General features: G+C 49.6%; 96 protein-coding genes, 2 tRNA genes and 3 pseudogenes (2 of these 101 only partly in view). 37 read left to right on the top strand and 64 right to left on the bottom strand.

Annotation, left to right across the window (positions count from 1 at the left end; genetic code table 11):
- Together B4W65_RS03890 and B4W65_RS03885 are read right to left on the bottom strand one after the other, a co-directional pair.
- Nucleotides 1-2172: the 5' portion of a choice-of-anchor J domain-containing protein gene (locus B4W65_RS03890; protein WP_158522766.1), read on the bottom strand. It extends 282 nt beyond the left edge of the window; the window shows 2172 of its 2454 coding nt (coding positions 1-2172); the start codon lies at nucleotides 2170-2172; its stop codon lies off the left edge, out of view.
- Nucleotides 2173-2192: 20 nt separating this feature from the next.
- Nucleotides 2193-4892, bottom strand: coding sequence for a TonB-dependent receptor (locus tag B4W65_RS03885; protein WP_088653802.1), 2700 nt, complete (start codon nucleotides 4890-4892; stop codon nucleotides 2193-2195).
- A 331-nt stretch (nucleotides 4893-5223) separates the two neighbouring features.
- Between B4W65_RS03885 and B4W65_RS03880 the strand changes: the two genes are divergently transcribed.
- Nucleotides 5224-5742 carry a hypothetical protein gene (locus B4W65_RS03880; protein WP_088653801.1) on the top strand — a complete coding sequence of 173 codons (519 nt, stop codon included), beginning with the start codon at nucleotides 5224-5226 and terminating at the stop codon, nucleotides 5740-5742.
- Here the strand turns inward: B4W65_RS03880 and B4W65_RS03875 are convergent.
- The 3 genes from B4W65_RS03875 to recO form a co-directional block, all read right to left on the bottom strand.
- A tRNA-Arg gene (locus tag B4W65_RS03875) sits at nucleotides 5743-5814 on the bottom strand. It lies immediately after the preceding gene.
- 76 nt (nucleotides 5815-5890) lie between these two features.
- Nucleotides 5891-7030 carry an aminotransferase class I/II-fold pyridoxal phosphate-dependent enzyme gene (locus B4W65_RS03870; RefSeq protein WP_088653800.1) on the bottom strand — a complete coding sequence of 380 codons (1140 nt, stop codon included), beginning with the start codon at nucleotides 7028-7030 and terminating at the stop codon, nucleotides 5891-5893.
- A 171-nt stretch (nucleotides 7031-7201) separates the two neighbouring features.
- Nucleotides 7202-7927, bottom strand: coding sequence for a DNA repair protein RecO (gene recO / locus B4W65_RS03865; RefSeq protein ID WP_088653799.1), 726 nt, complete (start codon nucleotides 7925-7927; stop codon nucleotides 7202-7204).
- Between the two features lie 118 nt (nucleotides 7928-8045).
- On the opposite strand from recO, the gene B4W65_RS03860 reads away from it, so the two are divergent.
- A tRNA-Leu gene (locus B4W65_RS03860) sits at nucleotides 8046-8129 on the top strand.
- 405 nt (nucleotides 8130-8534) lie between these two features.
- Here the strand turns inward: B4W65_RS03860 and B4W65_RS03855 are convergent.
- From B4W65_RS03855 to B4W65_RS03835, 5 genes are all read right to left on the bottom strand, one after another.
- Nucleotides 8535-9026 carry a hypothetical protein gene (locus tag B4W65_RS03855; RefSeq protein ID WP_088653798.1) on the bottom strand — a complete coding sequence of 164 codons (492 nt, stop codon included), beginning with the start codon at nucleotides 9024-9026 and terminating at the stop codon, nucleotides 8535-8537.
- 2 nt (nucleotides 9027-9028) lie between these two features.
- Nucleotides 9029-9589 (bottom strand): Panacea domain-containing protein, encoded by a 561-nt coding sequence (locus tag B4W65_RS03850; RefSeq protein ID WP_088653797.1) that lies wholly within the window; start codon nucleotides 9587-9589, stop codon nucleotides 9029-9031.
- A 416-nt stretch (nucleotides 9590-10005) separates the two neighbouring features.
- The gene (locus B4W65_RS03845; RefSeq protein WP_088653796.1) at nucleotides 10006-10725 is read right to left on the bottom strand and encodes a hypothetical protein; all 720 of its coding nucleotides are present in this window, start codon (nucleotides 10723-10725) and stop codon (nucleotides 10006-10008) included.
- A gap of 123 nt (nucleotides 10726-10848) precedes the next feature.
- On the bottom strand, nucleotides 10849-11685 hold the full coding sequence (locus B4W65_RS03840; protein ID WP_088653795.1) for an agmatine deiminase family protein: 837 nt from the start codon (nucleotides 11683-11685) through the stop codon (nucleotides 10849-10851).
- 65 nt (nucleotides 11686-11750) lie between these two features.
- Complete coding sequence (locus tag B4W65_RS03835; protein WP_262487798.1) at nucleotides 11751-12263, bottom strand: restriction endonuclease subunit S; 513 nt, start codon at nucleotides 12261-12263, stop codon at nucleotides 11751-11753.
- A gap of 459 nt (nucleotides 12264-12722) precedes the next feature.
- Between B4W65_RS03835 and B4W65_RS03825 the strand changes: the two genes are divergently transcribed.
- The gene (locus B4W65_RS03825) at nucleotides 12723-14186 is read left to right on the top strand and encodes a sensor histidine kinase (protein WP_088653792.1); all 1464 of its coding nucleotides are present in this window, start codon (nucleotides 12723-12725) and stop codon (nucleotides 14184-14186) included.
- Here B4W65_RS03825 and B4W65_RS03820 read toward each other — a convergent pair.
- The 5 genes from B4W65_RS03820 to B4W65_RS03800 all read right to left on the bottom strand — a co-directional run bounded on the left by B4W65_RS03820 (nucleotide 14183) and on the right by B4W65_RS03800 (nucleotide 19548).
- Nucleotides 14183-15412: a PP2C family protein-serine/threonine phosphatase gene (locus B4W65_RS03820; RefSeq protein WP_088653791.1), complete on the bottom strand. Its 1230-nt coding sequence runs from the start codon at nucleotides 15410-15412 to the stop codon at nucleotides 14183-14185. The two genes, B4W65_RS03825 and B4W65_RS03820, sit on opposite strands and share 4 nt — an antisense overlap.
- 144 nt (nucleotides 15413-15556) lie before the next feature.
- The gene (efp, locus tag B4W65_RS03815; RefSeq protein WP_088653790.1) at nucleotides 15557-16126 is read right to left on the bottom strand and encodes an elongation factor P; all 570 of its coding nucleotides are present in this window, start codon (nucleotides 16124-16126) and stop codon (nucleotides 15557-15559) included.
- A 66-nt stretch (nucleotides 16127-16192) separates the two neighbouring features.
- On the bottom strand, nucleotides 16193-18466 hold the full coding sequence (locus B4W65_RS03810; protein ID WP_088653789.1) for an endonuclease: 2274 nt from the start codon (nucleotides 18464-18466) through the stop codon (nucleotides 16193-16195).
- 195 nt (nucleotides 18467-18661) lie between these two features.
- Nucleotides 18662-19225 (bottom strand): ribosome recycling factor, encoded by a 564-nt coding sequence (gene frr / locus B4W65_RS03805; RefSeq protein ID WP_088653788.1) that lies wholly within the window; start codon nucleotides 19223-19225, stop codon nucleotides 18662-18664.
- A 77-nt stretch (nucleotides 19226-19302) separates the two neighbouring features.
- The gene (locus B4W65_RS03800) at nucleotides 19303-19548 is read right to left on the bottom strand and encodes a YkgJ family cysteine cluster protein (RefSeq protein WP_088653787.1); all 246 of its coding nucleotides are present in this window, start codon (nucleotides 19546-19548) and stop codon (nucleotides 19303-19305) included.
- A gap of 75 nt (nucleotides 19549-19623) precedes the next feature.
- Between B4W65_RS03800 and larE the strand changes: the two genes are divergently transcribed.
- On the top strand, nucleotides 19624-20427 hold the full coding sequence (larE, locus tag B4W65_RS03795) for an ATP-dependent sacrificial sulfur transferase LarE (protein WP_088653786.1): 804 nt from the start codon (nucleotides 19624-19626) through the stop codon (nucleotides 20425-20427).
- A 12-nt stretch (nucleotides 20428-20439) separates the two neighbouring features.
- Here larE and B4W65_RS03790 read toward each other — a convergent pair whose 3' ends face one another.
- The 7 genes from B4W65_RS03790 to B4W65_RS03760 all read right to left on the bottom strand — a co-directional run bounded on the left by B4W65_RS03790 (nucleotide 20440) and on the right by B4W65_RS03760 (nucleotide 27909).
- A complete protein-coding gene (locus B4W65_RS03790) occupies nucleotides 20440-21237 on the bottom strand; it encodes a DUF3108 domain-containing protein (protein ID WP_088653785.1) in 798 nt (265 codons plus the stop codon).
- 126 nt (nucleotides 21238-21363) lie between these two features.
- Entirely contained in the window at nucleotides 21364-22059 is a 696-nt protein-coding gene (gene tsaB / locus B4W65_RS03785; RefSeq protein WP_088653784.1) for a tRNA (adenosine(37)-N6)-threonylcarbamoyltransferase complex dimerization subunit type 1 TsaB, read from the bottom strand.
- Nucleotides 22060-22131: 72 nt separating this feature from the next.
- Nucleotides 22132-23469, bottom strand: coding sequence for a TolC family protein (locus B4W65_RS03780; protein WP_088653783.1), 1338 nt, complete (start codon nucleotides 23467-23469; stop codon nucleotides 22132-22134).
- A 13-nt stretch (nucleotides 23470-23482) separates the two neighbouring features.
- Nucleotides 23483-24565 carry an efflux RND transporter periplasmic adaptor subunit gene (locus B4W65_RS03775; RefSeq protein WP_088653782.1) on the bottom strand — a complete coding sequence of 361 codons (1083 nt, stop codon included), beginning with the start codon at nucleotides 24563-24565 and terminating at the stop codon, nucleotides 23483-23485.
- 51 nt (nucleotides 24566-24616) lie between these two features.
- Nucleotides 24617-25891 carry an ABC transporter permease gene (locus tag B4W65_RS03770; RefSeq protein WP_088653781.1) on the bottom strand — a complete coding sequence of 425 codons (1275 nt, stop codon included), beginning with the start codon at nucleotides 25889-25891 and terminating at the stop codon, nucleotides 24617-24619.
- Between the two features lie 52 nt (nucleotides 25892-25943).
- The gene (locus B4W65_RS03765; RefSeq protein ID WP_088653780.1) at nucleotides 25944-27191 is read right to left on the bottom strand and encodes an ABC transporter permease; all 1248 of its coding nucleotides are present in this window, start codon (nucleotides 27189-27191) and stop codon (nucleotides 25944-25946) included.
- Nucleotides 27192-27195: 4 nt separating this feature from the next.
- Entirely contained in the window at nucleotides 27196-27909 is a 714-nt protein-coding gene (locus B4W65_RS03760; RefSeq protein ID WP_205741209.1) for an ABC transporter ATP-binding protein, read from the bottom strand.
- A 227-nt stretch (nucleotides 27910-28136) separates the two neighbouring features.
- Here B4W65_RS03760 and B4W65_RS03755 point away from each other — a divergent pair, with 227 nt between their 5' ends.
- Entirely contained in the window at nucleotides 28137-29072 is a 936-nt protein-coding gene (locus B4W65_RS03755; RefSeq protein ID WP_088653779.1) for a CPBP family intramembrane glutamic endopeptidase, read from the top strand.
- Here the strand turns inward: B4W65_RS03755 and B4W65_RS03750 are convergent.
- The 3 genes from B4W65_RS03750 to dgt all read right to left on the bottom strand — a co-directional run bounded on the left by B4W65_RS03750 (nucleotide 29021) and on the right by dgt (nucleotide 32759).
- Entirely contained in the window at nucleotides 29021-29740 is a 720-nt protein-coding gene (locus B4W65_RS03750) for a hypothetical protein (RefSeq protein ID WP_088653778.1), read from the bottom strand. The two genes, B4W65_RS03755 and B4W65_RS03750, sit on opposite strands and share 52 nt — an antisense overlap.
- Before the next feature lie 116 nt (nucleotides 29741-29856).
- Nucleotides 29857-31407 (bottom strand): AbgT family transporter, encoded by a 1551-nt coding sequence (locus B4W65_RS03745; protein WP_088653777.1) that lies wholly within the window; start codon nucleotides 31405-31407, stop codon nucleotides 29857-29859.
- A gap of 8 nt (nucleotides 31408-31415) precedes the next feature.
- On the bottom strand, nucleotides 31416-32759 hold the full coding sequence (gene dgt, locus B4W65_RS03740) for a dGTP triphosphohydrolase (protein ID WP_088653822.1): 1344 nt from the start codon (nucleotides 32757-32759) through the stop codon (nucleotides 31416-31418).
- Between the two features lie 523 nt (nucleotides 32760-33282).
- Between dgt and B4W65_RS03735 the strand changes: the two genes are divergently transcribed.
- Together B4W65_RS03735 and B4W65_RS03730 are read left to right on the top strand one after the other, a co-directional pair.
- A complete protein-coding gene (locus B4W65_RS03735; protein ID WP_088653776.1) occupies nucleotides 33283-34092 on the top strand; it encodes a hypothetical protein in 810 nt (269 codons plus the stop codon).
- A 39-nt stretch (nucleotides 34093-34131) separates the two neighbouring features.
- Complete coding sequence (locus B4W65_RS03730; RefSeq protein ID WP_088653775.1) at nucleotides 34132-34995, top strand: hypothetical protein; 864 nt, start codon at nucleotides 34132-34134, stop codon at nucleotides 34993-34995.
- 74 nt (nucleotides 34996-35069) lie between these two features.
- Here B4W65_RS03730 and B4W65_RS03725 read toward each other — a convergent pair whose 3' ends face one another.
- The 4 genes from B4W65_RS03725 to pflB form a co-directional block, all read right to left on the bottom strand.
- Nucleotides 35070-35801 (bottom strand): M48 family metallopeptidase, encoded by a 732-nt coding sequence (locus B4W65_RS03725; RefSeq protein WP_088653774.1) that lies wholly within the window; start codon nucleotides 35799-35801, stop codon nucleotides 35070-35072.
- A 58-nt stretch (nucleotides 35802-35859) separates the two neighbouring features.
- Nucleotides 35860-36639: a formate/nitrite transporter family protein gene (locus B4W65_RS03720; RefSeq protein ID WP_088653773.1), complete on the bottom strand. Its 780-nt coding sequence runs from the start codon at nucleotides 36637-36639 to the stop codon at nucleotides 35860-35862.
- Between the two features lie 32 nt (nucleotides 36640-36671).
- Nucleotides 36672-37397: a pyruvate formate-lyase-activating protein gene (gene pflA / locus B4W65_RS03715; RefSeq protein ID WP_088653772.1), complete on the bottom strand. Its 726-nt coding sequence runs from the start codon at nucleotides 37395-37397 to the stop codon at nucleotides 36672-36674.
- 75 nt (nucleotides 37398-37472) lie between these two features.
- Nucleotides 37473-39686 (bottom strand): formate C-acetyltransferase, encoded by a 2214-nt coding sequence (gene pflB, locus B4W65_RS03710; protein WP_088653771.1) that lies wholly within the window; start codon nucleotides 39684-39686, stop codon nucleotides 37473-37475.
- A 266-nt stretch (nucleotides 39687-39952) separates the two neighbouring features.
- Between pflB and B4W65_RS03705 the strand changes: the two genes are divergently transcribed.
- Complete coding sequence (locus tag B4W65_RS03705; RefSeq protein WP_240509471.1) at nucleotides 39953-40759, top strand: aspartate dehydrogenase domain-containing protein; 807 nt, start codon at nucleotides 39953-39955, stop codon at nucleotides 40757-40759.
- On the opposite strand, the gene B4W65_RS03700 is transcribed toward B4W65_RS03705, so the two are convergent.
- The 6 genes from B4W65_RS03700 to rsgA form a co-directional block, all read right to left on the bottom strand.
- Nucleotides 40739-41644 (bottom strand): NAD(P)-dependent oxidoreductase, encoded by a 906-nt coding sequence (locus B4W65_RS03700; RefSeq protein WP_088653769.1) that lies wholly within the window; start codon nucleotides 41642-41644, stop codon nucleotides 40739-40741. The two genes, B4W65_RS03705 and B4W65_RS03700, sit on opposite strands and share 21 nt — an antisense overlap.
- Nucleotides 41645-41921: 277 nt before the next feature.
- Entirely contained in the window at nucleotides 41922-42923 is a 1002-nt protein-coding gene (locus B4W65_RS03695; RefSeq protein WP_088653768.1) for a beta-ketoacyl-ACP synthase III, read from the bottom strand.
- Between the two features lie 208 nt (nucleotides 42924-43131).
- The gene (gene rpmF / locus B4W65_RS03690; RefSeq protein WP_088653767.1) at nucleotides 43132-43317 is read right to left on the bottom strand and encodes a 50S ribosomal protein L32; all 186 of its coding nucleotides are present in this window, start codon (nucleotides 43315-43317) and stop codon (nucleotides 43132-43134) included.
- A 12-nt stretch (nucleotides 43318-43329) separates the two neighbouring features.
- Nucleotides 43330-43878 (bottom strand): YceD family protein, encoded by a 549-nt coding sequence (locus B4W65_RS03685; protein WP_088653766.1) that lies wholly within the window; start codon nucleotides 43876-43878, stop codon nucleotides 43330-43332.
- Between the two features lie 68 nt (nucleotides 43879-43946).
- A complete protein-coding gene (locus tag B4W65_RS03680) occupies nucleotides 43947-45113 on the bottom strand; it encodes a sensor histidine kinase (protein ID WP_088653765.1) in 1167 nt (388 codons plus the stop codon).
- Nucleotides 45114-45115: 2 nt separating this feature from the next.
- Nucleotides 45116-46216 carry a ribosome small subunit-dependent GTPase A gene (gene rsgA, locus B4W65_RS03675; protein ID WP_240509470.1) on the bottom strand — a complete coding sequence of 367 codons (1101 nt, stop codon included), beginning with the start codon at nucleotides 46214-46216 and terminating at the stop codon, nucleotides 45116-45118.
- Nucleotides 46217-46270: 54 nt separating this feature from the next.
- Between rsgA and B4W65_RS03670 the strand changes: the two genes are divergently transcribed.
- Nucleotides 46271-48898: a sensor histidine kinase gene (locus B4W65_RS03670; protein WP_088653764.1), complete on the top strand. Its 2628-nt coding sequence runs from the start codon at nucleotides 46271-46273 to the stop codon at nucleotides 48896-48898.
- Here B4W65_RS03670 and dxs read toward each other — a convergent pair.
- Nucleotides 48893-50806 (bottom strand): 1-deoxy-D-xylulose-5-phosphate synthase, encoded by a 1914-nt coding sequence (dxs, locus tag B4W65_RS03665; RefSeq protein ID WP_088653763.1) that lies wholly within the window; start codon nucleotides 50804-50806, stop codon nucleotides 48893-48895. The genes B4W65_RS03670 and dxs overlap by 6 nt on opposite strands.
- Nucleotides 50807-50952: 146 nt before the next feature.
- On the opposite strand from dxs, the gene B4W65_RS03660 reads away from it, so the two are divergent.
- The gene (locus B4W65_RS03660) at nucleotides 50953-51984 is read left to right on the top strand and encodes a radical SAM/SPASM domain-containing protein (protein ID WP_088653762.1); all 1032 of its coding nucleotides are present in this window, start codon (nucleotides 50953-50955) and stop codon (nucleotides 51982-51984) included.
- Here the strand turns inward: B4W65_RS03660 and B4W65_RS03655 are convergent.
- Both B4W65_RS03655 and B4W65_RS03650 read right to left on the bottom strand, forming a co-directional pair.
- On the bottom strand, nucleotides 51981-53456 hold the full coding sequence (locus B4W65_RS03655) for a potassium/proton antiporter (RefSeq protein ID WP_088653761.1): 1476 nt from the start codon (nucleotides 53454-53456) through the stop codon (nucleotides 51981-51983). The two genes, B4W65_RS03660 and B4W65_RS03655, sit on opposite strands and share 4 nt — an antisense overlap.
- Before the next feature lie 148 nt (nucleotides 53457-53604).
- Nucleotides 53605-55158: a glycine--tRNA ligase gene (locus B4W65_RS03650; RefSeq protein WP_088653760.1), complete on the bottom strand. Its 1554-nt coding sequence runs from the start codon at nucleotides 55156-55158 to the stop codon at nucleotides 53605-53607.
- A 231-nt stretch (nucleotides 55159-55389) separates the two neighbouring features.
- On the opposite strand from B4W65_RS03650, the gene B4W65_RS03645 reads away from it, so the two are divergent.
- The 4 genes from B4W65_RS03645 to B4W65_RS17635 all read left to right on the top strand — a co-directional run bounded on the left by B4W65_RS03645 (nucleotide 55390) and on the right by B4W65_RS17635 (nucleotide 57952).
- Nucleotides 55390-56031, top strand: a complete 642-nt coding sequence (locus tag B4W65_RS03645) for a hypothetical protein (protein WP_146697699.1) — start codon at nucleotides 55390-55392, stop codon at nucleotides 56029-56031.
- Nucleotides 56032-56090: 59 nt separating this feature from the next.
- Nucleotides 56091-56402: a winged helix-turn-helix domain-containing protein gene (locus B4W65_RS03640; protein WP_088653758.1), complete on the top strand. Its 312-nt coding sequence runs from the start codon at nucleotides 56091-56093 to the stop codon at nucleotides 56400-56402.
- A 70-nt stretch (nucleotides 56403-56472) separates the two neighbouring features.
- Nucleotides 56473-57780: a cell envelope integrity protein CreD gene (creD, locus tag B4W65_RS03635; RefSeq protein ID WP_088653757.1), complete on the top strand. Its 1308-nt coding sequence runs from the start codon at nucleotides 56473-56475 to the stop codon at nucleotides 57778-57780.
- Nucleotides 57781-57829: 49 nt separating this feature from the next.
- Nucleotides 57830-57952 (top strand): hypothetical protein, encoded by a 123-nt coding sequence (locus tag B4W65_RS17635; protein ID WP_262487795.1) that lies wholly within the window; start codon nucleotides 57830-57832, stop codon nucleotides 57950-57952.
- Here B4W65_RS17635 and B4W65_RS03630 read toward each other — a convergent pair.
- From B4W65_RS03630 to B4W65_RS03615, 4 genes are all read right to left on the bottom strand, one after another.
- Nucleotides 57949-60195, bottom strand: coding sequence for a TonB-dependent receptor (locus tag B4W65_RS03630; protein WP_158522765.1), 2247 nt, complete (start codon nucleotides 60193-60195; stop codon nucleotides 57949-57951). The genes B4W65_RS17635 and B4W65_RS03630 overlap by 4 nt on opposite strands.
- A gap of 90 nt (nucleotides 60196-60285) precedes the next feature.
- Entirely contained in the window at nucleotides 60286-60657 is a 372-nt protein-coding gene (locus B4W65_RS03625; protein WP_088653755.1) for a hypothetical protein, read from the bottom strand.
- 94 nt (nucleotides 60658-60751) lie between these two features.
- Complete coding sequence (locus B4W65_RS03620; RefSeq protein WP_088653754.1) at nucleotides 60752-61390, bottom strand: methyltransferase domain-containing protein; 639 nt, start codon at nucleotides 61388-61390, stop codon at nucleotides 60752-60754.
- 126 nt (nucleotides 61391-61516) lie between these two features.
- Nucleotides 61517-61744: a hypothetical protein gene (locus B4W65_RS03615; protein WP_088653753.1), complete on the bottom strand. Its 228-nt coding sequence runs from the start codon at nucleotides 61742-61744 to the stop codon at nucleotides 61517-61519.
- A 167-nt stretch (nucleotides 61745-61911) separates the two neighbouring features.
- On the opposite strand from B4W65_RS03615, the gene B4W65_RS03610 reads away from it, so the two are divergent.
- Both B4W65_RS03610 and B4W65_RS03605 read left to right on the top strand, forming a co-directional pair.
- Nucleotides 61912-63192 carry a sensor histidine kinase gene (locus tag B4W65_RS03610; RefSeq protein WP_088653752.1) on the top strand — a complete coding sequence of 427 codons (1281 nt, stop codon included), beginning with the start codon at nucleotides 61912-61914 and terminating at the stop codon, nucleotides 63190-63192.
- Nucleotides 63161-63856, top strand: coding sequence for a response regulator transcription factor (locus tag B4W65_RS03605; protein ID WP_088653751.1), 696 nt, complete (start codon nucleotides 63161-63163; stop codon nucleotides 63854-63856). Before B4W65_RS03610 ends, B4W65_RS03605 begins: the two co-directional genes overlap by 32 nt.
- On the opposite strand, the gene B4W65_RS03600 is transcribed toward B4W65_RS03605, so the two are convergent.
- The 4 genes from B4W65_RS03600 to B4W65_RS03585 form a co-directional block, all read right to left on the bottom strand.
- Entirely contained in the window at nucleotides 63853-64554 is a 702-nt protein-coding gene (locus tag B4W65_RS03600; protein ID WP_240509469.1) for a hypothetical protein, read from the bottom strand. The two genes, B4W65_RS03605 and B4W65_RS03600, sit on opposite strands and share 4 nt — an antisense overlap.
- Nucleotides 64529-65320 carry a metallophosphoesterase family protein gene (locus B4W65_RS03595; RefSeq protein WP_088653750.1) on the bottom strand — a complete coding sequence of 264 codons (792 nt, stop codon included), beginning with the start codon at nucleotides 65318-65320 and terminating at the stop codon, nucleotides 64529-64531. Before B4W65_RS03595 ends, B4W65_RS03600 begins: the two co-directional genes overlap by 26 nt.
- Before the next feature lie 149 nt (nucleotides 65321-65469).
- On the bottom strand, nucleotides 65470-66084 hold the full coding sequence (locus B4W65_RS03590; protein WP_088653749.1) for a PspC domain-containing protein: 615 nt from the start codon (nucleotides 66082-66084) through the stop codon (nucleotides 65470-65472).
- A 4-nt stretch (nucleotides 66085-66088) separates the two neighbouring features.
- Entirely contained in the window at nucleotides 66089-66418 is a 330-nt protein-coding gene (locus B4W65_RS03585; RefSeq protein ID WP_088653748.1) for a PadR family transcriptional regulator, read from the bottom strand.
- Nucleotides 66419-66603: 185 nt separating this feature from the next.
- Between B4W65_RS03585 and rbfA the strand changes: the two genes are divergently transcribed.
- Genes rbfA through B4W65_RS03570 form a run of 3 tightly spaced genes read left to right on the top strand, consistent with a single transcriptional unit; the run spans nucleotide 66604 to nucleotide 69013 of the window.
- On the top strand, nucleotides 66604-66942 hold the full coding sequence (gene rbfA / locus B4W65_RS03580) for a 30S ribosome-binding factor RbfA (protein ID WP_088653747.1): 339 nt from the start codon (nucleotides 66604-66606) through the stop codon (nucleotides 66940-66942).
- A 4-nt stretch (nucleotides 66943-66946) separates the two neighbouring features.
- Nucleotides 66947-67765 (top strand): class I SAM-dependent methyltransferase, encoded by an 819-nt coding sequence (locus B4W65_RS03575; RefSeq protein WP_088653746.1) that lies wholly within the window; start codon nucleotides 66947-66949, stop codon nucleotides 67763-67765.
- A 12-nt stretch (nucleotides 67766-67777) separates the two neighbouring features.
- Nucleotides 67778-69013 (top strand): ABC transporter permease, encoded by a 1236-nt coding sequence (locus tag B4W65_RS03570; protein WP_088653745.1) that lies wholly within the window; start codon nucleotides 67778-67780, stop codon nucleotides 69011-69013.
- On the opposite strand, the gene dusB is transcribed toward B4W65_RS03570, so the two are convergent.
- Nucleotides 68976-69989, bottom strand: coding sequence for a tRNA dihydrouridine synthase DusB (dusB, locus tag B4W65_RS03565; protein ID WP_088653744.1), 1014 nt, complete (start codon nucleotides 69987-69989; stop codon nucleotides 68976-68978). The two genes, B4W65_RS03570 and dusB, sit on opposite strands and share 38 nt — an antisense overlap.
- A 121-nt stretch (nucleotides 69990-70110) precedes the next feature.
- On the opposite strand from dusB, the gene B4W65_RS03560 reads away from it, so the two are divergent.
- Nucleotides 70111-72090, top strand: coding sequence for a tetratricopeptide repeat-containing sensor histidine kinase (locus B4W65_RS03560; protein WP_088653743.1), 1980 nt, complete (start codon nucleotides 70111-70113; stop codon nucleotides 72088-72090).
- On the opposite strand, the gene trpS is transcribed toward B4W65_RS03560, so the two are convergent.
- Nucleotides 72087-73076 carry a tryptophan--tRNA ligase gene (gene trpS, locus B4W65_RS03555; RefSeq protein WP_088653742.1) on the bottom strand — a complete coding sequence of 330 codons (990 nt, stop codon included), beginning with the start codon at nucleotides 73074-73076 and terminating at the stop codon, nucleotides 72087-72089. The genes B4W65_RS03560 and trpS overlap by 4 nt on opposite strands.
- A 79-nt stretch (nucleotides 73077-73155) precedes the next feature.
- Nucleotides 73156-73860 (bottom strand): phosphatase PAP2 family protein, encoded by a 705-nt coding sequence (locus tag B4W65_RS03550; protein ID WP_088653741.1) that lies wholly within the window; start codon nucleotides 73858-73860, stop codon nucleotides 73156-73158.
- Between the two features lie 72 nt (nucleotides 73861-73932).
- Between B4W65_RS03550 and nadB the strand changes: the two genes are divergently transcribed.
- The 3 genes from nadB to B4W65_RS03535 all read left to right on the top strand — a co-directional run bounded on the left by nadB (nucleotide 73933) and on the right by B4W65_RS03535 (nucleotide 77490).
- Nucleotides 73933-75525 (top strand): L-aspartate oxidase, encoded by a 1593-nt coding sequence (nadB, locus tag B4W65_RS03545; protein ID WP_088653740.1) that lies wholly within the window; start codon nucleotides 73933-73935, stop codon nucleotides 75523-75525.
- Nucleotides 75526-75889: 364 nt separating this feature from the next.
- Nucleotides 75890-76375, top strand: coding sequence for an RNA polymerase sigma factor (locus B4W65_RS03540; protein ID WP_088653739.1), 486 nt, complete (start codon nucleotides 75890-75892; stop codon nucleotides 76373-76375).
- Entirely contained in the window at nucleotides 76372-77490 is a 1119-nt protein-coding gene (locus tag B4W65_RS03535; RefSeq protein ID WP_088653738.1) for an anti-sigma factor, read from the top strand. Before B4W65_RS03540 ends, B4W65_RS03535 begins: the two co-directional genes overlap by 4 nt.
- A gap of 7 nt (nucleotides 77491-77497) precedes the next feature.
- Here the strand turns inward: B4W65_RS03535 and B4W65_RS03530 are convergent, their stop codons facing one another.
- Nucleotides 77498-78523 carry an Atu2307/SP_0267 family LLM class monooxygenase gene (locus B4W65_RS03530; RefSeq protein WP_205741208.1) on the bottom strand — a complete coding sequence of 342 codons (1026 nt, stop codon included), beginning with the start codon at nucleotides 78521-78523 and terminating at the stop codon, nucleotides 77498-77500.
- 203 nt (nucleotides 78524-78726) lie between these two features.
- On the opposite strand from B4W65_RS03530, the gene B4W65_RS03525 reads away from it, so the two are divergent.
- The 9 genes from B4W65_RS03525 (at nucleotide 78727) to B4W65_RS03485 (ending at nucleotide 95441) form a co-directional block, all read left to right on the top strand.
- Complete coding sequence (locus tag B4W65_RS03525; protein WP_088653737.1) at nucleotides 78727-80007, top strand: WG repeat-containing protein; 1281 nt, start codon at nucleotides 78727-78729, stop codon at nucleotides 80005-80007.
- A 144-nt stretch (nucleotides 80008-80151) separates the two neighbouring features.
- On the top strand, nucleotides 80152-80562 hold the full coding sequence (locus tag B4W65_RS03520) for a PAS domain-containing protein (RefSeq protein ID WP_088653736.1): 411 nt from the start codon (nucleotides 80152-80154) through the stop codon (nucleotides 80560-80562).
- A 96-nt stretch (nucleotides 80563-80658) separates the two neighbouring features.
- Nucleotides 80659-82491 (top strand): T9SS type A sorting domain-containing protein, encoded by a 1833-nt coding sequence (locus B4W65_RS03515; protein ID WP_088653735.1) that lies wholly within the window; start codon nucleotides 80659-80661, stop codon nucleotides 82489-82491.
- Nucleotides 82492-82523: 32 nt separating this feature from the next.
- Nucleotides 82524-84329, top strand: coding sequence for a MutS-related protein (locus tag B4W65_RS03510; protein WP_088653734.1), 1806 nt, complete (start codon nucleotides 82524-82526; stop codon nucleotides 84327-84329).
- Nucleotides 84330-84333: 4 nt separating this feature from the next.
- Nucleotides 84334-88305: a hybrid sensor histidine kinase/response regulator transcription factor gene (locus tag B4W65_RS03505; RefSeq protein ID WP_088653733.1), complete on the top strand. Its 3972-nt coding sequence runs from the start codon at nucleotides 84334-84336 to the stop codon at nucleotides 88303-88305.
- Between the two features lie 134 nt (nucleotides 88306-88439).
- Nucleotides 88440-89267, top strand: coding sequence for a glycoside hydrolase family 16 protein (locus B4W65_RS03500; protein ID WP_088653732.1), 828 nt, complete (start codon nucleotides 88440-88442; stop codon nucleotides 89265-89267).
- Between the two features lie 17 nt (nucleotides 89268-89284).
- Nucleotides 89285-92479 (top strand): SusC/RagA family TonB-linked outer membrane protein, encoded by a 3195-nt coding sequence (locus B4W65_RS03495; protein ID WP_088653731.1) that lies wholly within the window; start codon nucleotides 89285-89287, stop codon nucleotides 92477-92479.
- Between the two features lie 4 nt (nucleotides 92480-92483).
- Nucleotides 92484-94160 carry a SusD/RagB family nutrient-binding outer membrane lipoprotein gene (locus B4W65_RS03490; protein WP_088653730.1) on the top strand — a complete coding sequence of 559 codons (1677 nt, stop codon included), beginning with the start codon at nucleotides 92484-92486 and terminating at the stop codon, nucleotides 94158-94160.
- Nucleotides 94161-94181: 21 nt separating this feature from the next.
- Nucleotides 94182-95441 (top strand): hypothetical protein, encoded by a 1260-nt coding sequence (locus tag B4W65_RS03485; RefSeq protein WP_088653729.1) that lies wholly within the window; start codon nucleotides 94182-94184, stop codon nucleotides 95439-95441.
- Nucleotides 95442-95543: 102 nt separating this feature from the next.
- Here B4W65_RS03485 and B4W65_RS03480 read toward each other — a convergent pair whose 3' ends face one another.
- The 5 genes from B4W65_RS03480 to tssD form a co-directional block, all read right to left on the bottom strand.
- Nucleotides 95544-96104, bottom strand: coding sequence for a lyase family protein (locus B4W65_RS03480; RefSeq protein WP_262487797.1), 561 nt, complete (start codon nucleotides 96102-96104; stop codon nucleotides 95544-95546).
- A 151-nt stretch (nucleotides 96105-96255) separates the two neighbouring features.
- Complete coding sequence (locus B4W65_RS03475) at nucleotides 96256-96930, bottom strand: hypothetical protein (protein WP_146697698.1); 675 nt, start codon at nucleotides 96928-96930, stop codon at nucleotides 96256-96258.
- A 5-nt stretch (nucleotides 96931-96935) separates the two neighbouring features.
- Nucleotides 96936-97610, bottom strand: a complete 675-nt coding sequence (locus tag B4W65_RS03470) for a toxin-antitoxin system YwqK family antitoxin (RefSeq protein WP_088653726.1) — start codon at nucleotides 97608-97610, stop codon at nucleotides 96936-96938.
- Between the two features lie 12 nt (nucleotides 97611-97622).
- Nucleotides 97623-99056, bottom strand: a complete 1434-nt coding sequence (locus B4W65_RS03465) for a hypothetical protein (protein WP_088653725.1) — start codon at nucleotides 99054-99056, stop codon at nucleotides 97623-97625.
- Between the two features lie 17 nt (nucleotides 99057-99073).
- Nucleotides 99074-99868, bottom strand: a complete 795-nt coding sequence (gene tssD / locus B4W65_RS03460) for a type VI secretion system tube protein TssD (RefSeq protein WP_088653724.1) — start codon at nucleotides 99866-99868, stop codon at nucleotides 99074-99076.
- Between the two features lie 298 nt (nucleotides 99869-100166).
- On the opposite strand from tssD, the gene B4W65_RS03455 reads away from it, so the two are divergent.
- Nucleotides 100167-100886: a DsbA family oxidoreductase gene (locus B4W65_RS03455; RefSeq protein ID WP_205741207.1), complete on the top strand. Its 720-nt coding sequence runs from the start codon at nucleotides 100167-100169 to the stop codon at nucleotides 100884-100886.
- Between the two features lie 13 nt (nucleotides 100887-100899).
- Here the strand turns inward: B4W65_RS03455 and B4W65_RS03450 are convergent, their stop codons facing one another.
- Nucleotides 100900-101205 carry a hypothetical protein gene (locus B4W65_RS03450; RefSeq protein ID WP_088653723.1) on the bottom strand — a complete coding sequence of 102 codons (306 nt, stop codon included), beginning with the start codon at nucleotides 101203-101205 and terminating at the stop codon, nucleotides 100900-100902.
- Between the two features lie 327 nt (nucleotides 101206-101532).
- Here B4W65_RS03450 and B4W65_RS03445 point away from each other — a divergent pair.
- Nucleotides 101533-102072, top strand: a pseudogene (locus tag B4W65_RS03445) (MFS transporter); the annotation flags it as partial.
- A gap of 19 nt (nucleotides 102073-102091) precedes the next feature.
- A pseudogene (locus B4W65_RS17695) lies at nucleotides 102092-102783 on the top strand (phosphotransferase).
- 17 nt (nucleotides 102784-102800) lie between these two features.
- Here B4W65_RS17695 and B4W65_RS17555 read toward each other — a convergent pair.
- The 8 genes and pseudogenes from B4W65_RS17555 to B4W65_RS03405 all read right to left on the bottom strand — a co-directional run bounded on the left by B4W65_RS17555 (nucleotide 102801) and on the right by B4W65_RS03405 (nucleotide 113494).
- Nucleotides 102801-102971, bottom strand: coding sequence for a hypothetical protein (locus B4W65_RS17555; RefSeq protein WP_240509472.1), 171 nt, complete (start codon nucleotides 102969-102971; stop codon nucleotides 102801-102803).
- A 252-nt stretch (nucleotides 102972-103223) separates the two neighbouring features.
- Nucleotides 103224-104164 (bottom strand): annotated as a pseudogene (locus B4W65_RS03435) (class II fumarate hydratase); the annotation flags it as partial.
- A gap of 64 nt (nucleotides 104165-104228) precedes the next feature.
- Nucleotides 104229-104474 carry a hypothetical protein gene (locus tag B4W65_RS03430; RefSeq protein WP_158522764.1) on the bottom strand — a complete coding sequence of 82 codons (246 nt, stop codon included), beginning with the start codon at nucleotides 104472-104474 and terminating at the stop codon, nucleotides 104229-104231.
- 371 nt (nucleotides 104475-104845) lie between these two features.
- Nucleotides 104846-107566: a TonB-dependent receptor plug domain-containing protein gene (locus B4W65_RS03425; protein ID WP_146697697.1), complete on the bottom strand. Its 2721-nt coding sequence runs from the start codon at nucleotides 107564-107566 to the stop codon at nucleotides 104846-104848.
- 14 nt (nucleotides 107567-107580) lie between these two features.
- Nucleotides 107581-107841: a hypothetical protein gene (locus B4W65_RS03420; protein ID WP_088653719.1), complete on the bottom strand. Its 261-nt coding sequence runs from the start codon at nucleotides 107839-107841 to the stop codon at nucleotides 107581-107583.
- Nucleotides 107842-108249: 408 nt separating this feature from the next.
- The gene (locus B4W65_RS03415; RefSeq protein ID WP_088653718.1) at nucleotides 108250-110760 is read right to left on the bottom strand and encodes a hypothetical protein; all 2511 of its coding nucleotides are present in this window, start codon (nucleotides 110758-110760) and stop codon (nucleotides 108250-108252) included.
- A 102-nt stretch (nucleotides 110761-110862) separates the two neighbouring features.
- Nucleotides 110863-112719, bottom strand: a complete 1857-nt coding sequence (locus tag B4W65_RS03410; RefSeq protein ID WP_088653717.1) for a hypothetical protein — start codon at nucleotides 112717-112719, stop codon at nucleotides 110863-110865.
- On the bottom strand, nucleotides 112697-113494 hold the full coding sequence (locus B4W65_RS03405; protein ID WP_158522763.1) for an ion transporter: 798 nt from the start codon (nucleotides 113492-113494) through the stop codon (nucleotides 112697-112699). Before B4W65_RS03405 ends, B4W65_RS03410 begins: the two co-directional genes overlap by 23 nt.
- A gap of 522 nt (nucleotides 113495-114016) precedes the next feature.
- Between B4W65_RS03405 and B4W65_RS03400 the strand changes: the two genes are divergently transcribed.
- Both B4W65_RS03400 and B4W65_RS03395 read left to right on the top strand, forming a co-directional pair.
- A complete protein-coding gene (locus B4W65_RS03400; RefSeq protein WP_205741203.1) occupies nucleotides 114017-115060 on the top strand; it encodes an HNH endonuclease domain-containing protein in 1044 nt (347 codons plus the stop codon).
- Nucleotides 115041-115343 carry the 5' portion of an HIT family protein gene (locus B4W65_RS03395; protein ID WP_088653714.1) on the top strand. The gene runs 555 nt beyond the window's last position, so 303 of the gene's 858 nt are visible here — the first part of the coding sequence; it begins with the start codon at nucleotides 115041-115043; its stop codon lies off the right edge, out of view. The genes B4W65_RS03400 and B4W65_RS03395 overlap by 20 nt, the downstream gene beginning before the upstream one ends.

The raw sequence follows: 115343 nt of genomic DNA, 5'->3' as shown, positions 1-115343 counted from the left end.
CCAGTCCACATTATTATGGTAGGCCGAAGCACCGGTATAGTAATCGTTGTTTCCGTAACTGGTTACATAACCTTTGCCCTTTTCTGTAACGCCGGCAGCCTGATCAACATTTTCCCAAACCCAGTCGGTAGCCGTTTGGTAATACAACACACTGGTGGGGTCGTTACGAACAGGTACAAGAGTGATGACTACACTTGGGTTCCAAATCCACTTTCCATTAGATCGTACAAACTGATCGGTGACCAACTTGTAGTCGGGCACCTGTTTCCAGATGGCCTCTTCCAGTACATACTCATTGGCAACCAAGGAATCTGCCTTTCCATAGAAATAAACCACCGCTTGTTTGTCCTCTTCGGCAGCGTAGGGCTGTTGCAAGGCAAGGTAAGTAGCCAAATAAGCCTCCGGCTCAGCATCCTCGCTAAAATAGGGGATTCCCATTTGCTGATAGTCCGACCCGTTCACCATAACGGCCTCCTCGTAGGCAGTCCACGCTACCCCATTGTAGCTATACAGTGCGTAGTTGTCCGACTCCAGCAGACTGGCCGACTTCAAAGCGGGTGAACCGGCAGGGGCCTGACGTAAATAGGACACCACCTTAACATCATATATTTGGTAGGTGGTGGTTTTGTTGTCGGTCCCGTCGCCCACATATTTAAAGGCGATGTGAATGTCTTTCCCCTTATAGGCAGCCAGGGAAGCTGCGCCGACCGGAACCTCCAGACTATAGCCACTGGGCTGCACGGGAAACTTAAACTCCGCGGTGACGTCCACCCAGGTGGCGGTGGTCACATCGTCAACATAATCCTCAGACAGCATGACCGAAAGACACTCGGCATTTTGATGGCCCACGACCAAATCGATCAGCAACTGACTGGCACCGGTGTTGGGCACTGTCACGGCTGGACTCACCAGCCAGCCTTCCTGAGGACCATCGGTTCGGTATGCAGAATACTCGGCACGAGAACTGCCATCGTAGGAAGATTGCTCCCACACCTCGCTGCCCTGCACCGTCTGATTGTCCCAGGCCTCCAAACCGTTATCGAAGTTCTCCGTAAACAGTTCGTTGGTGGTAACCGTATTCTCAGGTCCTATTTGAACATTGTCGACCTGGATGGTGGTGGTTGCACCATCGGGACCATTGCCCACGTAGCGAAAGGCTACACGAAAGTTGTTCGCCTGGTAGTCCGACATATCCATAACCCCGGCCACATAAAGGTCGGTATAGCTGCCGCCGGCATTATAGAAGGCAAAATGGTGGGTGATGTCGGTCCAGGTAGCGGCAGTCGGATCCTCCCCATAAAAGTCCTCAGAAATGAGCACCTCCAACAAATAACCGGCGAAATGAGCCAGCGTAATGTCAAAACTAAAAGTGGGGCTTACCGCCTCGGACAAATCAATTTCAGGAGTTATCAACCAGGCAATGGCATCTCCGGGAGCTTTATACGCAGAAAACTGGGGATAGGCATTACCCGAATATTCGCGGGCATTCCACACATTGGTTCCGGCTTCGGCCACATTGACCCAGCCGTTCAATTGAATATCCTCATAGGCAGCAAAGGTATTGAAATTCTCATCTAATGAGGGAACGGCCTTTTCTACAAAATCAGAAGGCTCTTGTGGGGAGTAATTGTAGGCCAGGGCCACCAGGTCGCCCGATGCCGCCTCGGGAAAGGCTCCTTTAAGAATGGCGTCGGCATTCCGTTCCAACGGACGGGATGGAGTAAAGTATTGATAGGTTTCTCCCTTCCATACAGCCTCATAATCGGCGGCGCTAACCGTATACAGCGCGGCACTACTGAGCTCATCCAGGAACACAGGACGATCTACGGCCTGTTTATACGTGACTTTCAGGGCCGACTTCTCATCCAACTGATACCATTTCTCATTTAAAAAGGCAGGCACAAAATCGCTGGCTCTGAGTGTTTCAGAAAACATCTTCCTGGAGCCAAGCTCCTCCAGTTCGGCATTAAGTCCCTGACCCTTGGCCAGACTTACATTATCTGCATTGCCGGAAATTTCAGTATAATCTTCTGCAGTCAGCTCATAATCCAAAACACGAACATCCACCGGTCGGGCCAGTTCGTCCAACTCGGGAAAATGCTCCTCATTGTATTCACAACCAGCTAACAACAGCAGCATCCATCCCCAAAAATAGAAATATGTTTTTCTCATTGCTTCACTTTTTTGCATCATTAGAAATTGATTTTCAACCTCACGTTGTAGGTCCGGCCAAAGCCATAAAAGATTTGGTAGGCCGACTGCCATTGCCCGTCTCCACCATCGGTGGCGTCGGAGATGTACTCCTGGTCGAATAGATTGTTAACATTACCTGAAAGCACGGCACGGGTTCCGCCCAGATCGAAGGAATAACTGGCAAAAAAGTCAAAGAGACCAGCTCCGGGCATCTCCCAGGGTGTGGTATAGATCTTTTCTCCATTCATCAGCAGGTCACTGCTGCTGAAATTCCAGTCGGCAAAGTTGCGACCAAAATAATAGTAGTCGAGACCTGTTCGCAAATCCTTGCTGATCTTAAACTTGACACCCAAGGCTGCGGTTGTCTGCGCAGATCCTCCGACTTTTACACCGTCGAGACCCAACTTCATACTGGCATGATCCGGAGCCCTGTCGCCCGAGGCTATACCTCCCTGCATGTTGGCCAGAGGCTGGCCGCCATCGTCATAAAAATAACCCACGGTATTGTTGTTCCATTGCCAGTCGCCCAGCGACAACATTCCCGAAAGTTCGAGCCACAAGGTCGGTTTGGCTTTAACTTCCAGCTCAATTCCCTGGTGCAGGGCATCGATGCCTTCCATATTGATGGAGCCACGACTGCCGTCGCTGAGGTCGACTGAACGACTCAGCAATTTGTCCATCCACATGGTGCGGTAAACATTTACATCGGCACTCAACCAGGACGACTTATAGCCATATCCGGCCTCAATGGAGAAAATCTTCTCATTAACAGCACCCGGATTGGTTTCATTACTGACGGTGGAGCTTAAAAAGGCTCCGCCTGAAAAGAAGGGGGCACGACTGATGTAACCAATGTTGGCAAATACATTGTGCTCACTGGTGAGGTTGTAATTGGCACCTCCTTTGATGGTGTAACCCCAAAAATCGATGTGCTTTGATTGGGCCTTGTCGCTCTCGTAATAAAAGCGGTCGTAACGCCAGTAGGTGGTATTGGATAAGGATGCGGAAACAAAGGAACTTAGATTGCCGGCATTGTATTCGGCCTGACCAAAACCGCCGGCCTGAAACACAAAACCGTCGTAATCGCGGTACACCACATCGCCTACCTGCAGCTTTTTATTTGTGAAAGCTTCGGTTTCTGCCCCGGCGTAATCAACAGCTCTCACGTTTTGCCGGTAGCGGTCGATGTAATAATCTCCGCCATACAAATCGACCAGTTCGTTGGTGTGCACGCCCTTATAATAGCGGGTATCAATACCGCCGTACACATCAATTTGGTCGTTAATGGTAGTGCTGTAGGTCGACAACAACCCGTACCAGTTGTGGTAGTTTTTCGATTTGGACATAACCAGCATGGAACCTTCCTCGCTGGCTTCATTAACCGCATAAATCTGATCGTAGGCAAAGGTGCCGTCGGGATTGCGGTAAGTGGTATTTAAAGTGCCGTTACTGCTCCCGTACCAGTGACCGGAGTAATCGCTGTTGGCATTTTGTCCGCTGTAACCGTAACCGCGACCAATAGAGGTGTAGAGGGCGGTACTCAGACTTGATTTCTCATCGATTTGCCACAGGTGATTCAAAGAAATTTGTGGTTTGTGGTAAACGTTGTAACTGGAAGATTTCCGCTCTCCGTTTAGTCCGAAACCATAGGTGGGATTGTATTTATAGGGACTGTCGTCGCCCATATATTTTTGAACCTGTTGCCAGCCCACCACAGTTAGTCCGTCGTAGCGACTGCGCTGATAGTGCTGCTGAGGGGCCCCAAATGCCGAAAGGGACAGTTGATGCGAATCGTTGATCTTCTTGGCAACATTCAGAAAGTAGTTGTAACCCTCAAAATCGGCACCTTGTACGTAACCATCCCCCCAGGTCTTACCCAGCAGGAGGGTCATGGCCCAACCGCTCTCACTCAATCCTGTTGACACATCAAACACAACTTTATTGTAGCCGTCGTTACCCAGACTGTAGGACGCAGAACCGCCTTTTTTGGCATCGATGGATTTGGTGACGATGTTGATGGATCCGCCTACTGAAGGGGCCGACACCTTAGACGCACCCAAACCGCGCTGGGTCTGCATCATTGAGGTAACATCGGACAAACCGGCCCAGTTGGACCAGTACACGCCGCCCCATTCCATATCGTTCATAGGTACCCCATTGACCATAACAGCCACGTTGGCCGATTGAAAGCCGCGCATGTTGATTTTGGAATCACCAAAACCGCCGGGCCCCTTAGTGGCATAAACCCCGGGGGTGGACTTCAGAATTTCTGGAAACTCCTGGGTTCCCAACTTCTCCTCGATCAACTGGGGGGTAATGTTGGACATGGCTACCGGGGTGCGCCGGGCAATTCCCAATGAAGCGGTAACAGTAACATCACCGAGGTTGATGGCCTCTGCTTCCAAATAGATAATGCCCAACTCACTTTGTCGGGCCAAATTTACGTGCTGTGTTTGGTCCTTATAACCAACATAGGAGAACAGCAGGTTAACCGAACGGGCATCCACCGAAAAGGAGAAATTTCCGTCCAGATCTGTGGTGGCCCCTGTGGAGGTACCTTCCACAACAACTGCCGCTCCAATAAGCGGCTCAGAGGTATCCTGATCAAGCAGCGTGCCACTTACGGTCACCTGACCGTAAAGACCCACTGTACCCAAAAGGAATACCCAAAACAAAAACAAGTGTCTCGTCTTTCTCATAAATTAAAATTAAGCAGTTGAGTTTGATAGGAATTATGGTATCAATTTAAGCATAAAGGCGGAGCAGAGAAACAATTTTTATCATTATCTCACAAATATTCACACAAGATTGAGACGTTTTTCATCTCAACACCCAAATCTTCTACTAAGCCAGCACAAAAATGAAGAAATTAAACAACACAGTTGTTACCCTAAGGTTAACAACGGTCTCAAACAAACATAAAAATTGATGTTTACTTCCACCTGTAAAAAACACCAATAAGTAGAAAGTGTTCCGCAAAACAGCTTGGAACATGCCGAAAATTATTTAAAAACATCAAATTTAAAGAAAATGAAAATCACAAGACTCAACCAGAGCGCTGCAGGTCTGCTCTTTGCAGCACTTCTCTTCAGTTCATGCAGCAAGGACAAGGACACCGAACCCGATGCCGTACAACAAGGGACGAGAGAACGCAGCTTTGACCTCTACGTAGAGAAAATACAGGCCTACAACTGGACGGAGGCCCAAAGTGAATACGAGGGAGTTAAAGCCGGGGATAAAGTAGGAATACTAAAATTCATCCCGGCTGCTGAGGACGAGAATTACTGGTACAATCATCAATTTGATTTGGTGGGAGATTACCAAAGTAAGTGGGAAAATGAGCGCTACAATCCCTCCCTTTTAAGAATGTACACCTTCCGATTCAGCACCCTAAACGCCAATCTTTGGGCCAAGCAGTTCCACACTGAAGAAGAGGCAGAAACAAGTATCGATGAAATGGATTTTGAAATAAGAGTCAGCATCGCAAAAGTTCCACTGAACGATGCAGAAGTTACCGTCTTTGCCTATCTGCGTGCAGAAGAAAAATAGTAGCCCCAACAGGACTCGAACCTGTATCTGAAGTTTAGGAAACTTCCGTTCTATCCCTTGAACTATGGAGCCATGGGACTTTGCCTTCCGGTAAAGTGCTGCAAAAATAGCGGAAATTTGCAAGTTATCAAATTTTAGCCCCAAAGAACTAGAGCCTGGCCAGACGAGTCACTGCTTCATCGAGCAGGTCGTCTGGCCGCCCAAAGTTAAGCCGCAACAAACAACGCTTTTGCTTTTCGTGGGTAAAAACGCCAAAGGGTACTGTGGCGACACCATAATCGTGAAGCAAACGTTCGGCAAACTCAAAATCCCTTTCGTCAGAAATTTTGGCATAACTTATCAGTTGAAAAACAGAGCCGCTTGAAGGGAGGGGCTCAAAGCGCGTATTAGTCACCAGCAAGTCGTTAAACCGATCCCGCTTATTCTGGTAATACTGAATCAACTCTTTTCTGGAAACCGAGGGCTCCAAACCCTCAGCCAACAACATCTGCAAGGGAGCAAAATGCCCTCCGTCTACCACATTAAACACGCCCCTTATGGCTTTCATCAGCAACTCAGGGGCAGCACAAAAAGCCACCGGCCAGGGCACCCTGCATTGCTGAGCCAGTGAGCTGATAAGTATGCTCTGTTCGGCTAATTTCGGATAAAAGGCGACACTTTGATGCTCCTTTTCATCATAAACCAGGTTGGCCATGCTCTCGTCACTGACCACCAAAATACCTGTGCCACTAATGACCTTTTGCAAACGAAGCATATCCAGCTCAGACAGCACCATCCCACTCGGGTTGTGGGGGGTGTTGATGATGATCATGCGCGTATTGCTGGTCACCAGACGCGTCACCTCTTCCCAATCGATGTGGTAATCGTTTTCTTTCAAGCTCACATAAACGGGACTTGCCCCGGTAAGCAAAATTAGAGCGAGGTAATTGTCTGCTGCAGGTTCAAACAACAGCACTTCATCTCCCTCTTTTAAAAAAGCAGTTAAGACGGCAAACAAATTTTGATTGGGGCCATTACTGATGGAGAGTTCGGTTTGCGGATTATATAAACGATCATAACGAAGCTGAAGATGTTTGGATATGGCCTGACGCAATTCAATTAAGCCGTAGGGACTTACCACACGCTGATACAAATCGGGCGACCATTCGGGCATCTTTTTCAATCCGGGATTCACCAACTCATCCGACAGATAGTTACCCGCCAAATCAATGGCATTGGTCTGTCGGGCCAGCTCACTCATACGTGCAACAAAACCCGCTTCGGGGGAAAATGATTTGGAGTAGGACATGCTGTAAAATTAATGAGCCTGCAAAGGCGCATTCAAAAATACAGTATTCCCAGATAAACAGCCACGAAAACAGAATCTCTTTATCAACACCTGGCAAAGGATTACAGGCAGTCAGCACCAACTGGTCAAATATTTCCCTATCTTCTTCAAAAAAAATCAAGCACGGCCCAGCTATTGAAAGAGCTCTTTCAATACAGGCAAACTGCGCAACTGCCCCAATCCGGGATGGTGCAACTCATAATACAACAGAAGGGCATCGAGCAGGGAACGCCGCTCGTCGAGGCGGGTAGAGATGGCAGACAGTTCATCCAAGCCCAGATGCCCGATCTGATGAATGCGAAGACTCAAATCGCGCTTAAGATAGTGGGCATGCGCGGGCTCCCTGTTCACAAAACAGCCTTCGCTCAAATCGAACCAACAAAACGCTTCACTATAATTGTCGTGTGGCTGAAAACCCAGGTAACGCGCCAATTGAAACAAAAACCACAGGTGAAAGTTCTCCAGCCCCTCCTGCTCTCTGTCGAGCCGGAGGATGGAAGCTTCCAAAAAAGCATAAACATCCGGAGCAGGGCCCTCATTCCGAAGAATGCGCCACAACAACTCGGTCAGCAAAAAGGCCTGGGCGCGACGGGTTTGAGAAAAGGGAATCCGTTGTAGCGGCGCAAGTGTTCTAAATTCCTTGATGCGTTGTATGTCCTTATTGTTGTGGTGATACACCTCCAGCTCTAAACGGTTAAGCGCCTGCATCAGTACAATATTGCCCTTGCGTCGTTTGCCATACACCCCGTTGACCATATAACTCTGCAAGCCATACAGCTGGGTATAAATGCGCACAATGGCCCCCGATTCGCCGAAACGAACATGGTTTAATACAATCCCTTCTGTTTTGTGTATCATTGGCGTGCCGCTTTGCAAGCAAAAATAATGATTTATTTTTCGATCTTAGGCGTTGATTTGTTTGGAGGCAATGTACCAAAACCCTATATTTGCACCCGCAAAGTTCTTAAAGTAGTAGGCCCAGGTGGCGGAATTGGTAGACGCGCTGGTCTCAAACACCAGTGATAGCAATATCGTGCCGGTTCGATCCCGGCCCTGGGTACTCAGAAAAAGCCTGACAAGTTGATTGTCAGGCTTTTTTGTTTTTAGACGATAGTGGATTGATAGCGAATTCTGAAATCATCATTCTTATTGCAAAAAGTTTTAAAAAAAACCCAATCACTCTGCATGATAGACCAAAAGTGGTTGTTAATTAATGGGTCTTTTCTTATTCCTCGGAGTTTACACTTTCCCAGGCAGATTGATAAAGAAGTTCAATAGGGTATCTAAGAAAATCAGATGTTGGCTCCCTGGTTTCAACAAATCCAATTAAGTAGGGATTTAAGGAACGCATTGTTAAAATCTTTTTTGCGATACTTTCAACGTGCTTTTTGGAATTGTTTTTGAGTTTCGTCCATAATTCACAATAAAAAAGGCCGGAAAACCCGGCCCTCAATTCATTTGTATGTTATTTGCTTTTACCCTCATCAACCAACCCAAATCTCTTCAAAATCTTTGGTGTAACTGATGGAGATTCTTTTACAGCCCCAATAATAAGCTCAAGATCTTGTTCCTTTATTGGTGAGAATGAATTCTTCCAATCAAACTGCTCTTTGAATTTATTAATTCTTATGGGTTTAATGGAACTACAATCAACGTGACTATTGTGATCCAGGAAGTCATAATCTGCCGCAGAAATAGGATATTGAAGGTCTTTTAAGCTATCAGGTAGATTGCGATTAACTCTTGAATTAATAAGAAGGGCCCCAATGATTTTATCCTCATCAAATCCAATTACAACAAATAATTTATCCCGAGTGACATCCCCTGGGTTTTTAGGAGTTACTCCCTCTTCTTTTGAAAGAGTCATCTTAAATACGCTTCCAACAACAAGCGCTTGATTGATCTGATTTTCTCTTTCTTCGTTATTGTTTAAAAGGTCTCCAAGGGAAGGACTCATAATTAACTCAAAATAGCGTCAATTTCTGATTGTTCTTTAATGTATTCTGACATTTCATTACTTACTCCGGCAGCTCTGGCAATATCTAAGATATCCATTTTTGATGCTGGCTGTTGTTTCCATGCCTTGTCCCATGCATAATCATGAGATTTATCAGAAAGTTGTTTAAAAGAAAGACCTTTATTTTCTTCAATAGATTTTTTCAGGCAAGCGACATCAGACTTGGATAATTCATCCATATCCGGGGCTTGTTTCCCATAAATAACGTAATCTAAATCATCATCTCCTCCGGTAGAAATTGAGTTTGCTAGTTCCCTTATTTCTTCAGTTTGAAATACACGACTTTTTCCCTGAGCTAATTTTACCGCGTCATAAATCTTTGAAGGTACTGGTCCATTTGGCAAAGCACAAAATTCATCCTCAATTATTGGTCTGCCATATAACGCAAGATGTTCTTTATTAGCAAAATATAAAATCTTGAATGCCCGCAAGATATCAACTCCTTCGAAAGCAGAAACAACATAAAGAAATGCAGCTTTCATTTTTAAGATATCGTCATTCATAGCCGAAATGATTTAGGGGTTACCTGTTATAACGTATAGGCAATCAATAGGTTTATTTTATAATTAAGCCTATTGTTTTAAGCGTGCAAAAGTAATATAAAATTATTAATTCATTTGCATAATGCAAATAGCAAGCCAATTTATTTTAGTCGATATTTTATAATTGTTTTTTCTGAATATTCTTTCCCCCTGCCTGATTCAGCCAAAATAACTGGCCTTCCAGGCATATCGTAAAACTGACTTTTGGAGATGAAACAGCATAAGATGTTTTCATATAACCAACCTCTTACATAACATGACTGGGTTTATAACACACTTTATTTTTTATCTCTCTTCCATTTTTTAATCCTCATTGAACATTTAAATCCCGGAAGTTCATGTTTGAATCTCCGGAATATCCATGCAGCCGCACCGGCTTACTTATATACCACTTCACTCCTGATTTTCTTAATTTCTTTTAATGCTGTTTGTGCGTAATTGAATTCAAAACACCATTTATCGCACTGCTTTCGTTTTACAGGATCCAGGTATCGGTCAAACCAATAAATATGTTTAACCATTGCATAATTTTCCTGGAAAATATCAATGTATTCAACCAGTTTATCTTTTTCAAACTCTTCCATCAGCATATCAATATGCTTTAAGACTTTTTCTCTGGGAGGATGATTATATGGTTGACTATTGATGTCTTTTAAATCTTCTGGTATTTCAAAACGCAGACGTTTCTTTTTGTTTTGCCTGGCTTGTTCTAAATAATTGTGGAATTTCTCTTTGTCTTGTTCAAATTCAATGTACTTCTCCAGATTAACTTTTCGCTTTTTTAGCTCCTTGTTAAGTGCCTCCAAATCTTTCCTGTTGAAATAGTGTCGTTTTCCACGGGTAAAGTAATTTTTGAACTCGAATCTCTCTATGATAAACTTTCCTGCTCCATAAGGAGCTGAGCGAATAATTTTCGACATTTCATCTCCGGGAATCCATTCCCCTCTCTCTGTTTGAAGTTTGCGGAATTCCGTTGCTGCCTTCTTTATTGCCTCTTTTGAAAACTGTTCTACCTTTGGCAAGTCCTGACTTCCAACAACAATTGACAGTAAAGCTCTAAGGTGTCTAAGTTCATTGTAGATTTTTTCTTCTTCCATTGCTTGATTTTCATGATAAGTAATTCAGAATTTAATTGAAAAGAAATTATTACTTAATCCTGACTTTATCAAGAAAATCCTAATTTATACATTGTCGAACCGCAAAGTCACCGAGAACATGCCTTATTCTTCCACATTCCACGAAATACAATTCAAAATCCCGCCTTCATTAGCAATTTCACTACTATTGATGGAATGAATACCGACATTTGGAAATAGCTCATTAAAACTGCCTAAAACGCCCTTATCATCATCCTTATCGAACGTAGGCATTATAATATTCTCACCCACCTGCAAATAATTAATATAAATCCCGTTTGCCTGAATAGTTTTGGTATTATCGTATGGCTGATATGGTATTTCTATGTAATCAAGGCCCGCATTGTCGAGTGCTAATTTGAAAGCTCGTTGAAAGTGCTCTTTCTCTTTGGAGTAATCATTGATAATAACTGTGGAATCGTCCAGAAACCGAACCATACCATCGGCATGTCCGATGGCATCAGATGGTTGCTGAGGAACCAGGATGAGCTGGTCAACCTTCAGGAACTTTCGCAATTTAGATTTAAGCTCCTTTCTGGAATACTTGGGGTTCTCTTTAAAAATCTTGTCACACAGAATGGCCTTATTGTTTCGGTGAACCACATTGCCGCCATCAAGCACTATGTCAGTTTCTTCTACCGGCTTGTTAATTTGTTTCCAGATGGTGCTTACATCCGAAATGGTGTTTTGGTACTTCTTGTAGTTTAGGTAGTCCGGGGTATATTGAAACTTTACAAACTTATTCTTCTCAACCTGAATCGGCATATAATCTCTTGCCCAAATGTCTCTGGTTCCTTTTAACAGTTCGTGGTTAATTCCGCATTTATCAAGCAATTCCGAGAATGCCCTGTAAAATGCCGGGTATTTCTCCGGTAAAGTATCAGCCAGGTAAAGTTTATTGGTATTTTCGTCGTTTATCATTGCTACAGATCATTAGGTCGAGGAAGATATTTCAGAAATAACGAGCTTACCTTGTTTTGAATAAGTTATAATTCTCCTTTAAAGGCTTTGTCAAGGATGCTTTCTTTTATAGATTTGAGATTGTCTAATTTTGACCGTTGCTCCTGCAATAAACCTTCAATACTTTTTGAATAGGCATCAAGCTTTTTTACAATTTTCTCCTGAGAATTAAGCGGAATAACTGGAGCCTTAGCAACTTTTTTAAAGAAAGCTGTTGTAGCTCTGGGCATTCGCGCCCCTGATGTATATTGATTAACTAGAGCCACAAATCTTGGACTTCTAAGGAAAAATGCTAGAAAACTGGTATTTAATAAGTCTTTCTGTGGTTGAAAAGGCACAATTTCAGTTGTGGCTATACCATCAAAATCGGCAACATAGACTTTATTTAGATAGGGTCTTAGTTTGCCATACAAAACCGCTCCTTTTTTAAAACGGACTTTTGTACTTTTAATAGTTTCACCTTCTGTACTTGAAAAATTAATAATTCGACCAGTATTTGATTCAATGTTTTCCAGCCCTACATAATTATACTCTTCAATATAAGACAGTATGAAACCAGCTTAAAAACTTGATATTAAGTATATTACAATAAATTTCTGACATCTTATTGTACTATACGATGAATACCAAGGTTGATAACAAATATAGCGAATTAATTCAGTTGTTTAAAGAAACAACGAAGTGGCACAAGTCTCGCGTAAAGTGCGCTGTATCAATAATATGCGCGATGTGTAATTTGCAAACGGTTTCGTTTGTTAAGCTTGCACAAGGGTTTGAAGGTCACACTATTTACGAATCAAATCATCGACGAATACAGCGTTTTTTTGCTGATTTTATTATTGACCGGCACATGGTGTCGCAACAAAGCCCAACCGGTGTAAGACACAACATGTTTTTACAAATTTTAAAGACTGAAAGCAGGATTTCGGGATATTTGTATATCTTTAGCTTTGTGCTCGGGCACGCCAATCATTTAAAACAACCGTTCGCGCCCCATAATGCCTAAATTATCTGAAAACACCCTGTTCAGGCACCTGAGAGCCTTTGTTAACCGGCACCTTGGCCCTTCCTACCTTCCGGGAGAAGGAATTGATTATTGGCGCGAACGCATTTTCCATTACTTTTCATTGGCTACCGTTTTCTTTGGCATTGCCCTATATCTTTACTATGGTTTAAACTTCTTACTCGGCGGACAGGTAGGCTTCTTTATTTTTTTGTCTGCCGTGTTCGTCCTTACCCTGATCGCTTTGGGCTTACCGGCACTTTCGATCCGATTCCGAATCGGGTGGATCCTATTTGCACTGTACCTAACAGGCTCCTTTCTGCTGCTCCAGGGTATGCATCTTATGGGCGGTTTGCTCTTTTTATTTGCTTCATCGGTGATGGCGGCCACTATGGCCGGAGCAATCTATGGCTTACTTTATCTGTTTTTGCACAGCATCACCCTCCTTGCGGTGGGCATTTATTGGTATTCGGGATGGATTCAAACAGAACTTCTCGCCCCTGTATCTCTCAAAAGCTTCATTAATCTATCGGTAAGTTTTTTGGTGCTCAACACGATTACGCTGGCCCCGCTGCTCTCCTTGCTCAACGGAATGATTTTTAGCATTGATAAAGAAAAGCGCTACCGACGCATTTTGCAAAAGGACCAAAAAGATCTGTTGCTTGCCTCCAAACGCGCCGAAGAGTCGGACCGCTTAAAAACGGCCTTCCTATCGAACATGTCGCATGAAATCAGAACCCCCATGAACGCCATTATGGGCTTCTCGACCCTGTTAAACAACAAGCAATTGGAGGAAAGGGAGCGGGAAGAATTTACTCATTTGATACAACACAACGCCCGAAATCTGATGCTGCTGGTCGAAGACATCATCGATATTTCCAAAATGGAAACGGGACAATTTAAGGTACAATACGCCCCCTGCAACCTTCACCAACTGCTTAACGGTTTGCGTGCTACCGCCGAAGAAGAACTGTTTCGAATGGGACGCAACAATATTGAGATTAAGCTGAACGAAGGGAGCAACGACAAAAGATTAAACATCCTAACCGATGCCCTGCGCCTACGAAAGATTTTATACAATTTAATGAGCAATGCCATTAAATTTACCGAGGAGGGTTCGGTGGAACTCGGCTATCGCATGGAGAGCGATCAGGAACTTGTTTTTTACGTAAAAGACACGGGCATTGGCTTATCGGATGCAGATGCGGAACGCATTTTCCACAGCTTCTACAAGGTCCAGCACGAAGGAGAAAAACTTTATGGCGGCACTGGAATTGGTCTGACCATTGCCCGGCACCTGGTCCGCTTTATGGGTGGCGAAATATGGGTGGACACCCAAGTCAGCAAAGGAACAAGTTTCTACTTTTCGCATCCGCTGCAAAAAGTCTTTCTGCCCCACAACCCGGAAGAATTAAAAACCCTGGTTCATGAGCTGGACGACCAGGAAGGGCGGCACTAGAACTCCATTCCAATAACGGAAATATCGTCGAAGATGGATTTTCGGCTCATGTGTTCCTGGATGTATGCCTTTATCTCCACAATATTTTCGGCCATGGAAACAGGAGAAGAGAGGATTTTTTCCAGAGATAATTGTCCGTTGGTCACTTCATCCCCACGCTCCAACTCTACCAGCCCGTCGGTAAAAGCCAACAACTTGGAGCCTTGCGGAATGGTCAGTCGGCCCACTTCAATGGCCGGTATTTCGTCCAGCATTCCCAGGCCAATACACCCTTTGTCCAGCGAAAAAATGCCCCCCTTTCGGGCATCGTACAAAAGGGGCGGCAAATGCCCTGCATTTATGTAGGAAAGCTTACGGGTCAGCAAGTTATATTTCCCAATAAAAAGCGTGATAAATTTTTCATTATTGGCGCTTTCGTTGACGCGTCGGTTGAGCTGGTGAACCAACTTCTTAAGGTTCATTCGGGCGCTGAATACGGAATGAATAACGGCCTGAAAATTAGACATCAACAAGGCCGCTGCAATCCCTTTGCCGGAAACATCGCCGACACAAAATCCTATGGTATTACGCGAAATTTGCAGGAAGTCGTAATAGTCGCCCCCCACACCCAGGTGAGGTTGGTAAATGGTATGAATGGACAAGTTTTTGTGACTGGGCAAATCGGCCGGGCCCGGAATCAACTGATTTTGTATGCGTGATGCCAGCTCCAGCTCCTTACGCATCACTTCCTGCTCCAGGAGGGCCTGTTGCATGCGCTTATTCTCAATAAAAACGATGATCAGATTGGCAATAATCTGTATCAGCTTCAAATGCTTGATGGTGGGACTGATGCCCTTATAATCTTCATCCACGTCGCCGATAAGCAGGTAGCCGATGGATCTAAAGCGGTGAAAAAGCGGAATAATGGCGTCAAAACCCCGCAGCTGCTCGGGTGGCGAAAGAGTGATGTTTTCAATCGCCTGATATTTCATCAAATCACGCTCTACATCAATCCCCTTCACCTCTTCGGGGCGCACCCCGGAGATGAGCAGATTGTGCCACACTCCGTCGGAACAGGTATAAACCAGCACCTTACCCACATCCAATTCTTCACGCAACAAGATTTCAAACTCAGCCAGCAGACTTTCAACACTATGGTCCTCATTAATGGTTTGGGCCAAATCCAGCAGTATGTTGAGGCGGTCTTTATAGAGTTTGACTCTTCTCTTTCTGGTCTGTGTAATCATCTATCCCGGTTCAGCTTTTAGCGTTGAACGAAATTTACAAAAATTTAATATTGTGTGCCAAACTTTTGCTGCAAATAAAGAAGCAGAACCGCGCAAATAAAAATGCCGCTGTTCTGCTTCCGTCTTATTCAAAATTACAAAGCGCTATTCTTTGGCTCTCTCCACATAGCTGCGCTCCTTAGTGTCTACTTTAATGCGCTCACCCTGCTCAATAAACAGGGGAACCATAATGGTAGTACCGGTATCGATGGTGGCAGGTTTCAGGGAATTGGTTGAAGACGTATCGCCACGTACACCGGGCTCGGTATAAGTCACCTCATAAACAATAAACTGTGGCAGGTTAACCATAAGCGGTGTTTCGGTATCCACATGATACACCATATCCACTTCCTGTCCTTCGCGCATCAAATCGGGCGACTCTACCAGAGACTCCTCAATGGAAAGCTGCTCAAAGGTTTCGTTGTTCATGAAGTGGTAACCCATATCGTCTTTATAAAGAAATTGATGCGGACGATGTTCTACCCGGGCTTCAGTGACTTTAACTCCAGAGCTAAAGGTGTTTTCAAGAATCCTGCCGGTGGAAATGCTCTTGAGTTTGGTACGTACAAAGGCTGGGCCTTTACCAGGTTTCACATGCTGAAACTGAACAATGGTACACAATTGCCCGTTGAACTCAATGCACATCCCGTTTCTAAAATCTGCCGTTGTTGCCATATTAATATGCTTCGTTATGATTTGTTTTCGGCTGCAAAAATAAGGCAAATCCTTGAAAAACCACCCTTATTTAAGCAGCTTAATGCTTTGACGCTCCGTTCCTCGCGTCAGTACCATCAAATAGAGGCCCGGGGGCCAGTCTCCCGTATAGAGCAGTTCTCCCTTCCATTCCCTTGCCAGGAGGCGTTGCCCCATGGCGTTGAAGACCTCAACCCGCACCGGAAGATTGGTATCCGTCTGCAAATGTAGTCCATCCTTAAAGGGATTCGGATAGACCTTTAAAACAGTTTGGGCTTCTTGCTCGACACCGGTTGTATGGTCAAAGACGGCGACCACCCATTCGGGATGGTCCACATAAGGATTGCGGTTGCCCTGCAAAAGGAAAATCTGATGGTTACGCAGGCGCTCCTTTTGACTGACGGGGTCTTGCTCGTGCCATTGCAAAAGCATCTCCAGGACCCAGGGCTCCAACGCCGGCCAGGCGCTGCCATCAAGAATGGGAGGAATCAGGTTCTGACTGCTCCAGCCGGGGCTACGGTGCATGTAGCGGGTAAGCATATAAAACCAGGCGCGGGCCAGGTCGCCCTTATAAGCATCGTGGGGCTCAAAGACCAAGCCGTTATAGGTGTTGCCGGCCACATTTGGCCCCAGCAGACTCCCATTCAAAGAGGTCCACTGAGGGGTGGCCACTTCTCCGAAGGACTGATTGCCGCGCTGGGCATTGACCAGTTTGTCGCTGGGAAAAATATGATGCACATCGGTGTACATGGTGTCTGTTTGACTGCCTCCCCACCAACTCACGGGCCAGCTGTGTTCACGATTGTAAAAGCGCCCTTCCTCGCTTACGTTGGTTCCTCGGTCCTGGTCCTCACCCAGGGTATAGGTATAGGGACTGCTTTCACATTCCAGCGTGCCGTATATGTCCCATACTTTTCCATCAAATTTCAAATCGGCGTCGCCAAAGATATTCCAGATATCGCTGTAGGTAAATACATTGTGGTCGTTAATCCGCTGATGCAATTGCTGCATCAACGCGCGTCCCGTTCCGTCGATTCCGCCATAATAACCATCCGGAATACGGGAAGCAATGCCGCTGCCGCTGACCGCTACTTGTGTTTCGGCTGCCCCTACACTGTGCACGATGTGTCCACTGTAGGCCTTCGTCTCTCCGGGTGCAAAACGGACAAAGATGCGCTTCTGATTGAAGTCGCTGCTGTTGATACTGAGACTTGAAGCATAAGCCACTTCACAGTCGAACGAAATCAGAAAACCTTCAGGCGCTTCCAACAACACCGGCGCGGTGAGTCCACCGCCCGACAAATAATAAAACTGCACATCGGAGCGCTGTCCCGCCTCCACCTGCCTGAAGGCGTACAACTGACCACTGATTTCCAGGCCTTCTACAAAGGCGGCCTGTTGTAAGGTTAATTTATAAATCTTTTGAAATGAGGGATCTTCGGCAGTAAGCGTAAGCACCAATTCGTCGCCATCAGCCAGTACCAGTTGCGCCCAGGCGTCGGGTGCAACTGCTTGACCGTTGCGCTGCAGCTCTACCGCGGCTGTGGGACTTAAGGCCTCGGGCAGGGTACCTGCAAAACCCGAAAAATCTTCTACCACCAAGCTTGCTCCCGGTTCGCTGCCGGCATCGGCCACTTCGAGTCCCTCCAATTCCAAAACATCCAGTCCGCCCACTGTCCACGCTTTCAACCTGGCTTCCGTGGAAACGTAGCCCTCCATCGCCTCCAGACGCAGATTATCGATGCGGGTATTGCCCAAGGTGCTGCTGGCCCCATCCACTACAATACGAATGGAGAAGTCGGCATTATTGTACATCCCGGGCAAACCGTCGAGAACGACTTCAACCACCTGGCCGGCCACCCAGCTGTTGCCCCAGCCCGAAATATCAATGGTTTCCAGGGTGGTCCAGGTACTGCCGTCGGTACTGTAGTCGATTTGGTGCGTAGTAAAGCCGGTGCTGGTACGCCTGCTGGCATAGCTTAGGGCGATACTGCCTGAAGCGAGAACGGGGACCTCCAATTGCAGCCACTTTCCGTTGTTGCCGTTGGCCTCTCCGCCCTGGGGACAAAAGCTGCCGCCTGCCAATTCGCTTTCGACGCCGTTAATGCCCGTGCCCCCAAAAGAAACCACATTAGCAAAGTTGTGGCTTAAGGTTGCACTGCCCAAATCTGCAGGCACAGTGGTCGGCCAATTAACGTTATTGTCAGAAGGGCCGTCGTTAAAATTCCAGTAGGCGAGGGTCTGTGACCAGCCTTTGGAGGCCAGGGACAACAGGAGGACCAGCAGCACCAGGTATTTGACGCTAAAGTTGTTTTTTTTCATAGGGCAAAGGAGCTAAAACGCATAAGAATAAAACAATACTACATTGGGGCTGTAAAATCGGATGGAAAGTTAGATTATTTTTTTTTGCCGGAAAAACCTACACAAGAATTGACTTGTTAAATAATAAATACTTAACACAAAAACAGCCGCCCCTTGCGGAGCGGCTGTAATTACGGCTTATTAAAAATCAAACTTTTATACAGTCATAATGTCTTTTTCCTTGGCCTCAAACATCTCGTCTACCCTCTTCATGTAGCGGTCGGTCAGCTTTTGTGCCTGATCTTCGGCATCCTTTTCCATATCCTCGGGCAAACCCTCTTTGAGTAATTTCTTAAACTCGTCCATAGCCTCACGACGGGCGCCTCTAATGCCAATGCGGGAGTCTTCGGCCAATTTTTTTGCCATTTTCACCAGGTCTTTGCGTCGTTCCTCGGTCAGAGGCGGCACATTAATGCGTACCAGCTCGCCGTTGTTGTCGGGATTCATGCCCAGGTTGGCTGCCATAATGGCCTTTTCGATAACAGGTATCATACCCTTTTCCCAGGGCTGAATGGCAATGGTGCGGGGATCGGGGGTATTGATGTTCGCCACCTGGGCCAGGGGAGTCATTGCCCCGTAATAGTCGACCATTACGCCGTCGAGCATTTTGGGATTGGCTTTGCCGGCTCTAACCTTCGACAGTTCTCGATCCAGGTGATCCAGGGCTTTGTCCATCTTATCGGTAGCGTCTTCGAGGACTAACTTAACTTCATCTTCCATGGTGGTAGTGTTTTAGTAGGTTTTGCTTTGCCGCAAATATAGGAAAAAAGAGTTAAATGCGCATTTTCTTGTGCCCATCAGTCCCTCTCCAGGGCCGACAAAATGGCCAGCGCTTCGTCGCGGTTGGTGCCGCAGACCAGCGGCTCGGGCTTAAACCCGGCACAAACCCGGGGCCGATCGGGCGAATGAAAAATGCCGCATTGCAAATCCGACGTAAGGTGAATGCAGGGCATTCCGGCCGGTTTGCCATTGGGCATACCCGGGATGGGCGACGAAATACTGATGGCAATGCAGCAAGCAGCACAATGGGGTCTACATTCCATATTAGAGGTATTAAAGTGCTGCAAAACTATAATTCTTTTGTTATTTTTAGCCCTCCAAACCAATTTTTGTAAGTCATGAACAAACAATATACACAGCTCATCTCCTGGTTTCAGTCCCACCACGGCGTATTAACGGCCCTTTCGGGGGGGGTGGACAGTTGTCTGGTGGCCTGGGCGGCACGGCAGGCCCTGCCTAAAGACAAGGCCATTGCCCTCATTGGCGATTCGGCCAGCTTAAAGCGGCGCGATTTTGAACTGGCGGTAAAGTTCTGCGAAGAAAACGACATTCGCTACGATGTGATTCATCCCAATGAAATAGAAGACCCCAATTACCGGCAAAATCCGGTGGACCGCTGCTTTTGGTGCAAAAGTTCGCTCTACACCGAAATGGGCCGCTACCGCAGTGAAAAGTATCCCGACTTTGTTTTGGTGAACGGCAACAACACCAGCGACTGGGGCGATTACCGGCCGGGCCTCAAGGCGGCGGATCAATACGCGGCTCGCAGTCCCCTGGCCGAGTGTAAAATGAATAAGGACGACATTCGTCGCATGGCCCGCGAAGTGGGATTAAAAGTGTGGGACAAGCCGGCCAGTCCCTGCCTGAGCAGTCGTTTCCCCTACGGGGAGGCCATTACGGTGGATAAACTGGCCCTGGTGGAAAAAGCGGAAGATTTGCTGGCTTCGGAGGGCTTTGCCGATGCGCGGGTGCGCTACTTTGGCGACCTCGCCAAAGTAGAAGTCCCCACGGCCCAGCTCACTGAGCTGAAAAACCACTGGTCCATACTCCTGCCTCAAATAAAAGCATTTGGCTTCCGCGATGCGCAAATTGATGAAGAGGGACTGATATCCGGCAAACTCAACCGCCTCATTGGCAAATAAGTCTTAAGGCACTTAAGGCACAAAACTCGAAAAGGGATTCTTGAGGCCACGGAACTGCTCCAGGTCGCACACAAAGGAACCCACTTTTAAGTTGAAGCGGATGCGTACCGGCAAACGATTGGCGTCGCGGGTGATCCATACGTGCATATCGTCCTCCGTCTCAAAAGCCCGGCCCACCTCGGTGACCGGCGAAAACTTGTAACATTCCAGTTTGCCAAAACTCGTATCGATGGCTTCAAGGCCCCGGTAACGGATGCGCAGGGGAAACTCCTCATCGGCAAACCAGGTATGGAGCGTTATTATCTCTCCAATTTTCATCTGGTCGTTAAAATGCTTTTCGCGACCGATGTAAAAGGCAGACACAATATCCAGGATATTGGGCTTTACATAATGCTCGCCACTGCGTTGACTCAAAATACGGGTCGAGTCGGCACCATGCTCAAACAACGACTCGTTGTACCAACGGTAACGTCCCTCACTGATGTTGCGCACCGACTTCACAGGCAATTGGGTGTAGGGATCAAAGAAGCTCTCGTACACGTCGCGCACCCGAAAAATCTTGTCGGCCAGACCTGAAGTGTGTGCCGAACCCACCAGGTGGTAGACCCTTTGACCGTTCCAAATCGTATCCTTCACCGACAAGGTGCCGCCACCGCCACGAATAAAACCGTAGCGCATTCCATAATGCAACTCCTCTCCAGGTCCAAAAGACCGTGGAACAGACTGCCCTGGAGCTTGTCCCGCACTAAGTCCCCCACCAAAAAACAGGAGTAACCCCAAACCCAAAACTATCGCTATGCTCTTCTTCATATTTGCCTGTATTAATTATCTCCTCTACGCACAAACTTGTACCCAAGGTATAGGCGCAAGGTTGCAAAAGAGATGCCAAAAAACAAAGAGCCAATACATCGCCTTGATAACCATGCAGCTACAGCTCTAAAAAACCTTATTCCGGGGCACTGTGGCCTGAAAGGCTTTCAAATAAAATGGCTCGAAATAGGCCACATCTTCGAACTTTTTCTGACGATAACGCTCTTGAGCCAGGGGTGCCATAGCCGCAGCCAGAGGTGCCACATCATCTACAAATCGGGCATTGGGGTGCGTGAGGACTTCGCGACACTTGGCCGCACCATCCCCAAAGAAATAGACCGGACCCTGCTGCAAGGCGTCAGCAAAACTTTCTCCGCTTACAATTTCGGCACGAATATCGCCCTGCAACTGCAAGTCACTGTTAAAAAAGGCGGTATAAACCTCCATGCGGCGGGCATCCATTAAAGGGCACAACAGGGCCCCATCCTCAGGACCGTTTCCACTTTGCAAAAAAGCCGCTGCCAGCACCTCCAGTGAAGAGAAGGCCAGCAATGGCTTTTGCAGGGCAAAACACAAACCCTTGGCCACCGACACCCCAATACGGAGTCCGGTATAAGAACCGGGCCCGCTACTCACAGCTACTGCTGCCAGCTCGTCCATCGACAACCCGGCTTCCAGCATCAGCTCCTCGATGAGTACTGTTAAGCGCGTGGAGTGGGAATTGGGAAGATCTTCACGGCGAGCGACCAAAACCTGGCCATCGTGCGCCAAAGCCACCGAACAAACGGTGGTGGAGGTCTCTATACAAAGAATAAGCGCCATTTTCCGAGCGTTTTGAAAAGACCAAAGTTAACAATTATCGGCGAGTCCTCCACCACCGTATTCAAGAAGCTGTTACAGCACCAAGGGCCTTCCCTGATAAAAATCCAAAATTTTACTGCGCAACAAAAAGGTGTACTTGGCCTGCAGGTAGTCCGACTCGGCATTCAGCAACTCGGTCTTGCTGACCTGATAGTCGACCACATTGACCATACCCACCTCATAGCGCTTTTCGGTATAGCGAAAAGCCTCCCGATAAGCATCAACTGCAGCCTCTCCGGCCAAAAACTGTCGGTAAGCCGCCTGTGCATCGGCCACCGCCTGCTGTATGTCCTTACGCAAGGCCTGTTGCTCCGTTTCCAGACTGTACTGGGCGTTCAAGACCCCAATACGGGCGTTTTTAATGTTGTTGCGGGCCGACAAACCGTTGAAAATAGGAATGTTCAAGCTCAGGCCATAATACTGAGACGCGTTGTCGCTGAAGCTTTGACTGAAGTCAAAGTTTTGCTGTCCCTTAAAGCGATTCACATAAGTGCTCCACCCCATGTTGAGGGACAAGCGCGGCCACAAATAACCCTTAGCGATATCCACCTGCTTCTGACTGCTCTCCAAACGCAATTCTGCGGCGGCAATGCGGGGAAGACTCCCCACGGCCATGGTGTAAACCGTCGAAGCATCCTGAAGATGCTCTAAAGACAGCTCCTCCACTTCGGGGTACAGCACATCAAAAGCACCAACATCTTCCAAATCCAGAGCCTGTGCCAAATCGAGCAAGGAAAGCATCAGGCGGTTTTCAAGCTGAATGACCGAGGAGGACTCCCTGGCAGCAAGGGCTTGCATTTCGAGGAGTGCACCTTCGGGCAACTTTCCGGCAGCCACCATCTTCTCACTTTGCGCCACCTGCATCCGCACCGTTTCCTCCTGAACTCTGGCGGTCTCCAGCATTTCCCGGTCAAAAAGAATTTGCATGTACATGGCCGTAATGCCCAAAGCCAAATCGTTACCGGCCGCTTCTACATCCATGCGGGCCGCCTCAAAGTCGGTCCTCGCCTTTTTCACTGCATTTCTGCGGGTAAAACCCTCGAACAAAGCCGTAGAAGAGGACAGCCCCAGATTGGCATCCCGCGTGGTCACATCCACCAACTCAAAGGTGTTTTCAATACGAACACTTCCACTGGAAGTCCTGAAGCTGGAGTTGGCATTCAAATTGGGCAGACGATCCAACTGAGTCTGTTTGTACTGCAGCTCTTGTTGATTGGCCTGAAGGCCCTGCCTTTTCAGACTCAGGTTGTGCGTAAGCGCGTGTTCTATGCACTGCTCCAGGGTCCAGCTCCCATCGGTGGGACTTTGCGCCCCCACCGAAAGTGCTCCGCACAGCAAGAGCAGTACGACCTTAAATATTTTATTTTGCATGATCAGACTTTTATCAGATGACAGGAACTTTTACTTTTTCTTCGGCCTCAAGCCCCTCCAGCAATTCGATGTTCAGTCCGTCGGACAAGCCGGTCTTCACCAGACGCTTTTCAAAGACCTGTGGAGCGGTTTCCACCTCCACGAACACCGAGTCGCCGCTGAACTGCAAAACCTTTTCATTAATGGCCAACACACTGTCGCGGCGATCCAATACAATGTCGGCACTGGCACTGTAGCCGGCACGAATAAAGCGATTGTCTTTCAACTCCACGGCGGCCTTAATTTCAAACTGAATGGCGCCGCCTTCTTCCACCCCCTTGGGTGAAATGTATTCCAGATAGGCATCGAACATCTCATTCTCAATAGCGCCTATGGTCATCACCAAATGCATCCCTTCCTTCAACTTCCCCACTTCGGTCTCGTCCACCATCCCTTCAAAAATCATTTCGCCCATATCGGCTACCATGGCTACTGTGGTACCATCATTAAAGTTGTTGCTCTTGATCACTGAGTTGCCCTCCTCAATCGGAACATCCAGCACCATCCCCGAAATGGTCGATCGAATCACGGTATTGGTCTTACTGCCCATTTGTTTGGTTACCCCTTCCTGAATCAACTGCAAGTGGTTTTCTGCAGCCTGCAGATCCTCCCGGGAACTTTTAAAATGTAATTCTTCCGCTTGGAAATCGGACAAGGCCACCACCTCCTGTTCGTACAACTGCTGAATACGTTCAAACTCCTTCTCGGCATTGGCAAAGGCCAGACGGGCCTTATTAACCCGATTTTCGGCCTCATTAACCTGCACCATCTCTGGAATAATTTGTATGCGGGCCAAATCGTCTCCCTGCTTCACCAATTCTCCGGGCTGCACATAAACAGCGGTAACAATACCCGATTCCTGAGGCTTAATGGCGATTTCTTTACGGGGCACTACCGATCCGGTAGCTACCGTTTTACGCAGGATGTTGGTGGTGACCGGTGTTTCGGTTTCGTAAACCACCGGAGCGGTTTTAGATTGCTGGTACAGATAAACGAACACCCAGATTATCAGGGCGATAAAAACCAGCAGGATGGTAAATTTAATAATACGCTTCATGCTTTTCAATTTTAGTCTTTGGCGTTAGTTGTTTATAAGATGGCAGTTGTGTTATTCGTGACGCAAGGCTTCAATGGGCTTTACCCGAACCGCCTTACGGGCGGGAATCAGTCCCGCAAAGAATCCGGTTAATACCAGCACGCCCAGGGCCAGCAGGGCCGTCGCTAAGCCGATATTCAGGTCTTGAAAAAATATGGGCTCTTCGGAGGTGGCGGCAGCGGCTTTGAGGCCGGTGCTGACGGCAGATAATATCAAGGTCCCCAAGGCCAGGCCCAGAAAGCCTGCCAGAGTGGTTAGAAAAACCGACTCCGTTAAAATTTGACTGATGATGGTCCACGGACGCGCGCCAATGGCACGCTGTATACCAATTTCCTTGGTCCGCTCCCGAACGGTAACCAGCATTATGTTGCTGACCCCAACGGCGCCCGCCACAAGGGTTCCAATCCCTACAATCCATATCAGCAAATTAATACCCAAAAACATATTGTTCATGGTCTTTGCCATTTCCTCCACATTAAAATTGCCGGTTGCCTCCAGATCATCGGGATCCACCGAGTGTTTCACCTTGAGCAGACGTGTTACCGCATCGGCTGTTTCAGAAACGCTGTAACCGGACTTGGTGGTAAAACCAAAAAAATGAACTTCGTTGCCGTAGTTGAAGGACTGTTGCATGGTGCTGAAGGGCAAGGATACCAGCTCCTTTTTATCGCCCCCGATTTGAACATTGGGATTAAGAGATCGCGCTACCCCAATCACCTGAAACCAAACCCCGCTCACTCTGATGTATTCACCAACCGGATTTTCGTCCTTATCAAAAAGCACCTCATACACCCGTTCGCCAATGACGCAAACCTTACGCTTTTGCTCCACATCCATTTCGTTGATGAAACGACCGTAAATCATTTCGTTGGGATCTATCCGATTGAAGTCGGGTACTTCACCCACTATATTAAAAGCACCGGTACGCAGTCCACGAATTACATTCTCTCCCTGATTCAAATTCCATCCCTGCAGTTTGGGCGCCAACAAATCGACCCCAGGCACCTCCCGACGAATGGTGGCCATATCCTCATTGTTAAAATTCCAGGGACGCCCCTGCCGAAACCCCTTGTAGGGTTTGGTGGTGTTGCTGGTCCACACAAAAGCGCTGTTTGTGGCGAAATGCTTAAAACCGGCAGTTACCCCGTTGACCAGGCCATTGCCTGCTCCGGTCATGGTTATCAGCATAAATATGCCCCAAAAAACCCCGAAGGCAGTCAGCGCACTGCGCAACTTGTTTTGCTTAATTGCAGAAAATATTTCCTGCCATCTGTCTTGATCAAACACGCTTGCTGTTTTAAGTACGACAATTCAAAAAAACGTGGGTGTAAAAAACCAATCACTCATCGTGCAAGGCTTCAATGGGTTTAATGGAAGCCGCTTTTCGTGCAGGAATAAAACCGGCCAACAAGCCCGCTGCCACCAACACAACCGCGGCGGAAAGCGCAACGCCAAAATCGGCCGAGGGATTGTAGAAGATATTGCGTATGTTGGGATTGCCTTCATACACTTGTCGCAAAATCACACTGGCCCCATGCAGCACCCCCATTCCTAAAAGCATGCCCATAAAACCGGCTACTGCGGTGATGAAGAGCGATTCGGACAAAACCAGCTGAACAACACTCCAGGGACTCGCGCCCAAGGCCTTTCTAATGCCCAGCTCCTTGGTTCTTTCTTTCACCAAAATGATCATGATGTTGCTTACGCCAACAATTCCTGCGATGATGGTCATGATGCCCACCACCCAAATAAAGAGTCGCAATCCGTTAAATACCCCTTGGGCCTGGGTGACCGACTCCATGGTATTCCATACATTTAGTGCTTCCTGGTCTTCATCTGAAAACCGATGTCTTCGGGCTAAGAAAGAACGTACTTCTTCCTCCACCTGCTTGTTTTCGGCAATGGTTTGATAAGAAGTGGTCAGAGCCAGATTGCTCAAATTGTGACTGCCGTTGAAAACCCGCTGCCCGGTACTTAAGGGAATCATGGCATCTTTAGCGCTTTCGTCGGTAGGATTGGCGCTGACGCCAATCACCTTAAAGTGAATACCTCCCACTTTCACCAATTCACCAATGGGATCTTCGTCCCCAAAAAGCTGCTCGACAATACTTTTAGAAAGAACCAATACTTTTCGACTTTCTTTCAGGTCGTTTTCGTTGATAAAGCGCCCCTTCACCAGATCCTGCAAACGAATGCGGTAATAGGCAGGGGTAATACAGGTAACGGTATAATCGCTGTATTCATTTTTATAGGTAAGGGGAACTTCGGACCACAGATAAAGGCGACCGGTTACATCTTTAATTCCCTGCAAATCACGCTGCAACAACTCCACGTCTTCGTTGGTAAACTGTATCCGGCGACCTTTATTCAGCCCCTCGTGCTCGATACTGGTGCGTCCGGGCCATATCTGAATGGCATTCTGCGCAATATCCCGCAACCCAAACTCCATCCCATTCTGCAAGCCGTTGCCGCTGCCCAACAGAATGATGAGCATAAAAATACCCCATGCCACACTGAAACCGGTCATTATGGCTCGCAGCTTATTCTGCTTAAGGGTCGTCAATATTTCTTCCAAATAGTCCAACATAACTTCAGGTGTTCGGCAGCGTTTGAAAATCAGCATTTACCTCATCGGATTCGATGATGCCGTCGCGCAGGCGAATGATGCGGCGGGTTTGTGCCGCAATCTCGTTTTCGTGCGTTACAATTACCATCGCTATCCCGGTCTGATTAACCTCCTTAAGCAGCTCCATCACCTCTCGAGAGGTCTGGGAATCGAGCGCTCCGGTGGGTTCATCTGCCAAAATCATCTTTGGCTTGGAAATCAGCGCCCGGGCAATGGCCAAACGCTGTTTTTGTCCCCCCGACAACTCCGAGGGCAGGTGGTGCGCCCATTCCCGTAAGCCCATGCGCCCGAGGTATTCGAGGGCTAAGTCGTTGCGTTTTTTTCGACTCACGCCCTGGTAATAGAGCGGAAGTGCTACATTTTCGACAGCATTCTTGAAAGAGATCAGGTTGAAGGACTGGAAAACGAAACCAATGTATTGATTCCGGTAGCGTGCCGCTTTGGTTTCATTCATGCGCGTAATGGGGATTCCATCAAGATGATAGCTGCCTGCATCGTAATTGTCCAGTATGCCCAAAACATTCAACAGGGTCGATTTCCCTGAGCCGGAGGAGCCCATAATGGAAACCATCTCTCCTTCCTGAATATTCATCGTCAAACCTTTCAGGACATGCAGCGAGTTCTTGCCGTTTACATAGGATTTGTGCAGGGCCTCCACGCGGATTATGGACTTACTCATCGTAACTAATATTAGGGTATTAACAATACGTTGCAACTTTAAACAACTATCTTGCCACAAATTGAAAAGAGCTGCATATTTTAGATAAAAGCTTTACAATCCGCGTCAAACAAGGAAAAACCCACACTTATCCACCAACATTCTGTACGATATCGTACAGGGCTTTGTCCGCCCCCGTACATATCCGGAAAATTGTTAGTTTTGAAACAAAAACAAAAGAAAGTAAGATGTCCAACGCCCCATTCAAAAACAGCCACCCGCTTCTTCAGCTGCTTATCCTCCTTTTGTTAATGCCCGTTTCGGTTTTTGTTGTAAGCCTTTTGGGCATGCTGCTTTTGCTGCCCTTTGGTGGAACTACCCTATGGGAGGCCTGGATGCAGGGTCAACCATCTTTGCCTCAGCTCAAGTACCTGCAAGTACTGCAAAGTGTAGGACTCTTTATTGTTCCGGCACTTTTGGCCGCACGCCTTTTTTCAGACAGCCTCCGCACCGGTTTGTTTTTCAAAAGACCTTCAGTGCCGGGCCTCCTCCTGTCCATATGCCTGATTATTGCGGCCCAGCCTCTGGTCCTTTGGCTGGCCAGTGAGGCCTTACAGCCCACCCTGCCCGAAGGCCTGCGTGGACTCAGCGAATGGATGCACCAGTCGGAGGAGACAGTCAACAAAACCCTTTACCGCTTTTTGGACACCCGGGGCACCATGCCCCTGCTTCTCAACCTGCTTATGATGGTCGTCCTGCCTGCCCTGGGCGAAGAGATGTTGTTTCGAGGCAGCCTGCAGCCTATGCTGCAGCGCTGGTTGGGCAGACCGCACACAGCCATTTGGCTGACGGCCCTTCTCTTCAGTGCCATGCACCTACAGTTCCTGACTTTTTTCCCGCGCCTTTTTCTCGGTGCCCTCCTGGGCTATCTTCTCCTGTACGGAAAAAGTCTCTGGTATCCCGTCGCCGGCCATTTCATCAACAACCTGCTGGCCCTGTTTCTCTTCTACTATTACCGGTTCTCCCAACCAGATGTGAATCCCTTAAGCATGGAACAAAGCGCCCCCGCACTTTGGCTGCTGCTGCTGAGTGGAGTACTGACTGGAGGTATTCTTATGCTGCTGAAAAAAAATCAATCCAGGGCAGTGCCCCCGGCCACGTCTTCCTTCTCCGAGGGGCGATAGACATAGACCACGCCAAAATCACTGCAACGTCTGCGGCGTTCCACCGGCTCCAGGTGGTCATAGAAACTTTCAATTTCATTCCAGAGCTGGATGATGAGTCGATCGGCCTGCGTACGAAACTCGGCCACTTTCTCCATCAGCTTCGTGGAAGTCGCCAACAAATCCTTGTGCAAATTATAAGTCTCCTCAAACCTCTCGTACTTCACCTTAACCATGGCCAGGGAAGGATTATAAATACGCGTGGCCCCGGTGGCCATCCGCGCCTCCTCACCTTGAATTACCACCTTCCCCCAATCGAAGAGTTGTTGTTCGGTCCCAATTTCAGGAACCGAGCGATGCCCGGGATCAATGTTGAAGAACTTACGGACCTGGGGCTTCAGTTCGCCCCGCGCAATACAGAAGTTAAGCACTTGCAGAAAGTGCGATACGTAGAGTCGTGCCGCCTTAAAATGCTCACCCAGAAGTTTACCAATACCGGCCTGTCGCTCACGATTGTGCTGGTACTGCTGCAGGACCTGCTCAAAATGAGGATAAAAGCCCTTCAATTGCAATAGGGTACTTTGAGAAAAAGCCAATTCACGAACACTCAAATCAGCTGCTTTGCGCACAGCTGCCTTTAAGGCACGCAATCTTGCCTGATCGGTATTGGGCAAGCGACGGTACGGCATACGTTTAAGGGTATTAATGGTTCTGACTTCTGATATTTTGCTTTATGGGGGTCAGAGCTCGGCTTGAAAAATATCTAAAAAAATAAACTTTTCCAAACAAAGCCCTGATTTTCAAGCTACAGATAAATGCCTTCGCCCACCCCGATCGGCAAACCCAGCCAATACCATACAAAAAGCAAGACCACCCACATCACAAACAATACAGCGCTGTAGGGTATAAGCAGCGACAAGATGGTGCCAATGCCGGCGTTTTTGTCGTACTTCCTCACCCAGCCAATAAGCAGCGGAAAATAAATATAGAGCGGACTCACAGCATTGGTAATGGAGTCGCCCACCCGATACATCAACTGGACAAAAGCGGGATTGTAGCCCAATTGGGCCAGCATGGGAATAAAAATGGGCGCAAAAATGGCCCATTTGGCCGAACCACTGCCAATAAAAATATTCAGGAAGGCCACAATGATCATAAACAAGGTGAACATTACGGGGCCGGTGAGACCGCTGGCCTCCAGAAAATGGGCCCCGTTAATGGCCAAAATGGTGTCGAGGCGACTCCAACTGAAAAAGTTAATGAACTGTGCCACCACCAGCATCAGAACAATATAGCCCGAAAGATCCTTCATCCCGGCTTCCATCAGCTTCAGCAAATCATCGGGTTTTTTAATAGACCCCGTAATCTTACCATAAACATAGCCGGGGATGGCAAAGAAAAAGAATAAAATGGGCACCAGTCCCCGCAAAAACGGCGAAGGCACAATGCCCCCTGTTTCCTGATTGCGTAAGGGAGCTCCCTCCGGAACCAACAGGGCCAACACCACCAGTACAACAGCCAGGGCCGACCAGCCTGCATAAATCAGACCTTTACGCTCAAGCGCTGTAAGCTCCGGTTTGGTTTCAAAAGCCTTAACGCCCTCGTCGCCAATGGCCAAATTGCGACAGGCAGGTATGGTAAAACGTGAAGCCACAAAGGCTCCGCCCAAACCCAGCATGATGGTGGATACGATCATAAAGTACCAGTTGGCGGTGGCGCTGATCTCCATCGTGGGATCAATACGCGCAGCCACATCGGTACTGATTCCGGCCAACAGCACATCGGTCCCCGCAATAAAAAAGTTGGCGGTAAAACCCGCCGTAGCCCCGGCATAGCCGGCAATGAGACCGGCAATGGGATGCAGCCCCATTTGCATAAAAATCAGCGCGGCAATGGGCGGCACAATCACCACACCGGCATCGGAGCCAATATTGCCACAGGCGCCAATGATAAAAATGACCGGGAGCACCACCTTACGAGGTACGGCAAAGGCCATGGTACGCAGAGCAATGGGCAGGAGTCCCCCTTTCTCAGCCACCGACACCCCCATCAACATAACGAGGACCAGACCAAAGGGAGCAAAATAAGCAAAGTTGGTCACCATTTCTTCCAGAAAACGACGCAGACCATAGCCCGACAACAAATTTCGCGCAGCCACCTCCGTTCCCGTCCCCGGATCAACGGCACTCAGTCCCAACAAAGCAGCCACGGCACTCAGTCCCACAATAAACACACTGATCCACACAAACATCCAAAAAGGATGGGGCAGTTTATTGCCCAATAATTCAATCCATTTCAACAGTCCACTGCTGGCGGCCGTATGCTGCTCCGGCACATTCTTCTTTTGCTTACTCATCCCTTATGCTAATTTAATCGTTTTCCTGTCACATTACTGCCGTTGATCTTGCGGTACAAGTCAAGGGCGTAAACATCGGTCATGCCCGACACAAAGTCCAACACCGTTTGTATCTTTTGTTGGACTGCCGCTTCAGGCCCCACGCGGTATTGTTGGGGAATAAAGGGCAGCAGAAGTCGACTGAGATGCTCTTCGGGATGCATCACAGCATGGGTAAACTCCTTGAGCAGACTGCCCAAGATGCGAAAGCCCGCTATTTCAATCTCCACCACCTTGGGGTGACAATAAATCACCTCATAACCGGTGCGGGCACAAGCCTCCATCGCTGCTGCCGCACAGCCTGAAAGCCGGTCGATCAGGGCTCCTTTAAAGCGTCCTGATAAAATGGCTTCGTGCTGCTCAATAAATATGGCCGTGCAAAGTTTTACCAACTTACCGATCACCCAGGCCCGAATAAAGGCAATCTGCTCATTGGTATCGGTCACCTCCCGGCAGGTAGCCGCAATACGTTCCAGCGCATCGGCCTCCTGCACCGGATCAAAAAATGCCAACAACAAGTCGCGGGTCTCCCCGGTACTTAAAATACCCAACTTATGGGCATCCTCAATATCCATTATTTGATAACAGATGTCGTCGGCCGCTTCTACCAGATACACCAAGGGGTGACGGGCAAAAACACCCGGACGATCGGCTTGTTCCTGCAACCCCAAACGTTCGGCCAGGTCCAGATAAGTCGCCTTTTCACTCTGAAAAAAACCATACTTTTTTAGCCCTTCGGTAGCCGATGCATAGGGATACTTTACAATGGAAGCCACCGTGGTCAGGGTGAGCCCAAAACCGCCCTGGCGGCGACCGGCAAACTGGTGGGTAAGCAGGCGCAAAGCATTGGCGTTGCCCTCGAAATCTATCATATCTCGCCAAACAGCTTCATCGTCAATCAAAGCACGGTACTTTTGGCCTTCCCCTTCTTTAAAGAAGAGCGAGATGGCCTTCTCTCCGCTGTGGCCAAAAGGCGGATTTCCCATATCGTGGGCCAGACAAGCAGCCGCCGTGACAGCCCCCAGCTCACCGGCCAGCGGAAGGTCCAATCCCAAGTCACCGGTCAAAAAGTGACTGATGTTGTTGCCCAGAGAACGAGCTACACTGGCGACCTCCAGACTGTGGGTCAAACGATTATGCACAAACACACTGCCCGGCAGGGGGAAAACCTGAGTTTTATCCTGCAACCGCCTGAAAGGCGAAGAAAAAATCAGTCGGTCGTAATCGCGCTGAAACTGACTTCGGTCGTGCTGCTCACCGGGCCTGACCGCCTGACCGGTGCGTTGACCCGACAACAAGCTTTCCCATTTCATAGTAAGGCATTTTAAAGTAAAAAACTCGGGGCAATAAAAATACATTATTTCGACCCTTTTGCCAGCAAAAAAGGAAAAAGAACTTGGCTTTTGTAAAAAGCACCCAAGCTCCTTCACTTAGCCTGCTGCCTTCAGAGCGGCCAGGGCCTCCATCAACCCATTTCTGGCACTCGTCACCGATTTTCGATCGTTCGTCAAAGTTTTGTAACCATTCGTCAGGATAGCTTTTCTATTTATCAATATCTGTTTGGTTTATGTTTATCATTTCGCGTAATTTGCACTCGTCAAACGAGACACGGTTTTTGGTTTTATATTCATTATCAGCAACTTAAATGAATAAAGGATGTTTTAGCTTTTTTTTTAAAAAAAAGAAAGACCAGGGATTCAAAATCCAGCCATTTAGTCTCCTTTTGTAAAAAAAGCCGAAATATTTCTTAAACACGTCTTAACTGACTGTTTTTCAGCGATTATTTAGTGAGAGCATAATAATTATTATTTTAAAAACAACTCTAACTGTATTGTTATGAATTATTTTCGTTCGAAATTGATGGGCCTCGCCCTCTTAGCAGCTGCTGTAAGTTTTGTCGCTTGCGACGACGATGTGGAAACCTCTTCTTTGGTGTTGGACCAAACCCAGGAAGCTACGGTAACGGCTTATTTGTACGCCGAATTGGATAAAACCGAACTGGGACTTGAGCATGCACCCAACGGAACCAAAGTCTTTGTATCGGTAGACAACAGCGAATTCAACCCCAACGCCAAAGGCACCTGGATCGACACAGTGTATGTACAGAATGGACAAATCGAATCAGTAGTCCCCGTTACCAGCCAGGGCGTTACTGTTCGCATTACCCCTGCTGAATTTGTGCTTGAACAAAAGCAAGCTTTCAATTCAGTTTCTGAAACCCTGGAGAAAATCTTCAAGAAAACAGGTGGAAGCACCGTAGGCAACGTTAAGCCAGGCGAGCACCGCATTCACGAGATCACCTACGATGATGAGGATTTCGACAATCTGGCAGAATTTGTTGATCGTCGTTTCACCGTATGGGCCATTGTCAATGTTGAAGATGGCGTAAAAGAGGTTGCCGGTGCCGAAATCACCTTTCACAATGGCGACTGGTCGACCACTGTTACCAGCGACGCAGTAGGTATTGTAACTGTAGCACTGCCCAAGGGAGAGGCTACCACTGCCGTATTTACTTACAGCAAGAAATGGGAAGTAGATAACAACAACCGCAAGACCTATCGTTACACCAGTTCGGTAAGCGCCTACAATGAATCTTCACCTGCTTTGGGCGACTTGAGCTTTGGCGAAGGCACCTTGTACGAGTAGTCGGGATCTGATTAAGTAAAACACTTAAAGAAATTTGTAATGAGATTATACAGCACAATATTCCTGCTGAGTGTGCTTTCGTTCGGGGTTTTTGCCCAGGACGACTATTCAGCGGCCTTCGAACAGGAGCAAGAAGAGGAAAATACCACTCAGGGCAGTGAATACTTTCCCAAAGCCGGAGATTTCGGAATCGGTTTCGACGCCTCGCCCTTCCTGAACTACCTGGGCAATGCCTTCAACGGCAGCAGCAACAACCAGTTGAATTTGGGCGACAACACTTTGTATTTTCGCTACTTTTTGAGCGACGATGCAGCCCTTCGTCTGGCCTTGCGCATCAATTCAGAAAAAGACGTCAACAACTTTTACGTAACCGACGATGCGGCTTTTATGGAAAACCCGCTCAGTCAGAACCAAGTGGAAGACCGTCGCATCGAGCTCAGCAACAATTACGATTTGAAATTGGGCTACCAGATGTTTAGAGGGAAAAACCGCTTGAGAGGTTTCTTTGGCGGGGATCTGTTCTTTGGCTATGCCAAGTACAACGAGGAATTTGAATACGGCAACCAAATGACCGTATTGAATCCTGCTCCCTCAACCGCTGCTTACAGTGGTTCGGCTGCCCAGCGTCCGCTGACCAGAAACTATGGTGCAGAAGTAAGCCTGGGACTGGGTGCCTTTACCGGTGCAGAGTACTACCTGATGCCGGGAGTTTGCCTCGGTGCCGAAATGGGACTGGTTTACGGACAGACCATAGGCAGTCAGGCCAACGAGAGTTACGAAACCATGGTAGAGTCGATCTACTTTACCGGCGACAGAGAAGTTAGTCCCGGCGACCGCAGCCGCAGTCTCCAAACTACTTTCCCCTCTGCCTACGGCAACCTCTACCTGATGATCCATTTCTAACCCTAACCAACCCTTCTTAACCCCACCCTTAGTAAAAGGGACGACTTGCAACTGCGCGTCGTCCCTTTTCTTTTTTAGTAAATACGGGTGCGGTAATCCTTCATGGCCCTGTCGAGCTGCCGGGCCTGTCCGCCGGTACAACGGTCGAGCAGCGCCCAAAACCGGGGCCCGTGGTTCTTCTCCCGGGTGTGACAGAGCTCATGCAAAAGCACATAGTCGATCAGGGCCTCCGGCAAGCGCATCAGGTGCAGGTTCAGGTTGATGTTGTTGACGCCGGAACAACTGCCCCAGCGACTCTTCAGGTTTTTTATAAAAACACGTTGGTAAATAAATCCATATTGCTGTGCCAGCTGTTGCAGGCGTGTCGGCAAATGGCGGTGCGCCGCCTTGCGCAAAGCCTCTTCGATGCCATAACGAATGGCTTCCTGTATGGGTGGGTGCTGCACCGGAAGATGTTGGGGATACTGGACCAGCAAAACGCCGTCGTGCAAAAAGAGCCGCACATCACCACGGTCGGCTTTTTCAATTTTCAACTGGAAACTGCACGTTTTAAATTCACTCTGCTCGTCAAACAAGGTTTGGCCTGCTTCGTGTCGGGCCATCTGATGAAGCCCCTGAACAATCCAGTCTCTTTTAAGACGAACAAAGTCCAGCGCTTCATTGACTGTGCCATGAGGCGGCATCAGAACCTGAACCCCTTCCAGAGGTTTAATGCGAATAGACAGTCGCGTAGTGCGCGGATGACGACGAAAGGACACCTTTCCGATGCCCTCCACCTCCATTTCATAAGGAATAGAATCTGCCATATTGCCTCTTTATGCTCTGCCCAAAATTAAGTTTTTCGGGGCGGAACGCCAAGCCGGACTACTTTTGGTACACCCAGGCGTAGAGCAGACCCGTAAGCAAGGCACCACCGGCTATGTTGCCCAGGGTGGCCGGCAATAAATTGTTCACCAAAAAGGACAACCAACCCACCTCGGAGCCATAAAAAAGGGCGGTGGGCAAAAAGAACATATTGGCCACGCTGTGCTCAAAGCCCATAGCCACAAAGGCCATGACCGGAAACCAAAGTGCCAGCAGTTTCCCGGTAATGTCGTTGGCAGCAAAGGCGGCCCACACGGCAAGGGCCACCAGCCAGTTGGCGCCTACCCCTTTGGCAAAAACCACCCAAAAAGAAGCACTGGTCTTATGCTCCGCCAGGTGCATAAGGCTGTCGAGCCAGGGACTCTCAGCAAAAATGCCGGTCTGCCAGCCCAACAACCAGGCGACAAACAGCGCGCCCACAAAGTTGCCCAGGTAAACCCATCCCCAGTTGCGCAGTAAGCGCCACAGACTGATTTTGCCCGACAACAGGGGCGGCACAAAATAGGCCGTATTGCCGGTAAACAAGTCGGCCCCCGCCACCACACACAAAAAAAGGCCCAGGGGGAAAACCGCCCCCATAAAAAGTTTTTGCAGTCCCGGATTGGCCTCAGCAATACCGGGGATGCCTCCGCCCACCACCAGGGCTAATAAGCCGCCCAGGGCGATGTAGGCACCGGCCAGGAAGGCCAGAATAAAAGTGGTACGAAGGCCGTTTTTGTTTTTATGCAGGGCCGTATCGCTGGCTTTCTGAACCAGTTCGGCCGGAGAGGAAAAGGACATAATGGTTTGCTTTGAAATGCTGCAGGGCAGACTTAATTGATGACTACTTCGGGCACGTAGGCCTGGAAAAGGGCTTTGGCTTTAAGCAAGGCCTCCGCTGTATTGGCGGGAACATCCGACAAGGCGTACGCCCAACCCAGGGAGGCATACTTATGTACGCCCAGTTTGTGATAAGGTTGTATCTCCAGCTTTTCGATGTTGGGCATATCCATAATCCGTTGCCCCAGGGCATGCAAATCCTCTTCGGCATCGGAGTAGCCGGGCACCAGCACGTAACGAATCCAGGTCGCCTTGCCCCTTTGCGCCAAATAATCGGCAAAGGCCAGGGTGCGTGCATTGGAGCGTCCAGTTAGCTTGCGGTGGCGTTCTTCCTGCGCCTGCTTAATGTCGAGCAAAACCAAATCGGTGTAGTCCAACAGTTCCTTAACGTCGTCGTTGAGCAGACTTCCGTTGGTATCGATGCAGGTATGAAAGCCGGCCTCCTTGAGGGCTTTGAAAAGCTCAATCAGGCCTTTGGCCTGAATCAGCGGCTCACCGCCTGAAACGGTAATTCCGCCCTTTTTGCCAAAAAAGGGCTGCTGACGACGGGCCATGGCCACCAGGTCCTCGGTGGCATAGGGATTCCCTCCCTCAAAGGCGATGGTGTCGGGATTGGCGCAGTAGAGGCATTTGAAATTGCAGCCCTGCAAAAAAAACACCAAACGAATGCCGGGTCCGTCGAAGGTGCCCAGCGACTCTATGGAGTGTACATTCAACACAGGCAAGTGCTTAAGTGAAAAAATCGGTGCCGGAAGGTGGCTCAAGACCTCCCGGCACCGAAGATGGTAAGAACCCTATATGGTTTCGAAAAAGCTGCGTGCAATAACATCCTGCTGCTGCGCACGGGTCAGTCGCACAAAATTCACGGCATAGCCCGATACCCGGATGGTCAGCTGGGGGTAGTTCTCTGGATGTTCCATGGCGTCTTCCAGCATTTCGCGGTTGAGCACATTCACGTTAAGGTGATGGGCATCTTTGGAAAAATAACCGTCCATAATCGACACGAGATTTTCCTTGCGCTGCTCCATATCGGCACCCAGGGTTTTGGGAACGATGGAGAAGGTATTGGAAATGCCGTCGAGCGAATCTTTATAATCGATTTTGGAGACCGAGCTCAGAGACGCCAGTGCCCCGCTCTTGTCGCGACCGTGCATGGGATTGGCACCCGGTGCAAAGGCCACGCCCTGGGCGCGCCCGTCGGGCGTCGCTCCGGTCTTTTTGCCATACACCACATTGGAGGTAATGGTCAGGATGGACAAGGTGGGCTCCGCATTTTTATAGGTGGGCAGCTCCTTCAGCAATTTATTGAAGTAAGCCGGTATTTCCTTAGCAAAAACATCTACCCGGTCGTCGTCGTTGCCGTAGCAGGGAAAGTCCCCTTCTATTTTGAAGTCGGTAGAAATGCCTGCTTCGTTACGCACCACCTGCACTTTTGCGTGTTTGATGGCCGACAAAGAATCGGCTACGATGCTGAGTCCCGCCGCCCCGTAGGCCAGGTTGACCTTGGGATTGGTATCCACCAGGGCCATTTGCACTTTCTCGTAGTAATACTTGTCGTGCATGTAGTGGATGATGTTCATGGCGTCGTTGTACACCCGTCCCACCTCTTTCATAGCCAGGCGGAAGTTGGTCATGACTTCCTCCAAATCGAGGAGGTCGGACTTTAATTCGGGAATGTTGTGGAGCACTTGTTTTCCGGTCATTTCGCAGCGCCCGCCGTTGATGGCCAGGAGCAGGGTCTTGGCCAGGTTGGTACGCGCCCCGAAAAACTGAATCTGTTTGCCGATTTCCTGAAAAGATACACAACAGGCAATGCCGTAGTCGTCGCTGTTGCGGGTGCACTGCATCAAGTCGTCGTTCTCGTACTGAATGGAAGAGGTGTCGATGGATACCTGGGCACAGAATTTCTTGAAGCCTTCGGGCAGACTGTTCGACCACAGAATGGTCATGTTGGGCTCGGGTGAGGGGCCCAGATTGTACAGCGTCTGCAAAAAGCGGAAGGAGGTCTTGGTTACCTTGTGGCGACCGTCGGCCAGGCGACCGCCGATGGCTTCGGTGACCCAGGTGGGGTCGCCGGCAAATATTTCGTTGTAGGCATCCATGCGCAAATGGCGCACCATGCGCAGCTTCATCACAAACTGGTCGATCAGTTCCTGGGCATAGTTCTCGTCAATAAGTCCCAGTTGCAAATCGTGCTCCATATAAATATCCAAAAAGGAAGATACATTGCCCAGCGACATGGCGGCACCATCCTGCTCCTTGACGGCAGCGAGGTACGACAGGTAAACCCACTGTACGGCCTCCTGCGCGCTTTGGGCGGGGCGCGACAAGTCCAAGCCATATATGGCCCCCAGCTCCCGCAACTGTCCCAGTGCCTTTATTTGTTCGGCCACTTCTTCGCGGAGACGAATGCGCTCGTCGGTCATGGGACCAATCAAGCCCAACATATCCAGCTTCTTGGCTTCGATCAGGCGATCGGTACCGTAGAGGGCCACGCGTCGGTAATCGCCAATGATGCGACCACGGGCATAATTATCGGGCAGTCCGGTCAAGATCCCTAAGGAACGAAACAGACGAATTTCAGGGGTATATACATCAAAAACCCCATCGTTGTGGGTCTTTGCATAGTTGTTAAAGATGTCTTTTACGCGGTCGGACACTTCCAGTCCATGCTCCTGGCAGGCTTTTTCAACGACGGCAATGCCGCCGTAGGGTTTCATGGCGCGCTTCAGCAACTGATCGGTCTGCAAGCCGACGATCAACTCTTGCTCCTGATCGATGTAGCCGGGACCGTGGGAGGTAATGCCCGATACCACCTCATTATCGATTCCCAACACCCCGTTGTTGGCCCGCTCCTCAGAAATGGCAGTCAGACACAATTGCCAAAGGTGCTTGGTTCGCGCACTGGCGTCGCACAAAAATTCTCCTTCCCCGTCGTAGGGTGTTACATTTTTCAAAACAAAATCACGTACATCGATCGCGTTTTGCCAGTTTCCGGATTTGAACATTGCTTCAGTTTGTAAGGTTGACAGTTCAAGTATACACAATCATCCGGTTCTCGCTCAACCGGAGGTCGCATTTTTTAGTGGTTTTTGTAATCTCAAGATTACAATGCAAATATAGAGATTTATTTCCTTATTGGTTTTATACCCCCTTACATTTCTGTTTTTTTAACCAAAGTCCGCAAAAAACAAGAAACTTTAGACGCTTTTGTTGAATTGGTTTATCGTACTAAAGTGCTTATACTTGCACACAGAAACATAAATGATTTGTGATGATGAGAAAATTAACCTTGGGCATTTTAGGAGCAGGCAAGCTGTCCGCCCTTGTAGTGGAGGCCTTTAACCAGGGCTTACTGAACGATATGGAATTGCTGGGTATTTGCTCCAGAAGCAAGGATAAAAGTGAAGGACTGACCCAGACCTACAACCAGGGGGGCAGCAAGCGGGCCTGTCGCTCGTGCAGCTCCCAGGAGGAGTTGCTGGCGCTGCAACCCGACTATATTGTTGAGGCCGCCTCCCCCACGGCCCTGCGTGAACTGGCGCTCCCGGCCCTCAGTGCCGGAATATCGCTGGTTACTTTATCGATTGGCGCCCTGGCCGATCCGGAATTCCTGGAAAAAGTAAAGGCGACAGCTAAGCAGGGCGGCGCCCGGGTTCATTTGGTTTCCGGTGCGACCGGTGGGTTTGATGTGCTGCGTACCGCTGCACTTATGGGTGGTGCAAAAGCCACTTTCTTCAATGAAAAGGGGCCGGGAGCTTTAAAAAACACCCCTGTTTACCGGGAGGAGCTGCAGCAGCAGGCCGAGACGGTTTTCAGCGGTACGGCCAGTGAGGCCATTGGCCTCTTTCCTACCCGCATTAATGTAGCGGTAGCGGCTTCGCTCGCCTCAGTGGGTCCCGATAAGATGCAAGTCACCATTCAATCTACGCCCGGATTCAAGGGCGACACTCAAAGGGTGGAGATTGTTAATGAGCAAGTTAAGGCGGTGATCGACGTGTACAGCGCCACCGCCGAAATTGCCGGATGGAGCGTGGTCAGCACCCTTCAGGGCCTCACCTCACCCTTGGTATTCGGCTAAATTATCGAGCACTTTCCGACTCAGGCGCTCGAAGGCCTGGCGGGTGCGACCAGAGGAGACCGACATGCAGTGAACACGGGGGTGGCTCAACAAGGCTTTTTCGCCCAGGGCCCCCTCCGAATCACAATAAACCCGGTTGTCGCCCTCCAGCCACTGCTGAAAGGGAGCGGCTTCCCAGGCGGGAGACAGGCCTACATTAAATAAAATTTTTCGCTGTCCCAGCGCTTCAAAAGCAGCGGCATCCAGCAGCACGGTATGCTTATTGAGACAGCAGATCACCACCTCGCTTCCACGCAGCACTTCCTGTAAGGGCAAAAAGCGATAGCCTTTCTCCCCGGCCCAGGGCTTTGCACTGCGCGAAAAATAGCTGATATCGGCACCCAGAAAGTGCAGAGCATCGGCAATCATTCCCCCGAGCTTGCCCAGACCAATGATCCCGACTTGCAGGCCGGTAAGCTCACGCGGCACCCCGTCCCAGGGCTCGCGGGGACTGCCATCCTTTTCCCGGCCAAAACCATGGAGACAGCGTATCAACTCACTCAACACGTACTCTACCACCCCTTCGTCGCCATAGTCGCGGATGCCCGTTACGGTAATGCCCCGGCTCTGTGCATAGCGAATGTCCACATTGGCGCTTTCGGGACTGTAAAGCGAGCAGCACATGCCGATGTATTCCACATTGGGGCAGGCAGCCAAAACCTCCTTGCCCAAAAGGGAGGTATAACTCAGGAGCACCGCATCGGCATCTCCGATACGACGAACCATTTCGGCATCGCTCGCAGGAATATCCCGATACATCACCAACTCTTCGGCAAAATCTTTCAGCTTGTCCTCTGCCTCAGGCACGAGGCCCACCGGCTCAATGGCCACCATCTTCTTAAACATAGTACGGTTTTTTAACAAAAACGGAGTTTACTAACACCCACTACAAATCTTTGCAGAGCGCGGCAAAGACAAGGCTTGCGACGGCAGAATAAGGGACTTTAACCGTGGGCAGCAAGGCTTGCGCAGTCGGGGAAAACGGAGTTTACCGATACCTCTGCAAATCTTTGCAGAGCGCGGCAAAGACAAGGCTTGCGACGGCAGAATAACCGGAGTTTACTTCCGTAAATGAGGATTATTCTGCCGAGCATAACGCAGTATTTGGCGCGCTCCTGCAAGATTATTTTGGTTGGTAGGCCCAGCGCAAAAGAACTGCCCCCCAAGTAAACCCAGCCCCAAAAGCCGCCAAAATAATGTTATCGCCCTTCTTCAACTGCTTCTCCCACTCCCACAAACACAGTGGCAAGGTAGCAGCCGTAGTATTGCCGTAACGCTGAATGTTGATCATTACCTGACTCTTGTCGAGCCCCATGCGCTCAGCCGTAGCTTCAATAATGCGCATATTGGCCTGGTGGGGCACCAGCCAGGCCAACTCTTTATTGCTGATGTTGTGCTTTTGCATCATTTCCACGGCCACATCGGCCATGTTGGAAACGGCATGCTTGAATACGTGCCGACCATCCTGATAAATAAAGTGCTGACGGGCATCGATGGTTTCATGAGAGGGGGGATTGATGGAGCCGCCGGCTTCCATCTTCAGATACTTGCGGCCAAAGCCATCGCTTTTCAGAATGCTGTCGATGACGCCATAGCCTTCTTCTTCCCCGGGCTCCAACAGAACGGCGCCTGCCGCATCCCCAAAGAGCACACAGGTGGTCCGGTCGGTGTAATCCACTATGGAGCTCATTTTGTCGGCACCTACCACCAGTACTTTCTTCTTGGCCCCACTTTCAATAAACTTGGAAGCAGTATCCAGGGCATATAAAAAGCCGGAGCAACCGGCGTTCAAATCAAAACCATGGGCATTGCGGATGTCGAGCTTATCGGCCAGAATGTTGGCGGTGGCCGGAAAAACGTGATCGGGGGTCACCGTGGCAAAAACAATAAGATCGATTTCCTCAGGGCGGGTCCCGGTCTTTTCAAAAATCTGGCGGACGGCTTCTACAGCCATGTCAGAGGGACCCAGGCCTTCGCCTTTCAAAATGTGGCGTTCCTTGATGCCAACACGAGTCATGATCCATTCGTCGGAAGTCTCTACCATCCGACTCAACTCCTGATTGTCGAGGATGTAATCAGGCGCATAACCGCCCACGGCGGTTATCACTGCATTAACTTTCTTCATTCTTTAGTGGTTTGTGTTGTTCCCCGCCAGAAAAACAACATGGTAAGCTATGAATTTACTTAAATATGGTTTAATGGTAGTACAAAGTTATAAAAAGAAATTGGGGCGGACACCCCAAATGCTGCACGAATCTCCTATAAGGACTTACAAGTAAGGGGCTGTCGAAAAGACAGCCCCTTACTTATTTTGCTCAATGAACAAAGGAATACTATGCAGTAACTTCTTTCTCTACAGCCAGTTTTCCTCTGTAATAGCCACACTCGCCACAAACGGTATGCAGCTTTACAGAAGTGCCACAATTGGAACAAACACCCAGGGCAGGAACTGCAGCCTTATAGTGTGTTCTTCTCTTGTCTCTTCTGGTCTTTGATGTTTTTCTTTTAGGATGTGCCATTTTTCAACCTCTTTACTTGTGTTTATCAATTAACTTTTTCAACTCGTCCCATCTCGGATCACTGTCCGTATCGTCATCGGCTTCCCCGGCATCTTCTACCAGATACTCCGAAAGCTTTTGAACCATTTCGGGGTTACAACTGCGCCGGCCACTTTCGTCAATCGGATGTACGTGCTTTATGGGCAGCGAGGTAACCAGCAAATCATAAATCAACTGGGCCACGTTGAGCGCATGCTCATCCCGGGGCAAAACCACAATGTCTTCCGATGGTTCATCGTAATCGCTCCCAAACTTCACATAAATCCTGCTCTCATGATCTACCGCAACGTTCAGCGGCTCCAGGCAATAATCACAAAGCGAGACAATACTGCCTTCCATACTGAAATCCAAAATCAGCATTTGCTGACTTTTGGTCAGATTGACCTGCACCTTTGTCTGCGCATCTTCATAAAGGGCGTTTTCAAAAAGCCCGAAAAAAGCAGCATCCACAAGGAATTCAAAATGGTGAACACCATCTTTAAGTCCCTTAAATTCAATACTGTATTCTTTCAGCTTTCTCACGTCACCCTCAGTAAAAACTGTGCAAAGTTATAAAAATAAAAGACGTCGCGAAAAAAAAGGCGTAATTTTTATAAAGAATGTGCCCCGGGCAACACAATGCGAAAGGTACAACCCTTACCAGGCGCGGTATGCAGAACGGTTAATTGTCCCCCATGATACTGTTCTACAATGCGCTTGCTGAGGGTGAGTCCCAACCCCCAGCCACGCAGCTTGGTACTGTAACCCGGCTTAAAAATGGTTTTAAGCACGGCACGACTCATGCCCTTACCGTTGTCGCTGACATCTATAAGCACTTTGTCTTTTTGGCGCTGCACTTTCAACAAAATGTGACCCTCCCCTTCAATGGCGTCGATGGCGTTCTTGCACAAATTCTCAATAACCCATTCGAACAGGGGACGACTCAAAGGCAGCTCCAGCTCCTCCTCCCGGGGCAATTCCAGCTCAAACTGCACCAGGGTTGAGCTGCGCCTGCGCAGGTAGCCAACCATATCCCTGAGCACTTGAGACAAGGCAACCGGACTCAGTTCGGGCCTGGAGCCAATCTTTGAAAAACGAGCGGTAATGGTCTGCAAGCGCTCAATGTCCTTACGCATCTCGCCCACCAGTTCCTCATCGACCTCCTTCATTTGCAACACATCCATCCAGCCCAGAAGCGAAGTGGTGGGGGTACCCAATTGATGGGCTGTTTCACGCGCCATGCCTACCCATACCTGATCCTGTTCTCTGCGACGTGTGGCGCTAAAAGCTACGTAAGCCACCAGCATAAACACAAAAACTACTGCCAGCTGTACCAGCGGAAACCACTGCAACTTAATAAGGAGGGTCGAATCGTAATAATAGAGGTATTGAAAATCGTCTGGTCCCAGCTGAACCGGGATGGGCTCCTTGTAGCGCTTCATTTTATCGAGCATACGTTGCAGCTGAAGTCCCTCCTCCTTCCTCGAAAGCGGAATGTTCCGGTGAAAGACGATCTGGTCGAGGTCGTCCGTTAAAATGACAGGTACCGTGGTGTTGTTGCGTAAGATCTCGAGGATCAAGGCCATGGCCTCGCCATGGTCCACCTCCTCCAAAGCCAGCTGACGGCTGGCTTCGGCCCACAGCTCCATCTTCTTTTGCTCTTCCAGCTTAAGTTCGGCCACCAGTCGATTGGTGTACCATAGGGAAAACAAACTAATGAGGGCGGCCCCAATAAAGAGAAAGAATTTCCAGCGCTTTTTCAGATGGTAGAGCTGCATAATCAGCGGTACTTTTCGTCCTTTTGAAGCATAATGCTTACATAACTGTTGTAACGCGACTCCGCAATGTTTCCTTCGCTCACCTGCTCTTTAACGGCACAGCCGGGTTCGTGCAAATGGGTGCAATTGTTGAATTGACAGGCAGAGGAGGCTGCAAAAATTTCTCTGAAGTAATGAGAAAGTTCCTCCTTCTCCATCTGAATCAGTCCAAACCCCCGAATGCCAGGGGTATCGATAACAAAGCCACCAAAGGAGAAGGGATGCATCTCCGCAAAGGTGGTGGTGTGCGTTCCGGTGTGGTGCGCAGCCGAAATGTCGCGGGTTTTCAATTTGAGTCCGGGTTCCAAACGGTTCACCAGGGTGCTTTTGCCCACCCCCGAATGCCCGGCAATTAAGGTGGTCCTGTCTTTCAAAAGTGCTTTGATGTGACTCAAATCCTCCTGGTGCCGGGCCGAAACAGCCAGGGTCTGATATCCGATACCTTCATACATTTGCCGCAAGTCCTCGAGCTGCTGTATGTGCAGCTGGTCGTAGCGGTCCACCTTATTAAAAACCAAATGTACCGGTATACTGTAGGCCTCGGCCGAGGCCAGAAAGCGATCGATAAACACAGTGGTGGTTATGGGATAATTGATGGTCACCAGCAAGACAGTCTGATCAATATTGGCCGCCAAAATATGGGTTTGTTTCGACAGGTTGGTGGCTTTACGGACGATGAAATTCTTACGCGGCAGAATGGCCACAATCAGGCCTTCATCACCCTTTTCCTCCAATGCATAATCTACCCGGTCGCCAACGGCTACGGGACTGGTACTTTTTAATTCCTCCAGGCGCAGTTTGCCTTTGAGGCGACAAGGCACCGTGCCGCCCTGGTCATTCCTGACCATGAACCAACTGCCGGTGGCTTTAATGACTATGCCCTCCATAGTATTTCCCATAGTATGAAACAAAACACCCTCAAAAATAAGTAATTTCGGACTGCGAACAACAAAAGCCCGGGCATTATTTATGATGGGGCGCCACGGCACAGGAGCTTGGGGACAGTCAACAAACAAAATGCAGACTTTGGTCGTGCCAAAAGCAACGGTGGTCAAAAACGCCATGAAGGGTATAAAAAACTATTTATCTTTGACTTATAAAACAGCGGATAGGATAGGATGTGTGATAGAGCCGTACCAGGAATAAACAAAACAAAGGCCCAGACGGAAGTACCCGGACTGGGCGTTCGGCTGCATCCTGAAGAAGAGGCTGCACACTATCTGCCCCTCGAAATTTCCTCGATACTCAGCAGCGAACTCCCTTTTGAAGACCGCATCAATAATACCCTGGAACATCTGGGCAAGCATACTGCCGTAAGCCGGGTTTACATTTTTGAGAACAGTGCCGACGACAGCAGCTGCAGCAATACTTATGAGTGGTGTCATCCGGGCTGGACCTCGCAACGACATTATTTGCAAAGCGTTGCCTACAGTGGGGTCCCTTCCTGGCTGGATTTGCTGCAGTCGCCCGGCTATATCGAGGCTGCAGACATCGAGACAGAATTGCCCGGCGACCTGGTGGACATTCTTAAGGCCCAGGACATTTGTTCCATTTTGGTTTTTCCGCTCCATACAGGCCGTCGGATAAGAGGATTTGTTGGTTTTGACCAGTGCGGGACCCGGCGAATGTGGCAGGAAAAGGAGCGGCTGTTACTGACGACCGTTTCCCGCTTAATCAGCGCTGCCTTTCAGCAAAACGCCTCAATCCGTCAACTGCGTCAATCCTTACAAAAGCAACAGTTTTTATTGGATACAGCCACCTTACTCAATAGTAGAGAATCGCTCCAAAACATTTTCTTCTCGATTGCCCAACGCATGGCCGACACCTGGCAGATGGATGCCCTGGCCATATACCAGAGTGCCCCCTTCAGTCGCGACACCTTTTTACTCACGGCCTGCGCGGGAAAATCGGATTTCTGTACAGCTGCCCTGCCCGAAAAACTGGAACTCCCGGACCCCTTCCCCTTTCCCATTCTGCCCGATCCCGCCAGTTTCCAACTGCAGATCACCGAAGAGAAGCGAAATCTGCACAGTTCGTATGGACTCTGTCCCGAAAACGGCCTCGTTTTCGGGATCCAAACACAAGGCTTTCCCAACGGATTAATCCTTGCCCAATGGCGGAAGGAGCGTCCCAATCCCGAAATCGACCACCAACTGATGGCCACCATCGGCAGCATGCTGGCGCGACAAATTGATCATCAGCAGACCGAGGACAACAACCGCAAGAGTCACAATAAAATACTGCGCATCAATCAGCAACTGGCAGAGAAGGAATACTTCCTCAACAGCATCATCAAAACTGCCCCCATTGGTATTTTGCTGGTGAAGGACCGTGTGATTCATTATCTGAACGACCATATTATTCAAACCCTGGGCTACGAGCGGGAAGAATTAATGGGCCTGCATCTGTCCAAACTCTATCAGCAGGACAAGGAGGACCTCGGCAGCATACATGCTTTTTACGAAGAAATTGTACAGACCGGCAGCGCCGATATTGACGTTGCCCTACACAACAGAGCCGGACAACCCCTCTATGTCAGACTTACCGGCATCCCGGGGACCGGGTTTCATCAAAAAGGACTGATTCTGCTCATTGCCCAGGATCTGACGCAAATGAGGCGTTACGAAGAAGACCTGAAGGTTAACGAGGAACGCCACCAAAAAATACTTGACGCCAGCGTGGATGCCGTGCTCATTGTCAACTGCAGGCGCGAATTGATTTACAGCAATGAAGCCGCCTGCCGGCTCTCCGGCTACCGGCACCAAGACCTTTTGAAACAGAACCCAACAAAGCTGTTGGGGGGCTACCGTGGACTCAAAACCTATCTGCATCTGCTTCAAAAGCTTGACCAGGGCGAGAACTACAAGGGCGACCAGGTGGTGCGGACCGCCAGTGGCAGATTGGTACAGGTAGAGGTCAACGCCAGCAAGATAGACCTTAAGGATGGCGTGCACTATTATTTTAGTCTCCACGACATTACCCGGCGCAAACAAACCGAGAAGGAATTGGTGCAGGCTAAGGAAAAAGCCGAAAAAGCCGACCGGCTTAAATCGGCCTTTCTGGCCAATATGAGTCACGAAATACGCACTCCCCTCAATGCCATTGTGGGCTTTTCGAACCTATTGGGACAGGAAGGCCTGCACGAGGCCATGAAAAACGAATTCATCCACACCATCAACACCAGCTCCGAAGACCTTGTCGAAATCATCAACAACGTCATCGATATTTCCAAAATTGAAAGCGGTCTGCTCGAGATCAAGTCCACCACCATCGTCGTTGACGACCTTCTGGAACTGCTCTTTCACCACTACCGCAACCGACTCTGGAAGACCTCGCGACAAGACTTGGAGCTCAGACTGGAACTGCCCGAAAAACTGACGACGGAGACCGTAGTATTGGCCGATTACGAACGTTTGCAACAGGTCTTGAAACACCTCTTGAACAACGCCATAAAATTTACCGAGAAAGGCAGCATAACCATGGGCTATACCAAGGAAGGCCAGGAGGTTCATCTTTTTGTACGCGACACAGGCATTGGCATTTCTGCGCATAAACAGAAAGAAGTCTTTGAAGCCTTCCGGCAGGAAGATGAATCCCGATCCAAGCGCTATGGCGGAACCGGCCTGGGGCTCACCCTCTGCAAAACCCTTACCGAAGCTATGGGAGGTCAAATCGAGCTGCAATCTCAAAAACACGAAGGCGCCACCTTCATCATCCGACTGCCTGCCTTCGAAAAGATACTATAGCTCAGAGAAAAGCTGCTCCAGGGTTCGGCGAATAGTCTCCATATCGAGGCCCACCTCCCGAAACAACTCCATTTGGGTACCATGATCTACAAAGCGGTCGGGCACCCCCATACGACGCAGCTCCACGCCCTGGTAATTATGATCCGCCATAAACTCAGCCACCGCGGAACCCAGTCCCCCCACAATGGTCCCGTCCTCCACGGTAAGCACCTTGGCATAAGTTTGGAAGACCTCATGCAGCAGGTCCTCGTCGAGGGGCTTTACAAAGCGCACATCGTAGTGCCCTGCATTCATCCCGGCTTCGGCCAGCTGCTCGCAAACCCGTGCCATTTTGGCCCCAAGGGGACCAATACTTAAAACGGCTACGCCGCTTCCTTTTCGGAGACAGCGCCCCTTACCCACCGGCAAGGCCTCAAAGGGCTGCTGCCAATCGACCAACGAACCCACGCCCCGTGGGTAACGAATGGCAAAAGGCCCCTGATCGGGCAACTGGGCCGTGTACATTAAATTGCGCAATTCCACCTCATCCATGGGCGAAGCAACCACCAGGTTGGGTACCGACCGTAAAAAAGCCAGGTCGTACACCCCGTGGTGGGTAGCCCCGTCGGCCCCTACCAGTCCGGCCCGGTCGAGACAAAAAACCACATTCAGCTTTTGCAACGCCACATCGTGAATCACCTGATCGTAGGCGCGCTGCATAAAGGAAGAATAGATGTTGCAAAAGGGCAGCATACCGGCAATGGCCAGTCCGGCCGAAAAAGTTACCGCATGCTGTTCGGCAATGCCCACATCAAATGCCCGGTCGGGCATTTCTGCCATCATCAAATTGAGACTGCAACCTGTAGGCATGGCAGGCGTTATGCCTACAATTTTCTCATTTTCCCGGGCCAGTTCCACCAGGGTAAGACCGAAAACATCCTGAAAACGGGGTGGTTTGGGTTGCCCGGATGCCTCCTCCTTTATCAATCCGGTTTGCCGATCAAATTTACCACTTGGGGCATGCCAGGCTGTTTGGTTCTCCTCCGCCAGTTTAAAACCCTTGCCCTTTTTGGTAATTACGTGCAACACTTTGGGACCGGGAATGTGCTTTAAGTCGCTCAGCACACTGGTCAAGTGCGCAATATCGTGCCCGTCAACCGGACCAAAATAACGAATGTTCAGTCCCTCAAAGATATTGGTCTGCCGCGTCAACAGATTCTTTATGCTGTTGTTGATTTTGACAATCATCTCCTTGGAACGCGGACCCGCCAGTTTCAATTTGGACAGGCCTCCGAACAACTCCTTGCGCACCTTATTGTAGGTGCGACTCGTGGCGATATCTACCAGGTACTCACTGAGTCCCCCCACATTGGGATCAATGGCCATGTTGTTGTCGTTCAAAATCACCAGCACATTGGCGCCCGAAGCCGCCAGGTTGTTGAGTCCCTCAAAGGCGAGACCGGCCGACATGGAGCCGTCGCCAATTACGGCCACGACCTGACGCTGCGATAATCCCTGACGCTTGTAAGCGGTAGCCATACCCAGCGCTGCCGAAATGCTGGTAGAACTGTGCCCCACCCCAAAAGCATCGTAGGGACTCTCAAAAATATTGGGAAAGCCACTCAAACCACCGTACTTACGGTTGGTGTGGAACAGCTTGCGCCGATCGGTGAGAATTTTATGCCCGTAAGCCTGGTGTCCCACATCCCAAATAATTTTGTCTTCGGGCGTATTGAGCACGTAATGCAAGGCCACAGTCAGTTCCACCACACCAAGACTGGCACCAAAGTGAGCCGGGTTGCAGGATACCGCATCGATGATGAAGTCGCGCAACTCCCCACATACCTGAAGCAACTTCTCCTCCGGAAGTTTTCTCAGATCAAAGGGGGTATCTATTTGTTCCAGAAGGGGATATGCGGCTTCTTCCATTCCTGTTCAATGTTCTCTTTATGGGCAATGCTGCAAATATAACACTTTGTTAACAGATAGTTTGTTCCACGAGCTTCGGATTTTTGACGGAGGGCTCGGCCTGTTCGGGCCAAATAGTTTATTTTAGGGCCATAAAGCGAGCACTTATGTGGATTTCACACCGTCAACAACTCTATTTTTACCGCCACTTGCTGGGCCTTTTTAAGGTGGGGCGACTGGTCAACATACTGGCGCTACTGAGCAGCTTTTTTGTCTCCCGCCTGCTGAGGCGGCCCCTGGCCTGGGGGCAGCCCTGGGCCCTTTCGGTGGAGCCCTCCGGGCAATGCAATTTGCAATGTCCCGAGTGCCCCGTAGGCGCCGGCGTACTCACGCGCAAAGCAGGTATGATGACACCAGGGATCCTGAAAGAGCTGCTCGACCAGGCCGGAACCCCACTCAGTTTTCTGAACCTCTATTTTCAGGGCGAGCCCCTACTCAATCGGCAGCTGGATAAAATGGTGCAACTGGCCACAGAACGCCGAATTTTTACCTCGATGAGTACCAACGGATTGCTCCTGACGCCCCGGCGTTGCGACGAATTGATTTTGGGCGGACTGGGCCAGTTGATTGTTTCGGTGGACGGACTTACGCCGGAATCTTATGCGCGCTACCGCAAAGGGGGCGATCTGCTTAAGGTGCAGGAAGGTATTCGCACCTTTTTAGAACGACGCAAGGCCTTGAAAAAGCACAGCCCTATTCTTTGCGTCCAGTTTCTTGTCTTTGCCCACAACGAGCACGAAATTCCCGCACTCAAACGCTGGTGCAAAGCGCAGGGCGTAGATCGCCTGCAACTGAAATCGGCTCAGTTTTACGATTTTGGCAATCAGGAGGTGGCACCGCCTGAAAATCAGCGCTACTCGCGCTACAAAATGGTGGACGGGCGCCTGCAAATGAAAGGCAAAATGTACAAGCACTGCTACAAGCAATGGAGTTCGGCAGTGGTGTCGTGGGACGGACAGGCAGCCCCGTGCTGCTACGATAAGGATTTGGATTATTCACCTGGGAACATCCGGCAAGTGCCGCTGCCCGAATTGTGGAAGGGCAAAAAGATGCAGGGTTTCCGCACACAGGTACTGACCAACAAAGCCCAAATGGAGATGTGCCGGAATTGTCCGGAAGGCCGCAAGTGGCTGATTTAGTCCTCCATGGGCAGGGTGCAAACCTGCTCCAGGGCCTCGGAAAGACTCTCCCTGGTTTCGGCCAAAACCATCAACTTATCGTTTGGCTGAAGCACCGTATTGCCATTGGGCGTAAGGTACTTACCGTCGCGGTTAATCATAACAATGAGCGCTGTTTTGGGAAATTTAAGGTCCACAATCTTTTTGTTGACTGCGGGACTGTCCATGGCCACATCCACTTCAACAATTTCTGATTTTACACTGTCGGACAGCTCAATGTCTACCGGGGTGCGCCTTCGCAGCTTGTGCGGCAGGGCCACCCGCAACCAACGCGACACAATGGGCAGGGTCGTGCCCTGTATCAGCACCGAGAAAACGGTGATAAAGAACACCAGGTTGAAGATGACCGGGGCCTTCTCAATACCAATCAACATGGGATAGGTGGCAAACACGATGGGCACGGCTCCCCTTAGGCCCACCCATGAAATGAAAAGCCGATCGCGCTGGTGCATCTTAAAAAAGCTCAGCGATACCATGACTGCTGCCGGACGCGCCACAAAGATTAAAAACAGGGAAATCAGCACTCCGGGGACCAGCAGGGGCACCATCTGAGAAGGATACACCAACATACCCAGGGTTAAAAACAGGATGATTTGCATGAGCCAGGCCACGCCGTCGAAAAATTTAATGAGGGTCTTTTTGTGGATAAGTTCGCGGTTGCCCAGAAAAACCCCACAAATGTACACCGCCAGAAATCCGTTGCCATTCAGCAACTGGGTCACCGAAAAGGTAAGTATTACAAGAGCCAACACCAGCACCGGATAAAGGCCATCGTAATCGAGTTTAATGCGGTTGATGACCACCTGCCCCAGCTTGCCCATACCAAAGCCCAATAGGGCGCCCACCGAAAATTGCAAGAAAAAGAGGGGGATGATGGACCACAAGGAGCCGTCGGGCGCTTGCATTACCGAGAGCAAAGAAACGGTCAGGAAATAGGCCATGGGGTCGTTGCTTCCGCTTTCCAACTCCAGCGTGGGCCTTATCTGTCCCTTTAGGTTGACACTTTTGGAACGCAGAATGGAAAATACGGCTGCCGCATCGGTCGACGACACGATGGCGCCCAGCAACAAGGCTTCCAGCCAGGTAAAACTGGTGAAATACCAAACGACAAGGGCCACCAGGCCTGCCGTGAGCAATACGCCCAGGGTAGAAAGCACCACGCCCTTTCCTATCACGGGACGAATGCTTTTCCAGCGGGTATCGAAACCTCCCGAAAAAAGAATGTAATTGAGTGAGATTATCCCCAGCGTTTGTGCCAGTTGCGGATCGTTAAAATCGATGTAACCCAGTCCCTCAGACCCCACTACCACGCCAATGGCCAAAAACAACAACAAGGTGGGAATACCGAGTCGGTAAGAGGTTTTACCGGCCAGTATGCTGACAAAAAGCAGCAGGGCAACAAACAACATTCCGTGCTCGAGGGATATACTCATACGCGTAGCTAAAATCTGATAAGAAAAACCAAAGCGGCCGAAAAGCTCCTGCCCCCTACCTACAAAGATAGAAAGATTATAAATAAAAACCCCGGCCCCGCTTTAAAAAGCAGGTGCCGGGGGATTTAAATCTTTGCCAGAAAAGGCGCTACTGCATCTTCTTAAACAGTTCGGTCATGCTGACCTTTTCCATAATCAGGCCCTTCAAATCGGCGATCTTCACGCGCTCCTGCGCCATAGTATCGCGGTGGCGAATGGTTACCGTCTGGTCCTCAGCGCTTTGGTGGTCAATGGTTACGCAGAAGGGCGTACCCACAGCATCCTGACGCCGGTAGCGTTTTCCGATGGAGTCTTTCTCGTCGTACTGACAATTGAAGTGGAACTTAAGATCGTCCACGATGCTGCGTGCCAACTCGGGCAGTCCGTCCTTCTTAACCAGGGGCAGTACAGCCAGCTTAACGGGGGCCAGCACCGGTGGCAACTTCAACACCACACGCGATTCTGTTTTTCCGTCCTTGCCGGGCACTTCTTCCTCGCAATAAGAACCGGCCAAAATACTCAGAAACATCCGGTCCACCCCAATGGATGTCTCCACCACATAGGGCACATAGCTCTCGTTGCGTTCCGGGTCAAAATAGGAAATCTTCTTACCTGAAAACTGCTGGTGCTGCGACAAGTCAAAATCGGTCCGTGAGTGGATGCCTTCCACCTCTTTAAAACCAAAGGGCATCTCGTATTCAATGTCTGTCGCAGCGTTGGCGTAGTGCGCCAGCTTATCGTGATCGTGAAAACGGTACTTGTGATCGCCCAGGCCCAATGCCTTATGCCATTTCATACGGGTTTCCTTCCATTTTTCAAACCAGTTGAGCTCCTCGCCGGGTGCCACAAAAAATTGCATCTCCATCTGCTCGAACTCCCGCATACGGAAGATGAACTGACGGGCTACAATCTCGTTGCGGAAGGCCTTTCCGATTTGGGCAATACCAAAAGGAAGCTTCATACGACCGGTTTTCTGCACATTCAGAAAATTCACAAAGATGCCCTGCGCCGTTTCGGGGCGCAAATACACCTTGAGGGCACCATCAGCGGTAGAGCCCATTTCGGTGGCAAACATCAGGTTAAATTGCCGCACATCGGTCCAGTTTTTGGTGCCGCTGATGGGACAAACCACCTCGTAGTCGATAATAATTTGACGCAGCTCTGCCAAATCGTTGTCGTTCAAAGCCTTTACGAAGCGCTGATGAATTTCGTCCTTTTTGGCCAGGTTCTCCTGAACGCGGGGATTGGTTTCCCGAAACATGGCCTCGTCAAAACTCTCGCCAAACCTCTTGGCGGCTTTCTCCACCTCCTTATCGACCTTGGCATCGTACTTGGCCATCAGGTCCTCAATCAGCACATCGGCACGGTAACGCTTCTTGCTGTCCTTGTTGTCGATCAATGGATCGTTGAAGGCATCCACGTGACCCGAAGCCTTCCACACCGTGGGATGCATAAAAATGGCCGAATCGAGTCCCACCACATTGTCGTTCAGCAAGACCATCGAATCCCACCAGTACTTCTTGATGTTGTTTTTCAACTCCACGCCATTCTGGCCATAATCGTAAACGGCACCCAGACCGTCGTAAATCTCACTGCTTTGGAACACAAACCCATATTCCTTGCAATGGGCCACCAATTTCTTAAAAACGTCTTCCTGAGCCATAATGCTGTAACTTTTATCTTGTTTTTTATTAAATAGCAAACAAAATGTGCACCCTCCCATTTTGGACCGGCACACAAGAGGGCAAAAATAAGCCAAAATTTCAGTTTTATAGCATTTCCAACTAATTAGTTAGGACCAGGGAATAAAACGATTTTTTTTTGCAAGCAGAGTCAATAAAAATTGCTATTCTAAAAATCTTTAACGAGCTTTGTTTTTCAAAGTTCTTTTAAGATGACAACAAAAAGCAACCCTTCGGAAGATTTAAAGCACATCCGTCAAATGATGGAGGCTTCGTCCAAATTCCTATCTCTAAGTGGTCTTTCCGGCATAGCTGTTGGCAGCTTTGCCCTGGCAGGAGCCGCCATTGCCTACTTTATTATTTTGAAGGGAGGGACCGTCAAATACAATGAATTTATTCAAGTGGTAAATTATGGACAAAATGATCATTTACGATCAGGCATGTTACTGAATGCCCTATTTGTTCTTTCCGGGGCTCTACTATCTTCCTGGTATCTTTGTTATCGTAACAGCAAAAAAAGAAACCAAAAGTTTTGGACCCCTTCAGCACAAAAGATGGTTTGGAGCCTATTCTCGGTCCTCTCGGTCGGAGGAGCTTTTTGCCTACTGCTGGTATACCATGGCTACTTCAAACTAGTAGCCGCATCCATGCTGCTGTTTTATGGTCTGGCGCTGCTCAACGCCAGCAAGTACTCGATGCAAAACATAAGCGCTTTGGCCTATACGCAGATGTCTCTTGGTTTATTGGCCACCTTCTTTCATAATTATGGCTTATTGCTATGGACTCTTGGCTTTGGAGTGGTCCACATCATTTATGGCGTAGCTATGTATTTTAAGTACGACAGAAAAGCGTAAACCTATTCTTCAGCCATGCTGTAAACAAGAATCCTTCACCAGGCAGAAAAACAATCACCATGAAAACAATCATTGAGGGACTTAACAAAAATTTCGACAACCGTGTTCGCCTGGGAATAATGAGCGCCCTAATGGTGAACGAGGGAGTTGAATTCAACACCCTCAAAGATTTACTCGGAGTTACCGACGGAAATCTGGCCAGTCATTTAAAAGGGCTGGAAAAAGCTGGGATTATTGCAGTTCATAAACAGTTCATTGGCAAAAAACCAAATACCTCTTATACCCTTACTGGAGATGGGAAAAAGCAATTTTCTTCACATATCAACGCACTTGAAAAACTGCTTAAAAGCCCTGACAAAAATGTACATTAGCAAAACTAATCATCAATAATTTTTTTATTTTTTTACTTTGAAAAAAAAAGTACTTTTAAAACAAGAAATCATGGAAACAAAAAATCTCCCAAAAACCCCCTGGGTTAACTCATTAACCTTTAAACTGACAATTATCGGAATCATAGCTTTATTGCTGCTTATTCCCTTATCTATGATAAAGAGCGTTATTGCCGAAAGGGAATCAACGTCCTTAGAAGTAGAAAATGAAATTTCTGCCCAATGGGGACATGCCCAAGTGTTGGCAGGCCCCATATTAAACATTCCGACAAAAAAATCGGTTGTTGACAAAAATGGAAATTTGATTGTTCAGAAAGACTGGCTCCACATTATGCCCTACAATTTAAATATTTCCACCAAAATAAATCCAGAGATCAGATACCGGGGTATTTATAAAACAGCTGTCTACACTTCAATATCAGAGATTACCGGACAATTCAAGTTCGATATAAATCCGGAAGAAATCGTTGGAACACCCGATTGGAGTAAAGCAGTGGTTACCTTTGGAGTTAGCGACACCAGAGGCATTAGAGGGGATATAAAAATTAAATGGGACAACAAATCCATTGAACCAGAGTCTGGAATGCATACAAAAGCCATTACCAAAACAGGTTTCAGTATAAAAACCCCCTTGACAGTTTACGATTTGAATAAAAACATTCCTTTTGACATCCAATTGGAGCTAAGCGGATCTAAAACCTTTACCATATTGCCGTTGGGACAAGACAGCAAAATTGACATTGCTTCTTCATGGACCAATCCAAGTTTCAGCGGCAACCTATTACCGCTTACAAGAGATGTTTCGGAAAATGGATTTACTGCTCATTGGCAACTCACTCATTTAAATAGGAATTTTCCTCAATACTGGCAAGGAGCTAGATTTGACGTATGGGAGCACTCCCTGGGTGTTGACCTGTATCTCCCTGTAAACCATTACCAGAAAGCGATGAGATCAGCCAAATACGGCATCCTGTTTATTGTCTTGACCTTACTGGTATTCTTATTCATAGAACTGATTTACAATAAAAATGTGCACCTTTTTCAGTATCTTCTGGTTGGACTGGCTCTGATTCTCTTTTTTTCATTACTAACTGCTCTAAGCGAACATACGGGATTCGACATTGCCTATGTAATCGCCTCCACAGCTAATATTTCAATTATAAGCTTGTTTGCCTATGGATTGCTGCAAAACCTCCGCCTAACTTCATGGGTAACGGGACTCCTGATACTTATGTACAGTTTTCTTTTTGTACTTTTACAACTTAACGACCTCGCATTTTTGGCTGGAAATATTGGCTTGGTAATCATACTGTCGGTCATTATGAAAGCATCTCTCAAATTAAGCAGACAACTAAGTTGAGCAAACAAACGGTCTATTAATAATAGGCTCTCCGTATCAAAAAACAATAATGCGTTTCAAAAGAAGCGCATTATTGTTTGGGACTTTCAATCTGAACCCGGCCTATGCCGAGCTGATGTATTTTCCGGTGATACGGGGCAACAATGAAAGCAAGAAGACTGTGATTCATTAAAAGAACCAGCGCCAACTGAGGTTGAAGTTGCGACCCGGCATTACAAAGTTGCGGTCCTCGATGCGACTCAGGTGATCGCGGTAGGCCGTATCAAAGAGGTTCTCCACACGAAGAATCAGAGTTTGGCGTCCCCGTCCGTTCACACGGTATCCGGCTTGAAGTCCGACAAGCGCATAACCATCGGTCACCGCCTCTCCGGGAGCCACCTGATCCTGTTGGCGCACCAACATCAGCTGGGCGCCCATCCAGGTGCGACCAAAGTCGTACTCCAGCGCATTGCGCCAGCGCAGGGGCGGAATGAAGGGCAGATTCTCGTTGGGACTTTTATCAAAAACCCTTCGACCCCGCACCCAGTCGATGCTGGTCTGCCACGACAAAGCGCGACTGGCCTGCCAGTTGGCCTGAAACTCGTTGCCGTACAAACGGGCCTTCCCTTCGGCATAGCTATAAATATCGTAGCCCGAAGCCGCATCCACTTCGCCGGTGGGCTGAAAAATGATGTAATTGGTGAAATCATTCACAAAGCCGGTCAGCTCCAGCTGCCAGGCGCCCCGCTCCCAGGTCACGAAAACATCGCCGCCATGACCAATTTCATCGCTTAGCGCAACATTGCCCTGCTCATATACGCCGGCCCCCAAATGGGCCCCATCGGCAAACAGCTCCTCCACCATGGGATTGCGGTGCGAACGCGCCAGTTGGGCCCCCAGCTCAAAACCGGGAAAAGGGCGCACATTGAGTCCCACACTCCCCGAATAGTTGAAGGAAGTACGGGAAAGCTTAGCGTCGGGAAATCTTTGGTTGCTTAAAGCCCTGGAGTGTTGCAGGTCGAGGCGCAAGCCAAACTGCAGGCGTAGGATGTTCGACAAAGGGACTTCCTCAAAACTGAAGGCGGCCACCGAAAAGCGCTGCTCGCCCGGTGTGTAGGCCTCTTCTCCCTTGATATCCAGCTGTTGGGCATTCCAGCTGAAACCGACTGCCCCCCTGTCGAGTACCCCGGCGGGCTTATGTTGCAGCGTGAGGGTCGAACTCAAAGCATACTGCTCATAAGAGAGCCCTATGGCTTCTTCTTCAGGAGCGTCTGCCGGTTTAAACAATTCCACCTCATCCTGCTCAAAACGACTCAGATTAAAACGCCACTGGGCCTGGTCGAAAGACCTGTCCTGCCACGAACGACCAAAACGCCCTTGCAGGGCCATCCTGTTGGCACGGATCTCCACCTCCTCTTCGGAGTTCTCTGCCGCTTCAGGAATACCAAAGGTCTGGTCGGACAAAGAGAAACTGAGTCCACCCAGCCACGGTCCCTTATCCACACCCCAGCCCAGAGCGGCGTCATAGGCCTGCATGGAAGTCCCCGCAATACGACCTTCCGGCGTTGTGATGTCGCCCGCCTGTCGATAGGCCATACGTGCCGAAAAGGCGTGTTCCTCTCCGCCCGCAGCCACACGCGCAAAACCAGCACCCATACGGTTCATGCTCGCTGCCTGAACCGAGGCTGCCCCAGACCAACCCTCGTCCCACTGATCGGGAATGTCGGTGGTCATCAAATTGATGACGCCACCCAGGGCACTGGAGCCGTAGAGGAGACTGGCGGGTCCGCGAATGACTTCGACCCGACTGGCGGCCAGGGGATCCAAAGAAATGGAGTGATCGGCCGAGGTCTCGGAGATATCGCCCATGCGCTCACCATTTTCGAGGACCAGAATACGGTCGCCGTCCATGCCCCGAATAACAGGTCTGGCCGGTGCCGACCCCATGCTCCGCATGGCTACGCCGGGCTGACCGTTCAACATTTCTCCAAAGGAGGCTTCGCTGCGTCGTTGTATTTCTTCGCCCATAAAAACCGCATCGGGCTGATAGCGAAAGCCACTGGCAGTAGGCGAAGCAGTCAGGGTAACCCCGCTGAGCGTAATGCTGGTGGCTGAAAGCGGGATATCGATTTCCTGCGTGGTTTTGGCCACCGCTTCCACAGCCACTTCGGCCACGGCATAGCCCATACTCGAAGCCTGGATGACCAGGGGCCCCTCAGGCAGATTGGTTAAAAAATAATGCCCGCTGGCATCGGTGATGGTACCTATGCGGGTGCCTTTAACCACCAGGTTGACAAAGGGCAGGTGCTCGCCCGAAGCGGCATCTACCACATGGCCAAAAACATTGGCATCGGTAGCGGGACGGGCATCAACAGGATTGGGAAAGGAAGACAGACTTTGAAAAAAGAATAGAATAAATAATATACTGCGGTTCATAAAACAATTCTTTAAACCTAAAAACATGGGGCATTGGAGCAGCTCGCACTAAACGAGTTGCCCTGCCCGGAATACATACTGAAAGCGTTTTTAGGCCGCCAGGGGAGGTCCCCGACGAAAGAAAAGTAAAGGGCTTGAGCCCGGACGAAGGACAGGCACTGCTGTGGCCGACCCGGCGAGGTCCTGCTCGGCCACCACCGGCAGCTCAGCAATTGGCAGCGCTTCCTCACTGAAGCCTGCCGAGAGCAGGGTGAGCACCAGCCAATCGGCAGTGCTGTGGGGATGGTCCTGTACAGGCGTCCCCGGCACTTGCCCGACAGAATAGGGGTGCGCATGCCGGACGAGGGTTCCGTTCTGTTGCTGATGGTAATGCCAGTTGCTGTTGTTGTTGTAAAACAACAGCAACACAAAAGGAAGGCTCAGAAGTACGAGTCCCTGCTTTATGTTTCTGGTTCGCCTCATCAGGTATTGGTTATGCTACAAACATAACCAATACCTGATGCTTTAGTTGCTCACCAAAGAATAATTAAAGATTTATTAACCTGCTTCGGCGCGATTACACCACCACCATTTTTCGAAGTACGATGACCTTGTCGCCGGGCGCTTCCTCTACCTGATAACCAAAACGCGTGCAGAGGTAATCGAAAGTCTTGCGGTGAAAAAAGGAAATGTGGGTCGGGTCGCGCAGGTACCACCAGGTAGAAAAATCGGTTTCCTCGTCCCAGCGATGCGTCATTACGGTAAGCGTGCCGTGGGGCCTTAAGAGGGCGGTCAGGAGCTTCATTTCTGCAGCAGGTGCAAAAAAGTGTTCAAAACATTCGGTGGCCATAATGAAATCCTGCCGGTCGTCGGGCAAATCCGGAAAGAAAAAGGGATCGTAGTAAGTGCAAGAATAACCGGCCTCATCGAGCATGCGGGCCAAAACCGGATTAGGGCCGCAGCCAAAATCCAGGCCTTCCATGCCAAAATCAAGGTAAGGCAAGGTAGGTTCTAAGGCCTGATTCAAAAAATCCCGGTAACCGGGACAATCGTCGCTGTTGTTGTGCTGGGCGTAGCGATATTCCGCCTCCTCGGCCGAGGGATGCAATTCGGGGTCCTTAAACACCAGCCAACAGTTGCTGCAACGATGCAGTTTTATTCCCTCTATTCCGCTAAAGCTTTCTCGAACTTCTGATCCACACAAACTACAGGTCATTCTCTTCAATCTTTTGGTTTTGAGGGCGCAAAAGTAGGAAGAAGCTGGGGATTTTTCACTACCTGACAGAAAAAAAGGGAAACATCCTTTCGAATGCCTCCCTTTTTCGGATTAAACAAAACAAGCTTATTCGGCCTTCTTGGCTTTATCGCAGCAAGCTTTTTTCTCTGCCTTGTCGCAATCGGCTTTTTTAGCTTTGTCGCAATCGGCTTTTTTAGCCTCACTGCACTCGGCCTTCTTGGCTTCGCAATTTTCTTTTTTCTCGGGCTCCTGCATCATGTCGCCAGCAAAAGCGGGGGCAGTCATGCCCAAAGCAAATACAAACAAAAATGCTGCTGCTAATTTCTTTTTCATCGTTTTATTGTTTTATTGGTTAGCAAACTAAAGAAAGCCTATTTTTGAAAGGCTCATTTACAAAACTAGAATGATTCTGAATAAAAACAAGTTAGCAGCCTGTTAATGGGCGTTAATGTAAAGTTAATGCCCGTTGGAAGCCTCTCTCTTTTGTTAATTTTGCCCCGATGAATAAACCGTGGAACTCCTACAAACAGGGCATACTTCCGGTCCTTACCTTTGTGGTACTGCTCCTGCTCATTTTAATACAAGTGAGCTGGATATCGCGTGCGGCCCACCTCGAAGAACAAAACTTTAACCACCGCGTGAGTATGGCCTTAAATGCAGCCCGCGATGAAATTGGTCATCGGGCACCCCTGTGCAACGACATGACCGACTTTTTATGCGGTCGCGAGTGCGCCGAGCAGGTGCACCAGGCCAAACAAGCCGAGATCGACAGCATCATTCATGCCTGCCTCCACCGTTTTCACATCGACCTGCCCTATACTTTCGACATCAGCGACTCCTTGTTGCATCAGGGACAGGGACTTTTTTTTACCCCTGCCTGCTACCGACAAAATCTGAACGGACTCATCGATCAGGACGGCATTCAAATCAGATTGCAGTTTCCTACCCGCAATCAGTTTCTCATTGCAGAACTATGGAGTCAACTGGGCCTGTCCATCGTTTTCATCCTCTTTGTGATGATCTCCTTCCTGATTATGTGGCGACTCTTCAGACGGGAGAAGGCTTTAATGGTGAGGACTTCCGACTTTGTCAACAATATGGTGCACGAGTTTCAGACGCCGATTGCCAACATCCGCTTTGCCTCCAACCTGCTGAAACGCCTTAAGGGCGACCAAGCCGCCAAAACCGAAGAATACACCCAGGTTATCCTGAACGAGACCCAGCGCCTGCAGGCCCATGTTGAAGCCGTGCTTCGGGTGGCCTCGGGCGAAGAAAGCCGGGGACAGACCGAAGTGGTGAGGGTACATGAGCTGATCGACCAGGTGCTGCACACTTTTCAATACCGCATGGACGAGCTGGGTGCAAGCTGCAGCCTGAGTAAGGAAGCCCGTTTCGACCAGATTGAAGCGGAGCAGGGGCCGCTGTCGCTGGTCCTTTCCAATTTGCTCGACAATGCGCTGAAATACGTAAAGCAGGCTCCGCGACTCCAAATACGCACCCAGAACAAGGAGGACAAGCTGCTTGTTCGTATCAGCGACAACGGCATTGGCATTGCCAGGGCAGACCAGGAGCGCATCTTCGACAAGCATTTCCGGGTATCGACGGGCAACGTACACAATGTTAAGGGTTTTGGATTGGGCCTCACCTACGTAAAAAAAGTAGTGGAGCAATACGGAGGCAGCATAAAAATTGAAAGCAGTATGGAAAAAGGCAGTACCTTTATCCTGACTTTCCCCTTAAGCCAAAGAGATGGACAAGACAAAGAAAATACTGGTCATTGAAGACGATCCCAACATGGGTTTCCTGCTCAGGGAATTTCTGTCGGCCAACGGTTTTGAGGTCGCCCTGTGCGTGGATGGCGACCGGGGACTGGAAGCCTTCAGACAGCAAAAAGCCGATTTCTGCATTGTAGATGTCATGCTTCCGGGTATCGACGGCTTTACCCTGGCCGAACGCATCCGCAAGGAAGATGCCCGGGTACCCATCGTCTTTTTAACCGCACGCTCGATGAAGCAGGACAAGCTGAAAGGTTTTAACCTGGGGGGCGACGATTACATCACCAAGCCTTTTGACGAAGAAGAATTGCTCTGTCGCATCCACGCCATTTTTAATCGGGTCGGCAACAGCCAGACCGATGAGGAAGCCCAGGCCGAAGAGTATCCCATTGGGCGCTACCTTTTTGACGTACGCAACCAGGCTTTGGTGCTAAACGGCAACAACGACCGCCTGACTTACCGCGAGTGCGACGTGCTGAGCATGCTCTGCGCCCACAAAGGAAAATTGGTCAAGCGCAGTGACCTGCTGCAAAAGTATTGGGGCAAGGACGACTATTTTAATGGTCGCAGTCTGGATGTCTTCATCACCCGTTTGCGCAAGCGACTGGCCAAGGATCCCTCGGTAAAGATTGAAAATGTGCCCAAGGTGGGCTACATCCTGCAGGACTAGTCCAGGTAGAGTGTTATCCCCAGTGCCAGGTTCCAGATGTCATGAAGTCCCACATAGCGGGTCCTGACCATCTCCAGCACGTAGGCATCGAGGGTGCTCATTTCGGCATACAGCCCTATGCCCTTGATCCACTTTCCCTCTCGCAAAGGCAGCGCCCACTCGGCGCCCCAAAAGGGTGCCAGGTGCAACTTGTTCTGGAAATAGTACTTTTCGGGATAATGGGCCGGCAGTCGACGAAAGGTATTGTTGGTATTCCCCCAGTTCAACGAAAAACCCGCCCGAGGCTCCACCGGTCCCAGCAGGTCCTCCCGAAAAAGTCGCCAGCTGCTTTTAATCGACACGGTATGCACCCGCACAGAGCTGCCCCCAAAGGTGTCGGACAGCACCCCGTAGTAAAGGGCAGCACTGTAACGAGGTGTAAATTCATAGCCCAGCCCCACTGAGGCAAAACCAATGAGTCCGGCATACTGAAGCCTGAGCTGTTGGGGCTTGAGCCAGGAAAACTTAAACAACACCGTGTCTTCCTGAAAAACCAGGGGCATGGGACGCGCCAGAAAGCTTTCATCGACCTGCAGCGTGGCCTCCGAAGGACCGCCTTCGGCCCGGGCCGAAGGCGCCAGCAGCAAGCCGCCCAACAGCAGGACCCAGCTTCCGGACCGGGCCACCCACTCCTTAAATATCCTCTTTCCTGATTTCAAAGCCATCTTCCTTTACATCCAGATAAAAAATTTCGCGTCTTTTGCTGCTCGACGAAGTAAAATAGGGCGGTCCGTTTTCGTAGGGCTGTCCGTAGGTATAGCTGTGGGTATGCCCATGAAGTGACAAATCCACCCCGTACTTTTCCATCAACATATTGTAATAATATTCATTGCCCTTTGAAAAAGGTGCCGACCAAGGCGGAATATGGGCCAGCACAAAGCGATACTTGTAGTGTTCCGACCCTTCCAAAACACTTTCGAGCCATGCAAAATCGGGATCCTGCACATTCTTCTCCCAAATGATGTCGTCCATAAAGACAAACAGACAGTTGTTGTAGACCAAGGTGAAATTGGAGGGGCCAAACATCTCCTCGTACATGAACTCGCCGTTGGACAAGTAGTCGTGGTTGCCGATCAGCGTCAGCAAGGGATGCTTCAATTTGGACGAGATTTTCCGATACCAAATGAATTCGCGGTAGATTCCACTCAGCGTAAGGTCGCCCATGTGAGCGATAAAGGCCAGACTGTCCTGCTTGTTGAACCGCGCCACCTGCTCTTCAAAATCGTCGTAGTAAGTGTGGGTATCCCCGAAAACACCGACGGAAAATGGGGCAAACGCCTCCCTACTCTGTTCTTCCAGCACCTTCAGAGCTTTCAGGTTTAAGTCGCTGTAGGGCACACGCACCCCGGCCTTGTAGGGACTGTACTCAAAGATATTGTCGCAGCCCGCTGAAAAAAGCAACAAGCCCGCCAACAGTATTCCCATAAGTATCCTAAATATGTGCATAAGCCTAAGCGCCAAAATAACCTGCAAAGTTAAGTGCAAGGTGGCGCCGCCTGGGAAAAAGCTGCCCCAAGGATAGAATTCAATGGCTCAAGCGTAGGAAGCAGCAAAAGCTAGGAGGTCTAGGCAGCCTAGAATTTTAACCGTACTTTTTCGTACTGTTCGCGAATCATGCGTTCGATGTTCGAAACCGTCACATTTTCACCCCGCATCTCGAGCTTCTGGGCAGTGGTAAGGGCAGCCGGAACCACCAGCCAGAGCACGAGATACACGGGGAAAACGACCCCGACACTGAAAAAAGGCAACAACACAAAAATTATGCGCACCAACAGCGTATCCATATTCAGGTAGGCTGCCAGGCCACTGCACACCCCGCCAAACACCTTATCGTCGATGTTGCGGAATAAACGCTTTCGGATGCGCAAGGGCAGCTGAGAGCTTGTGTTCTCCTGTGCGCCCTTGGGATCCCCTGCCTGCTCTTCCTCTGCCTCCGAGAAGTCTTCGGGCTGGCCCATCGTCTCAATCACTTCACGCACTTTATCGGCGGTAATCACCCCATTCGCAGAAGTCTGGGCAGCGAAAAGCTCAGACATGCGCGCCTCTATGTCCTCAATAATCTCGGCCCCGCTTTCGCGCTTTCTAAACCAGTTCTCCAGCTTCTGCTGGTAAACCTGGAGGGTTTCATAAGCCTCCTCTTCAATAAAAAAGGCACGGCCGGCTATCTGTATACTGATGGTCTTTTTCATCGTTCTAATTTTTTTGTTTGATTTTTGCTACGGAAACAACCAATTGGGACCACGACTGGTCCAACTCTTGCAGAAAAGCACTGCCCTTGTCGGTCAGCGCATAATATTTGCGGGGTGGTCCCTGCGACGACTCCTCCCAGCGATAACTCAGCAGCTCGTCGTTCTTCAGCCTGGTCAGCAAAGGATACAAGGTCCCCTCTACCACAATCATCTGAACCGACTTGAGCTCGGCAATGATGTCGGAGGCGTAGGCATCGGCTTTCGACAGCAAGGAAAGGATGCAATACTCCAAGACGCCTTTGCGCATTTGAGCCTTCACATTTTCAAGTTTCATGTTCTTGGCACTTTAGTAAATAATATAAGCTACCTGACTTAACCCTTAAGCAGGCATTGCAAAGATATGTAATATTTTTAGTACTGTGCAACACCAAGTACTAAAAATATTTCAGCGCCAAATTCAGGCATTATGAAACTCGCCGAAAAAAGCGTAATTTTGACCACTTAACAAGTACACGAACAATGGATTCTACCAGACAAAAAAAGATTGGCCGCCTTCTGCAGAAAGAAATGAGCGAGATTTTCCAGCGCGAAGTACGCGACGTGGTCATGGGCACCATGGTGAGCGTAACGGTAGCAAGGGTTTCGCCCGATATGGGCATGGCCAAAATTTACATCAGCATTTTCCCTACCGAAAATAAGGAGGAAGTGTACAAAAACATTTGTGCACACAACAGCAAACTGCGTTTTCTCCTGGGTCAGCGCGTAGGCAAACAAATGCGCATCATCCCCGAGCTGCAGTTCTTCATCGACGACAGTCTCGACTACATCGAACGTTTGGACGACTTGTTAAAGGACTAAGCACATGCAATACGATCCCATCAAACGCTCTCTCGGCAAGGTATTTAACCTGCATCCCCTCCTTCGGGCCCTCTTTTATCGTTTGCTTGATTTGCTGCTCCTGCGCTCCTGGTACCTGCGACGCGAACTGCGCCAATGGCGGCTCAGCGCTCCAGCCGATGCCCGCATACTCGATGCCGGCTCAGGCTTTGGACAGTACGTCTGGCGCCTGGCCCAGATGGGCGAGGCCTTCCAAATAACCGGAGTAGATGTAAAAAAGGAGCAAGTGGCCGACTGCAATGCCTGGTTTGCCCGGGCGGGACTGGCTGCTCGGGTACATTTTAGGGTGCAGGAACTGGAGGTGCTGCACGACGAGGAGCGCTACGATCTGGTGCTGTCGGTAGATGTGATGGAGCACATCGAAGCCGACGAGAAGGTGATGCAAAACCTCTGCCGGGCCCTGAAGCCCGGGGGACTCCTACTGATTTCGACGCCCTCCGACCAGGGCGGATCCGATACCCAGCACCACCACCAGGAAGGCACCACCGGTTTCATTGACGAGCACGTTCGCGACGGCTACAACCGCGACGACATTCGCGACAAATTGCTGCGCGCCGGTTTCTCAAAAGTGGACGTCGCCTACACTTACGGTCGCCCCGGCAGTCTGGCCTGGAAACTGAGCATGAAATTCCCCATTCTGATGCTCAACGCCAGCAAAGTTTTCTTTATAGTACTGCCCTTCTATTACCTCTTGGCCTGGCCCATCGCCTACTGCCTCAATTACGCAGATCTTCGTCAGACCCATGCAACCGGAACCGGGCTTTTGGTTAAAGCCCGGCGCTAAATCGCCTTTCCGATGAAAATAGCCCTGCGCATCGCCCTTCGCTACCTCTTTGCCAAAAAGAGCCAGAACATCATCAACATCATCTCCTGGATTTCGGTGACCGGGGTGTTGGTGGGCGCTTTGGGCTTATTGGTGGTGCTCTCGGTATTCAACGGACTGCACAGTCTCATCGGCAACCTATATGGTTCGTTCGACCCCGACCTGAAAGTGGAAGCCCGAAAGGGCAAGGTTTTCCACACCGACTCCATCCCCTACCAGGCGCTGTTGGAGACCGAAGACGTACGCGCAGTCGGGCAGGCCCTCGAAGATCATACCCTCTTTCGCTTTGGCAAGCGACAAGTGCCGGGCAGACTCCTGGGGGTGGACGAGCAATTCAACAAAATTTCGGGCATCGACTCCATCATTATTGACGGGGAGTTTCGGCTGCGCGACAAAGGACTGGAAGAGGGTGTGGTGGGCTATCTGCTGGCTGACCAGCTGGGCCTGCGCCTGAATTTTGTGACCCCCTTGCTGCTCTACACTCCGGAAAGGGAACGCCGCATCAACCCTGCCCGTCCCGACCAGGCCTTCCGCAGTTCCTACCTGCAACCCTCGGGTATTTTTCAGGTGAACCAGATCGACTACGACGCCACCTATACGCTGGTGCACATCGACAAAGCCCGGGAAGCTTTTTCTTACCCCCCGGGCACCGTATCCTGGCTGGGCATAGGAGTAGCGCAAACCAACCAAATAGATGCCGTGCAAAGTCGCCTAAGCAGTCTGTTGGGACCCGACTATAAGGTAAGTAACCGGGAAGAACAGCACGCCACTTTTTTTAAGATGATGAAGGTAGAGCGCCTTATGGCCTACCTGATTCTCTCCTTCATCCTGCTTATTGCCATATTTAATGTGATTGGCACCCTGTCGATGCTCATCTTCGAGAAGCGCGAAAGCATTGCCACGCTCCGCAGCATGGGCGCCCAGCGGCGCCTCATCCATCAAGTCTTTTTAATCGAAGGCTGGCTCATTTCACTGGCCGGGGCACTGGGGGGACTCCTTTTGGGGGGTATCCTATTGTGGTTGCAGCAGACTTACGGACTGGTGCGCTTTCAGGGCGGGGGCAACTTTATCGTGGAGGCCTATCCGGTGGTACTGCGCTGGCAGGACCTCTTAACGGTTTTTGTCACTGTTTCGCTCACCGGCTTTGTCGCCGCCTGGTACCCTGTAAGGGTTATTGTTCGTCGCTACTATGCGGAGCTGCAGCAGTAAAGCCGGCATACTCCGCTGCAACACGGTCGAGCAAGGCCTCAATTTCGGCCTGACTTTCGCTGCGCAACATCTGGATTTTAAGTTCCCTGAATCGGGGCAGGCCCTTAAAGGTCAGGGCCAAATGCCGACGTGAGTGCAAAATACCCCGACGCTCACCAATCCATGCAATGGTCGCCCGCAATTGCTCCCGAACCAAGTCCACATGCGTTTCGATGGGTGGTGGCGGAAGCAGCTCCCCCGTATCCAAAAAATGTCTGATTTCACGAAAAATCCAGGGCCGGCCAATGGCGCCGCGACCAATCATAATGCCGTCTACCCCATAACGATCGAAGTACAAACGTGCTTTTTCGGGCGAAGTAACGTCTCCGTTTCCTATTATGGGAATATGCATGCGCGGATTGTTTTTAACCGCCCCGATCAAATTCCAGTCGGCCTCCCCCGTGTACATTTGCGAACGGGTACGACCGTGAATGGTCAGGGCCTGAATACCCACATCCTGCAACTGCTCGGCCAGGGTGCTAATGATTTTACTGTCCTCATCCCACCCCAGACGTGTTTTTACACTAACCGGCAGCTTTACCGCCTTCACCACTTTTTCAGTGATCTCCAGCAAGAGGGGCACATCCCGCAGCATGCCCGAACCCGCTCCCTTCATGGCAATTTTTTTTACGGGACAGCCAAAATTTAAGTCGATGAAATCGGGACCTGCCTCCTCCGCAATTTTCGCCGCCTCAACCAGGGCGTCCACCTCACGACCATAGAGCTGAATACCAACGGGGCGCTCCTCTTCTTCAAAAAACAGCTTGGCCCGCGTCTTCTCCACCGAACGAATCAGCGCGTCCGACGAGACAAACTCCGTATAGAGCAGGTCTGCCCCAAAACGCTTACACAGACTCCGGAACACCTGGTCCGAAACATCCTCCATAGGCGCCAGCATCAGCGGCTCCTTGCGCAACTCAATATTTCCAAACTTCACTTCAGCCCAATATTTTCTTGTAACAGGTCACAAAGATAAGTTATTTCGCATTTGTACTCGATCTTATGTTGAATCACAGCCAATTTTTGTATTTTAGTCCGGCTTTATAAACCAATTGCCCATGCGAAAACTTTTACGCACTTTTCCCCTTTGGGCGCTCACCTGGCTGTTGGCACTCTCTGCCTGTCAGCAAAAGCAGGCTGTTGAAGAAGGCGAAACCCTGATTCCAGGCCCTGTCACCACCGACTCGCTGGTCGTGAATCAACTGATCGAGCGTTCGGCCAGTTTCCTCAACGAATCCGGAAGTAAAGCCGAACCTTTTGATGCCTTTTTAGAAGAAGCTCTGGACATTGCCCGACGCCGAAACCTCATTTACCAGGAAATAGAAATTTACAACACCATAGGAAAGCGCTACCGCAACCGCTCCCTCTATGGAGAGGCCCTCAAATACCACCACCGGGCGCTCAAACTGGCCCAGAGCATCGATCACCAACCTATGTTGGCCGATATCTACAACCAGATAGGGGTGGTGTATCGGCGGACCGACGACAACGCCATGGCGCTGGACATGCACTTTAAAGCCCTCAGGCTGGCCGAAGAAATCAAAGACACCTTTAACATCAGTGTTTCCATCAACAGCATAGGCAACGTAAACCATAACCTGGGGCGCTACCATACCGCCATTGAATACTTCTTACGCTCCCTGGAACTGTCCAAAATTATGGGCAACACCCTGGGACTGGCCATCAACAACCACAATATTGGCGAGTGTCTGCTCAAACTGGATCAGCCCGAAAATGCCCTGCTCTATTTTGAGCGCTCCCTGGCTTACAACACCGAAATTGGCAGTCGTGCCGGACAGTCGATCTGCTTCAACAGCATGGGCGCCGCCTACATTGCAATGGACGAGCTCGAACTGGCCCACGACTATTTGCAACGCTCCCTGCAAATCAACAACCGCCTGGGCGATCAGATGCAGATATCCATAAGTCTGGGCAAGGTGGGCGAAGTCAACCTACTGATGGGCAAATACAAAGAAGCCCAGGAAAATCTGGAAAATTCCTATGCCATTGCGCGGCAGATAGGCAGTCGCTTCCAGGCCGAAGAATCGGCCCGTCTGCTGTCGACCCTCTGCGAACAAACCAAGCGTTTTCAGACTTCTCTGGAGTTTTTTAAAACAGCGACCCTATACAAGGACAGCATCCTCAACGAGAAAAACATGTACCATCTGACCACCATGGAGGCCATGCTGGATGCCGAAGCCCAACGCGATAAAATTGATCAGTTGAATCAGGAGGCTCTGGAACAGCAAAACGTAATGAGTCGCCAGCGACTCATTCTCATCGTCTTCATTATTACCCTGGTGGTCCTGGTCATCGTAGCGGTCTTACTGGTGGTTCAGCACCGTCTGCGCAGCAAATACAACAACCTGAAAAACCAACACAAGCTCTTGCGCTCGCAAATGAATCCCCACTTCATTTTCAACGCCCTCAGCGCCATTCAGGTTTATGTATTGGAGCACGATGTAGAAAAATCGACCAAATTTTTGACCGACTTTGCCAAGCTCATGCGTCAGGTGCTCAAGCTCTCGCACTACGACTACATTTCCCTGGCCAACGAAAAAGAAATACTCGGCTACTACCTCGAATTACAGCAATTGCGCTTTATGGAACCCTTCATGTACCAAATTGACATTGACCCCGTTCTGGCCCAGGATGCCGTTTTGGTTCCCCCGATGATTACGCAGCCCTTCGTTGAAAATGCGGTGGAGCATGGCATTCGGGATTTGCACGACAAGGGACGGGTGGACATCCGCTTTAAGCGGATAGGCCATCAGTTGGTGATCGAGGTAGAAGACAACGGCATGGGCATCCATACCTCCATGCAACAAAAGAGCGAAAAAGCCAAAGCCCACGAATCCATGGCTTTGAAAATAACCCGCGAAAGACTGGATGTAATACGCAACGACTCAGGCGGAAAGGTCGGACTGGAGCTCATCGACAAAAAGGAAGTCAATCCCTTTGACCACGGCACCCTGGTACGCATCATCCTGCCCCTGGTGGAGCAGAGCATTACACTGAACGAAGGCCCAAAGCACTAAAAGGAGCGGAATCCGATGATTTCACGCACCTCGCGTACAGTCTTTGCGGCACTCTCATGGGCTTTTTCCTTACCCATAGCCACCACCTTACGCAGGTAGGCCTCATCGGAGGAGATGCTTTTAATTTTTTCCCGTATGGGATCGGTAAAGCGAATAATGTCCTCGGCCAACTGCTTCTTTAAGTCGCCGTAACGAATGGAGCAATCGCTGTAAGCAGCTTTAAAATGAGCCAGGGTGTCGGGTTCAGAAACCACCGACATCAGGGTAAACAAATTGTTGACCGGTTCGGAAACCGGAGAATTGGGCTGGGTGGGACCGGCATCGGTCACCGCCCGCATCACCTTTTTGCGAATCGCCGCAGGCTCATCCACCAGGTACAAACCATTGCCCTCACTCTTGCCCATCTTACCCGAACCATCCAGTCCGGGAATCTTCACCAGCGCCTCGCCAAAGTTAAAAGGCTCGGGAATGGGAAAGTACTCTTTATCGTACATGCGGTTGAAACGTGCAGCAAACTTTCGTGTCATTTCCAGATTTTGCTCCTGGTCCTTACCCACCGGCACCTTGGCCGCATGGTGAATAATGATGTCGGCCGCCATCAGCACCGGATAGGTCAGCAAGCCCGCATTCACATTGTCGGGATGCTTGCGCACCTTTTCCTTAAACGAGGTGGTACGCTCCAGCTCACCCACATAGGCATTCATATTCATCAAAAGCGTAAGTTCGGCCACCTCAGGCAAATCGCTCTGAATATAAATGGTCGATTTTTCCGGGTCCAAGCCGGCCGCCAGATATTCGGCCAGCACCTGTCGCACATTTCCGTGCAAATCAGCAGGCGTCGGATGAGTCGTCAGCGAATGGTAGTCGGCAATAAAGAAGTAGCAATTATACTGCTCCTGCATCTTCAAAAAGTTTTTAACCGCACCAAAATAATTGCCCAAATGCAGGTTACCCGTTGGCCGGATACCACTCACAACTCTTTCCATAACAACTTTAGCTTATCTGATTTTTGACTAAACAAAGGGCAAAAATACGGGAAAAAACGCAAAAAACTTGGCAAAGCACTTAAAAATAAAGGCGCAACCCACCGGGAATGATGCTTACATTGGGTTGGTGCACAAAGATCCAGGCCGACACAAAACCCAGTGCCCCACCCAGCAGCACATCCGAAGTCCAGTGCTTATCGTCGTACACCCTGCCGGCGGCTACCGCCACCGGCACCACATACAGCCAGCGACTGTAGGCTTCGGCAAAAGGCGTAAAAACAGCAAAAGCCAAAGAAGCGTGCCCCGAAGGCAGCGATTTAAAAGAATCGTCGCTGCCCGGAAAAGGCGCAAAAACAAAAGCCCCCTCCTCCCTAAAAGGACGACCCCGCCCCGCCAGGTGCTTCAAGCCCTCCGTGGCCAAGGCTGTAATCACCACCGCCTGCATCGCCTGCAAAGCCACCCCCTGCAGCTCCTCATCCTGCACCAGCCAGCGCGCGGTGCCATAGGTGGCCAGCAGGGCCGGCACCACCACCGTCTTTTCGCCCGCCACATCGGTAATGCGACTGAATCCATCGCCAAAGCCACTCTGATTGCGCTGCATAAAGTCGCGCAGCGGCTCATCCACCAGAAAAGCCGCCAGCGTTAAACCACCCGCCACAGCCGCCACCTGTGGCAAAGTGACCGAAGTCCCTTCGGGTATAACTTGCGGCCCAACTGCTGCATATTGGGCCTTCAGCGGCTGCAAGCCCAGGAGCAGCCCCATAAAAATTAAGCATCTGTACATACGTAATCTTTCTTAGCGGCAGCCAAGATAAGACGAACTTTGCTACCTTTGTTCAACAAAGTTAGCGGTATCATGCGAACAAAAGACATCTCCGCCCGCAAGAAATACGATTTCCTGATCATCGGCAGCGGCATTGCGGGCCTCAGTTTTGCCCTTAAAGTGGCCCAACACGGCAGCGTTTGTGTCATCAACAAACAAAAGCTCGACAACACCACCACCGTTTATGCCCAGGGCGGCATCTCGTCGGTAACCTACCAGCCCGACGATTTTGAAAAGCACGTGCAAGACACCCTGGTGGCCGGGGCGGGACTCTGTAATCCCGATACGGTGCGCATGGTGGTGACCGAAGCGCCTGAGCAGATCAAGCAGCTGATGGACTGGGGTACGCGCTTCGACAAGACGCAGGACGGCAAATTTGACCTGCACCGCGAGGGCGGCCACTCCGAACACCGCATACTGCACCACAAAGACAATACCGGATTTGAAATACAACGCGCCCTTACCGAAGCCGTAAAAAGCAATCCGGACATTACCCTGCTCGAGGACCACTTTGCCGTGGAAATCATTACCCAGCACCACCTGGGCGAAAAGGTAACCCGCTGGCGCAAGGACATCGAATGCTATGGGGCCTATGTGCTTAACCGGCAGACCAACGCCGTGGAAACCATCCTGGCAAAAGTCACCCTTATGGCCTCCGGCGGCGTAGGCGGCGCCTACCAAACCACCACCAATCCCGCCTTTGCCACCGGCGACGGCATTGCCATGGTTTACCGCGCCAAGGGACAGGTCGAAAATATGGAGTTCATCCAGTTTCACCCCACCTCCCTGTACAATCCGGCCGAACGGCCCTCCTTCCTCATTACCGAAGCCATGCGTGGTTACGGCGGCATTCTGCGGCGCAAGGACGGACAAAAATTCATGCACAAGTACGACGAGCGCGAAAACCTGGCGCCCCGCGATATCGTGGCACGGGCCATCGACAACGAACTCAAAACCACCGGCGATGAGTATGTTTACCTCGACGTAACCCACAAAGACCCCGAAGAAACGCGCCAGCACTTCCCCACCATTTACCAGAAGTGCCTTTCCCTGGGCATCGACATCACCAAAGACCAGATTCCCGTAGTCCCCGCCGCCCACTATTCCTGCGGCGGCATCAAAGTAGACCACCACGCCCGCACCACCATCGGCCGTTTGTACGCCGCCGGCGAATGCAGCTCCACCGGTCTCCATGGCGCCAACCGGCTGGCCTCCAACTCGCTGCTCGAAGCCGTTGTGTATGCCGATGCCGCCGCCAAGGACGCCGTACCCCTGATAAAGCAGCTCGACTGGTGCCACCGTGTGCCCGAATGGAACGATGAAGGCACCTCCATGCCCGAAGAGATGGTACTCATTACCCAGAGCCGCAAAGAGCTGGAGCAAATTATGAGCTACTACGTAGGCATCGTACGCTCCAACCTGCGCTTGAAGCGCGCCCTCGACCGCCTCGAAATCCTCTACCACGAAACCGAAAACCTGTTTCAACGCTCCGTGGTTTCGGAAGAACTCTGCGAACTGCGCAACACCATACAGGTGGGCTACCTCATCATCAAAATGGCCCAACTCCGTCGCGAAAGCCGCGGTTTGCATTACAACATTGATTTCCCCAACCAATTGGATTTGTAAGGCCACAGGGGCATGTCGGATGCAAGGCCGATACACAAGGCCATGTCGGATGCAAGGCCGGCACACAAGGCCACCCAGGGTTGAAACCCTGGGCTATTATTGGGGCAGATATGGAGCGCCCGGAGGGCGCGTTTTTGTAACGGGACTGAAGTCCCGGCCTTGGGGCACCCGTGCCCCTGCGGCGTGGGGCCGTCCAAGTAGGAGATGGCTGGGACCAAGCCTTTCGAGGCTTTGCCTCGACCGGGACTTTAGTCCTGGGACCCTTAACACGTTACAACAGTCAGCAAAAAAACTGTGTTTTTTTGCTGACTGTTGTAACTTTACCTCTACCCCGACAGTCGTACCTCATAAAAAGCACCTGTACATGAGTCCCGAAGTCTACAACCGCTGCGTAGAAGAGCATGCCGACCGACTCTACCGCTTTGTCCTCAAAAACGTTCGCGATGAGGACAGGGCGGCAGATATTGTGCAGGATGCTTATGAAAAAATGTGGCGCTACCGCGAAGGGGTGCAGGACGACAAAGCCAAGAGTTACCTCTTTACCACCGCCTACCATGTGATGATTGATGCGCTCAAGCGGGAGCAGCGTATGACGCGGCCGGAGCGCGGCCTGCCCGACGAAGGGAGCAGCGGGGAGCAGTACAGCGATTTGAATGAGATACTGCATGCGGCCCTGGAGCGCCTGCCGGCCGACCAGAAAATGGTTGTCCTGCTGCGCGATTACGAGGGCTACAGCTACGAAGAAATTGAACAGATTACGGGGCTCTCGCAGAGTCAGGTGAAGGTGTACATCTACCGCGCCAGAGTCTTCCTGAAAAAGTATATTGGTCAACCCGAATTGGTTGTATGAAAAACGAAAAGCACACGCTACCGCCCCTGAGCACCGCCACTTACGAAGAGTGGCTGCTCGATTACATCGAAGGTCGCCTGCCGGTGGTCCGCGAAGCGGAGCTGCATGCTTTTCTGCAGCAGCACCCACAATTGAAGGAGGAAATGGAAGGCTTGCAGGATGTGCTGCTCGAAGCTGAAGAACTGCCTGTTGCACCATCGTGGGAAAAACTGAAGAAAGCGCCCGAGCCCTTTTCGGAACTGTCGCTGTACGACTACCAACTGGTGGCGGCACTGGAAGACGATGCCCCGCTGGAAAACCTTGCATTGAATGAGTCGGCCACCGCGAGCGACTGGCAGTACTACCAATTGGCCAGACTGCAGTCGGGCAAGGAGCAGTTTCCGTACAAATCGCGCCTTCGTCGCCGTTTCCTGTGGGACCGACCATTTTGGCAGTACGCTGCCGCCGCGGTGGTGCTCGTAGTGCTCATCTTCCGTTGGATGCCTGAAGTTGGCAGGCAAACAGAAGGCCCCTTGCTGGTGCAACAAAACAGTCCCACCACCGAGGCGACAGTTCCCGACCCGACCACAACCACACCTACTGCCGATGTAGACACCGGTTTAGATCTCAATGCCGACACCAGGAGCAACAAGCAGCAAAATGGTGAAGAACAGCTTCCTGAAAAGGAGGACAGAACCCGCCCCATCCAAACAACTGTCGACCCGGCACCTTATCTGGCCCTACAAGATGTGGCGAAAAAAGAATCCGGCAGGCAGCAACAACGCGAGGTGTTGCCCCTCCTGAGCGGCCCTGCACAAATACAAGTGCCCGAAACAGAGTTGCCCGATGCCTATGAAGAGGGGTTGCGACGCATGTTGCCCACCTACATCGAAAATCACCAGTTGCTGGCCCAGGCTCAGCCGCAAATGCCTCCCCGGCAAGCGGCTACGGTCTCAGACAAGCGCCTGACCGACCGTGCAGCCCTCTTGCTGAGAAGTGTCAATCCCCTAAACCTGGAATACGAACGGGTGTTCGACGAAGAGGGGCAACTGGTGGCCGTTAACCTGGGCAATGAACATTTCGACCTCCACCAACGGGTTCCGGGCTGGATCGGCAGTCGCATCACCAACGATTAGTCCCCCGCTAAGCCAACAAGGGCTTCAACTCACGCCCCATTAAACGAATGGAGGCCTTCAGCTGCTCGTGGGTCAGTCCCGCACTGTCCATTTGAAAGGTCACCCGCGAAATGCCGCCCAGCGCTTCGCTGTGACGCAGAATTTTCTCGGCCACATCCCGGGGATTCCCAACCAAGAAGGCACCCAGGGGACCCGCTTGCGAATCGAACTGGTAACGGGTTACCGGTCCCCACCCCCTTTCCTTGCCAATTTTCGTAAAGGCCTCGGCATAGCCCGGGTAAAAGGTATCGAGCGCCGCCTGGGTGTCTTCTCCCAGGTAGCCCAGGGAGTGGAGACTCACCTTAAGGTCCTCTTCCCGGTGGCCGGCACGCAGACCCGCTTCGCGGTACATATCCACCAGGGGACGAAAACGGTGGGTTTCGCCACCAATAACGGCCACGGCCAGGGGCAGACCCAGTTCTCCTGCCCGTTTGAAAGAAGCAGGCGTACCGCCTACGCCCAACCAAATGGGCAAGTGCTTTTGTATGGGCCGCGGATAAATGGGCTGCTCCTTCAAAGCCGGGCGAAAACGACCCGACCAACTGATGGGATTTTCGTCCCGTATTCTTAAAAGCAGATTCAGCTTCTCGGTAAAGAGCTCATTGTAGTCGTCCAGACTGTAGCCAAACAAGGGAAAGGCATCGATGAAGGAGCCGCGGCCCACGACCATTTCGGCCCGCCCTTTGGAAACCAAATCGAGGGTGGCAAATTCCTGAAAAACCCTTACCGGATCGTTGGCGCTGAGTACGGTAACCGCACTTCCAAGCTTAATCTGTCGCGTTCTGGCGGCGGCTGCCGCCAGAATTACGGCATGGGCCGAGTCCATATACTCCTCCCGATGGTGCTCGCCCATTCCAAAAAAGTCGAGGCCCACCTCATCGGCCAATTCCATCCGCTCCAACAACTCCTGCATGGCCTGCATGCTCTCCTGCGGCCGCTGCTCCTCGCTGCTTACATTAACGGCAGCAAAACTGTCTATACCTAGTTCTATCATAATTCTCCTAAAAAAATACCGAGGCACCATGCCCCGTACAAGTTTATAACCGTCTAAATAACAAAATGGTTCAAACAGATGAGGCGGGCGCCGGGCAGCACGGCGCGAAAAAAACAAAAGCGCCTGTAACTAATGCGCACCCTTGATGGTCTTAAGCACAAAAGCCGGCATAAATCAAAGCATACAACATAAAAAACAACAAAATGAGACGATACATTTTATTTCTACTGCTTCTGGCCCTCACCCTCCCGGGCCATTTACTCAATGCCCAAAACGACAGCACGCCGCGCTACGATCAACGGTGGGAAATAGCACCAGGCCTCTTTAGGGTACAACAAAACGGCCACTTTGGGGTGGCCAATGCCAACGACAGTCTGCTGATTCCCTGCCGCTTCGATCAGATTATGGTTCATGGACAATTGCCCTACCTGAAAGCAATTAAGGGTCAAAAAATGGGCCTCTATAACAGCGAGGGGCGGCAACTCCTGGCGCCCGAGTACGACCAGATATGGGCCTTTGACCAGGAAAGAGCCAGAGTACTTAAAAATGGAAAGATGGGCATGGTCAATACCCGCGGCCAACTGGTGGTGCCCCCCATTTACGAGCATCTGAGCAACTTTGAAAACGGAAGGGCACGCGCCTGGCTCGATGGTCAGCAGGTTTTTCTGGACCCCAACGGTCGCCTTGCGGGCACTCCCCTGGTGGCCTCGGCCCAGGCAGCCGACAGTCTGGTGCAAAACCAAGCCGACTTTTCTCCTGCAAGCGACAGCCTCGAAACCGACGCGTGGCACGGTCCCGCCATGGAAATTGGTCCCGCCCGTGTAGAGCACAAAAAGAAGAAAGACACTTTTGAAGGACACCTGTCGGGCTTTTATCTGGGCATTAACGGCTACCTAGACGCCGACAATAAGGACCGACTTCCGCAGGACTATGCCTTTATGGAAACCATTCCCGGTAAGTCGATAGAAGTCGGCATCTACCCCTGGCAGCAAAGCATTCGGCTGATTGGTCCGCATGTGGGACTGGTCACCGCAGCAGGGATCAAATTCAACAACTACCGCTTCGATTTTGACCGCATTACCGAAGTGCCCGAAGAAAGCAGAATCTGGTTTCCCGACATCCTGGAGGATGCCCGCATCTCCAAGTCGAAACTCACCACCCTACAACTGACCGTGCCCCTGGCCTTTGAAATTCAGCTGCCCGACAGCAAGGGAAAAAACAACTTCTATCTTTCGGCCGGCATCGAGGGGGGACTGCGTTTGCGCTCGCACACCAAGCTGGTGCTTCGGGAGGACGGCTCCAAGGATAAGAAAAAGCGGCGCGACAGCTTTGGCATGCCCACCTTTCGCTACGGCTACTTTGCTAAGGCGGGTTACGACGACTTCGGCATCTATGCCAGCTACAGTCCCCAGAGCCTATTCAAGGAAGACCGCGGTCCTGAGCTCTTTCCCTACACCATTGGCCTCACCTTCAACTTTGATTAAACGTTAATCCTGATCATTAAAAACCTAAACAAAAACATTTTTGTCAGCGAACAAATTTGGCCCTCTACTGTTTCATTAGCAGACAACAAAGCAAAAATACCCTAATCCGGTAATGTTGTACTTAAATTATAAAACAATAAACAGATGGGGAGAATTAATGTATTCCGGACCAAGGAAATTAAGGAGGCCATAGCTGCCAATCCGGACAAGGCGCAGGAGATTATCGACAACGAAAAGGAATTGGGCATTTGTGTGACCGACGAAAACGGCAACTACGTTTATGTGAACGACCGTTACAACCAAATTTACGGCTACCAGCCCGGCGAATTGCCTGGTAAACCCTTCACCACGGTGGTTCCACCCGAAAACCACAAACAGCTGCAAAGCGCCCACGATCTTTTCATTAAAAACGAATACGAAATTGTGCGTTTCTGGGAGGTGATGAAAAAAGGCGGTGAACGCATCCAAATTCAGGCGGCTGCAGCCTTTTTCGACAATATTTTGGGTGCCAACGGCAAGGGCCGTAAAGTCACTTTCGCCTACTACGAGGGATAAAAACCGATTTTACCCCTTTTTTAAACCCATATTTACACAAGCGGACCCTTCAGGTCCGCTATTTTTGTCTGAGACAAACCCAAAAATCTCAGACTTATGCAATTAAAAAGTTTACTCATTTGCTTCCTTCTTTTGGCCACCGCTGCCTTCGGCCAAACGCAGACGCCTGCCTTTCCGGGTGCCGAGGGGCACGGACGCTATGCAACAGGCGGCCGTGGAGGCGCCGTATACTACGTGACCTCCCTCAACGACAACATCAACGAAGCGGGAACCTTGCGATGGGCACTGAACCAGAGCTCCCCCAAAACCATTCTGTTTAAAGTAGCCGGCACCATCCATTTGAACAGTCCCCTAAAAATCAACAAAGGCGACGTCACCATCGCCGGACAATCGGCCCCCGGCGATGGCATTTGTCTGGCCAACAGCCCGGTCAGCATCAACGCCAACAATGTTATTGTGCGCTACCTGCGCTTTCGCATGGGCGACGACAACCTGGCCAATGCCGATGGCGCTGATGCCTTTGGCTCACGCGACTATCGCGACATCATCATCGACCATTGTTCCATCTCATGGAGCACCGACGAGTGTGCCAGCTTTTACGGAATGACCAACTTCACCCTGCAATGGTGTCTCATTTCGGAAAGCCTCCGTCTCTCGGGCCACTCCAAAGGACCCCACGGCTACGGCGGGATTTGGGGCGGAAGCCAGGCCAGCTTTCACCATAACCTCATGGCCCACCACGACAGTCGCACCCCCCGCTTTGGTCCGGCCGAAAGCACCCAAACCAGTGAGGAAGTGGACTTCCGAAACAATGTCGTTTACAATTGGGGCGGAAATGGCGCCTACGGAGGCGAAGCCATGAACATTAACCTGGTCAACAATTACTACAAACCCGGTCCGGCCACCCCCACAGGCGCCAAGCGGGGCCGCATACTGGCCTATGACAAAAAAACCGGCTTATCAACGGGCGATGGCTTTTATCCCATCAACAACCAATGGGGACAGCTTTACGTCAGCGGCAATGTGGTGGATGGCAGCACCAGCAGCGGCAGCGATCTCAACCATTGCAACAATGCAACCAACAACAACTGGGACTACGGCATTTACAACCAGATTCACTCACGCTATGCCATCACGGCAGCCGAAAAGACCGCCATCAAAGCCGCGCAGCCCTTTGCTACAGGCACTGTTACCACACACAGCGCAGCGCTGGCCTACGAAAAAGTGTTGGCCTATGCAGGCGCCGCGCTGCAGCGCGACGCTTACGATATCCGGATTGTAACAGAAACCCGGGAAGGCACCGCCAGCTTTAAAGGCCTTTCGCCCTACAACGGATTGGGAAAGGTAACGGTTGACGGAGTCACCACCGACTGGAAAAGTACCAATCACCCCAAATGGGGCATTATTGACAGTCACCACGACATTAAACCGGCCGATGCGCCCGACAACTGGAGCCCTTGGCCGCAGCTGAGCGCCAGCAGTGTGGCTACCGACAGCGACAACGACGGAATGCCCGACAGCTGGGAAAGCGATCAGGGTCTGGATCCCAACAATTCTGCCGATGGTGCGCAAAGCGACGAAGCATCGGGCTACACCCATCTTGAACGGTATTTGAGCTCTTTGGTGGCCAACATCAGCGCCGCCCAAAACGAAGGCGGAAATGGCGGCACTACGGGCCTCCACCATCCCATTGCCACGGACTTTCAGCTTCACCCGAATCCCGCCGGCAACCAACTTACCATTACGGCCCCCCGGGGCATTCACCGCATTGAGCTGATTAACCAGACCGGCCTGCGCGTTCAGACGCATCCGGGCAACGACAACAACACACAAACCCTGGAGCTGAACACCCTGCAACCCGGACTCTACCTGGTGCGTTGTTTCTACGCCACGGGCACAGCTTCCACGCAAAAACTCATAAAGCGTTAAAGCCTTGGGACGAAAAGTCCTATCTTTGAGGCATGAACGCCAAACAAAACTATACCGGGCGTAGCGAACGCTACGCCCGGGAACTGCAAAAGCTGCAGCCGCTGTTTCGGCTGACAGCCCCCTTCAGGCTGCTGACTTTTGTAGCCACCATTACCCTGCTCCTCTTCTTCATCAAAAGCAAGATGGACCCGGTATTTTTATACGCTGCCGCAGCCACCCTCAGCTTATTTATTTTGGGTGTAATATGGGATCTGTACCTGGTTGCGCGCCAAAAAGACCTAAAGACCCGCCTGCAAATCAACCGCGACGAACTGCGTTGCCTGGAGCACGACTTTGTCCACCTCGACCCGGGCAGCGAGCTCAGCAGTCTGCAACCCGAGCTGGCCGGCGACTTCGACCTTTTTGGTCGCGGCTCCCTCTTTCAATACCTGAACCGCTGCGTAAGTGCAGAAGGCCGTCAACGCTTTGCCCGGGAACTCGTCAGCGGCAGCCGGGACAGCACCCACATTCTGCGCCGCCAGACCGCCATTGCCGAGCTGGCTGCACTTCCTGCCTACCTCGAAAACTTCAGAACCTACGGCCTGCTGGCTAAGGCCGAAACCAACGAAGTGGAGCGACTGCGGCACTGGTTAAACCAAGCCCCCAGCCCCACCACCGTGCACCATCGCCTGGCCCAAGTCTGGCCCCTGGTCATAGGTGCGTGGATAGTGGCCACGGCCCTGGGGCATATTCCCGGCAATTTCCTTTTCCTTCCCGTTCTCTTTGCTCTGGCGCTTATTGGCAGTCGCCTTACCCAGACCAACAAACTGCACCAGCAGCTGAGCAAGAACGCCCAAACCCTCCAAAAATACGCCCGCCTCATTCGCCTGGTCGAAGAACAAACGTTCAAGGCCCCCTATCTTCAAGCGCTGCAAAGCACTTTTAAGCAAGAGGAGCAAAACGCCAGCAGCCACCTGCAGCGCCTTTTTAAGCTGCTCGACCGCTTCGACTACCGCGGCAACCTTATGGTAGGCTTGCTGCTCAACACCCTGCTGCTTTTCGACTTCCGTATGGTTCATGCCCTGGAACACTGGAAGAGGCAACACCGGGAGCAGCTCCCAAAATGGCTCGACACCCTTGCCCGGCTCGACGCACTCAACAGCTACGCCATCTTTGCCTACAACCAGGCCCGGCAGGTTTGCTATCCCCAACCCGAAGCCAGCGATTTTGTGTTCAACGGGAAAGACCTCAGGCACCCCCTGCTGCCTCATCAACATGCCGTCGGCAACGACCTCCATTTCGAAGGCCGCCCCAAAATCCTCACCATTACCGGAGCCAACATGGCCGGCAAAAGCACCTTTTTGCGCACCCTGGCCGTTAACCTGCTGCTGGCCATGAACGGGGCCCCCGTCTGTGCCCGCTCACTGCGTTTCCACCCCTGCGACCTGCGCTCAAGCATCAACATACGCGACTCACTGGCGCAGCACGAAAGCTATTTCTACGCCGAACTCAAGCGCCTGCAAAGCATCGTAGCCCATATAGAAAAACAGCCCGACACCCTCGTTATTCTCGATGAAATACTGCGCGGCACCAACAGCATGGACAAGCACAAAGGCTCCTACGGTCTCCTCGAAAAGTTCCTGGCCCTGCAAACCGTAGTGGTCATTGCCACCCACGACCTGGGCATCGGCGAGCTCGCCACCCAATATCCCGGTCGCGCCGAAAACCACTGTTTCGAAGTGGCCCTCGACAACAACGAGCTGGTTTTCGACTACCGCCTGCATCCCGGCGTCAGCCAAAAATTGAATGCCTCCTTTCTGATGCAGAAAATGGGACTGATTCAGAAAACCGAGAAATAGCAATATGGACCAAACGTTGAGATACCTGCTTTTAGCTATGTTTTTGCTGCCCTTCAACATCAGCACGGCCGCATTGACCAACAATATGTTTGACATCAGACATCTTGGTTATTCCGAAGGCCTCAGCAGTCAACGCGTATTCTCCATCGTGGAAGATCAACACAGCGCCATTTGGGTAGCCACCAAACTTGGTATCGACCGCTACAACGGTCAGGTCATTAAAAAATACAGTCTCCCCGGCACCCTGCACTACGGCGATATGGCCGGACGGCGACTCCGCTTGTTGTACGATGATGAGTACAAACTTTGGGCCTATGATCACACCGGCCGAATCTTTCTATTCTCCCCCGAAAACGATGCTTTTGAGCTTCAGTTTGCCCTTGGAGAAGCCATAGGAGGCGAAATTGTACTGAATAAAGTCTTCCAGGACAAGGAGGGCTGCCTGTGGATGGGGCTGAGCAAGGGACTCTACAAGCAGACGAAAAGCGGCAGCATCGTTCCCGTGCTGACCGATCGCTACATCAACGATATCACCTGCGATGCAACCTCCCTCTTTGTCGCCACCTCCACAGGCGTGGTTCAGCTCAAGTCCGGAGGGAAAATTGACTGGGTAGTACAAGGGGAAGATGTTCAGACCCTTTATTACCACCACGATGAAAAAGAACTTTGGCTAGGAACCTTCAACAATGGTCTGTGGATATGGAAATCGGATACCGCTGACTTATATCCCCTGGCGGGACAAAGTGCTGGACTTTTAAACCCGATACGGGCCATTAGCTCCTACGACGACCAAACCATGTTGGTGGGCGTAGACGGAGGCGGAGTGTACAGTGTTGATTTGCCCTCAAAGCAGCCCCGTTTGCTGATGAGCACCGAAGACAGCACAGATATTTATCTGCGCGGCAACGGTATTTACGCCGTTACCACCGATCACCAGGGCAACATCTGGATAGGCAGTTACTCGGGTGGTGTATCCGTAGCCATCCTGTCGACCTACCCTACCCGCATACTCAAACACGAAAGAGGGAGTACGCATTCGGTCGCCAACAACAATATAAACAGCATTGAGGAAGGCAGCAAGGGGGACTTGTGGCTGGCTACCGACGACGGCATAAGCATTCTCACAGAAAGCAGCAACACCTGGCAACACATTTTAAAAGGCACTGTAGTGGTAACGCTGTGCCGTGCCCAAAGCGGCAATATTTGGGCAGGCACCTACGGCGACGGCGTCTATCTCCTGGATCAAAACGGCCAGCTGCTCAGGCACCTCACCCAACAACAAAACACCCTCACCACCAATTACATTTTCTCCATCAGACAAGATTTGGATGGCGACATTTGGATCGGTGGACACAACGGCTGGCTCATGCTGCTCGATAAGGACGGACAACACAAGCAGACTTACGACATAAAGTGGGTTCACTCCATCGAAATTGTAGGTCCCAACCAGGTGGGCATCGCTACTGTTAATGGTTTCTACCTGGTGAATAAGGAACACCACACCCTAAAAAGCTATGCCTCCTTTTCGGAGTTTTTACATCAAAATGCCAGCGCCTACATCATTTCCATGCTTTTTAACGCCGACCAAAGTGTATGGCTGGGCACCGAAGGAGGCGGCCTGAACCATTACGACCTGAGTACCGGTAAAACCCGCACCTTTACCACCCGGGAAGGCCTTCCTTCCGACGATGTTTACAGTCTGCAAAAAGACGCCCTGGGTCGCCTGTGGATGAGCACGGGAAAGGGACTGGCCCTTATGGAGAACGAAAAAATATCGAACCTCAACTATCTTGGAGACATCGATAAGGAATACAACAAATCGTCCTTTGCACGCCTGTCTGACGGCCGCTTTGCTTTTGGCAGCACCGATGGCGCCGTACTGGTTATGCCTGAAGCCATAGCCCCCACCAGCTATGAGGCCCCCCTGCGCCTGCGTCGCCTAACCATCGACCACCTTGCTGCCGAAAAAGCTGCAGCCTGGCGACCCGTCCTCCATGCCATGCTTAAAGGCGGTACGGTAAGTCTCCCCTTTCGCTACAACTCCTTCACGGTACACTTCGAAGCCATTAACCACCGCTTTCAGCGCGACATCAGCTACCAACACATACTGGATGGATACGACCAAAACTGGAACAACTCCTCGCCCGACGGCACCCTGCGCTACACCCGGGTGGCTCCCGGCAACTACCTCCTAAAAGTACGTAATGTGCGCCGCAGCAACGGAGAAATAATTTCCGAAAAAACGCTCCAGCTAAACATTGCCGAGCCCTGGTACAACAGTTGGTGGGCCTGGATCTTTTACATAAGCCTGGCTGGCACCGTACTCTATTTCATCTTTAGGTACAACAGCAACCGCTTGCAGAAAAAGCACGACGAAGACAAAATCAAATTCTTCATCAATACGGCCCACGACATTCGCACACCGGTCACCCTCATCATGGCTCCCCTTGAAGACCTGAACGGGGAGACCGGACTCAACGATAAAGCCCGGTACTACCTGCAACTGGCACGCAACAATACGCAAAAACTCCACAGCCTCATTTCACAGTTGCTCGAATTTGAGAAGGTGGACCTTAGCCGTCAAAAGACCACCCTCTACCCTCTGGAAATCAACAGCATTCTGGCTGAGGAGATGGCCCATTTTCAACCCTATTGCGAAAAAAAGCAACTGCGCTTTGGGCTGAGCATGCCTAAAGAAAAACTTTGCATACAAGGCGACCGGCAGTTGCTGAGCATGCTGCTCGACAACCTACTGTCGAACGCCTGCAAATACACCCCACCCGGTGGCCAGCTGGCCTTGGGCTTATGGAGCTCCAGACGTAAAGTACACATTACAGTCAGTGACAGCGGCATTGGCATCCCCCAAAAGGAGCAAAAGCACTTATTTAAAGATGTATATCGTGCCAAAAACGCACAAAAATCGCAACAGGCCGGCACCGGCTTTGGTCTGCTGCAGGTACAACGCATTGTCAAAGTTTTAGGTGGGAAAATCAGCGTGGAATCAGAAGAAAACAAGGGCAGCTGCTTTACCATCACCCTGAAAAGATGCTACGACCAACCCGAAACCACAGCTGAAATAAACGCTACCGAAAAACCAGTCCGCACAGCAGCCCATGCATCATTTGCCACCCAGGAACAAAAAAAGAATGCCCCAAATAAAGGAGACAAGGACAAAGATCTCTTGCTCATTGTGGAAGACAACGAAAACCTGCGGCAATATCTGCGACTCACCTTTGAGAACGACTACCGGGTGGTGGACGCCCCCAATGCTCAGGAAGCCCTGACCTTCCTCGATACGGAATACCCCGACCTGATTCTTTCGGACGTAATGATGCCGGGCATACAGGGCGATGAGCTTTGCCGCATGGTAAAGGACAAGCCCGAAACCTCAGGCATCCCCTTTGTGCTGCTCACCGCCAAAGCCAACCACGAGGCTACCGTAGCGGGCCTCAAAAAAGGGGCCGACGATTACATACCCAAACCCTTCAGCACAGAAATCCTCCAACTAAAGGTACACGGGCTGATTGAAAACCGAAAAAGGCAGCGCGCCTTTTTCATGCGGGAAGCCTTGCGCCAGGTTGCCAGAGACCAGGATGCAGCAAAACACGACAGCAGACCGGAACCCGCAGAAGAAGCAGACCCGGGCCTGTCTGAAAACGACCGCCAGTTTGTGGAGCGGGCCACCAACCTGATTATTGCCAACCTCAGCAATTCGGATTTTACCATCGACCGCCTCTGTCGCGAAATGGCTATGAGTCGCACCCTCTTCTACAGCAGACTCAAATCCCTTACCGGAGAAAGTCCCCAGGAATTCATCCGCCTCATTCGTCTGCAAAAGGCTGCAGAAATGTTAAAAAACGGGAAAAGTGTGACCGAAGCCGCGGCCGACTGTGGCTTTGTCAATCCCAAGTACTTCAGCTCCCTGTTTAAGCAGCACTTTGGCGTGCAGCCCAGCAAATACAGGTCATCCAACTAAACTTCACCTTCCACACATCTCCCCGACTCCAACACAAAAGTGTCGGGAATCAAACCTTCTTTGTCAGCCATCAAACCCCCATTTTAACAGTAGTTAGCATATTTGCCGATGCTAACAACCAACAAACTGAAAAAATGAGGAGAATACTGGCACTACTGATGCTTGCAGGCGTTTTTATCCAACCTGCCTGCTCTAAGGAGGAGGAAAAACCCCTTCCCCAAGAGGAGCAGGAGGACCTGCGCTTTATCGACAACTTTGAGTTCTTCAACGAAGAAGTATGGACCAAAGAAAGCCATGCTCCCGGTTGGGTAAACCAGGAACTACAAGCCTACCGGCCGGCTAATGTAAGCGTGGGCGTCGACGACGGCAAAACGGTTCTTATCCTTACGGCCGAACGCCAGGGCGACCAAATCTATTCCGGTCGCGTCAACAGCCGTGGAAAATTCAACTTTAAGTATGGCCGCATCGAAGCCCGAATCAAGCTTCCAAAAACAGGCAATGGCCTGTGGCCTGCCTTTTGGATGATGGGCGACAACGGTAAAAACTGGCCCGCCTGCGGCGAAATCGACATCCTGGAAATGGGCGAACGTACCGGAATTAAAAGCGGCACTACAGAAACCTATTTCAACACCGCCATTCATTACGGCACCGATATGGCTTCGCACCGTCAGGAGTATTATGGGGCCGAATTTGCCTACAGTCTTCAAGACGGTGCTTACCACACCTATGCGCTCGACTGGACCGAAAACACACTTACCGTCAGCATCGACGGCATCGCGTTTCGCTCCTTCGACATCGGTCCCCTCAGCGGTCGCCACGAATACTTCCAGGACCCCTGCTTAGTCCTCCTTAACCTGGCCGTTGGCGGTGCCTTTCCCGACATTCACGACCCCAGTGAGCTGACCGCCTTAAAGGACGGTGAAAGCGCACACATGTACATCGATTGGATAAAAGTATATTAATCCTTAGCACCAGATTTATGAAAAAAATCAAACTGAAAAATGTCTTGTTCTTCGGAACAATGTTCCTCACGCTGTTGGGGACTACCCAAGAGCTGAGTGCTTCTTCAACCGAAAACCTTCAACTGCAGCAACAAGTCCGAAAGGTCTCGGGAACTGTAACGGATCCTCTGGGTCCCATTCCGGGTGTTACCCTGGTCGAGATGGAAAATCCGGCCAATGGCACCGTCAGCGATATGGATGGGAACTTCGAGCTCGACATCCCTGTCGGCTCCACCCTGGTCATCAGCGCCATTGGCTACAAAACCCAGCAAGTAGCCATCAGCGCCATCGATGCCCCTTTGACCATCATGCTGGAAGAAGACAGCCAACTGCTAGACGACGTGGTGGTAACGGCCCTGGGCATAAAAAGAGAGCGTAAAGCCCTGGGTTACGGACTGGAAGAAGTGGCCGGTGAAGCCCTCACCAAAGCCCGCGAGACCAACGTCATCAACTCCATGGCCGGACGTGTAGCCGGTCTGGTGGTGAGTCAGACCGCCGGCGGTCCCTCCGGCTCAACCCGCGTTATTCTGCGAGGCAGCACCGAAATGACCGGCAACAACCAGCCCCTGTATGTTATCGACGGCGTACCCCTCGACAACACCAACTACGGCAGTGCCGGCTACAGCGGCGGCTACGATTTGGGCGACGGCATCTCCAGCATCAATCCCGACGACATTGAAAGCATGTCGGTACTGAAAGGCCCCGCCGCCTCGGCCCTCTACGGCAGTCGCGCCAGTCACGGCGTCATCCTCATCACCACCAAAAAAGCCAGCGGAGAAGACCAGTTCAGCGTGGAGTACAACGGAACGCTGACCTTCGATACGCAGCTGGCCAAATGGGACAACATTCAGCAGACCTTCGGTATGGGAAGCAACGGCACCTACAGCATCGATGCCGTATCCAACACCAACAAGAGCTGGGGCCCCCGGGCCGACGGCGGCAACATGCTGCGCTACTACGATGGTGTGGAGCGTCCCTTCCTCATCATTCCCGACAACACCTCCAATTTTTTCCGGACCGGGAATACCGCTACCAACTCGGTAGTGGTCAATGCCCAAAGCGGCAAAACGGGATTGCGCTTCACCATCACCGATATGCGCAACAACGATATTGTTCCTGAAACCCATATGAGCCGCGATGTGCTTAACCTGCGCAGCCACACCTCCCTGGGCAAGGTGGACCTCGACTTCAGTGCCAACTACACCTTTGAGGATGTAAAAAACCGTCCCGCCCTGGGCGACAGCAAATCGAACATCGGTAAAAACCTGATGACTCTGGCCACCACCTACGACCAGCGGTGGTTGAAAAGCTACGAGGATGCCGCCGGCAATTACGCCAACTGGAACGGCATGGACCCCTACAACGTGAACCCTTACTGGGACATTTACAAGAACTACAACAAGTCGCACAAGGACCTCTTCCGCCTCAACGGAAAGGTGCTTTGGAACGTCAGCGAGAAAATAAAGCTGCAGGCCACCGTGGGAACCGAGCTCAACTGGTTCGAGTTCGACGACTTTAAAGCGCCCACCACCCCCGGTTTTGAGGCTGGACGCCTGCAAAACAGCAACTACCGCAACAGTATGTACAATGCCGAAGTACTGGCTCTGTACAACAACAGCTGGGGCGATTTTGACTTCAACGCCACCCTGGGTGGCAACATGTACAAGGTCGATAACCTGACCACCGTAGTTACCGCACAGGACATGCAGATACGCGATGTAGTGGCCCTGATGAGCTTCAACGAAAGCAGCATCAACCAATACACCTACCGCAAGCAGATCTCTTCGGCCTTTGGCGCCCTCAACCTGGGCTGGAAGCACATGCTGTACCTGGATGCCACCGTACGCACCGACCAGTCGTCGACCCTTCCCGCCGGAAACAACGTGTACACCTACCCCTCTGCATCCGGTAGTTTTGTATTCTCCGAATTGCTCGACCGACGCGACATTCTCCCTTACGGAAAGCTGCGGCTGTCGTGGGCCCAGGTGGGCAGCGACACCGACCCCTACCAACTGGGACTCGTTTACACCAAATCGAACCTGAGTTACCCCGGTTACACCATTGGTTACATCGACAACAACACCATCCCCAACAAGGATTTGTTGCCCACCATCACCAATTCCTTTGAAACCGGTTTGGAAATGAAGTTCCTGAACAACCGCATCGGACTGGACTTCACCTACTACACACAGGTCAGCGAAAACCAGATCATGGGCATGGCCACCTCGTGGACTTCGGGCTACAACCACCGCCTGATCAACGCGGGTGAAATCGAAAATAAAGGGGTGGAAATCTCCCTAAACACCCGTCCCGTGCAGATCAACGACTTTTCGTGGGACGTCAACCTGAACTTTGCCAAAAACAGCAACATCGTGCGCAAGCTGGTGGACGATATGGATATGATTGAACTGGAAAAAGCGCCCTGGCTGGATGTACAGGTAGCTGCCATGGTAGGCGAAAACTTCGGCTCCATAGTGGGTCCCGATTTCGAGCGCAACGAAAACGGCCAGGTACTGATCGACCCCAATACCGGTCTGCCCCAGTACGACAAAAGCAACCACATACTGGGTAATGCCTCGTGGGACTGGACCGGCGGTTTGGGTACCACCCTCAGCTACAAAAACCTGTCGCTTTGGGCCCTGTTCGACGTGAAAGTCGGCGGCGACCTCTATTCCATGTCGGCCCGTGCCGCCCACGAGTCGGGCAAGGAAAAAGGCACCCTCGAAGGACGCGAAGCCTGGTACAAATCGGAGGAAGCCCGGCAGGCAGCCGGCGTACCCAAGGGCGGCCAGTGGACGCCGACCGGCGGTTACATTGCCCCCGGTGTTATTGCCAATGGCGACGGAAAGTACCGCGACAACGACATTTACATCAATCCCGAGGACTACTGGATGAGCGTCAGCCGCAATGCACCCTCGATGTTCATCTACGACAACTCCTACGTGAAATGTCGCGAGATCTCCCTGACTTACAACGTGCCACAAACCCTGTTGCGCAATAAGGTAAAAGGACTGACCGTATCGGCTGTGGCCCGCAATCCCTTCATCGTTTGGAAAAACATCCCGAACATCGACCCGGATTCGAACTACAACAACACCACCGGTATGGGACTGGAATACGGCTCCCTGCCTTCGCGCAAGAGCTATGGTTTTAATGTCAACGTAAAATTTTAAGACTATGAACTTTAAACAAAGCTATATTATCCTGTTATTGGTGGCTTCGGCGCTGTTCTTCGGTGCCTGCAGCGATGAATATTTGGAGAATCTGAACACCGATCCCTCTAAGGCGGCCACCATTGACCCCAATGCGCAGCTGACTACCGCGCAGCTGCAGACCTACGGCGACCTGGGCATGGTAGAAATCTACCGCAACTACCACTACGCCTTTAGTCAGCACCTGATGGGCGCATGGAACACCACCAACTACGGTGGACGCCATACCATCGACAACAACGAAATGAGTCGTATATGGACCAGCTTCTACCCCAATGCCATCAAAAACCTTACCGATGGCATGGTACGGACTGCCGAAGACCCCGACAAAGTAAACATCCATTCGGCCCTGCGCATTTACCGGGTATATATGATGTCGTTGATTACCGACATTTATGGCGATGCTCCATACAGCGAAGCCGGACTGGGTTACCTCGACAGCAAATTCAATCCCCGCTACGACACCCAGGAAGAGATCTACATGGATTTCTTTAAGGAATTGGACGAAGCAGTTGCCGCCTTCGACAGCGGCAAAGACCAGATTACCGGCGACGTCATTTTTGACGGCAACCCGGGCCAATGGAAAAAACTGGCCAACTCATTGCGTCTGCGCTTTGCCATGCGCATCTCTGACGTGGCGCCTGAAAAAGCCCGGGAGGAGTTCGAAACCGCCCTCCAGGCCGACGGTGGCATCATGGAAACGGGAGCCGACGACGCCCTGATTGAGTACCTGTCCATCGCCTTCAGCTTTGGCCAGGAAGCCTATGCCGATTTCCGCGGCAACGCCCTCTCACAACTCCTCTTTGGCAATGACCCTGCAAACAATCCCAGTTACCTCTGTGCCACCTTTTTCAACCAGATGTACGAGAATGGCGACCCCAGAACCTTCAGAATTGCCCGTTGCTATTACGACGGCCTCATGAGTGCCACCAGTCCCACCAACCGCATCGACCTTACTCAGGAAATGCTGGACAAAGGCATTCCCTTTGAAGCCCGAGAACCAGGCGCTTACTCCTGGGAACCCTGGCCTCCCGGATACGAAAGCGACATCCTGAAAGAACTGGCCGAGAGCAATCCTTCCATTGATCCTTTTGCAACCCGCGAAACCGAGCCCAAGTTGGCCAACAACTTCCTGCGCGGCGACAACCCCGGTGTGGTAATGACCTCGGCCGAAGTCAAGTTTCTGCTGGCCGAAGCAGCCCTTAAGGAATGGACCGTAGGCGGCAGCACCGCAGAAGAACTCTATGCCCAGGGCGTTAGAGCCGCCATGGATTTTCTGACCGACAACTACGGTACCGAAGCGGTAAGCGAGGAGGAATTCGACAGCTACCTGGCCGCCAACGGCATTGGCCATACCTTTGAGAAAAAGAAGGAAGCCATCAATACCCAGGCCTGGATCCTGCATTTCACCAACCCTTCAGAAGCCTGGGCCAACCAGCGTCGTTCGGGCTATCCCCGACTGCTTTCCCCGGCCGAATACGGCTTTGAGCAATTCCTTACCGGAGGTTCGGAAATACCCGTACGCCTGAGCTATCCCGTACTGGAATCGTCGTACAACAAAAAGAGTTACGAAGAAGCGCTGGCCCGCATGGGCGGCTTCAACAGTTGGAATACCACCCTGTGGTGGGATGTTGCAAAATAACCAATGAAAAACACCAATAGTATGAAGAAACTAAAATATATGCTGCCGGCCTTTCTGGCCTTAAGTCTGAGCTTCACAGCCTGCACCAGCGAAGAAGACCCCTTGGAGACCATTACCGCAGAGGATGAGCCACGCATCCTGGACCCCATTTTTGCCAACGGCGAAAATGGACAACTGCCCCAGATTGCCGAGTTCAACCGCGATGCCAACCTCGCTATGGAACTGGTGGTTACGCCATCTACCCACAGTACTGTAAGCTGGTTCATAGACGGCTACGAAGTGCAGGAGGGTACCGAAATCGATCTCAACCTAAAAGCAGGCGACTATCATTTTAAAGTGTTGGTAACCACCGAGGCCGGTAAAAGCACTTTCCGCGAAGGAACGGTAAAGGTGAATCCCCTGCCCGAAGATCCCTGGGCCACAGAAAAAAGCTTCGAACGCTTTGTGGTACCCGGAACCAGCGCCCGTCTGTACGGCGACAACCTACAGCTGGTAAAAAGCATCGTGGTGGGCAATCAAACAGTCGGCAACCCCGCCTTTGTGGAAGATCCGGAAGGCAACTACCTTGAATACACCGTGCCCGCCGATTTGAGCGACGGCCAATACCGTGTGCTGCTGGTAGATGAAGGCGGCAACGACTACGGCGCCAACCAGGTGGTAGTCACCAGCTCGGCCCTCGTAACCGGAGGCGCCAGTCGCGCCAACCCCGGCTCAGAATGGCGCCTGACCGGACTCAACATGGACCAGATCGCATCGCTCACCATTGCCGGAGAAACCATCACCAGCTTCAGCGAGCAAAGCACCACCGAACTGGTGCTGACCAGTCCCGCCTTGGATGCCGGCACCTACACCCTCAGCGGTCAGACCAGCAACAACAACGAGCTGAAATTCTTCAGCAGCGGCAGTCTTGTTACCGAATTAACCGTAACCTTCAGCGCAGAAACGGTGCTCTTCGAAGGCCACCACTATGTGTCCTGGATTTTTGAAGACGGCAATCCCAACAAGACTTTCAACCTCATCGGCAAAGACGTCTTTGCCGGCATATCGGCAGGATCTACGCTGAGCATTCATTACTCCATAGAGCCGGCCGATGCCGACCGTCAGCTGCAGACCACCTCCGGATGGTGGACCATGCTGCCCGGCACCGAAGCCGTGATCATAAATGAAAACGGCGTGGTAGAGCTTACGCTTACTCAGGAAGCCCTGGATCTGATTCAGGCCGAAGACGGTTTCCTTTGCGTAGGCCACGGCTACTACGTTGACCGCATAACCCTGAACTAGGGGTTGTATTTGAACCATCAACACAATTTCACACCTAAAAAGGCCGGCGTGAGCCGGCCTTTTGCTTTTTCTGTATGGTAGTCCCTTTTTAGCGCTCAGCCCTCATAAGCCCGTCATGGCAGAAGGATCCACCCAGCGGTCAAAGTCCTCCCCCGAAACGAGCCCCAGCCCCAAGGCCGCCTCCTTAAGGGTGGTATTTTCGGCATGGGCCTTTTTCGCAATTTTGGCCGCATTCTCGTAGCCGATGTGCGTGTTGAGCGCAGTCACCAGCATCAGCGAATTGTTCAGATGTTCCGTAATACGGGCGTGGTTGGGCCTTATGCCCACCGCACAATTATCGTTAAAGGCCCTGCAGGCATCGCCCAACAGGCGGGCCGACTGCAAAAAGGCGTTGATCATAACCGGCTTAAACACATTCAGCTCAAAATGACCGTTGGCTCCGGCCATGGTAATGGTGGTATCGTTGCCCATTACCTGAACGCGCACCATCGTTAAAGCCTCCACCTGAGTGGGATTCACTTTGCCCGGCATAATGGAAGAGCCCGGCTCATTCTCCGGAATGTTGATCTCCCCAATGCCCGAACGGGGACCCGAGGCCAGCATACGCACATCGTTGGCCATTTTCATAAGACTCACTGCCAACTGCTTTATAATACCCGGCAAAACTGCCCGAAGGTCCAAAGCTCTTATCGGTTACGTAAGTCAACAAAATAATGGCGCCTCCCTCAAGCTGCGTTAAACCATAAACTTACAAAAAAATCATGGGCGACCAATAAAATGGCCACCCATGACAACCTAACCCCAAACCTTAAAATCAGTAGTTGATCCTATAACCGTTGAAGTAACGGTCTACTATAATTCTAAACCCGTTGTTGTCATAAAATTCCACATAAGAATTTATTAACCTGCCATTCTTCAAATGAAAAAGCATTTTAGTTTGACCGTTTTCGCTGTGATAATCTAAAAATGCACCTGTACCATCCTTCAGCTCATTATACTTGTCAACTACAGTCCGCGTCTGGTAATCAATATATGGAAAAATCCTATCCCCATTTTTTTTATAATAAAACATAACCCCATCCAATTGCCCCTCATGGTAATTCAGCTGGCGCACTTTGGCTGTTCTCTTCCCATCCACAAACAGGTCCTTCGTCCATAGCCCCTCCTTTCTTCCATCCAAAACCTTCCCATACGAACAACCGTACACCGTTTCCATACTGTCCTCGGTGGTCAAATACATATAAACAATCGCACTTAGCAAGGAGGAATCCGGGCCAATATACAAGCCCTCACCATTCACGTCTAAAGCTGCTCCAGAATTTAAATCAACAAATGAATAGTCCGGTATATGATAGACAGGTAAGCCAATATTGCTTTGTTCCAGCTTCTTATTTTGTGCCAATCTCACTAAAGATTTCCCGGTCGAGCAGGCCATAAACAGCAACCCACAGCCAACAGCAAGAACAGCCTTATACAAAGTCTTTACCATAATCATTATAGATTTATACAAACTCCATTTCTAAAGATGTAGGAGACAACTACATTACCATCCTTATCGTACACATTCCACCTGCCCTCTCTGCGCCCATTTACAAGCCTGCCACACACCTTAAGTTGGTATGGTGGAAAGTTGTAAAAATCAACATACATGCCCGTACCCTTTTCAAAAGTTGATGTTGGTGCAAAAGGATTCCCATGCATTTCCTGATGGGGAATCACCTCACGATCAGCACCAAAAACGAAGTAATCACCATGCAATTGACCATTTTTATAATTCATCTTTTTTGTAATCACCATCGAGCCCTGGGCAGTATTGCTTCGTTCGATCCATTCCCCATCCTTATAGCCATTCTTAAAACTACCAGATAATACTCCGTGGCTCCAATCTGAGACACTATCGCACGCCATCCTCCTTGCAAAACGAATACCCAAATGTCCGGAATAATGGGTGGAGTCAGGCCCCAAAAAAGCACCCGAGTCATCAAAACAAAACGCAATACCCCAAACCTCATCAAACAATTTATCATCATCAACACGAATATCTTTCGAATCTAATTCAAGGCACAAAAACCGGTGCAAGGCAGAATCAGATAAAACACTCTTATCATTCTGGCTGTGAATACGAGACCCTATCATCAAAACCAGTATTATGGAAATTAGTCGAATCATACATTTGTTTTATTAATAACCCAAAATTGCATTTTGCATAGTCGCCCATTGCCATTTGAAAAAATCTATGCCGCCTCCAGCCGTGTAATCCATAAAATTTGAACTGGTTTTGAAATTATCAAATGCCATAGCATTACCAGCTATTTTATGGGAGTAACAACTTATAGCTCCGATCGAATCAGCGATCTGCGAATTTAATTTCTCAATACTCTCAATTACTTTCTGAGTTTTTAAAGGATTCGTTCCAGAACTAACTATCGCCAATTGCTTTTTATTGTGCTCAATTGCTGAAAAACAACGGTTCATAAATTCCTCCTTCGCCTTTATGCCCTCTTCAATACTATTTACAGCAGCACTGTCAACAAAGGAATGCAGACAGCCCATCACATGTCCCAACTCATGAACGTATGTCGACGGGGCATCCAAACCGGCAGCATAAATTAGGCAGGACCTACTTCCAACATCTAATAAACTCGACTCCCCTCCTACGGTTCCACTCATAGCTACACGTTGTAGCGCAGAATAAAAAACAATTAGACTTTTCCCTCCCTGTTGATTCTTACTCCCTGAAGTGTTCTCGTAGACATTCTGATATTTGGCTAACAGATCCTTATGCAAACCTTTCGCAAACAAATTGTCACTGATCTCATACCCACGTATCTTTCCTTCATTTGCCAAGGTGGTCCCATCCAACTCAATGACATAATTGCCCGGGTCGATGTCCACATCAATAAGTGCCTGATTAAATGCCCGGGTTTTAATGAAATTGGGGACATCGTGATTTGTGAGCACATTATCCAGATAGGCTTCCTCGCTGTCGTATTCCTTATCGACAAAGGCTCCATTCACCAGTTCGTTTTCTTTAAGGTATTTTTGTCCAGGATATACCACCACCTTTACAAAACGGAGGTTGATCTTGGGCACAACACTGTTTTTAAGAACATTAAGCTTGCCCACCACTTGATTGTCCGTGTCAATGGTAACATCAAGCTTTGCATCGGCTGCCAGGATGCCCCTGCACGATACATTAACTTCAAACTCCTGCTTATCTCTCAAGGCAGAGATCTCGATTTCAGCCGGTGAAAAAGCCAGGGCACAATTCTTGGGCAAAATGATCTTCCCGCTTTCCTTCTTCTTTATTTTCACCGCTTCATCCAGCTCCACTTTCAAAATAAGATCGGCTGCAGCATTTGGCATCAAAGTCAACCACGGCACAAAATAGTCCTCTCCCAGAATCTGACAAGGCGTGTACTCGTCTTTCAAGGCCTGAAGCTTGGATTGATCGGCCAACTTCGTCTCATAATAGTCTCTGAACCAATCGAAGCCATACTCTCCCTTATAATCGGGGTGGCGCTGAAAATGAACCTTCAGTTTTGGTGTCGAAGGGATCTCTTTTAACTCGATGGACTTTTCTCCTACGCCTTCTATTGTCGTTTTAATAAGCATGATGATGGGTTAAGGGTTTATTGCGGGTCAATTACTTCCAGGGTTATGCGCTCAATGTTTTGCTTAATCTCGTAGGCACTCAGTGTATCGTCAACCAAAACCTGGCCATCGTATTTATAATCGTGCTGCTTATCGTTCAAATTTATGCTGATGGTTTTACCTACACAGCCCGTGGTTTTCATCACCACGTCGATTGTCATACCAGTTTCGACTTCAGTAATCCGGTTGTTTTGCTGATCAACCACATAGAGCTCATTATAAGCGATATGCTCTACAAGCGGAGCTTGTTGAGCCACTTTGCTTTCTGAGCCGGTCTTGCTGACCTTCCAGGATTTTTCATGCCCTACACCCCGGTTGCGGGTAATGGCCGGGGACAAACGCAGGTTTATTTGCATGGGGCGCTCTCCAAACTGCATCCGCTCACTCAGGCCCACACAATAACAATCGGCAAACTCTATTTTCAGTCCCGAATCATTATCGCCACGGTACAGTTCAATGCGACCCTCCTTCCTATGCCCCATCAACAACCACTCCCAAAAGAACTCGTCTTCGGCCGAGGCATTAAAATTCAGATGCAGTAAGCCGCCTGCCACTTGAGTGCCTATTGGTAAATCAATGCGCTCAAGGGGATGCACCAAATCCTGATACAAACGCGGATTGGAAAAGAAGTCCACCTGCTGCCTGGCCACATCAGAAAATGGATCGGCCGCGCTTTCAAAACTCAGGTCATGGGGTTCAACCGGAATAAAATACTCGTAATACAAGTGATTGAGCCACCGCTCCTGGGCACCAATAAAAAGTTTCGCTGTCATTAAGATTAAGGTTAAATAGCCATGCAATTTAAGTATTTACCAGCAATAAAAAACACTGCTAATTACTAAAAATCAACTTTTTACGCTGCCATAAATAATTATACTGATAAGTCGATGCGCATCCTGTTTTGTAAAACCTTAAGTGTTAAAGCAGTATTCCCCTAGAAAATTCGCATACCAATTTTAGATGTCCTCATAGAAAGGTGAACAATTAAACAAAGCCTGAGCATCCTTGTTAGGGATGAACAGGAAGCTGCCAAAAGGCTGCCGTTAAACTAATGGAATAAAAAATGATAGCATGGAAAATAAAATGAAGGTAGAGATTTGGAGCGATGTGATGTGTCCCTATTGTTACATCGGAAAGCGAAGGATGGAAAAAGCCCTGGAGGGCTTTGTCGATCGCGACAAAGTGGAGCTTGTTTGGAAGAGCTATCAACTGCAGCCCCAGCTGCCGGACGACTACAATAAAAGCACCTACGAAATGGTGGCCGCACGCTACAACATTTCACTGGAAGAAGCCAAAGAAAAGCACCGCAATGTAACCCAACTGGCCAAGGAATATGGTCTGGACTACGACTTTGAAAAGGCCAAACCAGCCAACACCTTCAAGGCCCATCAGTTGCTACACTTTGCCAAAGAGAAAGGAAAGCAGCATGAAGCAGAAGAACTCCTGTTCCGTGCCTACTTGTGCGAAGGCAAAAACGTAAACGATGTGGAAACCCTTCTGGAACTGAGTCGGGCCATGGATTTAGATCCTGTCGCGTTTAAAGCTGCCCTGGAAAAAGGCACTTACCAAAGTAAGGTGCAGGCCGACCTGGAAGAAGCCAAACAAGTGGGTGTAAAAGGCGTGCCCTTCTTCGTATTCAACAGAAAACTGGCCGTATTTGGGGGCCAGGACCCCGAGAAGTTTGTGGAGATACTTCAAACCACGCTGGCCGAATGGCAAAAGGAAAACAATCCACTCCAAATGGACATCATCGAAGGGGCAGCCTGCACCCCCGATGGGGATTGCAGCTGAGGCTGCTAATCCCCTACATGCCACCCATACAGGTCAGGCATTGCAAGGCATAAAGATCGTACTCCTCAAAGGCCGGCCCCGGTCGGCCGTTGAGGGTTATGATGCGGTCGCTGCGCAGGGCCACTTCCTCATCCAGCACCACAAAATGTGCAAAACCATCGGGACGCACCAAGTCCGTTAAGTGCCCAGAAGCATCGGCCACCGTCCCATCGGCATTAAAATAGTTGATTTTGCAGGACTGTCCCAGCAATTTTTCTAAGTTCCCATAATAATCGGGATCAAAGGGAACAAAGCCCTTCGTGTCGTGTATCCACTTCATATCCACCTCCTTTTCAGATCGTAGCCAACAGCTCAAAGATACAACAGTCCGCCATTAAGGACAACGACATCCGCAATAAAAACTTGTCCTTTTTTAACAAAGTACTTACTTTTGTCCCTATCCACTTACCAAGAATTGCAACCATGTACAAGCCCTGGATACAATAAGCAGCACAAAACCGCTGGAAACTTCACTCAAATGGTGACTCGCAGCACCATCCAATTTTTGTTGTATCAACGCTTCAAATCCTATTCATGGAAAACAAAAAATGGCTGCAGACCTACCTCTACATCTGGGTCGGACAATTCCTGTCGATGCTCTCGAGCTATGCCCGTAGCCATTATGTTTCCCCTAATGACCATTGAACACTACCTTGGCGGAAAGTGGGAAATGGGGCTGGTAGAAGTCATCTGGGGTGTTGGAATGCTCCTGAGCGGCGGCGCCCTGGGTCTCTTTAAACTGCGCTCCTCAAAGGTGGTACTCATCAACGCCATGTCCCTGCTTATGGGCCTCACCTTCATTGTCAGCGGCATACTGAGTCCCCGGCAATTTCTTGGGTTTGTGGTTGCCACCGGCATCGGCGGCATAGCCATGGCCATCTTTGCCGCCTGCTTCAACACCATCCTGCAAATCGAAGTCGCACCCGAAAAACTCGGTCGCGTTTTCTCCCTCTATTACAGTCTTGCCATTCTCCCCAGCACCATTGGGCTGCTGTTTGCGGGACTCATTGCCGAGAAGATAGGCATCACCAACACCTTCATCATTTCGGGTATCCTGGTGATGCTCACCGGCCTCCTATTCTTTGGCACCCCGGCGCTCATGCGCCTGGGGCAGCACCCGGTCCAGGCCGGCCCCGATCTTAATTAAAAACCAAAACACAGAAAAAATGAAGCTAAACGACATCCAGCAACTCGCAGCAAAACACGGCTTGCAGCTCAGCGACCAAATGCACTTTAACGAAATGGGCATCATTTTTAAGTTGGTTTTGCCACCGACACCAGCGGTCGGCAATGGCTACTGCGCATTCCCAGACGGACCGATATGGGGCCCCAAATCAACAGCGAAAAAGCCATTTTAGAGCTGGTAAGCAAGCACCTGAGCGTGCAGGTACCCAAGTGGCAAATTGCCACACCCGAAGACATACGCAGCGAAATTGCCAACCGCCTGCAACTCGTCAAATCCGAATTGGGCATGGGCGAGGAACTGGAAAAGCGCTACAAAAAATGGCTCGACAAGGACCCCCTTTGGCCCGATTTCAGCAAATTTGTCCACGGCGATTTGTATGCGGGACATGTGCTTACCCAGCCCAACAGCACCGTCAGCGGCATCATAGACTGGACCACCGCCCACATGAGCGACATCGCCCTCGATTTTGCAGGCCACCTCAATATCTTTGGCGAAAACAGCCTCCAGGTCCTCATCGACGAATACTAGAAGTTGGGCGGAATCACCTGGGACCACCTCTTTGAACAAAGCGTGGAACGCGCTGCCGCCGCTCCCCTGACCTACGGCTTTTTTGCGATAGAAACCCAGGACGAAAGGCACATCCAGGGAGCCAGGGCACAATTAGGGGGCTAGCCCCCTAATTTAAAAACCTAGCGCCCCGTCATTGCCGAAGGATCTACCCAGCGGTCAAAATCCTCCGCCGAAACGAGCCCCAGCGCCAAAGCCGCCTCCTTCAGTGTGGTGTTTTCGGCATGGGCCTTTTTCGCAATTTTGGCCGCATTCTCGTAGCCGATGTGTGTGTTGAGCGCAGTAACCAGCATCAGCGAATTGTTCAGATGCTCCGAAATACGCGCAAGGTTGGGCGTAATGCCCACCGCACAACTATCGTTAAAGGCCCTGCAGGCATCGCCCAACAGGCGGACCGACTGCAAAAAGGCATGGATCATAACCGGCTTAAAAACATTCAGCTCAAAATGACCGTTGGCCCCGGCCATGGTAATGGTGGTATCGTTGCCCATCACCTGCACACACACCATGGTTAAAGCCTCCACCTGAGTGGGATTAACCTTGCCCGGCATTATGGACGAACCCGGCTCATTCTCCGGAATGTTGATCTCCCCAATACCCGACCGCGGTCCCGATGCCAGCATACGCACATCGTTGGCCATCTTCATCAGACTCACCGCCAACTGCTTTAAGGCACCGTGACTCTCAACAATGGCATCGTGCGCCGCCAGGGCCTCAAACTTGTTCTGCGCCGAAACAAAGGGATGGCCGGTAAGTTCCGCAATTTTTGCCGCCACCTTTTCAGCATAACCCTTGGGCGTGTTGAGACCGGTACCCACCGCCGTTCCCCCCAGAGCCAGCTCCGAAAGGTGCGGAAGCGTGTTTTTCAGCGCCCGCAAGCCGTGCTCCAGTTGCGCCACATAGCCCGAAAACTCTTGACCAAGGGCAAAGGAGTCGCATCCATCCAGTGGGTACGCCCAATTTTAACCACCTCCATCATCTCCTCCGACTTCCTTTGCAGGGTTTCTTTAAGCAGAGAAACCGAAGGAAGCACGTGCTCCACCACCATTTTGTAAGCCGCAATATGCATGGCGGTAGGAAAAGTATCGTTCGACGATTGCGACTTGTTGACATCGTCGTTGGGATGAATCAGCGGACTGCCCTCGCCCAGCTTGTTGCCCGCCAGAACGTGGGCACGATTCGAAATCACCTCATTGCAATTCATATTCGATTGCGTTCCCGACCCCGTCTGCCACACCACCAAGGGGAACTGGTCGTCCAGTTCCCCGGCTATAATCTCATCTGCAGCCCGACTTATCAACTCCGCCTTCTCCTTAGGCAGTACCCCCAATTCCATATTGGTCAATGCCGCCGCCTTCTTCAGGTAACCAAAGGCCCGGACAATTTCGAGCGGCATAGATCCCGCCGGTCCAATAGGGAAATTAAGTATGGAACGCTGCGTCTGTGCGCCCCAATACTTATCGGCAGGTACCTTTACCCCGCCCATGGTGTCCTTCTCACTTCTGTACTGCATCTTACTTCATATTAAATTTGTGCTGTTCAAACCTGCTTTAGCCCAGGGCCAGCTTTTCATTCCGGATGGTCAAATTCAGCAGCTCACTCAATCGGGCCAACTCCTCCTCGGCATCCTCCCTGTTCTTATACTTGCAAATGGTTTTCCCCTTGCGGCTTTTCTCACCGTCGTAAATATTCACCCGCCAATCGGGATCCGTAACACTAATGGTTCGGTTGCTCAAACTGTGTACCTGGTAAGCCATGCGGGCATGGCTCAAGCCCAACTGCATCTTGCGATGCACGTACTGCCACTTCCCGACCTTAATAAAGCCCCACAAATTATTGGTAAAGCGAATGCGAAAAAACCGCCCGAAGGTCCAAAGCTCTTATCGGTTACGTAAGTTAAAAGCATAGTGGCGAAACTCTAAAGACTATACTCAGGCCAAATTACAATAAAAATCATGGGCGACCAATAAATCAGTCGCCCATTAGAAAACCGTCCAACCCATTAAATCAATCCCTGGTCCTACGCAATGCCAATACCACAATCAGCACAGCCACAGCATCTTGTTTTGTTTAACAATAGTGTTTTCACAAATTACGAAAACAAGCCCACAAAAACCAGGTGCTTGGTCCTTATTTATATTTCCAGTTAGGGGGTGTTTTCATTTTTTTACAGGCTGACATTAATCCCAAATATCCACTGCTTGGTTGCTGCGTTATAATTATCATCATAACCATAAGTATCCCAAGTGGTATTAAGAGATATATCGGGGTCTGCTCCTTGATAATCGGTCATTGTGAACAAGTTTTTACCGGTAATGTATAACGAAAGATTGCTCAAGTGTAGTTTTGAAATAATCTTTTCAGGTATCTGGTATCTAAGTGTTATGGTTTTCAAACAAAAGAATGAACCATCTTCGACAAAACGAGTGGAGCCAAGCCAGTTGTAGCCATACTTATATAATGCCCTTGGAATATGGGTTTGATCGCCCTCATTTCGCCACCTGTAATTAACAGCTGTTGTTTGATTATTGTATGTGTACATATTTTCTAAATCCATGCGCGCTCTATTAACGATGTCGTTACCGTATCGAAAGTTGAAAAAGACACCCAACCACCAGCCTTTATATTGAAGTGACGTGCCTCCTGTTCCGGTTATTTTGGGTCGCGCATTTCCAATCTGTTGGATGTCATTTTCATCGATATTACCATCATGGTTTATATCTTCGTAAATGGCATCCCCACCCAAAAATTGATATTCTATGACGCCCTTAGCAAAGATCATTGGTGCAGGGTTACCATTGGAATCGAGTATTATATTCCCATCAGAATCTCTTGCAACCGGGGCATTTTCCTGAGTTCCTTCTATATAATCGTTGTATTGATAAACACCATTGTAATTAAACCCGTATATTTTGTCGTATTCACCGCGTTTTAAATAGTTTCCATTGGTGTAGGTGTAATAAAAACCATCATTTAAATCGTAATTGGCTTCAGTTATTTGAAGGGTGTTTTTGTGCAGGTGGCCAAAAACAGCAATCTTAAAATCTTCCTGGTCAATTAATGCAATCTTGGTATTAAGTTCCCATCCTTTGTTTAAGATGTTATGTTTAAAGAAATAGTGCGAATCTATGACCTGGTTTTTTAATTCTCGTTCGAAGTAATTTACATTAAAGGAGAACTTGTTTAATAGCTGCAGATGGGACTTAAAACAGACATCCTGTTGTTTCTCATCAAATGCATCTGATATTGGAATGTTATGATTGTTGATTGATGCGGCTATTGAAAGATAATCAATAAAGTCCAGTGGTTTAAAAAAAGATTCATTTGAGATAGCCCATTTAGCATTGAGTGCGTAACCCTTCCCGAAATAAGTTGACTCATATTTGCTAATATAATTAATTGATTTAGAGGCCTCTGTATAAACCCCGACGTTAACAAAACACCTGTTTAATGCAGAATAATTGACACTTCCGGTTATGTTTTGGTTTTTTAATTCGTTATGATTATTGGAGCCATATTTATAATTGCCTTCATAATTAACAGCTTCATAGTCCGTTTCAGATTTCCGAGTATTTATTGAGTGGGTAGCTGAAAGCATTAATTGGTTTGAATTGTTTTGTATTAAATAATAATTTATTGCATTTGTAAGGTATAGTGTATTGGTCTTGTATAAATAGGTTGCATACTCACCGATTCCATTATAACTTGAACGGTATGCATAATTCATAGGAAGATCATGTAATCCTAAATCATATTGTTTTTTTATGATAGAAGTTGCCAGCTTGTATTTGAGCCCATTTATCGGGGTTAATTCTAAGTTGAATGTTGGATTTAGTATTTTATTAATATCATTTTGAGATGAAATATTAGCATAATGTACGGGATTGGTATAGTTACCATCGTAAACTAAAGCTTCTATTGTTGGAACATAATATTCAGAAGTGAATGTCCCGTTTGCTTCAGAATCGTAGATCGACATATTGGGCATCTTTTTCAATGCACCTTCATATAAATCTAAACTACTATATGTATTGTAACTATTTGCTTGAATATTGCTATAATTGATGTTGAAATTTGCTGTAAGCATTTCTATTGGTTGATAGCTCAAATTCAAGTGAATAGAATATTCTTCATTTGAAGTCCACCTCATTGTTCCTTTTCCTTTGCTATATCCGGCAGCTAATTGGTAGCCCAGTTTATTGGTTTGACCGGAAAGGGATAAATAGTGCTCCTGGTTGAAACCAGATTGAGTAATGGCGTTCTGCCAATTGGTATTGTTGTTGAAATTTTCATATTCTGACCAGGTGGGATCATACAATAATGCCCGATTATATATTGTGTGTTCATTTCGTCGGGGATTAAATAACGCCTCCATCATAAACACTGGATAATTATCACCACTGAGCATTTCGTAACTTTTAGGTTGTTTGCTAAACGTATTTGAATAGCTGTAATTAACATGAAGTTTATTTGAAGAGTGATTTTTAGTTATAATAGATAAGACTCCATTCCGGGCATCGGAACCATAAAGCAGGGTACCGGGACTGTAATCCAACAACTCAACAGCTTCAATACTTTCTAAAGGAATGTGGGCCAGTTGTGCAATGTCGTTTAAATCAGCAGTTGTGTAATCGAGTTCATCTGTTGTCCGATCGGGATATGGGATGCCGTCGATAACGATTAATATACTAGATATAGTATTGAGTTTGGAAGTACCGATAAGTTGGGAGGATAGTCCAAAGTAGTAATTTTCAGAACTGCTTACACACTTATTTATCAAGGGTATAGAGTCGTTAATATTAAAAAGAATGACATCCTGTGCACTTACTTTAAAAAGGCATAACACTGAGGTTAATAGAATTAGGGTAGTTAGGTTTAAAATTTTCATCTTATTTATCAATATTAAATCATGTTTTTATTAATATGCGCCTGGGCGTAGCTAATCTTCTTAGTAAATATTTTCTGGCCGTCAAGAATGGCCTTGACGATTATCATCAAATCGTGCCAGCTTATAGCCACTGAAGTATGCTTGTCACCCAAAGTGGGCAGCTTAAAACAGTAAAAGGTGGATGGTGCAAAGCCCTGATTGGCGCAAAAGCCGCGTACGCTTAAACGTGAGTGCAAATACTCTTGATAAACCCCCTGGAAGGTCGAAAGTGTCATCCTCGACAAGTGCTTTTTACTATTTTGCGATCATTACTCAACAACTCCTCCGTTAGTATGATACCTTACACTGCTAACAATGTCTTTGTTTTTGCATTGAATTTTCATATCTCTATACTTTTGAAAGTTATCCACAAATCTATTATGCCCACAATTACCAGCCATAAGCCGCGATACAACAGACTGATCACGCCCGCATACCCGCCACCTCCTAAAAACCTGCCTGCCTCCTCCTTATCCAACACTGATGTCTTGATGTGAAACCGATCCCTGTCTACACCTGAAAATAGGTTTGAGGTGCACATGAGGTAATAAATGCTGCAAGTAAAGAAACGACAAGGAGTTTCATTTTTGTTTTCATCGGATTAAAGATCAGCATTATTATTCAAAAAAACATGAATCGACTTCTCATTCGGCCCTCAGCCACTTTATCAGTGTAGGAGATCCACCGGCATAGCGAAGACCAAACCCGCCGGCAGAAACCGGGTTAATATCGATATCGATATTAACCTCCTGCGCTACCCCCGCACTCTCGCGAGCCCCGGCCCGAGTCGTTACATCCGCAATAAGCCGCTTACCCCTTATCTCCAAAGTAATCAAACAGGGCGTTCGGAAAGCCGAGGTGGACACCGGGGCACTCACTTCCTTTACCACCCCCTTCTCATACTTCACAATAAGACAATCCACAGCATTGTGGTACTTGGTGGTTCGGATAAAGCGCAAAGCATAACCCGTCAGGTTCTGCGCATCAAAATTGATCAGCACATCCATGTACAAAGGCGCTATACTGAAACCCTGGCCTGCCGTCTTAAAAGGCGCCACTTCCAGCAACAGTTTAGTGACCCCCTTATGGCCTATGGGCGGCGTGTAATACAGGTAAGCATAAGTGGCCGGCAGCAAGCCCTGCAAGCCTTTGGCCCCATCGGCACCCTCGCCATAATACCAGGCATCCCCCTTAACCATAGGTCTACTGCGCCCGGTAAACATTGGATCAAAACTTCCGAGCGACCAGAAACCCGGCAGAATCTTTGGCTGATCATCGCTGGGAAAGTTTCGAAAATCTGTATGTAAAACCTGCGAGGCAGTCTTTACATGCTTATCGGAAATCCTTTCTGAGCTAAAAACACGAACGGGTGTGCCCCCATCGCTGCGCTGATGCTTCGGGGACACCGAAGCCATCAGGTACCAAGCTACGTCCCCCGCCGAGAGTTCATACGCCCGCAAAGGCACATTTCCCCGAGAAACAGCCACCTTAATCGCAGCGCTGCCACCGGCATCGCTGCAGCGGTACCAGGTCACCTCCGACTGGTCGTCAAAGGCCAGGTCCAACTCGTAAGAAAGGTGAAGCGTGCCTACCTCACTTAAAGACAGTTCAGGTTGCGACAAAAAAACCGGAGGCGGCAGTTTTGAAGGCGCTACGTATAAGACTGCTGCAGCTTCCAGGCCCGCTTCAGTTGTAGCCCTCACCACCACTTCCACCTCCTCATCGCCATCGTTGGTTGGCACCACCGTACACCGCAGTCCGTCGTCAAAAGGGAACAGTTGAACCCGCGCTTCATCCTCCGGCTTAAGCGACCATTGCACCGGCACACCCTGCATCTCAAAATTGCCCCAGCGGAAAACTTTGGCAGAAAGCAGCACACTGTCGCGCCCCGTTTCAATGGACCCTTTGCCCTTGTTTATCACCAACTGCGTTGGAATGCTGCTGTAGTTCCTCCCCCTCTCCTTTTCCACCGACTTAATCACCGACGCAATACCCATCGGATCCCAATCGTCGTTACCACGCAACAAATTGTAAGAATTGTAAACGCGCTCCCCTTGGTAATCCAGCAGGTAAGCACCCAACACCCCCTTCTGGTTCATGTCCACCGTCAAAACCGAACCAGGTTCCTCAACAACAACCGGCTCACCATTTAAAGAAAGCCCATACTGGTAATTCCTTGTTTCTAAAGGAGCCTCGTCCTGCCACCCCAAATAAGAAAGCCCTTCCGAAACCATCCGCGTATCCACCAGCGCCAACTGTCCCCCCGCCTTAGTAAAATACTGCCTCCCGTCTACATAGGAATTGATGTCGCAATTGAGAAACACCGCCCCCGTACCCCGGGTCCAGTAAAAAGGCTTTGAACTGTAAAAATCAAAAGTACTGTTCAGATAAACCCCCGTACCACTCAGCGCATCGTCGGTCAGCTCAAAATGACAAGCATCAAAGAGCACACGTTTTGCACCCACAAAGGGACAAAGATTTAAACGACTAATAAAACGCGTATTGCGGGCCACAATTTTATCGCCATTGCAATGAATTAACTGCGCCTGAACAATGGCCGACGCCCGCTTTCCCCTATTCAACTCCGGCTTCAAAGGAAACTCGAGATCCACATTGCAATAATTACCAAAAGTCACATTCTCCGAACTCGTGCCCTCCCCAACAAACTTGAAAAGCGTAAAATTACCTCGTGCCCCAATCGTTTGTCCCCTATTGGCCGCCAGCACCACATTCTCCGCCTTCTTAGTCAAACCATAAAACCGCAACCACTCACACTCCACAATCAATCCGTAAGGCGCCGCCTCCCCTTCCTTCGGCACCCGAACCTCCGGATCGTCAGGGTTGTCAATCCAGTACACATAAGGCGCCATATACAGCACCATAGGCTGCTCCTCCGTACCATGCCTCAAATGCGCTACCGCCTCATTCACCGAATTGTACACAAAGTCGTAACGCGCCACCACCTCATCACTCAATTGTCCGTCCACAAAAAAAGCCCTTGCCCCAAGTACAACCGTATCGCCATCATACACCAGGTAAGTACCCTCAAAAACCACCGGGTCTGCAGCATCAAGCGGCGTATAATCAGGCAGCACCTGCGCCAGACAATGCCCAAGCAGAAAAAGCGAAAGACAGGAGAATATGAATTTTTTCATAGCTGGCTGCTTGGTTTGTGCTTAAAAAGGTTCAGTATTATTCGGTGCATTTTAGTTGATTGGGGAAGGGGGATATAGGGGTCAATATCGTCCGGAAGACCCCTATTTACTTATTGCTTTCAAGATCCTTTCTTCCTTAATAAGCACATCCTTCAACAACAGTTGATGAGGGAACTGCTTAAGTTTAGAATTCTTAAATCCCTCCAAAATTTTATTCAAGGAAGACGCAGTAATCAGTGATAGGTTTATTTCAAACTCCAAATCGCAATCATTAATAAAATCATCACTGAAATCAGGAGCGACTAATAAAGACTTCACTACATTCAGTCCCTCATCCTGAGCTTGCTTGATGTAGGATTTTATTTGACGTGATACTGCACTAAATTTATTATAACCACTTTCCTTAACTGTTTTACACTCAACAATAATCACATCATTATTCCCAAGGTTCAAAATAATGTCGCATTTAGAATTCGCAGTATTTATGGTCTTCTTGAGGTCCTCATCCACAAAGAAGCCCAATTTCTCGAAAATGGTTTTGGTAATATCTTCAAACTTTAATCCGATTTCACTCTCCTTGATCATTATGCCATTCTCCTTAAGAGTTGCAAGGTCTCGAAATCCTATAGCTTCATAATTTTCAATCAGAAGATTCTCTGCATCCTTATAAGCATCCAGAATATTCAATGCCAAGTCGCCTCGTTGTTTGATGTCGTTATCAGCAGCAAACTGCTTAAGTTCCTCCGTTGGTATAATATCAAGAATATCCCTCGGCTTTATGTTCAAATCCAATAAAGAACTGCAATTAACGACGAAGTCATCATGCAACTCAAACTCTTTGTACAGATACTTTTTGAAGACGGGCATCTTTTCGTTCAGTTCCAATAGTAATTTCTCATAGCCTTCAACAGAAATACCCACTTTATCGTCCCGCTCCAATCTATTGAAATAATCAATTATGTGGTTTATCTTCTCATCTACTGTGCTACCTCTAAGTGGTGAGTCAATCCGAAGTCCTTTTTCCCACACTTCATTAATTACCTTCTTTTTATCGGTAAGGGATGTATCCTCCTTGTGAATCTCAGCGGCAAGAATATCTGAAACCGAAATACCCTCAGTAATTATCGACTTTATTTTTTCATCGTATGTAAGCTCTTTAAAATCAATGTTGTGCTTTCGACAAATAAGGTTGATTTGTGGCTCCCTAAAAGTCTTCAGAACTCTACGAAAATGCTTATCGGCAATTTCCTTCTTTCGTATCTTTCTTAACACCGTAACCACTTCATCTGCAACAAAAACGGTGTTGCTCTTCTTAGAAAAGAAAACAACTCCGATGTTTTTGAGGGAAGCGATCACACTGTCAATTTCCAGCTTAACAGGAGGAACGATCAAATAATTGATGAGCTTTACTTCCTCTTGTGAAAGCTCCAACTTCCGCGCCAATGTCAGAAGAATGGTCAATTCATCATTAGAAATTTTATTTTCCCTGTTATTCTCAGTATCATTAACGTAGGCTGTTTCTACACATGCTTTATAAATGCTATAATCTCGTCTTCTCTCTATCGACAAATCAGATTTTTCGTCACTCAACTGCTTGGTTAATGCAGCTGTTTTGTTTCGAATATTTGTCAATTCTCGTTCATAGAGTGTTGACAACCAAGCCTGTTTAAGTATCCCATTCCCATCCCTTATCAGTATATCTATCAGAATATCGAGCTGTGAAGAAGTATTCACAAACTCTGCCTTAACGGTCTCCGCAAACTCATTCTTCACCAGGTTAAAAACCCTTGCAATATTTATACTGTCAACACTCTTTAAGTCTCCGCTACTGTTATCAGAAAGAATCTTGTCAATCTCCTTATTATTCTTTGGATTACAGGACTTAATGTTGTCGATAACCTTTAAAAAGGGATTCTTCTCCAATGAATTTACATTCTCAAGGATTTTCTCTAGTTTCATGACCGCTCTCAATTTTGGTTAATAGCTTATTTACAGTCTCATTCAATTGGTCAATCTTAATTTCCAATTCCTGGTTATTGTCACTCACCATCGCATCCACAAAAATGGAATTCACCAAGGACAGACCGAGTATCCCTCCAGTCAATACAACAATGATGAAATACAGATAGGTAAAAAAGGCTTTTGCGGAAGTCCCATATTCTATTAGCTGTTCTGGTATCTCGAACCAACCTTCAACAGTAAAGATTTTGAAAATGGAGTACAGCGAAATGAGTGGTGTTGAAAAGTAATCGGTTCCACTGGACCTAAAGATGTAAAACGACAACAATCCAATAATCAAAATGTAAGATACAAAGCCGATTAGCACAAAGACAGATGCCTTTAGCGCTCTTTGAAGGCCTGCAATTAGCTCATTAATATTGGGTATAAACTTAATAAACCGAAATGCTTTAAATACACGCATTACCCTAAATACCAACAAGAAACTCACATCTAAGATAGTTACGTCAAATACAAAAGTTACTAATGACGGTAATGAAACAAGAACCAGGACAAAATCCAATCTATTCCAATTTGATTTTAGATACCCAGTAAAACCCTGGTGCTTAATCTTTACAAGGAGCTCAACGACAAAAAGCCCGGTAATAACATTATCCGCAAGCAGAAGAACAAAGCGATCAACTCCTGTAAAATGATATCCGCTGATAAATATAATCGCAGTATTAAGTGCGATCAAAGAGAAAATAAAACGGTCGTTAAAAAAAATTGCTTTCATAGTTATCCGAAAAACCAGTACTCCATGGTCGCAAGCATTTACAAAGCGCGAACAGAGGAACATTTAATCGAAAGAAGATCCATCGAAGAAATTATGACTATATTTCAAATATAAGGAAAATTATCTATAATAAGTGACCATATTGATTCTAAAAAGGCAGCTTACAGAGACTTTAGAGGATCGTGGTCCCAAGCGAGTTCAGCTGTCCTAACGGTAGAACAGAGGAACAATCCGGAATACTCCAGACAGATGACTTACTAAGGCAGCCCCCTATAGATTAAAAGAGAATGGATAATGGCCAAACCACTTAAGGCTTTTATCCCAATAACCCAAAGCGCTCATCTCCCCAACGAAGTGGCCCTTAAGGTTAAGTCTAGTAAATAAAAAGTTGTAAATTTATGCAGCTGATTCTGTTAGCTAGTCCTCATTAAGATCTGATCCCGGAAATTAGTTCTCAAATTGCAAGCTTAGTTTTTAACTATGACATTACCCAGTAATACAAGCCTGAAGACCAATAAGTTAATGCAAGTTTACGACAACACTGTTGCTACTTACAAGTACTATTGGCTTGTCTCAATCCTGGACATCTACGTTAAAGAGGGAAAGACGCAAATCTCGTTCTGGGAGATTATTGTTGGAATGATAGCAGAAGCCTGGTACCCAATACACTTCTTTCGTTTATCTTTTGGAAAGGCCGACTCGCTATATGCCCAAATTATTGAATTGCAGAAGGAGCTTAATATCCCGATTGATGCTAGAAAACAGGTTATAAAAAGAGTATTAAACAGCAATGTCGACACACCGAAAATTCGCAGTTTGTTGCGGGTTTTCTCTCTAAATGTTCCTTACCGCTTTCTATCACCTTGGATTAAATACACCACGAATGAAGGTGTTGTGCGTTCATCCCAAGTCTTTACCAATAATGCCTTATATGCCATCGAGAATGACACCATCAGGATAAACCCGAAATGGGAAACGTATCTACACGACAATTATCTCATCTTGCGGGATTTTACCTTCTGGCACTTGACAAACTTTCTACAAAAAAGGAATCCCAATGTCCCCAATCTGACCTCAAAACTGGTGAAACCCATTTCCAGAGCGTCACTCACTCGGCAACGACAATTTTGGGATACATTTATAGAAGTAAACGGCACCATCAAATGCATTTATACGGGGCAGCTACTAGAACCGAAGAACTATGATCTGGACCATTTTATTCCCTGGAGTTTTGTTTCACACGACCTTTTATGGAATTTAGTTCCTGCCGATGCAGGCATAAATTCTTCCAAAAGCAACAATCTCCCGATATTAGAAGAGTACCTTTCCCCCTATGCACAAATACACCAAAATGCACTGCGAGTAATCTTCAAAAAAAACCCAAACAATAATCTACTAGAAGACTACCTTACAATTCACGACTCTATCCCCAACCTCATCAAACTATCAGCCCTTGAGTTTTTCGAGATATTTCACAAAACCTTTTCACCTATGACCCAGATAGCAGAAAACATGGGCTTTAGATACTGGCAAAACCCTATGTCCCATGAAACAACCTCGCAATAACCCTCACCTAACCGCTATCGAAAGAAATGCAATCTCCTTTCCGACCCGATGGCTGGCACAACACAGTTTGCTGAATGGCGAGATTCTGGATTTTGGATGTGGCTACGGTTATGACACCCACCAGCTCCAAAAACAAGGCTATAATATCGTTGGCTACGACAACTACCATCGCCCTGACTACCCTAAAAAACGGTTTGACACTATCATATGCAATTATGTATTAAACGTTCTAGAACCTAATGAACAGGCTGAAGTCTTAATGGCAGTTTCTGAATTACTTAAG

The organism is Geofilum rhodophaeum, from assembly GCF_002210225.1.
In the GTDB taxonomy this organism is placed as follows: Bacteria; Bacteroidota; Bacteroidia; order Bacteroidales; family Marinilabiliaceae; genus Geofilum; species Geofilum rhodophaeum.
The sequence above is the reverse complement of the archived record's forward strand: the minus strand, read 5'-3'. Positions and strand labels throughout refer to the sequence as shown.

Excerpts from the sequence above, each read along its gene's own strand:
- B4W65_RS03885 (WP_088653802.1), bottom strand. The coding sequence starts at position 4,892 with ATGAGAAAGACGAGACACTTGTTTTTGTTTTGGGTATTCCTTTTGGGT.
- B4W65_RS03880 (WP_088653801.1), top strand. The coding sequence starts at position 5,224 with ATGAAAATCACAAGACTCAACCAGAGCGCTGCAGGTCTGCTCTTTGCA.
- B4W65_RS03870 (WP_088653800.1), bottom strand. The coding sequence starts at position 7,030 with ATGTCCTACTCCAAATCATTTTCCCCCGAAGCGGGTTTTGTTGCACGT.
- recO (WP_088653799.1), bottom strand. The coding sequence starts at position 7,927 with ATGATACACAAAACAGAAGGGATTGTATTAAACCATGTTCGTTTCGGC.
- B4W65_RS03855 (WP_088653798.1), bottom strand. The coding sequence starts at position 9,026 with ATGAGTCCTTCCCTTGGAGACCTTTTAAACAATAACGAAGAAAGAGAA.
- B4W65_RS03850 (WP_088653797.1), bottom strand. The coding sequence starts at position 9,589 with ATGAATGACGATATCTTAAAAATGAAAGCTGCATTTCTTTATGTTGTT.
- B4W65_RS03845 (WP_088653796.1), bottom strand. The coding sequence starts at position 10,725 with ATGGAAGAAGAAAAAATCTACAATGAACTTAGACACCTTAGAGCTTTA.
- B4W65_RS03840 (WP_088653795.1), bottom strand. The coding sequence starts at position 11,685 with ATGATAAACGACGAAAATACCAATAAACTTTACCTGGCTGATACTTTA.
- B4W65_RS03825 (WP_088653792.1), top strand. The coding sequence starts at position 12,723 with ATGCCTAAATTATCTGAAAACACCCTGTTCAGGCACCTGAGAGCCTTT.
- B4W65_RS03820 (WP_088653791.1), bottom strand. The coding sequence starts at position 15,412 with ATGATTACACAGACCAGAAAGAGAAGAGTCAAACTCTATAAAGACCGC.
- efp (WP_088653790.1), bottom strand. The coding sequence starts at position 16,126 with ATGGCAACAACGGCAGATTTTAGAAACGGGATGTGCATTGAGTTCAAC.
- B4W65_RS03810 (WP_088653789.1), bottom strand. The coding sequence starts at position 18,466 with ATGAAAAAAAACAACTTTAGCGTCAAATACCTGGTGCTGCTGGTCCTC.
- frr (WP_088653788.1), bottom strand. The coding sequence starts at position 19,225 with ATGGAAGATGAAGTTAAGTTAGTCCTCGAAGACGCTACCGATAAGATG.
- B4W65_RS03800 (WP_088653787.1), bottom strand. The coding sequence starts at position 19,548 with ATGGAATGTAGACCCCATTGTGCTGCTTGCTGCATTGCCATCAGTATT.
- larE (WP_088653786.1), top strand. The coding sequence starts at position 19,624 with ATGAACAAACAATATACACAGCTCATCTCCTGGTTTCAGTCCCACCAC.
- B4W65_RS03790 (WP_088653785.1), bottom strand. The coding sequence starts at position 21,237 with ATGAAGAAGAGCATAGCGATAGTTTTGGGTTTGGGGTTACTCCTGTTT.
- tsaB (WP_088653784.1), bottom strand. The coding sequence starts at position 22,059 with ATGGCGCTTATTCTTTGTATAGAGACCTCCACCACCGTTTGTTCGGTG.
- B4W65_RS03780 (WP_088653783.1), bottom strand. The coding sequence starts at position 23,469 with ATGCAAAATAAAATATTTAAGGTCGTACTGCTCTTGCTGTGCGGAGCA.
- B4W65_RS03775 (WP_088653782.1), bottom strand. The coding sequence starts at position 24,565 with ATGAAGCGTATTATTAAATTTACCATCCTGCTGGTTTTTATCGCCCTG.
- B4W65_RS03765 (WP_088653780.1), bottom strand. The coding sequence starts at position 27,191 with ATGTTGGACTATTTGGAAGAAATATTGACGACCCTTAAGCAGAATAAG.
- B4W65_RS03760 (WP_205741209.1), bottom strand. The coding sequence starts at position 27,909 with ATGAGTAAGTCCATAATCCGCGTGGAGGCCCTGCACAAATCCTATGTA.
- B4W65_RS03755 (WP_088653779.1), top strand. The coding sequence starts at position 28,137 with ATGTCCAACGCCCCATTCAAAAACAGCCACCCGCTTCTTCAGCTGCTT.
- B4W65_RS03750 (WP_088653778.1), bottom strand. The coding sequence starts at position 29,740 with ATGCCGTACCGTCGCTTGCCCAATACCGATCAGGCAAGATTGCGTGCC.
- B4W65_RS03745 (WP_088653777.1), bottom strand. The coding sequence starts at position 31,407 with ATGAGTAAGCAAAAGAAGAATGTGCCGGAGCAGCATACGGCCGCCAGC.
- dgt (WP_088653822.1), bottom strand. The coding sequence starts at position 32,759 with ATGAAATGGGAAAGCTTGTTGTCGGGTCAACGCACCGGTCAGGCGGTC.
- B4W65_RS03735 (WP_088653776.1), top strand. The coding sequence starts at position 33,283 with ATGAATTATTTTCGTTCGAAATTGATGGGCCTCGCCCTCTTAGCAGCT.
- B4W65_RS03730 (WP_088653775.1), top strand. The coding sequence starts at position 34,132 with ATGAGATTATACAGCACAATATTCCTGCTGAGTGTGCTTTCGTTCGGG.
- B4W65_RS03725 (WP_088653774.1), bottom strand. The coding sequence starts at position 35,801 with ATGGCAGATTCTATTCCTTATGAAATGGAGGTGGAGGGCATCGGAAAG.
- B4W65_RS03720 (WP_088653773.1), bottom strand. The coding sequence starts at position 36,639 with ATGTCCTTTTCCTCTCCGGCCGAACTGGTTCAGAAAGCCAGCGATACG.
- pflB (WP_088653771.1), bottom strand. The coding sequence starts at position 39,686 with ATGTTCAAATCCGGAAACTGGCAAAACGCGATCGATGTACGTGATTTT.
- B4W65_RS03705 (WP_240509471.1), top strand. The coding sequence starts at position 39,953 with ATGATGAGAAAATTAACCTTGGGCATTTTAGGAGCAGGCAAGCTGTCC.
- B4W65_RS03700 (WP_088653769.1), bottom strand. The coding sequence starts at position 41,644 with ATGTTTAAGAAGATGGTGGCCATTGAGCCGGTGGGCCTCGTGCCTGAG.
- B4W65_RS03695 (WP_088653768.1), bottom strand. The coding sequence starts at position 42,923 with ATGAAGAAAGTTAATGCAGTGATAACCGCCGTGGGCGGTTATGCGCCT.
- rpmF (WP_088653767.1), bottom strand. The coding sequence starts at position 43,317 with ATGGCACATCCTAAAAGAAAAACATCAAAGACCAGAAGAGACAAGAGA.
- B4W65_RS03680 (WP_088653765.1), bottom strand. The coding sequence starts at position 45,113 with ATGCAGCTCTACCATCTGAAAAAGCGCTGGAAATTCTTTCTCTTTATT.
- rsgA (WP_240509470.1), bottom strand. The coding sequence starts at position 46,216 with ATGGCGTTTTTGACCACCGTTGCTTTTGGCACGACCAAAGTCTGCATT.
- B4W65_RS03670 (WP_088653764.1), top strand. The coding sequence starts at position 46,271 with ATGTGTGATAGAGCCGTACCAGGAATAAACAAAACAAAGGCCCAGACG.
- dxs (WP_088653763.1), bottom strand. The coding sequence starts at position 50,806 with ATGGAAGAAGCCGCATATCCCCTTCTGGAACAAATAGATACCCCCTTT.
- B4W65_RS03660 (WP_088653762.1), top strand. The coding sequence starts at position 50,953 with ATGTGGATTTCACACCGTCAACAACTCTATTTTTACCGCCACTTGCTG.
- B4W65_RS03655 (WP_088653761.1), bottom strand. The coding sequence starts at position 53,456 with ATGAGTATATCCCTCGAGCACGGAATGTTGTTTGTTGCCCTGCTGCTT.
- B4W65_RS03650 (WP_088653760.1), bottom strand. The coding sequence starts at position 55,158 with ATGGCTCAGGAAGACGTTTTTAAGAAATTGGTGGCCCATTGCAAGGAA.
- B4W65_RS03645 (WP_146697699.1), top strand. The coding sequence starts at position 55,390 with ATGACAACAAAAAGCAACCCTTCGGAAGATTTAAAGCACATCCGTCAA.
- B4W65_RS03640 (WP_088653758.1), top strand. The coding sequence starts at position 56,091 with ATGAAAACAATCATTGAGGGACTTAACAAAAATTTCGACAACCGTGTT.
- creD (WP_088653757.1), top strand. The coding sequence starts at position 56,473 with ATGGAAACAAAAAATCTCCCAAAAACCCCCTGGGTTAACTCATTAACC.
- B4W65_RS17635 (WP_262487795.1), top strand. The coding sequence starts at position 57,830 with ATGCGTTTCAAAAGAAGCGCATTATTGTTTGGGACTTTCAATCTGAAC.
- B4W65_RS03630 (WP_158522765.1), bottom strand. The coding sequence starts at position 60,195 with ATGAACCGCAGTATATTATTTATTCTATTCTTTTTTCAAAGTCTGTCT.
- B4W65_RS03625 (WP_088653755.1), bottom strand. The coding sequence starts at position 60,657 with ATGAGGCGAACCAGAAACATAAAGCAGGGACTCGTACTTCTGAGCCTT.
- B4W65_RS03620 (WP_088653754.1), bottom strand. The coding sequence starts at position 61,390 with ATGACCTGTAGTTTGTGTGGATCAGAAGTTCGAGAAAGCTTTAGCGGA.
- B4W65_RS03615 (WP_088653753.1), bottom strand. The coding sequence starts at position 61,744 with ATGAAAAAGAAATTAGCAGCAGCATTTTTGTTTGTATTTGCTTTGGGC.
- B4W65_RS03610 (WP_088653752.1), top strand. The coding sequence starts at position 61,912 with ATGAATAAACCGTGGAACTCCTACAAACAGGGCATACTTCCGGTCCTT.
- B4W65_RS03605 (WP_088653751.1), top strand. The coding sequence starts at position 63,161 with ATGGACAAGACAAAGAAAATACTGGTCATTGAAGACGATCCCAACATG.
- B4W65_RS03595 (WP_088653750.1), bottom strand. The coding sequence starts at position 65,320 with ATGGGAATACTGTTGGCGGGCTTGTTGCTTTTTTCAGCGGGCTGCGAC.
- B4W65_RS03590 (WP_088653749.1), bottom strand. The coding sequence starts at position 66,084 with ATGAAAAAGACCATCAGTATACAGATAGCCGGCCGTGCCTTTTTTATT.
- B4W65_RS03585 (WP_088653748.1), bottom strand. The coding sequence starts at position 66,418 with ATGAAACTTGAAAATGTGAAGGCTCAAATGCGCAAAGGCGTCTTGGAG.
- rbfA (WP_088653747.1), top strand. The coding sequence starts at position 66,604 with ATGGATTCTACCAGACAAAAAAAGATTGGCCGCCTTCTGCAGAAAGAA.
- B4W65_RS03575 (WP_088653746.1), top strand. The coding sequence starts at position 66,947 with ATGCAATACGATCCCATCAAACGCTCTCTCGGCAAGGTATTTAACCTG.
- B4W65_RS03570 (WP_088653745.1), top strand. The coding sequence starts at position 67,778 with ATGAAAATAGCCCTGCGCATCGCCCTTCGCTACCTCTTTGCCAAAAAG.
- B4W65_RS03560 (WP_088653743.1), top strand. The coding sequence starts at position 70,111 with ATGCGAAAACTTTTACGCACTTTTCCCCTTTGGGCGCTCACCTGGCTG.
- trpS (WP_088653742.1), bottom strand. The coding sequence starts at position 73,076 with ATGGAAAGAGTTGTGAGTGGTATCCGGCCAACGGGTAACCTGCATTTG.
- B4W65_RS03550 (WP_088653741.1), bottom strand. The coding sequence starts at position 73,860 with ATGTACAGATGCTTAATTTTTATGGGGCTGCTCCTGGGCTTGCAGCCG.
- nadB (WP_088653740.1), top strand. The coding sequence starts at position 73,933 with ATGCGAACAAAAGACATCTCCGCCCGCAAGAAATACGATTTCCTGATC.
- B4W65_RS03540 (WP_088653739.1), top strand. The coding sequence starts at position 75,890 with ATGAGTCCCGAAGTCTACAACCGCTGCGTAGAAGAGCATGCCGACCGA.
- B4W65_RS03535 (WP_088653738.1), top strand. The coding sequence starts at position 76,372 with ATGAAAAACGAAAAGCACACGCTACCGCCCCTGAGCACCGCCACTTAC.
- B4W65_RS03530 (WP_205741208.1), bottom strand. The coding sequence starts at position 78,523 with ATGATAGAACTAGGTATAGACAGTTTTGCTGCCGTTAATGTAAGCAGC.
- B4W65_RS03525 (WP_088653737.1), top strand. The coding sequence starts at position 78,727 with ATGAGACGATACATTTTATTTCTACTGCTTCTGGCCCTCACCCTCCCG.
- B4W65_RS03520 (WP_088653736.1), top strand. The coding sequence starts at position 80,152 with ATGGGGAGAATTAATGTATTCCGGACCAAGGAAATTAAGGAGGCCATA.
- B4W65_RS03515 (WP_088653735.1), top strand. The coding sequence starts at position 80,659 with ATGCAATTAAAAAGTTTACTCATTTGCTTCCTTCTTTTGGCCACCGCT.
- B4W65_RS03510 (WP_088653734.1), top strand. The coding sequence starts at position 82,524 with ATGAACGCCAAACAAAACTATACCGGGCGTAGCGAACGCTACGCCCGG.
- B4W65_RS03505 (WP_088653733.1), top strand. The coding sequence starts at position 84,334 with ATGGACCAAACGTTGAGATACCTGCTTTTAGCTATGTTTTTGCTGCCC.
- B4W65_RS03500 (WP_088653732.1), top strand. The coding sequence starts at position 88,440 with ATGAGGAGAATACTGGCACTACTGATGCTTGCAGGCGTTTTTATCCAA.
- B4W65_RS03495 (WP_088653731.1), top strand. The coding sequence starts at position 89,285 with ATGAAAAAAATCAAACTGAAAAATGTCTTGTTCTTCGGAACAATGTTC.
- B4W65_RS03490 (WP_088653730.1), top strand. The coding sequence starts at position 92,484 with ATGAACTTTAAACAAAGCTATATTATCCTGTTATTGGTGGCTTCGGCG.
- B4W65_RS03485 (WP_088653729.1), top strand. The coding sequence starts at position 94,182 with ATGAAGAAACTAAAATATATGCTGCCGGCCTTTCTGGCCTTAAGTCTG.
- B4W65_RS03475 (WP_146697698.1), bottom strand. The coding sequence starts at position 96,930 with ATGGTAAAGACTTTGTATAAGGCTGTTCTTGCTGTTGGCTGTGGGTTG.
- B4W65_RS03470 (WP_088653726.1), bottom strand. The coding sequence starts at position 97,610 with ATGATTCGACTAATTTCCATAATACTGGTTTTGATGATAGGGTCTCGT.
- B4W65_RS03465 (WP_088653725.1), bottom strand. The coding sequence starts at position 99,056 with ATGCTTATTAAAACGACAATAGAAGGCGTAGGAGAAAAGTCCATCGAG.
- tssD (WP_088653724.1), bottom strand. The coding sequence starts at position 99,868 with ATGACAGCGAAACTTTTTATTGGTGCCCAGGAGCGGTGGCTCAATCAC.
- B4W65_RS03455 (WP_205741207.1), top strand. The coding sequence starts at position 100,167 with ATGGAAAATAAAATGAAGGTAGAGATTTGGAGCGATGTGATGTGTCCC.
- B4W65_RS03450 (WP_088653723.1), bottom strand. The coding sequence starts at position 101,205 with ATGAAGTGGATACACGACACGAAGGGCTTTGTTCCCTTTGATCCCGAT.
- B4W65_RS17555 (WP_240509472.1), bottom strand. The coding sequence starts at position 102,971 with ATGCTGGTTACTGCGCTCAACACACACATCGGCTACGAGAATGCGGCC.
- B4W65_RS03425 (WP_146697697.1), bottom strand. The coding sequence starts at position 107,566 with ATGAAAATTTTAAACCTAACTACCCTAATTCTATTAACCTCAGTGTTA.
- B4W65_RS03420 (WP_088653719.1), bottom strand. The coding sequence starts at position 107,841 with ATGACACTTTCGACCTTCCAGGGGGTTTATCAAGAGTATTTGCACTCA.
- B4W65_RS03415 (WP_088653718.1), bottom strand. The coding sequence starts at position 110,760 with ATGAAAAAATTCATATTCTCCTGTCTTTCGCTTTTTCTGCTTGGGCAT.
- B4W65_RS03410 (WP_088653717.1), bottom strand. The coding sequence starts at position 112,719 with ATGAAACTAGAGAAAATCCTTGAGAATGTAAATTCATTGGAGAAGAAT.
- B4W65_RS03405 (WP_158522763.1), bottom strand. The coding sequence starts at position 113,494 with ATGAAAGCAATTTTTTTTAACGACCGTTTTATTTTCTCTTTGATCGCA.
- B4W65_RS03400 (WP_205741203.1), top strand. The coding sequence starts at position 114,017 with ATGCAAGTTTACGACAACACTGTTGCTACTTACAAGTACTATTGGCTT.